The sequence below is a fragment of the Pseudomonas moorei genome, assembly GCF_008801475.1.
Taxonomy (GTDB): Bacteria; Pseudomonadota; Gammaproteobacteria; order Pseudomonadales; family Pseudomonadaceae; genus Aquipseudomonas; species Aquipseudomonas moorei.
Genome location: NZ_VZPP01000015.1, coordinates 57672 through 150600, shown reverse-complemented (window position 1 = coordinate 150600; position 92929 = coordinate 57672). Strand labels below are relative to the sequence as shown.

Annotated in this window: 80 protein-coding genes; 33 read left to right on the top strand and 47 right to left on the bottom strand. The window is 61.2% G+C overall.

Features of this window, described 5'->3' with window-relative positions; all coding sequences use genetic code 11:
• Positions 1 to 275 precede the first annotated feature (275 nt).
• From F7R06_RS25790 to F7R06_RS25765, 6 genes are read right to left on the bottom strand one after another with little or no spacing between them, the layout of a single operon-like run.
• Entirely contained in the window at positions 276 to 2018 is a 1743-nt protein-coding gene (locus F7R06_RS25790) for an ABC transporter substrate-binding protein (protein WP_090323518.1), read from the bottom strand.
• Positions 2019 to 2065: 47 nt separating this feature from the next.
• On the bottom strand, positions 2066 to 2338 hold the full coding sequence (locus F7R06_RS25785; protein WP_090323519.1) for a DUF2160 domain-containing protein: 273 nt from the start codon (positions 2336 to 2338) through the stop codon (positions 2066 to 2068).
• An 11-nt stretch (positions 2339 to 2349) separates the two neighbouring features.
• A complete protein-coding gene (locus F7R06_RS25780) occupies positions 2350 to 3150 on the bottom strand; it encodes a carbohydrate ABC transporter permease (RefSeq protein ID WP_090323521.1) in 801 nt (266 codons plus the stop codon).
• Between the two features lie 8 nt (positions 3151 to 3158).
• Positions 3159 to 4025, bottom strand: coding sequence for a carbohydrate ABC transporter permease (locus tag F7R06_RS25775; RefSeq protein ID WP_090323523.1), 867 nt, complete (start codon positions 4023 to 4025; stop codon positions 3159 to 3161).
• Complete coding sequence (locus tag F7R06_RS25770) at positions 4022 to 5155, bottom strand: ABC transporter ATP-binding protein (protein WP_090323524.1); 1134 nt, start codon at positions 5153 to 5155, stop codon at positions 4022 to 4024. The genes F7R06_RS25775 and F7R06_RS25770 overlap by 4 nt, the downstream gene beginning before the upstream one ends.
• On the bottom strand, positions 5155 to 6249 hold the full coding sequence (locus F7R06_RS25765; RefSeq protein ID WP_090323525.1) for an ABC transporter ATP-binding protein: 1095 nt from the start codon (positions 6247 to 6249) through the stop codon (positions 5155 to 5157). Before F7R06_RS25765 ends, F7R06_RS25770 begins: the two co-directional genes overlap by 1 nt.
• Positions 6250 to 6634: 385 nt before the next feature.
• Between F7R06_RS25765 and F7R06_RS25760 the strand changes: the two genes are divergently transcribed.
• Together F7R06_RS25760 and uppP are read left to right on the top strand one after the other, a co-directional pair.
• A complete protein-coding gene (locus F7R06_RS25760) occupies positions 6635 to 8497 on the top strand; it encodes a sigma-54-dependent Fis family transcriptional regulator (protein ID WP_090323527.1) in 1863 nt (620 codons plus the stop codon).
• A 248-nt stretch (positions 8498 to 8745) separates the two neighbouring features.
• A complete protein-coding gene (gene uppP, locus F7R06_RS25755; protein WP_090323529.1) occupies positions 8746 to 9618 on the top strand; it encodes an undecaprenyl-diphosphatase UppP in 873 nt (290 codons plus the stop codon).
• A 62-nt stretch (positions 9619 to 9680) separates the two neighbouring features.
• Here uppP and cysS read toward each other — a convergent pair whose 3' ends face one another.
• Positions 9681 to 11063 (bottom strand): cysteine--tRNA ligase, encoded by a 1383-nt coding sequence (cysS, locus tag F7R06_RS25750; RefSeq protein WP_090323531.1) that lies wholly within the window; start codon positions 11061 to 11063, stop codon positions 9681 to 9683.
• Positions 11064 to 11083: 20 nt separating this feature from the next.
• Entirely contained in the window at positions 11084 to 12781 is a 1698-nt protein-coding gene (locus F7R06_RS25745) for a glutamine--tRNA ligase/YqeY domain fusion protein (protein ID WP_090323533.1), read from the bottom strand.
• 252 nt (positions 12782 to 13033) lie between these two features.
• Here F7R06_RS25745 and F7R06_RS25740 point away from each other — a divergent pair, with 252 nt between their 5' ends.
• Both F7R06_RS25740 and lpxH read left to right on the top strand, forming a co-directional pair.
• Positions 13034 to 13537, top strand: a complete 504-nt coding sequence (locus F7R06_RS25740; protein ID WP_090323535.1) for a peptidylprolyl isomerase — start codon at positions 13034 to 13036, stop codon at positions 13535 to 13537.
• Complete coding sequence (gene lpxH / locus F7R06_RS25735) at positions 13534 to 14286, top strand: UDP-2,3-diacylglucosamine diphosphatase (RefSeq protein ID WP_090323536.1); 753 nt, start codon at positions 13534 to 13536, stop codon at positions 14284 to 14286. Before F7R06_RS25740 ends, lpxH begins: the two co-directional genes overlap by 4 nt.
• Positions 14287 to 14346: 60 nt before the next feature.
• On the opposite strand, the gene F7R06_RS25730 is transcribed toward lpxH, so the two are convergent.
• From F7R06_RS25730 to F7R06_RS25700, 7 genes are all read right to left on the bottom strand, one after another.
• Entirely contained in the window at positions 14347 to 15879 is a 1533-nt protein-coding gene (locus F7R06_RS25730; protein WP_090323538.1) for a DHA2 family efflux MFS transporter permease subunit, read from the bottom strand.
• Positions 15880 to 16053: 174 nt separating this feature from the next.
• Positions 16054 to 17256 carry an HlyD/EmrA/EmrK family protein gene (locus tag F7R06_RS25725; protein WP_090323540.1) on the bottom strand — a complete coding sequence of 401 codons (1203 nt, stop codon included), beginning with the start codon at positions 17254 to 17256 and terminating at the stop codon, positions 16054 to 16056.
• Positions 17257 to 17271: 15 nt separating this feature from the next.
• Complete coding sequence (locus tag F7R06_RS25720) at positions 17272 to 18741, bottom strand: efflux transporter outer membrane subunit (RefSeq protein WP_090323541.1); 1470 nt, start codon at positions 18739 to 18741, stop codon at positions 17272 to 17274.
• Positions 18738 to 19211, bottom strand: coding sequence for a MarR family winged helix-turn-helix transcriptional regulator (locus F7R06_RS25715; RefSeq protein ID WP_090323543.1), 474 nt, complete (start codon positions 19209 to 19211; stop codon positions 18738 to 18740). Before F7R06_RS25715 ends, F7R06_RS25720 begins: the two co-directional genes overlap by 4 nt.
• A gap of 234 nt (positions 19212 to 19445) precedes the next feature.
• Complete coding sequence (locus F7R06_RS25710) at positions 19446 to 23114, bottom strand: translocation/assembly module TamB domain-containing protein (RefSeq protein WP_090323544.1); 3669 nt, start codon at positions 23112 to 23114, stop codon at positions 19446 to 19448.
• On the bottom strand, positions 23111 to 24838 hold the full coding sequence (locus F7R06_RS25705) for an autotransporter assembly complex protein TamA (RefSeq protein ID WP_090323546.1): 1728 nt from the start codon (positions 24836 to 24838) through the stop codon (positions 23111 to 23113). The genes F7R06_RS25710 and F7R06_RS25705 overlap by 4 nt, the downstream gene beginning before the upstream one ends.
• A 78-nt stretch (positions 24839 to 24916) precedes the next feature.
• Entirely contained in the window at positions 24917 to 25567 is a 651-nt protein-coding gene (locus F7R06_RS25700) for a GNAT family N-acetyltransferase (RefSeq protein ID WP_090327439.1), read from the bottom strand.
• 233 nt (positions 25568 to 25800) lie between these two features.
• Here F7R06_RS25700 and xthA point away from each other — a divergent pair, with 233 nt between their 5' ends.
• Both xthA and F7R06_RS25690 read left to right on the top strand, forming a co-directional pair.
• On the top strand, positions 25801 to 26613 hold the full coding sequence (gene xthA, locus F7R06_RS25695) for an exodeoxyribonuclease III (RefSeq protein WP_090323548.1): 813 nt from the start codon (positions 25801 to 25803) through the stop codon (positions 26611 to 26613).
• Positions 26614 to 26769: 156 nt separating this feature from the next.
• A complete protein-coding gene (locus F7R06_RS25690; protein ID WP_090323549.1) occupies positions 26770 to 28110 on the top strand; it encodes a substrate-binding domain-containing protein in 1341 nt (446 codons plus the stop codon).
• 118 nt (positions 28111 to 28228) lie between these two features.
• Here the strand turns inward: F7R06_RS25690 and F7R06_RS25685 are convergent, their stop codons facing one another.
• On the bottom strand, positions 28229 to 29458 hold the full coding sequence (locus tag F7R06_RS25685; protein ID WP_090323551.1) for an acyl-CoA dehydrogenase: 1230 nt from the start codon (positions 29456 to 29458) through the stop codon (positions 28229 to 28231).
• Between the two features lie 164 nt (positions 29459 to 29622).
• On the opposite strand from F7R06_RS25685, the gene F7R06_RS25680 reads away from it, so the two are divergent.
• The 3 genes from F7R06_RS25680 to F7R06_RS25670 all read left to right on the top strand — a co-directional run bounded on the left by F7R06_RS25680 (position 29623) and on the right by F7R06_RS25670 (position 32185).
• On the top strand, positions 29623 to 30552 hold the full coding sequence (locus F7R06_RS25680; protein WP_047527602.1) for a LysR family transcriptional regulator: 930 nt from the start codon (positions 29623 to 29625) through the stop codon (positions 30550 to 30552).
• 185 nt (positions 30553 to 30737) lie between these two features.
• Positions 30738 to 31139, top strand: a complete 402-nt coding sequence (locus F7R06_RS25675; protein WP_090323552.1) for a MerR family transcriptional regulator — start codon at positions 30738 to 30740, stop codon at positions 31137 to 31139.
• A 146-nt stretch (positions 31140 to 31285) separates the two neighbouring features.
• Positions 31286 to 32185, top strand: a complete 900-nt coding sequence (locus tag F7R06_RS25670) for a hydroxymethylglutaryl-CoA lyase (protein ID WP_090323554.1) — start codon at positions 31286 to 31288, stop codon at positions 32183 to 32185.
• Positions 32186 to 32891: 706 nt separating this feature from the next.
• Here the strand turns inward: F7R06_RS25670 and F7R06_RS25665 are convergent.
• On the bottom strand, positions 32892 to 34589 hold the full coding sequence (locus F7R06_RS25665) for an AMP-binding protein (protein ID WP_090323556.1): 1698 nt from the start codon (positions 34587 to 34589) through the stop codon (positions 32892 to 32894).
• A gap of 337 nt (positions 34590 to 34926) precedes the next feature.
• Between F7R06_RS25665 and F7R06_RS25660 the strand changes: the two genes are divergently transcribed.
• The 4 genes from F7R06_RS25660 (at position 34927) to F7R06_RS25645 (ending at position 40609) form a co-directional block, all read left to right on the top strand.
• Positions 34927 to 36090 carry an isovaleryl-CoA dehydrogenase gene (locus F7R06_RS25660; protein WP_008031893.1) on the top strand — a complete coding sequence of 388 codons (1164 nt, stop codon included), beginning with the start codon at positions 34927 to 34929 and terminating at the stop codon, positions 36088 to 36090.
• Positions 36091 to 36102: 12 nt separating this feature from the next.
• Entirely contained in the window at positions 36103 to 37710 is a 1608-nt protein-coding gene (locus F7R06_RS25655; protein ID WP_090323557.1) for a carboxyl transferase domain-containing protein, read from the top strand.
• A 128-nt stretch (positions 37711 to 37838) separates the two neighbouring features.
• On the top strand, positions 37839 to 38654 hold the full coding sequence (locus F7R06_RS25650) for a gamma-carboxygeranoyl-CoA hydratase (protein WP_090323559.1): 816 nt from the start codon (positions 37839 to 37841) through the stop codon (positions 38652 to 38654).
• Positions 38654 to 40609 carry an acetyl/propionyl/methylcrotonyl-CoA carboxylase subunit alpha gene (locus F7R06_RS25645; protein WP_090323561.1) on the top strand — a complete coding sequence of 652 codons (1956 nt, stop codon included), beginning with the start codon at positions 38654 to 38656 and terminating at the stop codon, positions 40607 to 40609. Before F7R06_RS25650 ends, F7R06_RS25645 begins: the two co-directional genes overlap by 1 nt.
• A gap of 39 nt (positions 40610 to 40648) precedes the next feature.
• Here the strand turns inward: F7R06_RS25645 and F7R06_RS25640 are convergent, their stop codons facing one another.
• Complete coding sequence (locus F7R06_RS25640; RefSeq protein ID WP_090323562.1) at positions 40649 to 41287, bottom strand: LexA family protein; 639 nt, start codon at positions 41285 to 41287, stop codon at positions 40649 to 40651.
• Positions 41288 to 41416: 129 nt separating this feature from the next.
• On the opposite strand from F7R06_RS25640, the gene F7R06_RS25635 reads away from it, so the two are divergent.
• Positions 41417 to 41758, top strand: a complete 342-nt coding sequence (locus tag F7R06_RS25635; protein WP_090323564.1) for a DUF6124 family protein — start codon at positions 41417 to 41419, stop codon at positions 41756 to 41758.
• 778 nt (positions 41759 to 42536) lie between these two features.
• On the top strand, positions 42537 to 43682 hold the full coding sequence (locus tag F7R06_RS25630; protein WP_090323566.1) for a M14 family metallopeptidase: 1146 nt from the start codon (positions 42537 to 42539) through the stop codon (positions 43680 to 43682).
• 70 nt (positions 43683 to 43752) lie between these two features.
• On the opposite strand, the gene F7R06_RS25625 is transcribed toward F7R06_RS25630, so the two are convergent.
• Positions 43753 to 44298 carry a cytochrome b gene (locus tag F7R06_RS25625; protein WP_090323568.1) on the bottom strand — a complete coding sequence of 182 codons (546 nt, stop codon included), beginning with the start codon at positions 44296 to 44298 and terminating at the stop codon, positions 43753 to 43755.
• Entirely contained in the window at positions 44295 to 45380 is a 1086-nt protein-coding gene (locus F7R06_RS25620) for a catalase family peroxidase (protein ID WP_090323570.1), read from the bottom strand. Before F7R06_RS25620 ends, F7R06_RS25625 begins: the two co-directional genes overlap by 4 nt.
• A 164-nt stretch (positions 45381 to 45544) precedes the next feature.
• On the opposite strand from F7R06_RS25620, the gene F7R06_RS25615 reads away from it, so the two are divergent.
• Complete coding sequence (locus tag F7R06_RS25615; RefSeq protein WP_090323571.1) at positions 45545 to 46051, top strand: sigma-70 family RNA polymerase sigma factor; 507 nt, start codon at positions 45545 to 45547, stop codon at positions 46049 to 46051.
• Positions 46048 to 46800 carry an anti-sigma factor family protein gene (locus tag F7R06_RS25610; protein WP_090323573.1) on the top strand — a complete coding sequence of 251 codons (753 nt, stop codon included), beginning with the start codon at positions 46048 to 46050 and terminating at the stop codon, positions 46798 to 46800. Before F7R06_RS25615 ends, F7R06_RS25610 begins: the two co-directional genes overlap by 4 nt.
• A gap of 124 nt (positions 46801 to 46924) precedes the next feature.
• On the opposite strand, the gene F7R06_RS25605 is transcribed toward F7R06_RS25610, so the two are convergent.
• Entirely contained in the window at positions 46925 to 47761 is an 837-nt protein-coding gene (locus F7R06_RS25605; protein ID WP_090323575.1) for an IclR family transcriptional regulator, read from the bottom strand.
• 246 nt (positions 47762 to 48007) lie between these two features.
• On the opposite strand from F7R06_RS25605, the gene F7R06_RS25600 reads away from it, so the two are divergent.
• The 9 genes from F7R06_RS25600 to F7R06_RS25560 all read left to right on the top strand — a co-directional run bounded on the left by F7R06_RS25600 (position 48008) and on the right by F7R06_RS25560 (position 57637).
• Positions 48008 to 49033, top strand: a complete 1026-nt coding sequence (locus F7R06_RS25600) for an ABC transporter ATP-binding protein (protein WP_090323576.1) — start codon at positions 48008 to 48010, stop codon at positions 49031 to 49033.
• Positions 49030 to 49899, top strand: a complete 870-nt coding sequence (locus tag F7R06_RS25595) for an ABC transporter permease (RefSeq protein ID WP_090323578.1) — start codon at positions 49030 to 49032, stop codon at positions 49897 to 49899. The genes F7R06_RS25600 and F7R06_RS25595 overlap by 4 nt, the downstream gene beginning before the upstream one ends.
• Positions 49900 to 49905: 6 nt before the next feature.
• Positions 49906 to 50700 carry an ABC transporter permease gene (locus F7R06_RS25590; RefSeq protein ID WP_090323579.1) on the top strand — a complete coding sequence of 265 codons (795 nt, stop codon included), beginning with the start codon at positions 49906 to 49908 and terminating at the stop codon, positions 50698 to 50700.
• Between the two features lie 7 nt (positions 50701 to 50707).
• A complete protein-coding gene (locus F7R06_RS25585) occupies positions 50708 to 50998 on the top strand; it encodes a (2Fe-2S)-binding protein (protein WP_090323580.1) in 291 nt (96 codons plus the stop codon).
• A gap of 157 nt (positions 50999 to 51155) precedes the next feature.
• Positions 51156 to 52511 (top strand): FAD/NAD(P)-dependent oxidoreductase, encoded by a 1356-nt coding sequence (locus F7R06_RS25580; protein WP_090323582.1) that lies wholly within the window; start codon positions 51156 to 51158, stop codon positions 52509 to 52511.
• On the top strand, positions 52508 to 53623 hold the full coding sequence (locus F7R06_RS25575; RefSeq protein ID WP_090323583.1) for an NAD(P)/FAD-dependent oxidoreductase: 1116 nt from the start codon (positions 52508 to 52510) through the stop codon (positions 53621 to 53623). The genes F7R06_RS25580 and F7R06_RS25575 overlap by 4 nt, the downstream gene beginning before the upstream one ends.
• 18 nt (positions 53624 to 53641) lie before the next feature.
• Positions 53642 to 54688 (top strand): ABC transporter substrate-binding protein, encoded by a 1047-nt coding sequence (locus tag F7R06_RS25570; RefSeq protein ID WP_090323585.1) that lies wholly within the window; start codon positions 53642 to 53644, stop codon positions 54686 to 54688.
• 371 nt (positions 54689 to 55059) lie between these two features.
• On the top strand, positions 55060 to 56190 hold the full coding sequence (gene zapE / locus F7R06_RS25565; RefSeq protein ID WP_090323586.1) for a cell division protein ZapE: 1131 nt from the start codon (positions 55060 to 55062) through the stop codon (positions 56188 to 56190).
• Between the two features lie 136 nt (positions 56191 to 56326).
• Complete coding sequence (locus tag F7R06_RS25560) at positions 56327 to 57637, top strand: leucine-rich repeat-containing protein kinase family protein (RefSeq protein WP_090323588.1); 1311 nt, start codon at positions 56327 to 56329, stop codon at positions 57635 to 57637.
• A 130-nt stretch (positions 57638 to 57767) separates the two neighbouring features.
• Here the strand turns inward: F7R06_RS25560 and F7R06_RS25555 are convergent, their stop codons facing one another.
• Entirely contained in the window at positions 57768 to 58472 is a 705-nt protein-coding gene (locus F7R06_RS25555) for a YebC/PmpR family DNA-binding transcriptional regulator (protein WP_090323589.1), read from the bottom strand.
• 217 nt (positions 58473 to 58689) lie between these two features.
• On the opposite strand from F7R06_RS25555, the gene F7R06_RS25550 reads away from it, so the two are divergent.
• Entirely contained in the window at positions 58690 to 60114 is a 1425-nt protein-coding gene (locus F7R06_RS25550) for a type VI secretion system Vgr family protein (protein WP_090323591.1), read from the top strand.
• A gap of 3 nt (positions 60115 to 60117) precedes the next feature.
• Here F7R06_RS25550 and F7R06_RS25545 read toward each other — a convergent pair whose 3' ends face one another.
• Both F7R06_RS25545 and F7R06_RS25540 read right to left on the bottom strand, forming a co-directional pair.
• The gene (locus F7R06_RS25545) at positions 60118 to 61509 is read right to left on the bottom strand and encodes an FAD-dependent oxidoreductase (protein ID WP_090323593.1); all 1392 of its coding nucleotides are present in this window, start codon (positions 61507 to 61509) and stop codon (positions 60118 to 60120) included.
• A 71-nt stretch (positions 61510 to 61580) separates the two neighbouring features.
• A complete protein-coding gene (locus F7R06_RS25540) occupies positions 61581 to 62906 on the bottom strand; it encodes an MFS transporter (protein WP_090323594.1) in 1326 nt (441 codons plus the stop codon).
• Between the two features lie 266 nt (positions 62907 to 63172).
• Here F7R06_RS25540 and F7R06_RS25535 point away from each other — a divergent pair, with 266 nt between their 5' ends.
• Positions 63173 to 64045: a LysR family transcriptional regulator gene (locus F7R06_RS25535; RefSeq protein WP_090323596.1), complete on the top strand. Its 873-nt coding sequence runs from the start codon at positions 63173 to 63175 to the stop codon at positions 64043 to 64045.
• A 119-nt stretch (positions 64046 to 64164) separates the two neighbouring features.
• Here F7R06_RS25535 and F7R06_RS25530 read toward each other — a convergent pair whose 3' ends face one another.
• Positions 64165 to 65028, bottom strand: a complete 864-nt coding sequence (locus F7R06_RS25530; protein ID WP_090323597.1) for a LysR substrate-binding domain-containing protein — start codon at positions 65026 to 65028, stop codon at positions 64165 to 64167.
• 109 nt (positions 65029 to 65137) lie between these two features.
• Here F7R06_RS25530 and F7R06_RS25525 point away from each other — a divergent pair, with 109 nt between their 5' ends.
• The 3 genes from F7R06_RS25525 to F7R06_RS25515 all read left to right on the top strand — a co-directional run bounded on the left by F7R06_RS25525 (position 65138) and on the right by F7R06_RS25515 (position 67970).
• Positions 65138 to 66247: a 2-aminoethylphosphonate--pyruvate transaminase gene (locus F7R06_RS25525; protein WP_090323599.1), complete on the top strand. Its 1110-nt coding sequence runs from the start codon at positions 65138 to 65140 to the stop codon at positions 66245 to 66247.
• A gap of 153 nt (positions 66248 to 66400) precedes the next feature.
• Positions 66401 to 67228 (top strand): phosphonoacetaldehyde hydrolase, encoded by an 828-nt coding sequence (phnX, locus tag F7R06_RS25520; RefSeq protein WP_090323600.1) that lies wholly within the window; start codon positions 66401 to 66403, stop codon positions 67226 to 67228.
• A 181-nt stretch (positions 67229 to 67409) separates the two neighbouring features.
• A complete protein-coding gene (locus tag F7R06_RS25515) occupies positions 67410 to 67970 on the top strand; it encodes a cytochrome b (protein WP_090327442.1) in 561 nt (186 codons plus the stop codon).
• Positions 67971 to 68025: 55 nt separating this feature from the next.
• On the opposite strand, the gene F7R06_RS25510 is transcribed toward F7R06_RS25515, so the two are convergent.
• The 19 genes from F7R06_RS25510 to F7R06_RS25425 all read right to left on the bottom strand — a co-directional run bounded on the left by F7R06_RS25510 (position 68026) and on the right by F7R06_RS25425 (position 87802).
• On the bottom strand, positions 68026 to 68952 hold the full coding sequence (locus F7R06_RS25510) for a 1-aminocyclopropane-1-carboxylate deaminase/D-cysteine desulfhydrase (RefSeq protein ID WP_090323602.1): 927 nt from the start codon (positions 68950 to 68952) through the stop codon (positions 68026 to 68028).
• Positions 68953 to 68996: 44 nt separating this feature from the next.
• Positions 68997 to 71036: an NADPH-dependent 2,4-dienoyl-CoA reductase gene (locus F7R06_RS25505; protein ID WP_090323604.1), complete on the bottom strand. Its 2040-nt coding sequence runs from the start codon at positions 71034 to 71036 to the stop codon at positions 68997 to 68999.
• A 135-nt stretch (positions 71037 to 71171) separates the two neighbouring features.
• A complete protein-coding gene (locus tag F7R06_RS30810; RefSeq protein ID WP_162842376.1) occupies positions 71172 to 71345 on the bottom strand; it encodes a hypothetical protein in 174 nt (57 codons plus the stop codon).
• A gap of 111 nt (positions 71346 to 71456) precedes the next feature.
• Entirely contained in the window at positions 71457 to 72497 is a 1041-nt protein-coding gene (locus F7R06_RS25500) for a 3-ketosteroid-9-alpha-monooxygenase, oxygenase component (protein ID WP_090323606.1), read from the bottom strand.
• 176 nt (positions 72498 to 72673) lie between these two features.
• Positions 72674 to 74050, bottom strand: coding sequence for a DUF1329 domain-containing protein (locus F7R06_RS25495; RefSeq protein WP_090323608.1), 1377 nt, complete (start codon positions 74048 to 74050; stop codon positions 72674 to 72676).
• Positions 74051 to 74151: 101 nt separating this feature from the next.
• Positions 74152 to 75354, bottom strand: coding sequence for a helix-turn-helix transcriptional regulator (locus F7R06_RS25490; protein WP_090323609.1), 1203 nt, complete (start codon positions 75352 to 75354; stop codon positions 74152 to 74154).
• 76 nt (positions 75355 to 75430) lie between these two features.
• Positions 75431 to 76639 carry an acetyl-CoA C-acyltransferase gene (locus F7R06_RS25485; protein ID WP_090323611.1) on the bottom strand — a complete coding sequence of 403 codons (1209 nt, stop codon included), beginning with the start codon at positions 76637 to 76639 and terminating at the stop codon, positions 75431 to 75433.
• 7 nt (positions 76640 to 76646) lie between these two features.
• On the bottom strand, positions 76647 to 77117 hold the full coding sequence (locus F7R06_RS25480; RefSeq protein WP_090323613.1) for a MaoC family dehydratase: 471 nt from the start codon (positions 77115 to 77117) through the stop codon (positions 76647 to 76649).
• Between the two features lie 10 nt (positions 77118 to 77127).
• Complete coding sequence (locus tag F7R06_RS25475) at positions 77128 to 77913, bottom strand: SDR family oxidoreductase (protein ID WP_090323614.1); 786 nt, start codon at positions 77911 to 77913, stop codon at positions 77128 to 77130.
• A 181-nt stretch (positions 77914 to 78094) separates the two neighbouring features.
• Positions 78095 to 78973 carry an SDR family oxidoreductase gene (locus F7R06_RS25470; RefSeq protein WP_090323616.1) on the bottom strand — a complete coding sequence of 293 codons (879 nt, stop codon included), beginning with the start codon at positions 78971 to 78973 and terminating at the stop codon, positions 78095 to 78097.
• Positions 78974 to 79034: 61 nt separating this feature from the next.
• A complete protein-coding gene (locus F7R06_RS25465) occupies positions 79035 to 80186 on the bottom strand; it encodes an acetyl-CoA C-acetyltransferase (protein WP_090323617.1) in 1152 nt (383 codons plus the stop codon).
• 3 nt (positions 80187 to 80189) lie between these two features.
• Entirely contained in the window at positions 80190 to 81248 is a 1059-nt protein-coding gene (locus F7R06_RS25460; RefSeq protein WP_090323619.1) for an acyl-CoA dehydrogenase family protein, read from the bottom strand.
• A 10-nt stretch (positions 81249 to 81258) separates the two neighbouring features.
• Positions 81259 to 82422, bottom strand: a complete 1164-nt coding sequence (locus F7R06_RS25455) for an acyl-CoA dehydrogenase family protein (RefSeq protein WP_090323620.1) — start codon at positions 82420 to 82422, stop codon at positions 81259 to 81261.
• Positions 82423 to 82431: 9 nt separating this feature from the next.
• On the bottom strand, positions 82432 to 83184 hold the full coding sequence (locus F7R06_RS25450) for an enoyl-CoA hydratase family protein (protein ID WP_090323622.1): 753 nt from the start codon (positions 83182 to 83184) through the stop codon (positions 82432 to 82434).
• Positions 83181 to 84293: an NAD(P)H-dependent flavin oxidoreductase gene (locus F7R06_RS25445; RefSeq protein WP_090323623.1), complete on the bottom strand. Its 1113-nt coding sequence runs from the start codon at positions 84291 to 84293 to the stop codon at positions 83181 to 83183. The genes F7R06_RS25450 and F7R06_RS25445 overlap by 4 nt, the downstream gene beginning before the upstream one ends.
• The gene (locus F7R06_RS25440; RefSeq protein ID WP_090323625.1) at positions 84290 to 85198 is read right to left on the bottom strand and encodes an enoyl-CoA hydratase; all 909 of its coding nucleotides are present in this window, start codon (positions 85196 to 85198) and stop codon (positions 84290 to 84292) included. The genes F7R06_RS25445 and F7R06_RS25440 overlap by 4 nt, the downstream gene beginning before the upstream one ends.
• A 15-nt stretch (positions 85199 to 85213) precedes the next feature.
• Positions 85214 to 86011 carry a CoA-transferase subunit beta gene (locus tag F7R06_RS25435; protein ID WP_090323626.1) on the bottom strand — a complete coding sequence of 266 codons (798 nt, stop codon included), beginning with the start codon at positions 86009 to 86011 and terminating at the stop codon, positions 85214 to 85216.
• 12 nt (positions 86012 to 86023) lie between these two features.
• Positions 86024 to 86899 (bottom strand): CoA transferase subunit A, encoded by an 876-nt coding sequence (locus F7R06_RS25430; protein WP_090323628.1) that lies wholly within the window; start codon positions 86897 to 86899, stop codon positions 86024 to 86026.
• A 12-nt stretch (positions 86900 to 86911) separates the two neighbouring features.
• The gene (locus F7R06_RS25425; protein WP_090327445.1) at positions 86912 to 87802 is read right to left on the bottom strand and encodes a VOC family protein; all 891 of its coding nucleotides are present in this window, start codon (positions 87800 to 87802) and stop codon (positions 86912 to 86914) included.
• Positions 87803 to 88122: 320 nt separating this feature from the next.
• On the opposite strand from F7R06_RS25425, the gene F7R06_RS25420 reads away from it, so the two are divergent.
• Entirely contained in the window at positions 88123 to 89295 is a 1173-nt protein-coding gene (locus tag F7R06_RS25420) for an acyl-CoA dehydrogenase family protein (RefSeq protein WP_090323629.1), read from the top strand.
• Positions 89292 to 90485: an acyl-CoA dehydrogenase family protein gene (locus F7R06_RS25415; RefSeq protein ID WP_090323631.1), complete on the top strand. Its 1194-nt coding sequence runs from the start codon at positions 89292 to 89294 to the stop codon at positions 90483 to 90485. The genes F7R06_RS25420 and F7R06_RS25415 overlap by 4 nt, the downstream gene beginning before the upstream one ends.
• 137 nt (positions 90486 to 90622) lie before the next feature.
• Here F7R06_RS25415 and F7R06_RS25410 read toward each other — a convergent pair whose 3' ends face one another.
• The 3 genes from F7R06_RS25410 to F7R06_RS25400 are packed head-to-tail and all read right to left on the bottom strand — an operon-like array spanning position 90623 to position 92780.
• Positions 90623 to 91258, bottom strand: a complete 636-nt coding sequence (locus F7R06_RS25410; RefSeq protein ID WP_090323632.1) for a nuclear transport factor 2 family protein — start codon at positions 91256 to 91258, stop codon at positions 90623 to 90625.
• Complete coding sequence (locus tag F7R06_RS25405) at positions 91258 to 92031, bottom strand: SDR family NAD(P)-dependent oxidoreductase (RefSeq protein ID WP_090323634.1); 774 nt, start codon at positions 92029 to 92031, stop codon at positions 91258 to 91260. The genes F7R06_RS25410 and F7R06_RS25405 overlap by 1 nt, the downstream gene beginning before the upstream one ends.
• A gap of 14 nt (positions 92032 to 92045) precedes the next feature.
• The gene (locus F7R06_RS25400) at positions 92046 to 92780 is read right to left on the bottom strand and encodes an SDR family NAD(P)-dependent oxidoreductase (protein ID WP_090323635.1); all 735 of its coding nucleotides are present in this window, start codon (positions 92778 to 92780) and stop codon (positions 92046 to 92048) included.
• Positions 92781 to 92929: the final 149 nt, after the last annotated feature.

Sequence of the window (92929 nt, the reverse complement as noted above, 5' to 3'; positions counted from 1 at the left end):
GGGAACAGGCTGGTCTGGCTGCGGGGCTCTCCCTGGATGTAGGCCATAACGAAAAATGCTCCGTATCTTTCGATACGGAGCATTTTCTTTGAGCGCTGCGCAGATTGCTAGGTTTTCACACAGTCTGTTCGGGTGCCGTTTTTGCGTTCTGGCCGTTACTGAATCGGCAATATTGACCTGATCTTTCCGTGTGGCCCGACACGGCGCCTGCGCTGGCACAGGCACAAACAAAAACGGCACCTTCCGGTGCCGTTCGCCTTTCACACTCCGGTCATTTACTTACGCGCATCGGCCCACGACTTCAGCAGTTCGTTGTAGCTCACGGTCTCGCCCTTGGGCTTCTCGTTCGCCAGTTTCGGCTTCGGTGCACCCGGCTGGTCGAACCAGTATTGCGCATCGCGCTCGGGGTTCATTTTCGGGGCGCAGGTGGTTTGCGCTTTTGAGCGTTCCAGGCGGGACATGATGGCGTCCTGGTCCTTGGCCAGTCCGTCCAGTGCCTGTTGTGGGGTCTTCTCGCCGCTGGCCGCTTCGGCGATGTGGCTCCACCACAACTGCGCGAGGCGAGGATAATCAGGCACGTTGGTCCCGGTCGGGGTCCATTGCACGCGGGCCGGGCTGCGGTAGAACTCCACCAGGCCACCGAGCTTCGGCGCCAGGTCGGTCATGGCTTGCGAGTTGATGTCCGATTCGCGGATCGGCGTCAGGCCAACGATGGTTTTCTTCAGCGATACGGTTTTCGACGTCACGAACTGCGCATAGAGCCAGGCGGCGAGTTTTTGCTTCTCGGGCGTGGACTTCATGAACGTCCAGGAACCCACGTCCTGATACCCCAGCTTCATGCCCTCCTCCCAGTACGGACCACGCGGCGACGGCGCCATGCGCCATTTCGGTGTGCCGTCGGCATTCACCACGGGCAGACCCGGCTTGGTCATGTCGGCCGTGAACGCGGTGTACCAGAAGATCTGCTGGGCGATGTTGCCCTGGGAAGGCACGGGGCCGGATTCGGAGAAGGTCATGCCCGCCGCTTCAGGTGGCGCATAGGCCTTCATCCAGTCAACGTACTTCTGGGTGGCGAAGACCGCTGCCGGGCCGTTGGTATCGCCACCGCGGGTGACGCTGGAGCCCACCGGATGGCAATCCTCGACACGAATGCCCCACTCATCCACCGGCAAACCATTGGGCAAGCCCTTGTCGCCGCCACCGGCCATGGAGAACCAGGCATCGGTGAAGCGCCAGCCCAGGGACGGGTCTTTCTTGCCGTAGTCCATGTGCCCGTAGACACGCTTGCCATCGATTTCCTTGACGTCTTCGCTGAAGAATTTGGCGATGTCTTCATAGGCCGACCAGTTCACCGGCACGCCCAGCTCGTAGCCGTATTTTTCCTTGAACCTGGCTTTCAGGTCCGGGCGCTCGAACCAGTCGGCGCGGAACCAGTACAGGTTGGCGAACTGCTGATCGGGCAGCTGATAGAGTTTGCCGTCCGGTGCGGTGGTGAAGGAGGTGCCGATGAAATCCTTGATGTCGAGGGTGGGCGACGTGAAGTTTTTCCCTTCGTTGGCCATCAGGTCGGTGATGGCTTCGGTCTTGCCGTAACGGAAGTGCGTACCGATCAAGTCCGAGTCGTTGACCCAGCCGTCATAGATGCTCTTGTCCGACTGCATCACGGTCTGCAGCTTTTCCACTACATCGCCTTCTTGCAGCAAGTCGTGGGTCACTTTGATCCCGGTGATTTCGGTAAAGGCCTTGGCCAGCACCTTGGACTCGTATTCGTGAGTGGTCAGGGTTTCCGAGACGACCTTGATGTCCATCCCGCGAAACGGCTCGGCGGCCTTGATGAACCACTTCAATTCCTCGAGCTGCTGATCGGCCGTCAGGGTGGATGGTTTGAACTCGCTGCCAATCCATTTCTTCGCAGCGTCTTCATAGGCATCAGCCCAGGCCGAAGCGCTCAAACCACTGAGTGCCAGCATGGCTGCCAATGAAATGCTATGTCGCAGCTTATTGTTTTTGTCGAACATAGAGACCTCCTGTTTAAGTTTCGGAGCAACGTTGCCGAGCGATTCGACTAGCCCCACCGCATCACAGCCAACAGCCACACCAAGGACGACGCGAAGGCGACCCAGATGCTCCAGTCGGTCACGCCTATGACCAGCAAATGCAGGTAGGCGCTGCCGAGAAGACCGATAAACAGCCGATCGCCACGGGTGGTGGCAATCGGCAGAAAACCTCGCCGCAGCATGCTCGGCGAACGCAGTTCCCAGGTCGTCATGCCCAGCAGAATCAGGCCAATGACGACGAAGAAAGCCGCTGTGGGAATCGTCCAGCTCATCCATTCCATCATTCAGTTCCTCAGACCCGACCCAGGGCAAAGCCCTTGGCCACGTGGTTGCGAACAAACCAGATCACCAGCATGCCCGGCAGGATGGTCAACACCCCCGCCGCCGCCAGCACGCCCCAGTCGATGCCCGACGCCGAGACCGTGCGGGTCATCACCGCCGCGATCGGCTTGGCGTTCACCGACGTCAGCGTGCGCGCCAGCAGCAGTTCGACCCAGGAAAACATGAAGCAGAAAAACGCCGTGACGCCGATGCCGGAGCCGATCAGCGGGATGAAAATCTTCACGAAGAACTTGGGAAAGCTGTAGCCATCGATGTAGGCGGTTTCGTCGATTTCCTTGGGCACACCGGACATGAACCCCTCGAGAATCCACACCGCCAGCGGCACGTTGAACAGGCAGTGCGCCAGGGCCACGGCGATGTGGGTATCGAACAGGCCGATCGACGAATACAGCTGGAAGAACGGCAACAGGAACACCGCCGGTGGTGCCATGCGGTTGGTCAGCAGCCAGAAGAACAGGTGCTTGTCGCCGAGGAAACGGTAACGCGAGAACGCATAGGCCGCCGGCAGCGCCACGCTCAGGGAGATCACCGTGTTCAGGCTCACGTAGTACAGCGAGTTGAGATAACCGCTGTACCAACTCGGGTCGGTGAAGATCACCTTGTAGTTATGCAGGGTGAAATCCGCGGGAAACAGCGTCAGGCCGCCGAGGATTTCAGTGTTGCTCTTGAACGACATGTTCAACAGCCAGTAGATCGGCACCAGCAGGAACAGGATGTAGACCAGCAACGGAATCAGCTTTCTCTTGCTCATGGCGGGCCTCAGCGGTTGGCGTCGGAGTGAGTCATGGCGGTGTAGAACAACCAGGACACCAACAGGATGATCAGGAAATACACCAGCGAGAATGCCGCTGCCGGCCCCAGGTCGAATTGCCCTACGGCCATCTGGGTCAATGTCTGACTGAGGAAGGTCGTGGCATTACCCGGTCCGCCGCCCGTGAGCACGAAGGGTTCGGTGTAGATCATGAAACTGTCCATGAAGCGCAGCATCACCGCGATCAGCAGCACGCTCTTGAGCTTGGGCAGCTGGATGTGCCGGAACACCGCCCAGGCCGAAGCCCGATCGATCCGCGCCGCCTGGTAATACACGTCCGGAATCGCCCGCAGACCGGAGAAACACAACAGCGCCACCAGCGACGTCCAGTGCCACACGTCCATCACCAGCACGGTGACCCAGGCGTCCATGGTGTTCGCCGCGTAGTTGTAGCTGATGCCCATGCCATTGAGGCTCGAACCCAGCAGACCGATGTCGGCGCGACCGAAGATCTGCCAGATGGTGCCGACCACGTTCCACGGAATCAGCAGGGGAATCGCCAGGATAATCAGCACCAGCGACGACCAGCGCCCCTTGGTGGGCATGGTTAGCGCGATGGCGATGCCCAGGGGAATTTCAATCAGCAACACACAGGCCGAATAGATGAACTGGCGCAGCAGCGAGTCATGCAGGCGAGGATCGAGCAGCACTTGCCTGTACCAGTCGGCGCCGACGAAGTAGCGGCTGGACTGGTCGAAAATGTCCTGCACCGAATAGTTGACCACGGTCATCATCGGGATCACCGCACTGAACGCCACCAGCAGGAACACTGGCAGCACCAGCCACCAGGCCTTGTTGTTCTGCACCTTGTTCATGGCTGCGCCTCTTTATTGGCCATTGCTTCGTTGACGGCGTGGGGCTCCAGCAGGAATTCGTCGGCATAGACCATCAGCCATTGCCCCGGAAAACTGATATACGCCGTGCCTTCAGGCACCGGCTTGTCTTCGGCCAGGCGAACTTTCAGCGCTGCGCCATCAAGGTCCAGGGTCATGATCTTGTAGGTGCCGAGGTCTTCGACGTGTACGACGTGAGCCCGCATCGCGTCATCGAATGGCTCTTCCCACACATGGACGAACTCGGGCCGGATACCGACTTTCAGGGTTTCCCATTGGGTCTCGGCGATGCGTTGCCGCAGGGCCGCGGACAGCGGCAAATGGGTCGAGGCGAAGCCAACGCCGCCCGGTTGCGGCTGCACCTCGATCAGGTTCATCCCCGGGCTGCCGATGAAGTAACCGACAAAGGTGTGGCTCGGGCGTTCGAACAATTCCCGTGGCGTGCCGAACTGCACGATCTGCCCGCCGTACATCACCGCGATCTTGTCGGCAAAGGTCGAGGCTTCCAGTTGATCGTGAGTGACGTAGACCATGGTGATGTTGAATTGCTCGTGGATCTGCTTGAGCTTGCGCCGCAGCTTCCACTTCAGGTGCGGGTCGATCACGGTCAGCGGTTCATCGAATAGAATCGCCGACACGTCATCGCGCACCAGTCCACGGCCCATGGACACTTTCTGCTTTTCGTCGGCGGTGAGGTTGCGCGCCTTTTTGCTCAACAGATTCTGCAGATCGAGGACTTCGGCAATTTCCCGCACCTTGGCGTGAATTTTCGCCTCGGCCATGCCCTGATTGCGCAGCGGGAAAGCCAGGTTGTCGAATACCGTCATGGTGTCGTAGACCACCGGAAACTGGAAAACCTGGGCGATGTTGCGCTTCTCCGGGGTCAAGTCGTTGACCGCTTTGCCATCGAACAGCACGTGGCCCTGGGACGGACTGAGCAACCCGGAAATGATGTTGAGCAAGGTCGACTTGCCGCACCCCGACGGACCGAGCAAGGCATAGGCACCGCCCTGCTCCCAGATGTGGTCCATCTCGCGGATCGCGTAATCCTCGGGTCCGCCCGGGGTTTTGGTGTAGCTGTGGGCGAGGTTCTGCAAACGGATTTCAGCCATCAGGCAACCCTCGCGACACGCCGGCCCGGCGCCTGGACCAGCCGCCCCTGCGTATCGAACACAAACAGTTTATGGGTCGGGATGTAGATGCGGATCGGCGCATCGACGTCGTATTCGTGGACACCGGGCAAGTGCAGCACCAGCAGGAAATGCTCGTTGCGCACGTGCAGGAAGGTTTCCGAGCCGCTGATTTCCGCGACTTCGACGGTCACCGCCAATTCCAGGTCGTCGTCGTTGCTGGGTACCAGCGAGATATGGCTGGGCCGCACGCCGAAGCGAAATTCGCCCTCGCCCACCGGCCGCAAATCGACGTTCAGCGGGAAATGCACGAAATTGGCGAAACTCACTTCGTTACCGGCGATGCGCCCCGGCATCAGGTTGATCGGCGGTTCGGAAAACAGCTCGGCCGCCAACACGGTCTGCGGCTGGTGATAGACCGCGGAAGACTTGCCGCTCTGGATTACCCGACCCTCGTGAAGAATGGTCGTGGTGCCGCCGAGGGCCAGCGCTTCGTTGGGTTCGGTGGTGGCGTAGATCGCGATGGTGTGGCGGGCCTTGAACAGCTCGCGCATTTCCTGGCGCAGCTCCTCGCGCAGTTTGTAGTCGAGGTTGACCAGCGGCTCATCGAACAGAATCAGCTCGGCGTCCTTGACCAGCGCCCGGGCCATGGCCGTGCGCTGTTGCTGTCCACCGGAGAGCTCCAGCGGATAACGCTGCAGAAACTTCTCGATGCGCAGCATCCTGGCGGTTTCCAGCACCTTGGTCTGGATCTGCTCATTGGACACCCCGGCCTGCCGCAGCGGCGAGGCGATGTTCTCGAACACCGTCATGGTCGGGTAATTGATGAACTGCTGATACACCATCGACACGTTGCGCAAACGCACCGGCCGCTGTGTGACATCCACGCCGTTCATCAGGATGCGCCCGGTGTCGGGCTTGTCCAGCCCGGCCATCAAGCGCATGAGACTGGTTTTGCCGGACAGCGTGCGCCCCAGCAAAACGTTGAAGGATCCGGGTTCGAAACTCAGGCAGGCATCGTCGATCCAGGTCTGGCCCTCGACGGTACGGCTGACATGCTCCAGGGTTAATGACATGGCTCGGCCTTTTTTTATTTTTGGAGTCAAGCGACCGGAGCTGTATAGCGACATTTGTGCCAGAAATCACAAGCCGTTGATTTGGCTTGAAATCCTTGAAAGTGACTACTGAGTCACGTTCGTTGATGAACACAAATGAACAACCGAAAGTGAACAATTGAACAGTTCACCGATTGACAATGAACATTCGTCAACAACACTCTACAGACCGTTTACGGTTCCTGTAGGAGCGAGCTCGCTCGCGATGAACGAGAGATCGCCCCGTTCATTCAGACAGCCCTCGTCATCGTTGACGTCCATCGCGAGCAAGCTCGCTCCTACAAAGTCCTGCGTAGTTGATGCATCCATAACAACAATAAAAGCGTTAATCAGAGGCTGACTTGTAATGGCCCCACCTGCCCTGCCGCTGTCCCACGACGCCATCATCCAGGACTCCTGGTCCCGTTGCCGCGCGTTCGGCCTCAATCATCAGAGCGCTCCGGCCTTCGATCAGTTGCCCGCCGAAGGTATCGCGCGGTTGCTCGAGAGCCAGCACTCGCTGGTGCAGACCACCCACCAGGAAGTTCTGCCGTATTACGAGAACATCCTCAGCAACTCCAATTGCCTGATCATGCTCGCCGACAATCAGGGCCAGGTGCTGACGTCATGGGGCACCCAGCGCTTCATAGAGCCAAGCCTGACCCGCGGTTTCAGCGCCGGCGCCAGCTGGCTGGAGCACTGCAGCGGGACCAATGCCATCGGCACCGCCCTGGCCTGCGAACAAGCGGTGCACATCGAGCACGATGAACACTTTCTCAAGGCCAACCGTTTCATGACCGGTTCCGCCGCGCCGATTTTCGACGCCGAGCGCAAGGTCATTGCCGTGCTGGACGTCTCCAGCGACAGCTACCTGCCGCCGTCCCACACCCTGGGCATGGTCAAGATGATGAGCCAGACCGTGGAAAACCGGCTGATCCTCAACCTGTTCCACGGCCAGCATTTCCAGTTGACCTTCAACACGGGCCTGAACAACCTCGACAGCCAGTGGGCCGGCTTGCTGATTTTCGATGAAAGTGGCCAGGTGCTGTCCGCCAACCGCCGCGCTGACAACTTGTTGGGCATCCGCCTGTCGCGTGTCAGCGTGGAGAGCTTGTTCAACGTCTCGCTGCTGGAATTGTTGAATCAGCCCGAGGGCCTGCCCTTTGCCCTGCAGAGTTGCGGACGCCACCGCTTCCAGTGCTTGGTGAAACGGCCGAAGCAGGCACCGATTCAGCCACGACTGTTTTCCGCAACCCAAAGCGCTGAACCCGAGAGCGCCGCGGTAGCCGCCAAACCCCAGGCCATCAGCCTGAACACCCTGCACTTCGGCGACAGTCGCGTGGAAAAGGCCGTGCGCCAGGCCGAGCGCTTGCTGGAGAAAGACATTCCACTGTTGATTCACGGTGAAACCGGGGTCGGCAAGGAAGTCTTCGTCAAGGCCCTGCATCAGGCCAGCTCACGCAGCAAACAATCGTTCATTGCTGTCAACTGTGCAGCGATCCCCGCCGAACTGGTGGAGTCCGAGCTGTTTGGCTACGAGAAAGGCGCGTTCACCGGGGCGAACCAGAAAGGCAGCATCGGCCTGATCCGCAAGGCCGACAAAGGCACACTGTTCCTCGATGAAATCGGCGACATGCCGCTGCCGACACAGGCCCGGTTGCTGCGGGTGCTACAGGAGCGTTGCGTGCAACCGGTGGGCAGCAGCGAGTTGTTCCCGGTGGATCTGCGGATCATCTCGGCCACCAACCGCTCGCTGCGCGAACAGGTGCAATTGGGTCGGTTTCGTGAGGATCTGTATTACCGTATCGGCGGGCTGACGCTGGAGCTGCCGCCGTTGCGCGAACGCAGCGACAAAGAGGCGCTATTCAATCGCCTGTGGGAACAGCATCGCGAACCCAGCCAATGGGCGGGACTGAGCCGTGAAGTGCTGGCGCTGTTCAGCCGTCATCCGTGGCCCGGTAACTTACGCCAGGTCAGCAGTGTGATGCAGGTGGCGCTGGCCATGGCCGAGGAACAACCAGTGCGGCCGGAGCATTTGCCGGATGATTTCTTTGTCGATCTGGAGATGGAACCGGTGGATGCACCGGAGCCGGTGGGGGTTGATCTGAATGACACCCAGGCGTTGAACCGGGAACTGAAGGCTGCCAGGGGCAATATTTCCCATCTGGCGCGGCGGTTGGGGGTTAGTCGCAATACGCTCTATAAGCGCTTGCGCCAATTGGAAAGCTGACGGCTGTGCAGTCAATCGCGAGCAGGCTCGCTCTCACAGGGGATTTTCGTCAGGTCTGGTTTTTGTGCACGACACAAATCCCCTATGGGAGCGGGCCTGTTCGCGAAGGCGCCCACCCAGTCACCGCAAAAACCACTCACACCCCCTATTGACCGCAGCGACTAGACTGTGACGAAATGTTTCAGCTTTTCGCCTCACTCCATTTGATCCAGACCCTTCCTCCTCCTGATCCTCACAGGATAAGTGCTTTGACCAACATCTGTTCTACCGGCCTTGATATCGGCTTTGCCTCACTGGATTACCTGCAAATCGGCTTCCTGGGCATCATTCAGGGCATCACCGAGTTGTTGCCCGTGTCCTCCACCGCGCATATGCGCATCGTGCCCGCCCTGCTCGGCTGGCCTGATCCCGGTTCGGCGTTTTCGGCGGCCATGCAGTTGGCCGCGTTGGCGGCGGTGGTCAGTTATTTCTGGCGTGACGTTCGACAAGTTGTCAGCGGCAGTGTCGGCGCGATACGCCAACGCGATTACAGCAACCAGTGGTTCATCCTCGCGGTGGCTATCGTGTTGGCGACCATTCCCATCGGTATTGCCGGCATTGCGCTGTCCTCGACCCTCAATGCCTGCAACTCGCCGTTGCGGGGGCTGATGGTGATCGGGATTTCCTGCGTAGTCATGGCGGTTTTGCTGGCGGCCGCCGAACTCAGTTGTCGGCATCGCCGCACCGTTGGCGAAATGCGCCTGCGTGATGCGCTGATCGTTGGCATTGCCCAGATCGGCGCACTGATCCCTGGGGTGTCGCGTTCGGGGTCAACGCTGACCGCGGCGCTGTTCCTCAATTTCAAACGTGAAGAGGCAGCGCGGTTTTCCTTTCTGCTGGGGCTGCCCGCAATCGCCCTGGCCGGTTTGAAGGAGCTGTGGGTGTTGTTCCATGCTGACCTTCCCGCGCAAGCCTGGGCGCACCTGATTTTCGGCCTGGTGATCGCCAGCATCTCGGCGTTTTTCGCCATCTGGGGCCTGATGCGCTTTCTGGAGAAGTTCTCCACCTGGCCGTTTGTCATCTACCGAGCGGTGCTCGGGATCTTCCTGATTGTCGCAGTCAGCACCGGGCTCCTGAGCTAAAGGCCCGCCACAAAAAAACAAAACCCGCACAAGGCGGGTTTTGTTTTTTACCGATCAAGCAATCAGTCAGCCAAGCGCCAGGTCGTCCCGCCCTTGCCGTCTTCCAGCACCACGCCCATGGCCGTGAGCTGGTCGCGGATGCGGTCGGATTCGGCCCAGTCTTTGCCGGCACGTGCCGCCAGACGCGCAGCAATCAACGCCTCGACTTCAGCGGCGTCCACCCGCCCTTCGGCGCCGGCCTGCAGGAAATCATCGGCTTCAAGCTGCAACACACCCAACACACTGGCCAGCTCTTTCAGACGCGCCGCCAGACCGGCCGCCGCATCGAGATCGCTCTCGCGCAGACGGTTGATCTCACGCACCATCTCGAACAATACGGCGCAGGCTTCAGGCGTGCCGAAGTCGTCGTTCATCACCGTGGTGAAGCGCTCGACGAACGCTTCGCCGCCAGCCGGAGCCACGCTCGGCAGGCCTTTCAACGCATGGTAGAAACGCTCCAGAGCGCCCTTGGCGTCCTTGAGGTTATCTTCCGAATAGTTGATCGCGCTGCGGTAGTGGCTGGACACCAGCAGGTAACGCACGACTTCCGGGTGGTACTTGTCGAGCACGTCGCGGATGGTGAAGAAGTTGTTCAAGGACTTGGACATCTTCTCGCCATTGATACGGATCATGCCGCAATGCATCCACGCGTTGGCGTAGGTCTTGCCGGTGGCCGCTTCGCTCTGGGCGATTTCGTTTTCGTGGTGCGGGAACTCCAGGTCGCTGCCACCGCCATGAATGTCGAAGGTTTCGCCGAGGCAGCACGTGGACATCACCGAGCACTCGATGTGCCAGCCCGGACGCCCGGCGCCCCATGGCGACTCCCAGCTTGGCTCGCCCGGCTTGGCGGCTTTCCACAGCACGAAGTCCAGCGGGTCCTGCTTGGACTCGCCGACTTCGATCCGCGCACCGATGCGCAGGTCTTCGATTCTCTTGCGCGACAGCTTGCCGTAGCCCATGAACTTGCCGACGCGGTAATACACGTCGCCATTGCCCGGGGCGTAGGCGTAACCCTTGTCGATCAGGGTCTGGATCATGGCGTGCATGCCAGGGATGTGATCCGTGGCGCGCGGTTCCATGTCCGGCTTCTTGATGTTCAGGCGCGCTTCATCTTCGTGCATTGCCGCGATCATGCGCTCGGTCAAGGCTTCGAACGACTCGCCGTTCTCGTTGGCCCGATTGATGATCTTGTCGTCGATGTCAGTGATGTTGCGCACGTAGGTCAGGTCATAGCCGCTGAAGCGCAACCAGCGGGTGATCAGGTCGAACGCGACCATGCTGCGGCCATGGCCGAGGTGGCAGTAGTCGTACACGGTCATGCCGCACACGTACATGCGCACCTTGTTGCCATCCAGCGGCTTGAAGACTTCTTTGCTCTTGGTGAGCGTGTTGTAGATCGTAAGCACGTTAATTCCTTGACGCTAAATCACTGGCCCCACGAATCACGCAGGGTCACGGTACGGTTGAATACCGGCTGACCTGGTTTCGAATCCTTGATATCGGCGACGAAGTAGCCTTCGCGCTCGAACTGGAAACGGTCTTCCGGCTGTGCATGGCCCAGCGAGGGTTCAGCACGACAGCCGGTGAGTACCTGCAGCGAATCAGGGTTGATGTTGTCCAGGAAACTGGCGCTGTCTTCGGCCTTCTCCGGGTTCGGAGAGCGGAACAGACGATCGTACAGGCGTACTTCGCACTCGATGCTGGCAGCGGCCGGCACCCAGTGGATCACGCCCTTGACCTTGCGGCCTTCGGGGTTCTTGCCCAGGGTGTCCGGATCGTAGGAGCAACGCAGCTCGACGATGTTGCCGTCGGCGTCCTTGATCGCTTCGTCGGCACGGATCACGTAGCTGCCGCGCAGGCGCACTTCGCCGGCCGGTTCCAGGCGCTTGTAGCCTTTTGGCGGCTCTTCCATGAAGTCTTCACGGTCGATGTAGATCTCACGGGCGAATGGCAATACGCGCACGCCCATGTCTTCTTTCGGGTGGCATGGCAGTTCGAGGTTCTCGACCTGACCTTCCGGGTAGTTGGTGATCACGACTTTCAGCGGACGCAGCACGCACATGGCGCGCGGGGCGCTGTGGTCGAGATCGTCACGGATGCTGAATTCGAGCATGCCGAAATCCACCACGCCGTCGGAACGGTTGGTGCCAATCATTTCGCAGAAGTTGCGGATCGATTTCGGCGTGTAGCCACGGCGGCGGAAGCCCGACAGCGTGGACATGCGCGGGTCGTCCCAGCCATTGACGTGACCTTCGTCCACGAGCTGCTTTAGCTTGCGCTTACTGGTGATGGTGTAGTTCAGGTTCAGGCGGCTGAACTCGTACTGGCGCGGGTTGGCCGGCACGGGCAGGTTCTCGAGGAACCACTCGTACAGCGGACGGTGGCTTTCGAACTCCAGGGTGCAGATCGAGTGGGTGATGCCTTCGATGGCGTCCGACTGACCGTGGGTGAAATCGTAGTTCGGGTAGATGCACCACTTGTCACCGGTCTGGTGATGGTGAGCGTGACGGATGCGGTACATGATCGGGTCGCGCAGGTTCATGTTCGGCGAGGCCATGTCGATCTTGGCTCGCAGCACACGTGCACCGTCCGGGAATTCGCCGGCGCGCATGCGGGCGAACCAGTCCAGGTTCTCTTCGACGCTGCGGTCGCGGAACGGGCTGTTGCGGCCTGGCTCGGTCAGGCTGCCACGGTATTCCTTGGCTTGTTCCGGGGTCAGGTCGTCGACATAGGCCTTGCCGGCCTTGATCAGCTCGACGGCCCAGTCGTGCAACTGGTCGAAATACTGCGAGGCATAGCGCACTTCACCGGACCATTCGAAACCCAGCCATTTGACGTCGCTTTCGATTGCGTCGATGTATTCCTGGTCTTCCTTGGCCGGGTTGGTGTCGTCGAAACGCAGGTGCGTGACGCCGCCGAACTCCTGGGCCAGGCCGAAGTTCACGCAGATCGACTTGGCGTGGCCGATGTGCAGGTAGCCATTGGGCTCAGGCGGGAAACGCGTGACGATCTGCGTGTGCTTGCCCGAGTCCAGGTCTGCCTGGATGATCGGCCGCAGGAAATTGACCGGCACAGCAGGGCCGGTCTTGGCATTCGAGGTAGGGTCGACAGTGGGCTTGCTCATAGGATCCTTGAACGTACAAGTGCGTGGCCGTAATAAAGGCCGGACAAAACAAAGCCGCTATCATAGCCGATGCCGTCAAGCAGCTGACAGAGCAGGCCTGCAAACGGTCGCATTTAATGGGGCGCAAATGAAAAACAGCCTCGAAATTCGCGTCTGGCACGCTAAACTGCGCACCTTGGCCGAAAAAGGCTGAACCGGTGAAGGGACCGCAATGTCCCAACACCCACGAATTCCCTGAAAAGAGTAGTAATCATGACCCAAGTCAAACTGACCACCAACCATGGCGACATCGTCCTGGAACTGAACGCCGAGAAAGCCCCGATCACCGTGGCCAACTTCGTCGAATACGTCAAAGCCGGTCACTACGAAAACACTGTTTTCCACCGCGTCATCGGTAACTTCATGATCCAGGGCGGCGGTTTCGAGCCTGGCATGAAAGAAAAGAAAGACAAGCGCCCGAGCATCCAGAACGAAGCCGACAACGGCCTGCCGAACGAGAAGTACAGCGTGGCCATGGCGCGCACCATGGAGCCGCATTCGGCTTCCGCCCAGTTCTTCATCAACGTGGCTGACAACAGCTTCCTGAACCACAGCGCCAAGACCACTCAGGGCTGGGGCTACGCCGTATTCGGCAAAGTCGTTGCAGGCACCGACGTTGTCGACAAGATCAAAGGTGTTTCCACCACCATGAAGGCCGGCCACCAGGACGTACCCGCAGACGACGTGATCATCGAGAAAGCCGAGATCATTGAGTGATATTGCTGATTTCAGATTTGCATCTGGAAGAGGAGCGCCCGGACATTACCCGGGCGTTTCTGGATTTGCTCGCCGGACGCGCCCGCTCGGCGAGTGCGTTGTACATTCTGGGCGACTTTTTCGAGGCGTGGATTGGCGACGACGCCATGACGCCGTTCCAGCGCTCCATCTGCCGGGCCCTGCGCGACCTCAGCGACAGCGGCACGGCCATCTTTCTGATGCACGGCAATCGCGACTTCCTGCTCGGCCAGGCCTTTTGCAAACAGGCCGGCTGCACCTTGCTGAAGGATCCGAGTGTCGTGCAACTGGCAGGCGAGCCAGTGCTATTGATGCACGGCGACAGCCTCTGCACCCGCGACGAAGCCTATATGAAGCTGCGTCGCTACCTGCGCAACCCGATCACCCTGTTCATCCTGCGACACTTGCCGCTGCGTACGCGGCACAAGCTGGCGCGCAAGCTGCGCAGTGAAAGCCGTGCGCAAACGCGGATGAAGGCCAATGACATCGTTGATGTCACACCCGAAGAAATTCCGCGGATCATGCAGGAATACGGGGTGAAAACCCTGATTCACGGCCACACCCATCGCCCCGCCGTGCACAAGCTGCAACTGGGCGATCAAGCCGCCCGGCGCATTGTGCTGGGGGATTGGGATCGCCAAGGGTGGGCATTGCAGGTCGATGAACAGGGGTTTGCATTGGCGCCGTTTGACTTCGCACCGCCGCCGCAATTGGCTGCCCCCGCCAACTAATTTGCACAATAAAAAACCGTAGGAGCGGGCTTGCTCGCCCCTACAGGGATTGCGTTTGTATCAATGCCCGGCAGAGGCCGCCGGCCCGGCCTTGGCGGTAAAGGGTGGCTTGGCCAGCCAGACGATCACGATCAGGCCCATGAACATCCAGCCCAGCAGCGTGAAGTAGTCCACCGTGGACATGATGTACGCCTGGCTGATCACCATCTGATCCAGCTGCGTATAAGCCTTGGCCCCTGCCCCGCCCAATTGATGTAACGCCTCGCGGGTCGCGGGATCGAACGGGGTGAGACTTTCCGTCAGGTAGGCATGGTGCTGATCGGCCCGGCGAATCCAGATCCAGGTCGTCAGCGAGGCGGCAAAGCTACCGCCCAGTGTCCGCAGAAACGTCGCCAGGCCCGAACCGTCGGCAATCTGGCTGGGCGGCAGGTCCGACAGCAGGATGGTCAGGGTCGGCATGAAGAACAACGCCACGCCGATGCCCATGAACAACTGCACCAGGGCGATGTGCTGGATATCCACTTCATTGGTGAAGCCGGCACGCATGAAGCAACTCAGGCCGATCGCCAGGAACGCCCCGCCCGCCAGCACCCGCATGTCGAATCGCGGGGCGTATTTGCCGACGAAAGGCGACATGAGCACCGGCAGGATGCCCAATGGTGCGACAGCAAGGCCGGCCCAGGTCGCGGTGTAGCCCAATCGGGTCTGCAACCATTGCGGCAGGATCAGGTTGATCCCGAAGAATCCGGCATAGCCCAGCACCAACACGAGGGTGCCAAAGCGGAAGTTACGGTAGGCGAACAGCCGCAAGTTCACCACCGGGTGTTCATCGGTCATTTCCCAGATCACGAAAAACGCCAGGGCGACCACAGAAATCACCGAACCGATAATGATGAAACTGGACTCGAACCAGTCGGCATCGTTGCCTTTGTCGAGGACGATTTGCAACGCGCCGACGCCGATGATCAGCGCGATCAGGCCCACGTAATCCATGGGCTGGCGGCTGGTGACCACCGGACGTTTCTTCATCTGCTGGGTGACCACCCACGCGGCGAACAAACCGATCGGCACGTTAATGAAGAAGATCCACGGCCAGCTGTAACTGTCGGTGATCCAGCCGCCGAGGATCGGCCCGGCAATCGGCGCCACCACCGTGACCATCGCTAAAAGCGCGAGCGCCATCCCCCGTTTCGCCGGGGGGTAGACCGCAATCAGCAGCGTTTGGGTCATCGGATACAACGGCCCCGCCACCACCCCTTGCAGCACGCGAAAACCCACCAGTTCCGGCATGGAGGTGGAAATACCGCACAGGAACGAGGCGAGTACGAACAGCAGCGTCGCCCAGACAAACAGCTTCACCTCGCCAAACCGCCGGCTGAGCCAACCGGTCAGCGGCAAGGCAATGGCGTTGCTGACGGCAAACGAAGTGATCACCCAGGTGCCCTGCTCCGAGCTCACCCCGAGGTTGCCGGAAATCGTCGGCAGCGCCACGTTGGCGATGGTGGTGTCGAGCACTTGCATGAAGGTCGCCAGCGACAGGCCGATGGTGCTCAGCAGCAGGCTGGGCGGCGAAAAAGAGGCGTTATTGCTCATCGCGAATCCTTTGAAACCTTGTTGGCGCTGCGTCTGTTAGAGACACAGGGGACCCTGTGGGAGCGAGCTTGCTCGCGATGGCGAATGAACATTCAACACATTCATTGACTGGCAAACCGCTATCGCGAGCAAGCCCGCTCCCACAGAGGGGGCGGCTTGCTGCACATAGGCGAATCAGCGCTGCGCGGTTTTGCTGACCGCAGCGCTGTTGTCGTGGATCAGTTGAGCGATCATTTGGTCAGCCTCGGCCAACTGACGGTCATAGATGTTGGTGCTGAACGACGCCTTTTGCGGCGGCTGTTGCGCCAGTACCGGGCCACTCTGGTCATGCAAGTTCACATCCACCACGGTCGACAGACCGACTCGCAGGGGGTGCTTGGCCAGCTCATCGGCGTTGACGTGAATCCGCACCGGCACGCGCTGCACGATCTTGATCCAGTTACCGGTGGCGTTCTGCGCGGGCAGCAGGGCGAACGCGCTGCCAGTACCGGCACCAAGGCTGTCGATGGTGCCGCTGTATTTCACGGCACTGCCGTAAAGGTCGGCTTCGATTTCCACGGGCTGGCCGATGCGCATGTCACGCAACTGGGTTTCCTTGAAGTTGGCGTCGATCCACAACTGATCCAGCGGGATCACCGCCATCAGCGCCGTGCCCGGCTGCACACGCTGCCCGAGCTGCACGGTGCGCTTGGCCACGTAACCGGTGACCGGCGCAATCAAGGTGCTGCGCGAGTTGTTCAGATACGCCTGGCGCAATTGCGCGGCGGCGGCCATCACGTCCGGATGCGACGACACCACGGTGTCATCCACCAGGGCGGCGGTGGTTTTCAGTCGCTGCTTGGCATCGGCCAGGGCGTTTTGCGCCGAGGTCAGGTCATCACGGGCGTGGGACAGTTCTTCCTGGGAAATCGCCCCGCCCGCCGCGAGGTTTTTGCGGCGATTGAAGTTGTCCTGTGCTTTCTGCACTTCTGCCTGCTGGGCATTGACCTGGGCTTTCTGGCCATCGACGTTGCTGTACAGGCCGCGCACTTGACGCACGGTGCGGGCCAGATTGGCCTGGGCACTTTGCAGACCGATTTCCGCATCGTTCGGGTCAAAGTTGACCAATACCTGGCCTTCGTGGACCAGATCGCCATCATCGGCGCCGATGCTGACCACGGTGCCGGTCACCAACGGCGTGATTTCAACCACGTTGCCATTGACATAAGCGTCGTCGGTGCTTTCGCTCCAGCGACCGTAAAACTCGTGGTAGGCCCAGACGCCCGCGCCGCTCAGCGCCACCGCCGCCGCGAGGATCAGCAGCATGAACTTGCGTTTGCCCGAGTTGGGATTGCCGGGAGTGTTTTCAGCAGTTTGAGTTGTATCGGCAGTGGCCATGACAAATACCTTGAATTAGTGGCTCAGCGTGGCTGGCGATGTGTTGGCTGAAGCGAGGGTGTCGGGCGTGAACCCGCCGCCCAGCGCCTGCATCAGTTGGATCGACAAGTCGATCTGCTCGGCATTCAGGTTGGCCAGCTGCCGCTGGGCCTGGAGCAATTGCTGTTCGATGCTGAGCACGTCCAGGTAGTTGCCGATGCCGGAACCGTAGCGCTGGACCACGGTGTTGTAAGAATCCTGGGCGATGTCGGTGGCGTGTTGCTGGGCGGTGATTTGCCGGCCGATATCACGCAACTGGTTGATGCTGTCACTGACATCTCCCAACGCCTTCACCAGGCTTTTGTTGTACTGCGCCACCGCGAGGTCGTAATCGGCGTCGCGGGAATCGAGATCGGCGCGCAGGCGTCCGCCATCGAAAATCGGCAGCGAAATCGTCGGCCCGACGTTGAAGAAACGACTGGCCGAACCGAACATCGCATCGCCCAACAACGATTGGGCACCGGCTGCCGCGCTCAGGTTCAAGTTGGGATAAAACCGGGTTTTGCCGGCGTCGATGTTCTTGCTGGCTGCCTCGACTCGCCAGCGCGCGGCCACCAGGTCCGGACGACGACCGAGCAACTCGGCCGGCAGCACTGACGGCAACGCCACGGCGCTGGCTTGAAGGACTTTCGGCCGGGCAATCTCGTTACCGCGATCCGGGCCCTTGCCCAGCAGCACGGCCAGGGCGATTTTGGCGCTTTGCAGGCGTTTTTCGGCGTCGATCAGGTTCGCTTCAGAGGTGGCTTCCAGGCTTTCGGTCTGCTGGAACTGGTACTGACTGTCGATACCGGCACTCAGCCGACGCTGGCTCAAATCAAGCATCTGCCGGGTGCGTTTGAGGTCTTCGGCGGACAGGTCATAGACGATGTGCGCTTGCCCCAGATCGCTGTAGGCGCGGGCCACGTCGGCGGACAAGGTCAACTGCGCGGCCTGCTGATCGATTTCAGCGGCACGGGCCTGGCCCAAGGCGGCTTCCCAGGCGTCACGCTGGCCACCCCAGAGGTCGAAGTTGTAATTGAAACTGGCGCCGATGTTACGCAGGGTGGAGTACGTGTCGCCCTGGCCGGTCGGGTCTTGATCACGGGCCAGACGCGAACGGGTCACGCCGGCACTGGCATCGACGGTCGGCATCCGCGCGGCATCGGCGGCGTAAGCGGCAGCGCTGGCCTGATGGGCCCGGGCGTCGGCGATCTGCATGTCGGGACTGTCGTGCAGGGCTTCGCGAATCAGGCCGTCGAGCTGAGGGTCGCCGAGGCTTTTCCACCAGTCGCTTTTCGGCCAGGCCGCCGGCGAAAGCTTGACGCCGCTGAGAGTTTGCCCGGCCTTGAGGTTTTTCGCCTCGAGGCTGACACCTTCGGTATTCAGGCCGCTGTAATTGGCACAACCGGCGAGCGTCATGGCCAACAGCACGAGGCTGAAACCGGTACGCAGGGTTTTGCTGCTCATTTGTCACCTACCCGCAACAGGGTGATCGCGTCACCGGCTGCCACCAATATTTTCTTCAGGATCTGTTCCAGGGTCTTCAACTCTTCAGGGGTGATGCCGCCGGCCAGTTCGTTCATGGCATCGGCACCGATGTGCGGCAACAGGGCGGCCAGTTTCTGGCCCTCTTCAGTCAGCACCAGCTGGACCTGCCGGCGATCGGCTTCGGAGCGTTGGCGGGCAAGTAAACCTTTCTGTTCCAGACGATCGAGCATCCGGGTCATCGAACCGCTGTCCAAAGACAGGTGCCGGCACAGCTCGGCCGGGGTATCGACGCCGAACTGGGCCACGATGATCAGCACCTTGAACTGCGCGGCGGTGATGCCATGGGGCTCCATGTGCGTGTCGATGATGCGGTCCTTGAGCAGCGCGGCGCGTCCGAGCAGCAGGCCAAGGTGGCAATTTTGGAAATCGTCTGGCGAGAAATGTTTCATCTGGACACCAATTAGCTGCCTAGGCAGTGAATGTATGTCGAGATATTACTGCTTAGGCAGCGAATGTCAACGCAATAGTTAGCCTGCTTTGTAATTAGTTGACTAACGGCGTCGGATATTAACGGCGAACGCAGTGATGCCTTCGCTGGCAAACCTGCTCCTACAGGTCCGTGGATTCCGGTAGGAGCAGGCTTGCCAGCCAGGGTTGAGAGCAGGTTTTGGAGAGAGCGGGACCTAGAAATCCCGCTTGTAGAAGATGTCCAGCGAACTGGCCACGCCGCCAGCGGCTTCGAGGTAGACCTTTTTGCTCAGCTTGTAACGCAAGGCAATGGTGTTCGCCGGTTCGAATACACCCACGCCATAGCGCAGGCTGAGCTTCTCGGAGAGGTTGCCGCTCGCCACCACGCTGGTGGTGTTGCCACTGCCCTGGGTATCGAGCTGGAAGTCCTGAATCCCCAGGTTCTTGGCCAGCCCGCTGGTGACCCCGGAACTGCCCATCAATCCCAACCCGAGGGCCGCCTGGGCAAGCATGTTGTTGTCCTCGCCATTGCTGCTCAGCGGACGGCCCAACACCAGATAAGACAACGCCTGTTCCTGGCTCATGGCCGGCTCGGAGAAAATCTGCGTGGTCGGCTGCTCGGCGCTGCCGCTCAAGCGGATGCCGGCGATCACGTCGTCAGTCTTGCGAATGGCTTCGATGTCGAGATACGGCTGATCGATCGGGCCGGCAAACAGCAAGCGCGCCCGGCGCACGGTCAACCGCTGACCGTAGGCACGATAGCGACCGTCGTTGAGCCAGAGTTCCCCCCGGGTGTCCATGTTGTCGCCGATGTGCACATGGCCTTGCAGGTTGGCCGTGAGACCAAACCCGGCGAAGCTCAGTTTGTCCTCGCCCACCACCACATCGATGTCCATCAGGGTGGCCATCGGCGGCTTGCCCTCTTCGGTCTGCTGGCCGACGATCACCGTGTCATCGGAGACTTTGACCGTTGAGGGCGGCAGCTCGCGAATGATGATTTCGCCCTTGGGCACCTGGACTTTCCCGGCGACCGCCAGTTTGTTGTCCTTGATCGAAATCTTCAGGTCCGGCGCCACTTCCAGCTTCGCGTAAGGCTCGACGGTGACCGGCAACTGCGAGCCCTTGAGCGCCAGGTCCACCACCAGGGCCTGGCCCCAGGCGACGTTGCCGCTCAAACTGCCCTGCCCGCTCTTGCCGCTCTTCCAGCCACCGTTCAACTGCACGGTTTCGCCGACGATGACCGCCTGCATTTGCAAGTCCTGAAGTTCCATCGGTAACTCAGGCCCGGAGACCCCGCCATCGCTGAGCAGCAGGTTGCCATTGACCTGCGGTGCCAGCAGGCCACCGGAAATCGTGCCGCTACCGTTCAAACGGCCACTCAGTTTTTCCACCATGGGCACAAATGGCCGCGCCACCGACAGGTCCAGGCCACTCAAGCGGAACGAACCACTCAGCGGCTTGTTCTTGGGCAACGGGTTGATCTGCGCCTGAACCATCAGTTCGCCGAGCTTGCCGCCGACGAAGTTGAGGTCGGTGTCGATGCGCTTGGGCGTGAGTTTGCTGGTGAGTTTCAGGGTCTGGTACGGGAAGTCCAGCCACTGGTCCTTCTCGCGCATGCGCAAGACGCCACCGCTGGCGTCGAGGCTGACCTGGCCATTCGGGCCACTGGCCGGAAGATCCAGCTGCACGTCGGCGTTGAGTCGACCCTGCCAGGCGAAGTCTTTGGGCAACCATTGCGCGAGGCTTTCGATGGGGAACTGCTTGAGGTGATAGCGCAGTTTCGGATCAGGCATCAGGCGCTGGTCTTCGCCGCACAGACTGGCCGGGCCGGACTGCCAGCAATGGGCACCGAAGTTGATCTTGCCGTCCGCCAGTCGTTCCAGCTTTGCCGGGCCTTGCAGCTTCCAGTCCTGGCCGCCGGCCTGGATATCGCCGCTGGCCAGGCGTCCGCGCCAGTTGCCTTTGTCCAGGATGCCGTCGAGACCGAGGGCCAGTTTCAGCTTCGGCCCTTGCAGATCGAGGGTGAGTTTCTGGTTTTTGATATCGCCCTGCCCACTGGCGGTCAGGGTGCCGAGGGAGGTGTCGCCGGCCTGGATCCCGTTGCCCTTGAGGTCGATCTTCGCCCGTTGCGCGCTGTCGAGGGTGGCGTCCAGGTTCAGGCTTTGCAGCCGATTGTCGGCGAACGCCAGCTGAGTGCCTTGCAGACCCAACTTGCCTTGCGGCGCCTTGAGCGTGCCGGCGACATCGATCCGGCCATTGAGCTGGCCGCGCAATTGCGGCCAGAGCTGGGCCAGACGCGGCAGCTTGATATCGATCTGTCCGGCGACCTTCTGTTGCAGGCTGCCCTTGCCGCTGATGCTGTTGTCGCCCAGGCGAATCTGCAGTGCATCGAGGTTCCACTGCTCGCCGCCACCATTGGCCTTGGCCTGGATCACCGCAGGCTGACCACGCAGCTTGCCTTTCAAATCAAGGTCGGCGCTCAGGCTGAGTTTTTCATCCTTCAGCTCCCCTTGGCTGCGCAACGGCCCGGCCAGGGTACCGGGCAATTCCGCCACCCAGTACGCTGGGTTGATCGCCGACAGATCCAGCGCGGTATCCCAGGCGATGCCATTGGCGAACTGCAGATTCAGATGCCCTTCAGCCTTACCCTGGCCGGCCGTGAGTTGAATTTGTTGCAGGTAGATTTTTGTCAGGTCACCCGCGAACGGACTGGTCAGGCTGAACCCACCGGCCGGGCCGTCCAGGGCGGCGTTGAAATGGCCGAGGTACTGACCGTCCGTGTAGGAGACTTCGCCATTGAAGCTGCGCAACGCCACTTGCGGCTCATCAATCAGCGGATAGAGACGATGCCAAGGAAAGTCCAGCCAATCGATTTTCGCTTCGGCACTCAGGCCCTTGCTCCAATCCACTTGCCCGGAAAGCTTGAGGTTTTGCTTGTCGCTGGCCGTCAGGTCCAGCGCGGCGATCTGCGCGCCATTGGCGTCGACCTTGCCTTGCAGCATCAGTGCAACAGGTCCTTGTTCGGCCGGTAACGTGGCCTTGCCGAGCAGCGCGTAGCCGTTTTTCAGGTCGCCGTCGCCCGTGAGTTCAAGTTGATTGAGTTGCAGGGTGTCCGGCAGGTCGGCGCCGGGCTTGAAACCGTCAGCGGTGATGCGCACCTTGGCCGGCAGGTTCTCCACCAGCGGTTGCAGTTGGCCGGTCAGTTGGCCGTTGAGGTACCCGCTGCTGTCGGCTTTCAGATTGAGGGTCTTGAGCAAATCGCCATCGATTTTCAGGGCCAGCACCCAGGGCGCGGGGGTCGACAGGGTTAATTGGCCTTCAGCACTGAGCGGCCAGTTGCCGCCGGGTTGTAACTGCCCGGTCAAATTCAGGCTCAGATCGTCCCGCTGCAGTTTCACCGAGTCGATCTGCATCCCCTTTTCGGTCCAGTGCGCCGTCAGTTGCAGGCCCTTGAGCTGCTCGCTGCCGTTGAACCGCAAGACGCCGACCTGTACGTCACCCAACTCCAGCGCCACGGGCAATTTCAAATCCGGCAGGCTGATCGGCCCGCTGCTTTGTTCTGCACCGCCCGGCGGGAATTGCAGATTGACCTGATCAGCCTGCAATTGTTCGATACACAAAGTCACGCGCGTCAGGCACAGCGGCGACCAGGCAAAAATCACCTTGTTCAGTTCGACCTGGCTGGCGTCTTGCTGCCACACAACGCGATCGGCGCTCCATTGCCCGCCCAGGCGCCCCTGGAAGTTGTCGAGGGTCAAACCCGGCACAAAGCCAAGCGCCCAACGACTGCCCGCCGCCGTGCCCAACACCGTGGCCAGGGTCAGGGCGACCAGCATCAGCAGCGCCAGGATCGCCAGCAGCGATATGTTCAAACCACGCTTCACAACTCGGGCCCCATGGAAAAGTGCAGTCGAATGCCGCCATCGTCATCCAGCGCGTGGGCCAGGTCGAGGCGGATCGGCCCCACTGGCGAAACCCAGCGCACGCCGATACCGACGCCGGTCTTCAGGTTCGGCAGTTCAAGTGTATTGAAGGAATTGCCCTGGTCGATGAACGTGGCGACACGCCATTTTTCGGCGATGGAATATTGATACTCCGCACTGGCCGCGACCATGTAGCGGCCACCGATGCGGTCACCCTTATTGTTTTCCGGGGACAGGCTCTGATAGTCGTAGCCGCGCACGCTCTGATCGCCACCGGCAAAGAAGCGCAGCGACGGCGGTACCGACTTATAGCCGTTGGTGGCACTGCCGCCGACCTGCACCCGACCAAGGAAACGGTGGTTGTCGAACACTGTGGTCAAGCCCTTCACCAGCGCCGTGCCATACACCAGGTTGTTATCCGAACCCAGACCTTCCTTGGCCACCTTGCTTTCGAATTGCAGGCGATAGCCATTGTGCGGGTCGATGCGGTTATCGCTTTTGAGGTACGAATAGCTGACGCCGGGCATCAGCAGGTTGCTGAGCCCCGAATCATCGCCGAGCCGGTACTCCTCACGCTGCCACTTGAGTGACACCACCCGCTGCCATCCGCTGGGCAACTTGCTGTGCCATTCGGGACCGATGGTCAGGAGTTTGCTGAGGCTGTCCTTGTCCGCGATTTCTTCATTCTGATAGCCACCGGCGAAACGCAGTTTGTCCGTCAGCGGCGGGTCCAGAGGAATGTCGTAGAACACCCCGACGTTTTGCCGTGGTGCCGAGACTTCGGTCTCCCAGCCGTAGCTGTGCCCCTGCGGGTTGACCCAGTGGCGCGTCCAGTTAGCTTTGATCCGCGGGCCGACGTCCGTGGAATAACCCAGGCCAACGCCCATGGTCCGCGGCTTGCGGGTTTCGAGCTTAACGTCCACCGGGATCACATTGTCCCTGGACGCGGTCGGCGCCGCGTCCACCCGCACGCCCTCGAAATAGCCGCTCGATTGCAGGGCCTGGTTGAGTTCGGCAATCAGCTCGGAGTCATAGGGCGCACCCGCCTTGAACGGCACCATGCGTTGCAACAGGTCTTCATCGAACGGAGTGTCGCCCTCGAAGCTGACCTTGCCCAGGGCATAACGCGGTCCGCTGTCATAAATCAGCTCGATATCGGCCACGCCGGCCCGCGGGTCCACCGACAGTGTCGAACGGGTAAAACGCCCGTTGAAAAAGCCATAGCGCGAGGCCTGGTTCTGGATGAGTCGCTTGGCATCTTCATAGTGACCATGGTTGAGCACCGCGCCGGTTGTCAGCGCATGGTCATTGGGCACACGAAAGGATTTGAGCGAGGCGGCCGGGCCGTCGATACGGATGGTGACGTTGCGCAGATGCACCGGCTCGCCGGGGTCGACGGTCAGTATCAGGCGCGGCGTCTTGCCGCCCTTCACGTCGCTGTCGATGTGCGGCTGGTAATAACCCAAGGCCTGGGCGGCTTTGCGCGCCTGCTCCTCGGCACCCCGGCTGAAGCGCAGCAAGGCTGCTTCGTCACGATCGCCGAGACTGCCGATATAGCCCTCTATATTGGCTTTCAGTTCATCGTTGGACGGTTTGATCCGCACATCCAATTCACTTTGGGCCAGCGCCGCGCAGCTGGAAATCAGCATCAGCACGCCACTGGTAATTCTTCCTGGAAACTTCATAGGCGCGGATGCTATCACGAGCATGCTTGATGAACACGGGAGCGTGATAGAGCCTGGCGCGCCCCAAAAGTTCGACGGTTACGCCGTTGCGGTTTGCACGACTTGAGGATTGGCGTGGAAAAACACGTGCTCGCGGATCGGTCCTACAGCGACCTCACCAATTTCCTCATAACCCTGCCGCTTATAGAACTCCAGATAGCGCGGATTGCCGGTGTCGAGCACCACGCCCTGAGAATGTTCGTCCACCGCGCACCAGTTGTGCACCGCTTGCAGCAGTTGTTCGCCGAAGTGCTTGCCCTGGAATTGCGGATGAATCCCCAGCAATGGCAGCAGGTGCACCGAATCGGACGGCACGCAAGCCATCACCGCATCGTGATACTCCAGGTAGCGACGGGTGCAGCGAAACCCGGTGCTCAGCACCATTCGCAGGCGCCAGGCCCAACTTTCAGTGATGCCCAGGCGCCGTTGCGGTGGCGCGATCAGGGCGATGCCGATCAAGCGATCGTTGACCAGCAGGCCGATGGCCGGCAAATCCTGGAGAAAATGCTGCTTGACCAGTTCACGCACCGTGGCGCGCACACGCTGTTCATAGCCGGGACGCTCCGCTTCGAACAGGTAGCCGAACGTCGGCTCATGCCGGTAAGCCTGGTACAACAGGGAACGTGCTTCGCGGGAATAGCCGCTGTCGAGCATGTGAATATCGGCGATGGCGGTCGAGGTTTCGGGCATGGCGGTCATTCTCCCCGGCACAGCTCGGATGGCTGTGCTCTTGTTGGTACGAGCCCCTGGGTGGCAACACAGTTCCCTCCACAGGTATAGACCAGACTCGCAGATCAGTCAGTCAATATAAAAGACGACTGCACGGACCCATCGCGGGCGCAACCCACCGATTCAACTCACCCCGACACTGGCCCGATGCCGACATGTCAGCTAGCATCGCCCTTTTGCCAGGACTGCCGACCATGAAGATCGTCTCCTTCAACATCAACGGGCTGCGTGCCCGCCCCCATCAGCTGGCGGCGCTGATCGAAAAACACCAGCCCGATGTGATCGGCCTGCAGGAAACCAAGGTCCATGACGACCAGTTTCCGCTCGATGAAGTCAGAGCCTTGGGCTACCACGTGTATTTCCATGGACAAAAAGGTCACTACGGCGTCGCCCTGCTGTCACGCAAAGAACCGCTGGCGCTGCACAAAGGCTTCGCCACCGACGATGAAGATGCCCAGCGGCGTTTTATCTGGGGCACTTTCGCCGACGCCAATGACGTGCCGGTGACCATCATGAACGGCTATTTCCCCCAGGGCGAAAGCCGCGACCACCCGACCAAATTCCCGGCCAAGGAACGCTTCTACAGCGATCTGCAGCAATTGCTGGAAAGCCAGTTCCGTAATGATCAGCCGTTGGTGGTCATGGGCGATGTGAACATTTCCCCGGAAGACTGTGACATCGGGATCGGCCCGGACAACATGAAGCGTTGGCTGAAAACCGGTAAATGCAGCTTCCTGCCGGAAGAGCGCGAGTGGATGGCCCGCCTGAAGAACTGGGGCCTGGTGGACAGCTTCCGTCACCTGAACCCGGAGGTGACCGACATGTTCAGCTGGTTCGACTACCGCAGCCGCGGGTTTGAAGACGAGCCCAAGCGTGGACTGCGCATCGACCTGATCATGGCGTCCCATGGATTGTTGCCACGGGTCAAGGACGCCGGCGTGGACTACGAACTGCGTGGTATGGAAAAACCTTCCGATCATGCGCCGATCTGGCTTGAATTGAGCTGATACCCCTCTTCTGTGGGAGCGAGCCTGCTCGCGATGGCGGACTAATGCCAGGCCCTCATCGCGAGCAGGCTCGAACACACTGAAAAACTGTCATTTTTCAGAAACCTTACTGACTTAATCTTCCGGCACCTCCTTTTGGCTATTTAAGGTGCCGGCATGACGCTGCGCGGTTTGTTCCTTTTGATGCTGTGCACCTGCTGGCCGTTGATGACCTCGGCCAGCGGTTTGCCGCTGCCCGACCATGGCCCGGTCCTGCGCATCCAGGGCTCCAACACCATCGGTGCGGCACTCGGTCCGGCGCTGGTCGAAGGACTGTTGCGCGAGCAGGGCTTGCTCAAGGTGCACAGCGAAGCGCCGGACAAGTCCAACGAACTGCGGGTTGTCGGTGAAACCCCGCAAGGACGCCGCGTCGAGGTCGAGATCGCGGCCCACGGTTCCAGCACCGGTTTCACCGCGCTGAAGACCAACAACGCCGATCTGGCCGCATCCTCGCGCCCGATCAAGGACAGTGAGCTGGCCGACCTCCGGGTCCTGGGCGATCTGAAAAGCGCCGAGGCCGAGCAGGTCATCGCCATCGACGGTCTGGCGATTATCCTTCATCCGCAAAACCCGCTGAACCAACTCAACACTGAGCAACTGGCGCGCCTCTTCAGTGGCGAAGCCAAAACCTGGGAAGAACTCGGCGGCCGGGGTGGTGCCATTCATCTGTATGCGCGGGATGATCAGTCCGGTACGTACGACACCTTCAAGGAACTTGTCCTCAACCATCGCGGGAAAACCCTGAGTAGTGCAGCGAAACGTTTCGAGTCCAGCGAGCAACTGTCCGACGCGGTCAGCCTGGATCCGCAAGGCATCGGCTTCATCGGCCTGCCGTATGTGCGTTCGGCCAAAGCCGTAGCGATTGTCGATGGTCAATCCCAGGCCATGCTGCCACTCAACAGCCTGATCGCCACGGAAGACTATCCCCTGTCCCGCCGCTTGTTCCTCTACCTGCCGCCCAACGGGAAAAATCCCTGGGCCGAAGCGCTGGTGACGTTCGCGCAAAGCAGCCAGGGCCAGGCGATTGTCGCGGCCAACGGGTTTATCGCCCAGACCGTGCAGGCCATCAGCGTCACGCCCAACGCGATGATGCCCGAGGCATACCAGGGACTCAGCCGCCACGCCCAGCGCCTGACCGTGAACTTTCGCTTCGAGGAAGGCAGCGCCAGCCTGGACAACAAGGCACGCCAGGACCTGTCACGGGTGCTCGACTATATAAAGCAACACAATAAAACCGATCGGCAGGTAACACTGGTGGGGTTTGGCGATGCCAAGAGCGACCCGGCGCGCGCTGACCTGCTGTCGAAACTGCGGGCCATGGCGGTGCGGCGCGAACTGGTGAAAAGCGGCGTGGTGCTGCGCGAAGTTCGCGGGTTTGGCGCTGAAATGCCCGTGGCGACCAATAGCGCTGATGAGGGGCGGATCAAGAATCGGCGGGTTGAGGTTTGGGTGTATTGAATTTGATGTAGATGTGTTGAATGGGCCGACGCCATCGCGGGCAAGCCCGCTCCCACAAGGATCGCACTAAACCTGTGGGAGCCGGGCTTGCCCGCGATGAACGATGACTCGGTGCCTGTTATTGCCCGTTTCGCATCATTTCCTTGGGCACGTATTTGCCGATCTCGAACTTGCCGATCGCCGCGCGGTGCACTTCGTCCGGGCCGTCGGCCAGGCGCAGGGTGCGCTGCATCGCATACATGTAGGCCAGCGGGAAATCGTTGGAGACCCCTGCCCCGCCATGAATCTGGATCGCCCGGTCGATCACCCGCAACGCCACGTTCGGCGCCACCACCTTGATCTGCGCGATTTCACTTTTCGCCACTTTGTTGCCGACGGTGTCCATCATGTACGCCGCTTTCAAGGTCAGCAGGCGGGCCATGTCGATTTCCATCCGCGAGTCGGCGATCTTGTCGATGTTGCCACCCAGCCGCGCCAGGGGCTTACCGAATGCCGTGCGGTTCACCGAGCGTTTGCACATCAATTCAAGGGCACGTTCGGCCATGCCGATCGATCGCATGCAGTGGTGAATCCGGCCTGGGCCAAGGCGGCCCTGAGCGATTTCGAAGCCGCGTCCTTCGCCGAGCAGGACGTTTTCGTACGGCACGCGCACGTTTTCGAACAGCACTTCGGCATGACCGTGGGGCGCATCGTCGTAGCCGAACACCGGCAGCGGACGCACGATCTTCACACCGGGGGTGTCCACCGGAACCAGAATCATCGAGTGTTGCGCATGGCGCGGGGCATCAGGGTTGCTCAGGCCCATGAAGATCAGGATTTTGCAGCGTGGATCGCAGGCCCCGGAGGTCCACCATTTCTTGCCGTTGATCACCCACTCGTCGCCATCGCGCATGGCACGGGCGGCCATGTTGGTGGCGTCGGACGACGCGACGTCCGGCTCGGTCATGGCAAATGCCGAACGGATTTCGCCACGCAGCAGCGGCTCGAGCCAGCGTTGCTTCTGTTCTTCGTTGGCGTAGCGCACCAGCACTTCCATATTGCCGGTGTCTGGCGCAGAGCAGTTGAACGGCTCAGGACCCAACAGCGAACGCCCCATGATTTCGGCCAGGGGCGCGTATTCAAGGTTGGTCAAGCCGGCGCCGAGCTCTGACTCAGGCAGAAACAAATTCCACAGACCCTGCGCCTTGGCCTTGAGTTTGAGTTCTTCCATGATCGCGGTCGGCTGCCAGCGGTCACCCTCGGCGACCTGGCGCTCGAACACCGCTTCAGCGGGATAGACGTAGGTGTCCATGAACGCTGTCACGCGCTCACGCAGTTCCTGAACCTTGGGCGAATAAGCGAAATCCATGAGCGAGATACCTTCTTGGGGGAGGTTGTTTAGATCATGCAATCGATGCTAGAACAGCCACGAAAATTTACCTAGCCTATTCTCGGCGTGTATAAACATTCATCACCGATATATGATCGGCTGATCTTCAAGGCCAGCCGCCCACACAATAAGAGAGCCGCGTAATGAATCTGAGCAAGGTCGACCTCAACCTTTTCATCGTCTTCGACGCGATCTACACCGAAGCCAACCTGACCCGCGCCGGGCAGATTGTCGGGATTACCCAGCCGGCGGTATCGAACGCTCTGGCCCGCCTGCGCGAGACCTTCAACGACCCTTTGTTCGTGCGCACCGCCCAGGGCATGGTGCCAACGCCGATGGCCCAGAACATCATCGGCCCGGTACGCAACGCCCTCTCCCTGCTGCGGGTATCGGTACAGGAAAGCCGCATTTTCAATCCGCTGCAGGCGGTCAAGACCTACCGCATCAGCATGACCGACCTGACCGAGGCGGTGATCCTGCCGCCACTGTTCCAGCGCCTGCGTCGCCTCGCTCCCACGGTGATCATCGAGAGCTTCCTGTCCAAGCGCCGTGAAACCACCAAGGAACTGGCCGCCGGTCGCCTCGATTTTGCTGTGGATGCGCCGCTCAACACTGACCCGCAGGTGCGACACGTCAAATTGATGGAAGACCGCTACGTGTGCGCCATGCGCAAGGGCCACCCGTTGGCGGGCAAGGAAAAATTCACCCTGGATGATTATCTGGGGCTGACCCACATCCATATTTCCAGCCGCCGCAGCGGTCTGGGCCATGTCGACCTGGCACTGGGCAAGATGGGCATCCAGCGCAAGATCGCCCTGCGCTCCCAGCACTATCTGATGGCTTCACAAGTGCTGCAGCAGACCGACATGGTCATGACCGTTCCGGAGCGCTTCGCCCGTCGCAATGATCTGCACGCCTTCAGCTTGCCGGTCAACGATGTGCCGCCGGTGGAAACCCACCTGTACTGGCATGAAAGCACGGACCAGGATCCGGCCAACCGCTGGATGCGCGAGCAGATGATCGAGTTGTGCCAGCAGGTGACGGCGCATGAGAAGAAGCTCGAGAAGGTATAAGGCGTCATACCGCGTTATCGTTCATCGCGAGCAGGCTCGCTCCCACAGGAGGTGTATACCCGAATACTTTGTGGGAGCGAGCCTGCTCGCGATGGGGCCGGCAAGAACAGCAGTCAACCCCTGCCCCTTGACGTATACGTCAACCTGACATTAGCTTAGCGCCATGACCTTTTGCGAGCGCTTCCATGAGCAGCCAGACCTACAGCATTTCCGACCTCGCCCGCGAGCTCGACATCACCACCCGGGCCATTCGCTTCTATGAAGAGCAAGGCCTGCTCAGCCCCGAACGGCGCGGTCAGGAACGCATCTATTCCCCCCGCGACAAGGTCAGCCTGAAGCTGATCCTGCGGGGCAAGCGCATCGGCTTCTCTCTGGCAGAGTGCCGCGAGCTGATCGAGCTCTACGACCCTTCCAGCGGTAACACCAAGCAACTGCACAGCATGCTGGCGAAAATCAGTGAGCGTCGGGAACAGCTGGAACAGCAACTGCTGGACATCGAGCAGATGAAACTCGAACTCGATACAGCGGAAGAGCGTTGCGTCCAGGCGCTGGAGCAGACCCTCAAAAACCAGGAAGTCATTCAATAAAACCCGCCCCCTTGTAGGAGCGAGCCTGCTCGCGATGGTCGTTAACGATAACGCGCGTTTGCTGGATAAACGCGGTGCCCGGGAGCCCATCGCGAGCAGGCTCGCTCCTACAGGGTTCTCCGAACAATCAGCACAGGTCGAACCCCATGTCCCTCCCCACCCACGTACGCCTTGTCGAAGTCGGCCCGCGCGACGGTCTGCAAAACGAAGCCCAACCCATCAGCGTTGCCGACAAGGTGCAACTGGTCGACGCGCTGACGGCTGCGGGCCTGGGTTATATCGAAGTCGGCAGTTTCGTCTCGCCCAAATGGGTGCCGCAGATGGCCGGTTCCGCCGATGTCTTCGCGCAGATCCAGCGCAAACCCGGGGTGGTCTACGGTGCCCTGGCGCCCAACCTTCGCGGTTTTGAAGACGCCCTCGCCTCCGGGGTCAAGGAAGTCGCGGTGTTTGCCGCGGCCTCCGAGGCGTTTTCCCAGCGCAATATCAACTGCTCGATCAGCGAAAGCCTGGAGCGTTTCGTACCGATCATGGACGCCGCCAGGCAACACGGCGTGACCGTGCGCGGTTACGTGTCCTGTGTGCTGGGCTGCCCCTATGAAGGTAACGTCGCACCGGAACAAGTCGCTCGGGTCGCCCGCGAGCTCTACGCCATGGGCTGCTACGAGGTATCCCTGGGCGACACCATCGGCACCGGCACCGCAGGCGCCACCCGCAAGATGTTCGACGTGGTTTCCGCCGTCGTGCCACGGGAAAAACTGGCCGGGCATTTCCATGACACCTACGGCCAGGCCATGGCCAACATCTACGCCAGCCTGCTGGAAGGTATCTCGGTATTCGACAGCTCCATCGCCGGCCTCGGTGGCTGCCCTTATGCCAAGGGCGCCAGCGGTAACGTCGCCACCGAAGACGTGGTTTACCTGCTCCACGGGCTGGGAATCGAAACGGGCATCGACCTGGACGCCCTGATCCTGGCCGGCCAGCAAATCTGCACTGTGCTGGGGCGGCCTACCGGTTCACGCGTGGCCAAGGCGCGCAGCGCTCAGTGAGGGCGCGGTTGTGTCCGGGTGTTACCGCTGTGTCAGAACGTGGGGTAAAAGCGAGTAACACGGAAACAAATTGTCAGGGTTTGCCTGAGGGAAAAAACCTTAGATTTTTTAAGTTGTTGATTTAAAAGGATTTTTAAAAGTTGGCACGACACCTGCTATCTCTATGGCATAACAAGAATAAAAAAAGCGGCATACCCAATAAAAACAAGACGTAACGACTCTGACATAACAAAAACAACACGGCAGAGACGCAGCTAACAGATTTTTTTGGAGAAGATGTGCTTTTCAGGGTGCTTTTCGGAGTTACCCGCAACCGGGCAGAGAACAATAAAACTACCTTCAGGTAGCTCCCGAACTGGTTGGATCGCTCAGCGAAAAAGTAGATCAGCGCTCAAAAAAATACGTTTGCTCTTGATCCCGGATGGGGATCGACAAAAAACAGCGGTAAAGGGTCACGGTCACCAAAAACAACAACAGACCGCCCCTCAATAATAAAAAAAGAGCACGCGAAACGAAAAATTAAAGGGGAGCTTCGGCTCCCCTTTGTGCTGTCTGGCATTCGGTATTTGCACCGCCGCCCCTTGTAGGAGCGAGCCTGCTCCGGGCGGCGTTCCGACGAAGAACTCAAAGGCACCGCGTTGATCCAGACTGCACGCGTTATCGTTGACGTCCTTCGCGAGCGGGCTCGCTCCTACAGAAGGCCTGTTCAGCCCTGCTTGCTACGCAACTCCTCGACACTGATCTCGCGCATCCGGAATTTCTGGATCTTGCCGGTCACCGTCATCGGAAACTCCTCGACGAACTTGAAGTAACGCGGTGTCTTGAAGTGCGCGATGCGCTCCTTGCACCAGGCTTGCAGTTCCTGTTCGGTCGCGCTGTGGCCGGGGTGGAACTTGATCCAGGCGACAATCTCCTCACCATAACGCGAGCAAGGAATCCCGATCACTTGCACGTCGGCCACGTCCGGGTGAGTGAAGAAGAACTCTTCCAGCTCCCGTGGGTAAATGTTCTCGCCGCCACGGATGATCATGTCCTTGTTGCGCCCGGCAATGCACACGTAACCCTCGTCATTCATGCTCGCCAGGTCCCCGGTATGCATCCAGCCCGCCTGGTCGATCGCTTCCGCAGTGCCTTCGGGGTTGTTCCAGTAGCCGAGCATCACGCTGTAGCCGCGGGTGCACAGTTCACCGATCGTGCCGCGCGGCACCAGGTTGCCGGCCTCATCAATGATTTTGCTTTCCAGTTGCGGCTGGGTGCGGCCGACGGTCGTTACGCGCAATTCCAGGTCATCTGACGGCCCGGTCTGCAAGGACACCGGACTGGTTTCCGTCATGCCGTAGGCAATTTGCACTTCGCTCATGTGCATTTCACTGATAACCCGTCGCATCACCTCGATCGGGCAAGTCGCACCCGCCATGATCCCGGTGCGCAAGCTCGACAGGTCGAATTCGGTACGTTGAGGCTGATCGAGCATGGCGATGAACATGGTCGGCACACCGTACAGCGCGGTGGCTTTTTCTTCTGCGACGGTGCTCAGGGTCAGCAGCGGATCGAAGGCGTCATTGGGGTAAATCATGGTGCTGCCATGGGTGATGCAACCCAGATTGCCCATGACCATGCCAAAGCAGTGATAGAGCGGTACCGGAATCACCAGGCGATCTGCGGCGGTCAGGCCAAGGCTTTCACCGACCATGTAACCGTTGTTGAGAATGTTGTAGTGGCTCAGGGTCGCGCCTTTGGGAAACCCGGTGGTGCCGGAGGTGTACTGGATGTTCACCGCCTGATCGAAATGCAGGCTGTTCTGGCGCTGGTGCAGTTGCTCGAGCGACACGCTGGCTGCCAGATCGCTCAGCTGTGACCAGGGCAGGAAACCGACGGGTGGCTGTGCATCGAGGCTGATGACACCGCGCAATGCCGGCAGGCGTTCGCTCTGCAGCTTGCCGATGGATTGCTCCGCCAGTTCCGGCACCAGCCCTTGCAGCATGGCGTGGTAGTTGGAGGACTTGAAGGCCCCGGCACAGACCAGCCATTGGCAGCCGGATTGCTTCAACACGTATTCCAGTTCGGAGCTGCGGTAGGCGGGGTTGATGTTGACCAGGATCACGCCGATCTTCGCGCTGGCGATCTGACTGATGCACCACTGAGCGCAATTCGGTGCCCAGATCCCCAGACGGTCACCGGTCTGCAGGCCCAGCGCCAGCAGGGCTCTGGCGTGCAGGTCCGCCGCCGCCGCCAGTTGCCGCCAGGTGTAACGCAGCTGTTGATGGCGCACGACCAGCGCCTCCCCGTCCGGGTGCTGCGCGACGGTGTTGTCGAACGCCTGGCCGATGGTCATCGCCAGCAAGGCTTTGTCCTGAGAACCGCGGGTGTAGCTGCGCTGCGGATGTGCACTGGGTTGATCCATGACGACCCCTATTGTCTTTATTGATGGGCTAATCGCGGTGTCTTTGGGAGCGATGTGGCGAAGGGGCTTGCCCCCGTCAGGCTACGCAGCAGCCTCAAAATCTCCGGTACACCGAAGATCTTCGGAGTGCTACGCACTCAACGGGGGCAAGCCCCCTCGCCACAGATTGCTCCTGCAACTCGGGTCCGCGTTCTATCTTGAACTGGCTCTACTCTCGCTCAAGTTGACGTTAACGTAAAGGGTGATTGACAGCCATTCGTCACAGGCTTACGTTAACGTAAAGGTGAGAGCTGAATCACGGCCCTCCCCACCCGACAAAAAAGCCAAAAGGTGACCCATGAGCTACCCATCCCTGAATTTTGCCCTCGGTGAAACCATCGACATGCTGCGCGATCAGGTTCAGTCCTTCGTCGCCAAAGAGATCGCCCCGCGCGCCGCTCAGATCGACATCGACAACCTGTTCCCCGCCGACCTGTGGCGCAAATTCGGCGACATGGGCCTGCTGGGCATCACGGTGCCGGAAGAGTACGGCGGCGCAGGCCTGGGTTACCTGGCCCACGTGGTGGCCATGGAAGAAATCAGCCGTGGTTCGGCTTCGGTTGCACTGTCCTATGGCGCGCACTCCAACCTCTGCGTCAATCAGATCAACCGCAATGGCAACCACGAGCAGAAATCCAAATACCTGCCGAAACTGATCAGCGGCGAGCACATCGGCGCCCTGGCCATGAGCGAACCGAACGCCGGCTCCGACGTGGTTTCGATGAAGCTGCGCGCCGACAAGCGTGGCGATCACTACGTGCTCAATGGCAGCAAGACCTGGATCACCAACGGTCCGGACGCCAACACCTACGTGATCTACGCCAAGACCGACCTGGAAAAGGGCCCCCACGGCATTACCGCCTTCATTGTCGAGCGCGACTGGAAAGGCTTCAGCCGCAGCAACAAATTCGACAAGCTCGGCATGCGCGGTTCGAACACCTGCGAACTGTTTTTCGATGACGTCGAAGTGCCGGAAGAAAACATCCTCGGCGTGCTCAACGGCGGCGTGAAAGTGCTGATGAGCGGCCTCGACTACGAGCGCGTCGTGCTCTCGGGTGGCCCGACCGGGATCATGCAGGCCTGCATGGACCTGATCGTGCCGTACATCCACGACCGCAAGCAGTTCGGCCAAAGCATCGGCGAATTCCAGTTGATCCAGGGCAAAGTCGCCGACATGTACACCCAACTCAACGCCAGCCGCGCCTACCTGTACGCCGTGGCCCAGGCTTGCGAGCGCGGCGAAACCACGCGCAAGGACGCTGCTGGCGTGATCCTCTACAGCGCCGAGCGCGCCACGCAAATGGCCCTCGATGCGATCCAGATCCTCGGCGGCAACGGCTACATCAACGAATTCCCGGCCGGTCGTCTGCTGCGTGACGCCAAGCTGTACGAAATCGGCGCCGGCACCAGTGAGATCCGTCGCATGCTCATCGGCCGCGAACTGTTCAACGAAACCCGCTAAACGGAGTTGTCCATGGCTATCCTGCATACCCAGCTCAACCCCCGTTCGGCGGAATTCGCCGCCAATAGCGCGGCGATGCTCAAACAGGTCGACGCCCTGCACACCCTGCTCGCCCAAGTGGCGCAAGGTGGCGGCCCGAAAGCGCAAGAACGCCACACCTCGCGGGGCAAACTGCTGCCCCGTGAGCGCATCAACCGACTGCTCGATCCGGGCTCGCCGTTTCTCGAAATCAGCCAATTGGCCGCCTACGAGGTCTATGGCGAAGACGTTCCCGCCGCCGGGGTGATCGCCGGGATCGGTCGCGTAGAAGGCGTCGAATGCATGATCGTCGCCAACGATGCCACGGTGAAAGGTGGCTCGTACTACCCGCTGACCGTGAAAAAGCACCTGCGCGCCCAGACCATCGCCCAGCAGAATCGCTTGCCGTGCATCTACCTGGTGGACTCCGGCGGCGCCAACCTGCCGCGTCAGGATGAAGTCTTCCCGGATCGCGAGCACTTCGGACGGATCTTCTTCAACCAGGCCAACATGAGCGCCATGGGCATTCCACAGATTGCCGTGGTCATGGGTTCCTGCACCGCAGGCGGCGCGTACGTGCCGGCGATGGCTGATGAAGCGATCATGGTCCGTGAGCAAGCGACGATCTTCCTCGCCGGCCCACCGCTGGTGAAAGCCGCGACCGGTGAAGTGGTCAGCGCCGAAGACCTGGGCGGGGCCGATGTGCACTGCAAGATTTCCGGGGTCGCCGACCATTACGCCGAAAGCGACGAACACGCCCTGGCCCTGGCCCGCCGCAGCATCGCCAACCTCAACTGGCGCAAACAAGGCGAGGTTCAGCAACGCACACCCATCGCCCCGCTCTACAGCAGCGACGAGTTGTACGGCGTGGTCTCGGCCGATGCCAAGCAACCGTTCGACGTGCGCGAAGTGATTGCCCGTTTGGTGGACGGTTCGGTGTTCGACGAATTCAAGGCGCTGTTCGGGACCACACTGGTGTGCGGTTTCGCCCACCTGCACGGTTACCCGATCGCGATCCTCGCCAACAACGGCATCCTCTTCGCCGAAGCCGCGCAAAAAGGTGCGCACTTCATCGAGCTGGCGTGCCAGCGCGGCATCCCGTTGTTGTTCCTGCAAAACATCACCGGCTTCATGGTCGGGCAGAAATACGAAGCCGGCGGTATCGCCAAGCACGGCGCAAAACTGGTGACCGCCGTGGCGTGCGCCAAAGTGCCGAAATTCACGGTGATCATCGGCGGCAGCTTCGGTGCCGGTAACTACGGGATGTGCGGTCGGGCCTATGATCCGCGCTTCCTGTGGATGTGGCCGAATGCGCGCATCGGCGTGATGGGTGCCGAGCAGGCGGCTGGTGTTCTGGTGCAGGTCAAGCGTGAACAAGCCGAGCGCAGTGGCCAGGGTTTCAGCGCCGAGCAGGAAGCCGAGATCAAGCAACCGATCCTCGACCAGTACGAAGAACAGGGCCACCCCTATTATTCCAGCGCACGGCTGTGGGACGACGGCGTCATCGACCCGGCGCAGACCCGCGATGTCCTGGGCCTGGCCTTGTCCGCGTCATTGAACGCGCCAATCGAACCGAGCCGCTTCGGCGTGTTCCGGATGTAATCCGATCCTGTAGGAGCGAGCTGGCTCGCGATGGACGTTAACGATAACGCGTGCTTTCTGGATAAACGCGCTGCCCTTTAGTCCATCGCGAGCGGGCTCGCTCCTACAAGTGCCGTGGAGAATAAAAAATGAGCGACTTCACCACCCTCGAATTGCTGACCGACCCTCGGGGTTTCGCCACCCTGTGGCTCAGCCGCGAAGAAAAGAACAACGCCTTCAACGCGCAGATGATCCGCGAATTGATCCTGGCGCTGGACAAGGTTTCGAGCGATGCCAGCCTGCGTTTTCTGCTGGTGCGTGGCCGCGGCAAACATTTCAGCGCCGGTGCCGACCTGGCCTGGATGCAGCAATCGGCCGAACTCGATTACCACACCAACCTCGACGACGCCCGGGAACTGGCGGAGTTGATGTACAACCTCGCCAAACTGAAAGTGCCGACCCTGGCGGTGGTGCAAGGCGCGGCCTTTGGTGGCGCCCTGGGCCTAATCAGTTGCTGCGACATGGCCATCGGTGCCGATGACGCGCAATTCTGCCTGTCAGAAGTCCGCATTGGCCTGGCACCGGCAGTGATCAGCCCGTTCGTGGTGCAAGCCATCGGCGAACGTGCCACCCGACGTTATGCCCTGACCGCTGAACGCTTCGGCGGGCAACGGGCGCGGGAACTCGGTTTGTTGTCGGAGAGCTATCCGTTGGCCGAGTTGGAGCAAAAGGTCGAACAGTGGATCGACAACCTGTTGCTCAACAGCCCCGCCGCCATGCGTGCCAGCAAGGATCTGTTGCGTGAAGTCGGCGACGGCTCGCTGAACCCGGCGCTGCGCCGCTACACCGAGAACGCCATCGCCCGCATCCGCGTCAGCCCTGAAGGCCAGGAAGGCCTGCGCGCCTTTCTGCAAAAACGTCCGCCGAGCTGGCAGGCCGAAACCACCACCAAGGAGCCCCGTTGATGAGCGCACCTGTTATCACCTCTGTGCTGGTGGCCAACCGTGGCGAAATCGCTTGCCGGGTCATGCGCACCGCCAAGGCCCTGGGCCTGACTACCGTGGCCGTACACAGCGCCATTGACCGTGACGCCCGCCACAGCCGCGAAGCCGATATTCGAGTCGACCTCGGTGGCAGCAAAGCCGCCGACAGCTACCTGCAAATCGACAAACTGATCGCCGCCGCCAAGGCCAGCGGCGCCCAGGCCATCCACCCCGGTTATGGCTTTCTGTCGGAAAATGCCGGGTTCGCCCGCGCGATCGAAGCGGCTGGCCTGATTTTCCTCGGCCCGCCGGCGTCGGCCATCGACGCCATGGGCAGCAAGTCCGCCGCCAAAGCTCTGATGGAAACCGCTGGCGTGCCACTGGTGCCGGGTTATCACGGTGAAGCTCAGGACTTCGAGACCTTCCGCGCGGCCTGTGAACGCATCGGTTACCCGGTGCTGCTCAAAGCCACGGCCGGTGGTGGCGGCAAGGGCATGAAAGTGGTCGAGGACGTCAGCCAACTGGCCGAAGCCCTGGCCTCGGCCCAGCGTGAAGCGCAATCGTCGTTCGGCGATTCGCGGATGCTGGTGGAGAAATACCTGCTCAAACCGCGCCACGTGGAAATCCAGGTGTTCGCCGATCAACACGGCAACTGCCTGTACCTCAACGAACGTGACTGCTCGATTCAGCGTCGGCACCAGAAAGTCGTCGAAGAAGCGCCCGCACCAGGCCTGAGCCCGGAACTGCGGCGTGCCATGGGCGAAGCGGCCGTGCGTTCGGCCCAGGCCATCGGTTATGTCGGCGCCGGCACCGTGGAGTTTCTGCTGGATGCGCGCGGCGAGTTCTTCTTCATGGAGATGAACACGCGCCTGCAAGTCGAACACCCGGTCACCGAAGCCATCACCGGCCTGGACCTGGTGGCCTGGCAGATTCGCGTCGCACGCGGTGAAGCACTGCCCATGACCCAGGATCAGGTTCCACTGATCGGCCACGCCATTGAAGTGCGGCTGTATGCCGAAGACCCGGGCAATGATTTCCTGCCGGCGACCGGACGCCTGGAGTTGTATCGCGAATCGGCCGAGGGGCCGGGGCGTCGTGTCGACAGTGGCGTTGAGGAAGGCGATGAGGTTTCGCCCTTCTACGACCCGATGCTCGGCAAGTTGATTGCCTGGGGCGAGGACCGTGAACAGGCGCGTTTGCGCCTGCTGAGCATGCTCGATGAGTTCGCCATTGGCGGACTCAAGACCAACATCAACTTCCTGCGTCGAATCATTGCCCACCCGGCGTTTGCCGCGGCGGAACTGGATACCGGGTTCATTCCGCGTTACCAGGAACAACTGCTGCCGGCGCCTGCCGCGCTCAGCGATGCCTTCTGGCAAGCCGCCGCCCAGGCTTTGGCCCAGAGCCAGCCCCGTTCACCGCGCCTCGATGACCCGAGTTCGCCTTGGGCCAACAGCAACGGCTTCCGTGCCGGATTGCCAACGGAAATCACCCTGCACTTGAGTTGCGAAGGCCAGGACCGCGCGCTGACGCTGGGCGACATCAACGCCCAGGGCGCGCGACTCAAGGGCGAGCAGTTGCTCACCGAGCACGACGGCGTGCGACGCCAGCATCGGGCCATCCGCCGTGGTGACCTGGTCTATCTGCAATGGGATGGCGAGTTGCGCCGCATCGAAGCCTATGACCCGATCAGCGCCGTCGAAGCCAGTCACAGTCATCAGGGCGGGCTGACAGCCCCCATGAACGGCAGCATCGTGCGAGTGCTGGTAGAGGCTGGGCAAACGGTCGAAGCCGGGGCGCAACTGGTGGTGCTCGAAGCGATGAAGATGGAGCACAGCATTCGTGCGCCACACGCCGGGGTCATCAAGGCGTTGTATTGCCAGGAAGGCGAGATGGTCAGCGAAGGCAGTGCGCTGGTCGAACTGGAAGAGGCGTGAAATGACGATCGGTCCTGCGCCTTGCGAGGACCGATCCGATCAGAACCTGGCTGTCGCCTGAACCACTACGCCGATGATTCGGCAGTCGTCGGTGTAGAGGGCTTTGGGGTACGTCGGATTGAGCGGGACCAGGTAACGCTGCCCGCCCTCTTCGATCAGCTTGCGAAAGATCGCCTCGGTGCTGTCGGGCCATTGCGCGATCACCAGTTTGCCCGGCTGCGCTGCCACGTCCGGGTCCACCAGAATCAACATGCCTTCGCCAATGCTCAGGCCACTGGGAGCGGTCATCGCGTCACCAGTCACCGTCAACCAGAATGCCGTGCCTTGGGCGTGATAGTCGGACAGTTCGAAACGATACTGCGTCCGTTCTCCATCGCGCACCTCAGCGGCTGCCTTCCAGTCACGGACCGGGTAACGAAAGTACGGATTGTACTTTTGCGTCAGGCAGACCTCTTCATCCTCAGCGTCCGCAGGCTCGCGGATCACCAGCGCGACTTCGAGAAAGTCCATGCCGAGTGCCTTCAACACCCGGTTCATGTTCTCGACACCCGGCTCGCGACGTTTATTCAGCCAATGGCCAATGCCGCCCTGGGACATTCCGAGGCGTTCAGCGAGTATTTCCTGAGTGACTTTGAGTTCACTCATCTTGGCCTTGACCAATTCGATCCATTTATCCATGGGCGGCACGATACTGGGCCAGCTCCGGCCATCAAAACACAAATTGTAGTATTAAACTCATGGTCACAAATACAAATCGTATTAGGATGAATTCACGGATCAGAATCTATAACGGAGTTTGCCATCACCATGACCCAACCTGCCCACGAACTGCCGGACATGCAAATCGACACCTCCCTCACCTCGCCCCAAGGCTCCGCCGCCGCACAACGGGCGCTGGACTACTACTTGAAGCCAACGGTCACGGAGACTGAGGTCGAGGAGCGTTTCTTTGATGTGAACCGCAACATCACCAGTGAAGAAGCATTGATTCATGCCTCGGATCTGTTGCGCTGCGCCGCAGCCATTGCCTACGAGTCAGCCAATCATTTGCAGGGCGCAAGTCGGGACCTGGCGTTTTCGGCGGTGCACATGATCGATATGGCCAAGGCCATGGTCGCCCGATCCCTGGAAGGGCATCAGAAAGCATAAAGAGAAGGCGCAGGCAGTGGTTCGGAATGAATTTTCCAATTGACTGGATAAAAGCGCTTGACTTGCAAACGAGAATGATTATTATTGCAGCGATCTGATCGCGAGATCAGTCGATGGATCAAGGGACCTCAGGTCGGACTTTTGGTCTATCTCCTCATCAGGCTAATCACGGTTTTTGACCCGGCTTTTTGCCGGGTCTTTTTTTGCCTGCATTCTGGTTTATGGCGTCAGGCTAATGAAGCCTTCAAGTGCCGCAAACACTCAGTGGCGCGGACCATTTCAAAAGAATACCCGTTGGCATGGGCAGCCCGAGATCATTGGGCGAACCGCCGAGAAAATAGCACTTGAGAATCAATTCCACAGTCTCTAAGCTGCGACAGCGTCAAGGAGGACGCCCCCCCGTTTTGCATCATGTTCCTGCCCCATCGTTCCCCTTCTCGGCGATGACCTGTCTTGCGATCAAAATCAGGCTGATGCCAAATTGCAGCGCCCTCTCCCTCCAGGCCTGACCTCAATACACCGCGATAGGCGAATCTACCCAGCCACTGCCAGTGCGGTGCATCGCATAAAAATACCCATCCCTTCTCTAACCCGATGGCCTCAAAACAGTGCTGGTGGTAACACGGATGATCGCTACGCTGTGTAGTAGCGCTTCGCGGCAAAGGTGAGCGGTCATTCAGAACGTCAGCAGCGCGGGTGAACCGATTCTTCTGCACTCCTAACCCCCTTTGCTTGCGTGTAAAGTAGCCGCCATAAAATCTCAAACAGGAACCCTACCGTGGCTAAATCCTCTCTCGACATCAGTGCCAACTTCGACAGCGGCAATATCGAGGTGATCGATGTCAGCGACCCGCTCAAGCCGCTGCTGGCCATCCGCTCCGACACCAAAAGCAAGCATTTCCAATGGTTCCACTTCAAAGCCAGTGGCCTGCACGTCGGTCAGGAGCACTGGTTTCGCCTGAACAATGCCAGTAAGTCTTCGTACAACAAGGCGTGGGACGGTTATCAGGCGGTGGCTTCCTACGATCATGTGAACTGGTTTCGTGTACCGACCATCTTCGAGGGCGACTGCCTGCGTTTCTGCCTTGAAGCGACCCAGACCCACGCCTGGTTCGCCTACTTCGAACCCTACAGCCGCGGCCGTCACGACTGGTTGATCGAGCAGGCGCTAACCAAGGCGGGCACCGAACTGCTGGCCACCGGCAAAAGCGTCGAAGGTCGGGACATTCAGCTGCTGCGCAAAGGCTCGGGCGCCGAAGGCCAGCGCAAGGTGTGGATGATCGCTCAGCAACATCCGGGCGAACACATGGCCGAATGGTTCATGGAAGGCGTGATCGAACGCCTGGAAAAACACGACGACCCGGTACTGAACAAACTGCTGGCCAGCGCCGATCTGTACCTGGTGCCAAACATGAACCCGGACGGCGCCTTCCACGGTCACCTGCGCACCAACGCCATGGGCCAGGACCTGAACCGCGCCTGGCAGAGTGCCAGTCCGGAAATCAGCCCGGAAGTGTTTTTCGTACAGCAACAGATGGAAAAGTACGGCGTCGACCTGTTCCTCGACATCCATGGCGATGAGGAAATCCCTTACGTGTTCACCGCCGGTTGCGAAGGCAACCCGGGGTACACGCCGCGAATCGAAAAACTGGAAGAGCACTTCCGCTCCCACCTGAAGCACCTGACCAAGGACTTCCAGACCAAGCACGGCTACACCCGCGATGAACCGGGCAAGGCCAACATGACGCTAGCGTGTAACAGCGTGGGTGAGAAATTCGATTGCCTGTCGCTGACCCTGGAAATGCCGTTCAAGGATAATAATGATCATCCAGACCCGTTGACCGGCTGGTCGGGCAAGCGGTCGAAGCAGTTGGGCAAGGATGTGTTGACCACGGTGGCGGAGATGGTTGATACGCTGCGCTGATTGCTCTTTCAGATCAAAAAATCGCAGCCTGCGGCGACGCCCCAGGCTGCGATCTTTTTTCAGGTTACGACTAACCGCGATCCTTCCCTCGCAACATACTGTCCAGCACACCATCCCGACGCACCCAGGCGTGAAACAACGCCGCCGCCAAATGCAGCAGCACCGTCAAGAACAGCAGATACGCCAGATACCCATGTGCCTTGCGCAGGAACGCAAACACCTGCGCATTCGCCGGCAGAATCGACGGCAACTGCAGCGAATGGCTAAGCATCACCGGTTCGCCCGAAGCCGAAATCATCGCCCACCCCAGCAGCGGCAAAATCAGCATCAAGGCGTAAAGCAGCACGTGGGAGGCCTTGGCCGCCAGCGCTTGCCAACCCGGCAGGTCCGCCGGTAGCGGTGGCTGTTGCGTGGAAAACCGCACCGCCAGACGCACGACCACCAGCAGCAGAATGGCGACGCCCAAAGGTTTGTGCAGGTGAATCAGCCACTCATGGCGTTCGGACACCGACGCGACCATACCCGCGCCGATGAACAACATGGCGATGATCATCAGCGCCATCAGCCAATGCAGCAGTCGCGCCAGGGGAGCGAAATGGTTCGGTTGGGCGCTCATTGCCTGGCCTCCTGTTTAGCGGCGGGTAACTGGCTGACTTCGCTGGTGCGGCGCAGGTAGGAATTGGCGTAACCGGCCGAACGTGCGGCGAGCAACGGGTCGTCGGAAGCTTCGATCCCGGCCGGCAATACCAACGGGTCGTAGTTGATGTCACGGCACTCGCCACTGAGTTGCGGCTGGGTGCTTTCAAGGACCAGGGTGCCGGCGTTCAATACTTTGCGCCCGTCAGGCCAGGCCTTGCTCGCATCGTTGACCGGATCGCCAGGGTTGGCCAGGGTGATGTTCAACTGCCAACGCAAAGGCCCTGCGGCGATACGCTGAACCAGGTCTTTTTCCAGATAGTCGCTGCCTTCCGGGGTCGTGGCGCCGGGTGCGCCCTGGGCCACTGGCACCATGCTCCAGCGCACCGCCTGCCGTTGTCCGGCGGCGTTCACCAGGTAAAACGCATTGACGCTGTTGTAGGTTTCCGTCACGTAGCTGGCCGACGGCTTGGCGGTCTTGATCCAGGCCAGGAACGGTGCGGCTTCAGGGTGCGAGCCGAAGAACGCGGGCACCGCTGCCGGGTTCGGCTTGCCAGTGGCCGGGTCTGGCGATTGGGCTTGTTGCAATTGATAGAACGCCTCGGGGGTGCCTACCGGGAACACCGGCATGCTGTTCATCCCGGTGCGCCATTGCTGGCCGTTGGCCTGGGTGAAGCGCAACGCCAGGCTGCGAATCGGTACGGCACTGTCCGGCGCATAAGGATTACCCGCCGGCAAAGCGAAACGCCCGACCACCGGGGTCCGCGCTTCATTGAACACCTGTGCAGAGGAGTAACTGCGCGCTTCGCCGCTGCTCTCGAAATGGCCGATCACACACACGCCTTTGGAGTGATTGCGTCGGAACCCGGGGTGCACGCCGTTGTTGGTTTCCAGGACGTTGATCAGCTTTTTCGGCGTCAAGCGTTGTGGGTCAAGGGTACCGTTGACGTAGGCAAAAGCCCCGGCTGCGGCAGCGACGACTACCGCAATGCCCGCCAGGCGCATCATCAGGCTCGCGGTACTCAGGGGTGGCCGGGTGGGCGGTGTTGATCGATCTACCATGAAGGTCTCCAGGGCCATCGGCCACAAGTGAGAAGAACCAGACAGACGAACCCCCTGAGGGTTTATTCCATCGCTCGGTATTTATTTTTTCCGGCGTGGAATAACCTCGATTGCCGTGCGTCTTCCTGGACACTCACCACAGCGTAGTGACTGGTCAGAACTTCATGAATGAGATCGACGAACAATTGCGGGAAATTATTCCCAGGCTGCGCCGCTTCGCCGTATCGCTGACGCGAAATCCCAGCAGTGCCGACGATCTGGTGCAGTCGTGCCTGGAGCGGGCACTGTCGGCCTGGGGCGACAAACGGCCCGACGGCGACCTGCGTGCCTGGCTGTTTTCGATTCTCTATCGGCAGTTCCTCGACGCGCACCGGCGCTCCCGACGCTATGCGCGAATGCTCGAGTTCTTCACCGGGCGCGACGATGCACAGCCCTCGGCAGAACGCACGGTGATCGCCCAATCGACCCTCAACGCCTTCGACCAACTGCCCACCGAACAGCGCGCGCTGCTGCTTTGGGTCTCGGTGGAAGGCCTGAGTTACAAAGAGGTCGCCGAGATCCTCGACGTCCCCACCGGCACGGTGATGTCCCGCCTGTCCCGCGCCCGCCAGGCCTTGCGCCAACTCAGCGATGGTGAAATCAACCGCCCTTCCCTGCGGAGACTCAAATGATCAGCATGCCTCCCAGCGAGCGTGATCTGCACGCGTATGTCGACCACCAACTCAGCGATGACGACCGACGCCTGGTGGAAACCTTTCTCGCCAACAATGCGCAGATAGCCGAGCAAGTGCGCGCCTGGCAAAAAGACGCCCAGCAACTGCGCGCGGCCCTGAGCGGCGTCTTGCAGCAACCGGCCAACCCGGACCTCGATCCGGTGATGATTCGTCAACGCCTGAAACGCCAGTCCCGTCGCCACCTGGCCAGCGCCGCCATGTTGCTGATTGCCGTCAGCATCGGCGGGTTCAGCGGCTGGCAGGCGCGGGAGATGACGCTCGCCAGCCCCCCGCTGCCCATGACCGATGCCCTGCAGGCCTACCGACTGTTTGCCCAGCAAGGCATCTTGCCGGCCGACTACAAGGTCAGCACCGACGGCGACATGCAAGGCTGGCTCGACCGCTACTTCACCCAGGCCAATCGCCTGCCCGACCTCTCCGGCGCCGGGTTCAAACCGGTCAGCGGGCGCTTGCTCAGCACCGAGCAAGGGCCAGCGGCGATGGTGGTTTATGAGGATCAGGGCGGGCACAAAATCAGCTTCTACGTGCGCCCGCCGGGGCCGAAAAATTTCCTGCTGCCGAGGGGCAGTCGAAGCGATGGTGGCCTGCAGGCCGAGTACTGGTCGGGGGGCGGCTACAACTATGCAATGGTCAGCCCGGCGGATACGCCGGCGGCGCAGATGCTCAAGCAAACCACTCAATTCTGATCACAGCATCAATCCCGTAGGAGCTGGCTTGCCAGCGAAGGCGGTCTTCCCGTCGACGGCAATGTTGCCTGACCCACCGCTTTCGCCGGCCAGCTTCTACGGGGTTTCGCGTACATCTTCTTTTTCAGCTTTGCCCAAACACCTGGGATGGCCGGCGTAGCAACGGGTCGAACGGGTTGATGCGTGGTCCGATCAGCGCCGCTTCGCGCTTGAGCATTTCCACCACGGTCGGCAAGCGATCCGGCCCCAGACGGTCACTCACGGTCGCCACACTCAAGGCGGCCACTGCCCGCCCTTCCCGGTCGAGAATCGGCACAGCCACACCGGCCATACCCTGCAAGACTCCGGTGTTACGCCCGGCATAGCCGAGGGTGCGCACGTTTTCGACCTCCGAGCGCAGGAATACTTCGTCATACAGATGAAAATCCTTGAGCCGTGGCAAGTTGTAGTGGATCACCGTTTCCCGCTCCTCTTCCGGCAGGAACGCGAGAATCGCCAGGCTGCCCTGACCCACACCCAGTGCCACCCTGCCGCCGATATCGCCGGTGAAGGTACGGATCGGAAACGGACCTTCGCTGCGATCCAGGCAGATCGCATCAAAACCACTTCGCGCCAACAAAAACAGCGAGTCACCCAACGACGCCGATAGCCTGAGCAATGCCGGGCGTACCAGCTCGCGCAAATTGCCGCTGTTGCCCGCACGTGCCGCCAAGGCAAAAAAATCCAGGCTCAGTCGATAGCGCTTGCTGCGCGCATCCTGCTCGACCATACCTTCGTCCATCAGGCTGCGCAGCAGGCGGTGGGTGGTCGGTTGCGACAACCCTATGCGCTGCGCCAGTTGTGTCACCCGCTCCCCGCCCTCGACCGTATCGCCCAGTGTCCGCAGCACCGCAAACAATCTGGAGACGGCACCGACACCGACTTCATTTTTATTTTCATTCCGATCAGTGGAATCAGTCATGAGTATTCTCGATGATTTATTTGCTCACTGAATGAAACTGAAAATAGTCATCGCTTCAGTGAAATAGGCCATTGAGCCCATCCTAGTCTTCGTCCTACTCTGCGTCCATACAGGGGCGATTCGAACAACAGCGGCAGCCGACTCAAGTCGAGCACCCACGCACCCCGGCAACATTTTTTCGTATCTGCCCATACAAAAAAGCGCGACCTCAGGCCGCGCATAACAATCTCAGGTGGAGGCGCAGTGATGGCTTTTGTGCAACTTGAAGGACTTGGCAAACGCTACGGCGAGATCGATGCCGTGGTCGCCACCAACCTCTCGATCGAGAAAGGTGAATTCGTTTCTTTGCTCGGCCCCTCCGGGTGCGGCAAAACCACCACCCTGCAAATGATCGCCGGCTTCGTGGAAGTCACCAGCGGACGCATCCTCCTGGATGGCCGCGACATCACCCACGCCAAACCCGCCAGCCGGGGTCTGGGGGTCGTGTTCCAAAGCTACGCGCTGTTCCCGCACATGACCGTCAAAGACAACGTCGCCTTCGGCCTGCGCATGCGCAAAGTGCCGAATGCCGAGATCGGGCAACGGGTCGACCGCGTGCTGAAACTGGTGCGCCTGCACCAGCATGCCGAACGTTACCCGCGCGAGCTTTCCGGTGGCCAGCGTCAGCGAGTCGCACTGGCCCGGGCATTGGTGATCCAACCGCCGGTGCTGCTGCTGGACGAACCGCTGTCCAATCTCGACGCCAACCTGCGCGAAGAGATGCAATTCGAAATCCGTCGCATCCAGCGTGAAGTCGGGATTACCACGCTGATGGTCACCCACGATCAGTCCGAAGCGCTGTCGATCAGCGACCGGGTGGTGGTGATGCAGGCCGGACGCATCACCCAGATCGACGCGCCCTACACCCTTTACGAACACCCGCGCACCGAGTTCATTTCCGGGTTCGTCGGCAAGGCCAATCTGTTGCCGGGTGAACGCGACGGTAGCGGCGTGGTTCAAGTATGCGGCCATGGCAAAGGTGATCTGACCTTGAGCCTGCGCCCGGAAAAAATCGATCTGCGTGATGCCGGCCTGGGTCGCCTGCAAGGAAAAATCGTCAGCCGCTTCTTTCTCGGCAGCCAATGGCTTTACGGCGTTTCGACAACCCTGGGCGAACTCTGCGTGGTGCGTCGCAATGACGGCTCGGCACCGTTGAGCGAAGGGACGGCGGTTGGCGTGGATTGGGATGCGGCGCTGCTGCGGGTGCTGAGTGTCGACGAGGTGCCGGCATGAGCACCCTCGCCTCCATCCGTTCGGGACGCCAGGGCTACTGGCTGTCGGCACCGGCCCTGGCCTTGTACCTCGGGTTGCTGATTATCCCGCTGGCCCTGACCCTGGTGCTGTCATTCAACGTCTTCGACTACAGCGCGGGGATCAAGGGCAACGCCTACACCATCGAGCATTACATCAGCCTGATGGGGGACCCGTACTACTACGAAATCTTCCTGCGGACCCTGTGGATCAGCACGCTGACCACGCTGCTTTGCGTGCTGATCGGCGTACCCGAGGCCTACATACTGAGCCGCATGGGCACCCCGTGGCGCTCGATTTTCCTGATCCTGATCCTCACCCCGCTGCTGATTTCGGTGGTGGTGCGAGCCTTTGGCTGGAGCCTGCTGCTTGGCGCCGACGGCCTGGTCAACCAGACCCTGCAAGCCCTGGGTGGCTCGCCGATGAAGCTGCTGTATACGCCGTTCGCGGTGGTGATTGCGCTGGTCCACGTAATGCTGCCGTTCATGATCATTCCGGTCTGGACGTCGTTGCAGAAGCTCGACCCGGCCGCCGAACAAGCGGCGCTCTCCCTGGGTGCCAGCCACTTCACGGTGATTCGCCAGGTGGTGCTTCCACAAGTCATGCCCGGCATTTTATCCGGCACCCTGATCGTGTTCGGCCTTGCCGCCAGCTCCTTCGCCATTCCGGGACTGCTCGGCGGGCGTCGGTTGAAGATGGTCGCCACGCTGATCTACGACCAGTACCTGTCGGAGCTCAATTGGCCCATGGGTGCGGCGATTGCCGTCGCCCTGTTACTGATCAACCTGCTGATCATGCTGTCGTGGAACCGCATGATCGAAGGCCGCTACAAGAAGTCATTGGGATAATTCGTCATGTCCAGGAACGGCCCATTTGCCCTGTTGTTTCATGCCCTGGTGGTGCTTTTCATGCTGGCACCGCTGGTGGTGGTGTGCCTCGTGGCGTTCACCCCGGAAAACACCCTGAGTCTTCCGACCACGGCGTTTTCCCTGCGCTGGTTCCGCGCCGTCTTCGAGCGCGCCGACTTTGTCGATGCGTTCTACAACAGCCTGATCCTGGCGTTCAGTGCGGCGACGCTGGCAACGCTCATTGCCGTGCCGGCCGCGCTGGCGATCACCCGTTTCGAATTCCCCGGCCGGGGATTTTTCAACGGGCTGTTTCTATCGCCGATCATCATTCCGCATCTGGTGCTGGGGGTGGCCTTGCTGCGCCTGTTTGCGCTGATGGGCGTCAATGGCAGCTTCGCCTGGCTGATCTTCGCCCACGTCCTGGTCATCACCCCGTACGTGCTGCGCCTGGTGCTGGCTTCGGCCATCGGCCTGGATCGCAGCGCCGAACATGCCGCTCAATCCCTCGGTGCCGGGCGCTTCACCCTGTTTCGGCAAATCACCTTGCCGATGATCCTGCCGGGAGTGGCCGGTGGCTGGCTGTTGGCGTTCATCAACAGTTTCGACGAAGTCACCCTGTCGATTTTTGTCACCTCGCCGGCCACACAAACCCTTCCGGTACGCATGTACGTCTACGCCACCGAATCCATCGATCCGATGATGGCGGCGGTGTCGGCACTGGTGATCGCACTGACGGCGGTGACCATGATTCTGCTCGATCGGGTCTACGGCCTGGATCGGGTTCTGGTGGGCAAACAATGAGGGCGCCATGGCTCTGCTGAAACGACTGGCCGAAGGCGACCGCCCGGCCCTGGACTTTACCCTCGACGGCCAACCGGCCAGCGGCCTGCTGGGCGATACCGTGCTGACGGCGGTGCTCACCTGCAGCGAGCATTTGCGCGGCAGTGACTTCAGCGCCGAACCGCGCGCCGGTTTCTGCCTGATGGGTGCCTGCCAGGATTGCTGGGTACGCCTGGCCGATGGCCGCCGGGTGCGTGCCTGCTCGACCCTTCTCGAAGCCGGGCAGCAGATCAGCCGCGAGCCGGGGCGATCGATATGAATACCCTCACCCTCTGTAAACCCGCCAATCCCTGTGGGAGCGAGCTTGCTCGCGATGGCGGTCTGTCCGTCACCAAAGATGTTGCCTGTTCCGCCCTCATCGCGAGCAAGCTCGCTCCTACAGGGGCTTGCGTCAACACACCGCAACCGAGGTATGCATGAAGCCTGTGGTCATCATCGGTGCGGGCCCGGCGGGGATTCGTGCCGCGCAAACCCTGGTTGCCCACGGGATTCGCCCTGTGTTGCTGGACGAAGCCGCCCACGGCGGCGGGCAGATCTATCGTCGCCAACCGGCTAACTTCAAGCGCTCGCCGGTCAAGCTGTACGGTTTCGAAGCGCGCAAGGCCAGCGCGTTGCATCAGACCATCGACAGCCTGCGCGAACAGCTCGATTACCGCCCTGAAACGCTGGTGTGGAACGCCGAGGACGGCGCCCTCGATACCTTGCAGCAGGGCCGGGCTGCACGCCTTGAGTATTCGCGGGTGATCGGCGCGACCGGCGCCACTGACCGGATACTGCCGGTACCCGGCTGGACCCTGCCGGGCGTCTACAGCCTCGGCGCGGCACAAATTGCCTTGAAGTTTCAGGGCTGCGCCATCGGCGAACGTGTGGTGTTCGCCGGCAGCGGCCCGCTGCTGTACCTCGTGGCGTATCAGTACGCCAGGGCGGGCGCGAAGGTGATGGCGGTTCTGGACAGCTCGCCCTTCGGCGCCCAGGCCCGCGCTTTGCCCGGCCTGCTGTCGCAACCAGCCACCCTGGCCAAAGGCATCTATTACCGTGGCTGGCTGACGGCCCACGGCATCCCTGTGCATCAAGGCGCCAGCCTCACGGCGGTCAATGGCGAACAACGCGTGCAATCGGTGTCCTGGAGCAACGGCAAGGGCCAACAGCCGCTGGTCTGCGACGCCGTCGCCTTCGCCCATGGCCTGCGCAGTGAAACCCAGCTCGCCGACCTGCTCGGTTGTGAGTTTTCCTGGAGCCCGCTCAACCGCGCCTGGCTGCCGCAACGTGATAGCGCCGGCCGCAGCAGTGTCGCCCAGGTGTACCTGGCCGGTGACGGTGCCGGCATCATGGGCGCCGACGCCGCCGAAATGGCCGGTGAACGGGCGGCGCTGGCGCTGCTCGAAGACCAGGGCTACATGATCCCCGCGCAACGCCCCGCGCAACTGGAACAGGCCCTTGAACGCATCGGCGATTTTCGCCAGGGCCTGGAGCGCGCCTTTGCCTTTCCCGAAGACTGGGCCACTGGCGTCGCCGATCACCTGATCGTCTGTCGTTGCGAAGAGATTCGCGCCGGTGAAATACGCGCGGTCGTGCGCGAAGGCCACTGGGAGATCAATCGGGTCAAGGCCCACTGCCGGGTCGGAATGGGCCGCTGTCAGGGACGGATGTGTGGTACCGCAGCCGCGGAAATCATTGCCTGCGAAAGCCGGCGTGCAATTTCTGACATCGGTCGATTACGTGCCCAGGCACCGATTAAACCCCTGCCATTTGGCCTGGAGACAGAGGCATGATCGAAGTCGACGCGGTGATCATTGGCGGCGGCATCGTGGGTGCCTCGGCGGCGCTGTTCCTCGGCAAGGCCGGTCGGCGTGTGGCGCTGCTGGAACGGGACTTCTGCGGTTCGCATTCCAGCGGCGTGAACTACGGCGGGGTGCGTCGTCAGGGCCGTCCGCTGTCGCAATTGCCGCTGTCGCAGCGGGCCCACGAAATCTGGTCGCAACTGCCACAGTTGATTGGCATCGACGGCGAATATCAGCGCAGCGGTCACCTGAAACTGGCCCGCAGCCTCAATGACCTGCGAGCCCTGCAAGAATACGCCGACAGCAGTCAGGGCTTCGGCCTCGACCTGCAGGTGCTCGATCGCAACGCGTTGCGCGCTCGGTTCCCGTGGGTCGGCGAAGTGGCGGTGGGCGCTTCGTTTTGTCCGGATGACGGGCACGCCAACCCGCGTCTGGTTTCCCCGGCATTCGCCCGGGCCGCGCGGCTTCAGGGTGCGCAAGTGCATGAACAATGCGCGGTGACGGCGGTAGACCATGATGGTCAACGCTTTCGCGTGCGCACCCAAACCGGTCTGGAGCTGCGCGCGTCCTGGTTGTTGAACTGCGCCGGTGCCTGGGCCGGCAGCCTGGCCGCGCAATTCGGCGAGCCAGTGCCGATGCACTCAGGTCACCCGGCGATGCTGGTGACCGAGCCGTTGCCGTTGGTGATGGATGCCAGTACCGGCGTCGAGGGTGGCGGAATCTATGCCCGCCAGGTTGCGCGTGGCAATTGCGTGTTGGGCGGCGGCCAGGGTTTTGCCCTCGACGATGCCCGCGCGCGCCCCGGTCAAAGTGCCGTGCTGGACATTCTCCGCCAGGCCGTCGCGCTCTATCCGTTTCTGGAAGGTGCCCAGGCGATTCGCACCTGGAGCGGTACCGAAGGTTATTTGCCCGATCGCCAACCGGTGATCGGCCACAGTAGAACCCAACCCGGCCTGTTGCATGCGTTCGGCTTTGCCGGCGCCGGCTTTCAGATCGGCCCAGCCGTGGGCCAGGCACTCACCGAAATCATCTGCAGCGGCGCCTCCACGGCGTCGCTGGATGCGTTTTCCATCACCCGGTTTCACTCCATCTCCGTAGCTTGATAGAGGAAGGTCGCGCCAATGAAAAACTTCAAACGCACTGCACTGCTCGGGTTGTCCTGCCTGGGCACCCTGCTCACTATCAGTCAGGCTCAGGCCGAGCCAACGCTGTACCTGGGCATGAACGGCGGAACCATGGAGCGGCTTTATGCCGACAAGGTGCTACCGGCTTTCGAAAAGGCCAACAATGTCAAAGTGGTGATCGTGCCCGGCACCTCCGCCGACATCCTGGCCAAGGTGCAGGCCAGCAAAGACAACCCGCAGATGCACGTGATGTTCCTCGACGACGGCATCATGTACCGCGCCATTTCCATGGGCCTGTGCGACAAGCTCCAGGACAACCCGACCCTGGCACAGATTCCGGCCAAGGGACGGATCAAGGATCAAGCCGTAGCGGTCAGCCTTGGCGTGACCGGGCTGGCGTACAACACGCGCTTGTTCAAGGAGAAAGGCTGGACCGCACCGACCTCCTGGATGGACATGGCCGACCCGCGCTTCAAGGACAAGCTGGTGTTCCAGTCGATGGCGTCTTCGACATTCGGCCTTCACGGCTTCCTGATGTTCAACCGGATTCAGGGTGGCAGCGAAACCAACGTCGAGCCGGGATTCAAAGCCTGGCCCAACAGCGTCGGACGCAACGTGCTGGAGTACATCCCGAGCTCGGCGAAAATTTCCGAAATGCTCCAGACCGATGAAGCCGCGTTGTTCCCGCTCACGCCGACCCAGGTCACCGCTCTGAAACTCAAGGGCATGCCCGTGGAGTACGCGCAGCCGAAAGAAGGCGCGGTGATACTCAACGTTGCCGAATGCGCGATCGCCAACAACACGCAACCGGAACTGGCGCAAAAGCTCGCCGCGTTTCTGCTGACCCCCGAAGCACAAGCCGCCGCGCTTGAAGATGGCGACCAGATTCCTTCCAACCCGAACACACCGACCACCGAGCGCACCCGTGGGCAGGTGGAGGCGATGAAGCAATACCTCGAAACCGCGATTGCCGTGGATTGGGATCAGGTCAACGAACAGCGCCCGGCGTGGAATGCGAGGTGGAATCGCAGTATCGAGCGCTAGAAAACTTCCGTTCAGGACCCAACGTCCAGGATCACATTGTCCAGATAAGTACCTGCTGGCGGTGTGGTCTGGTCGGTGTAGATCTTCGCGTTGTAGTTGAAGACCGACTGCCGGTGCCCGGGTTGATCTCGGCGTCGGAGCTGGCCCGGCGGGCACCGCTGACGATGCCGCACAGGATGGTGCCGCGCTTTTGAGTATGGCCACTCAGGAAACTCGCCACCCTTTCGACGCGTAATAAGTTGTACATACCGCATTATTCTGTCCAATAAACGCCCGCATTCCATCGACACAACTGGAAGCGAATTCTCCCCTCTGGGTACACTATGGCGCCGCCGCGTCGGGCGGCCTGAAGATCATGGGGTGACATCACAGTGGCCGTTCGACCACCCAACCGTTCGCGTCTTGCACCGCGCTGGCCGTTGCTGCGCCGGCTGTTCGGCAAAGCCTCCGCTGCCCCCGCCCATGGGGTCGCAACAGGCCGGGTCATCCACGATTACTTTCGCCACAAGGCTCACGCGCAGGGCTACACCCTCAGTCACAGTCAACAGCGGGTGATCGACTGCATGGCGCAGCACGCCACGACGCTGCTGGGCAGTGCGACGAAAACCCTGCCCGGTCTTTACCTGCATGGCGCCGTGGGTCGCGGCAAAAGCTGGCTACTCGACGGTTTTTTCCAGGCCATTCCCCTGGCGCAAAAACAGCGCCTGCACTTCCACGAGTTTTTTGCCCGGCTGCATCAGGGGATGTTCAACCATCGCGATCAACCGGACGCGCTGGCGACCGCCCTGGACGATTTGCTGCGCGATTGCCGGGTGCTGTGTTTCGACGAATTCCATGTCCATGACATCGGCGATGCGATGCTGATCACGCGACTGTTCAAGGCCCTGTTCCGTCGAGGCATCCTGCTGCTGGTCACCTCCAATTACCCGCCGGAAGGCCTGTTGCCCAATCCGCTGTACCACGCGCGCTTCAAACCGGTGATCGACCTGATCAACGCACGCATGCAGGTGATGGAGGTCGGCGGGCCACACGACTACCGCAGCCAGGCCAGAACTCACGCGCAACAACTGTTTACCCAGGGGCAATACGTCTGGCCGGGGAGCGCGTCGCAGCGGCAGGCATCAAACCTGCCATCCGCCGGTGCGCCGGGCATTGCGCTGCCGGTCGGCACTCGCCACCTGCCCGCCCGTTACTGCGAAGGCCGCACCATCGGTTTTACCTTCGCGGATCTGTGTGAGCAGCCCACGGCGGTCATGGATTACCTGGAGCTGTGTCGGCGCTTCGACTACTGGATCATCGACGAACTGCCCAACCTGGCCGACTGTTCAATCGCCGCCCAACAACGCTTCATCAATCTGGTGGACGTTTTGTATGACCAGGACAAGCATCTGGTGCTGCTGGGCCAGCGTTCATTGCGCGAAAGCCTGGACGGCGACGCCATCGATCTGGCCCGCACCCGCAGTCGCCTGGGGCAGTTGGTGGAGGTTCGGGAGTCGGCCTGATCGCTCCCACACTGGGTCCGCGCTCGATTCAACATCTCGATCGACTGCGGACTTGATCGCGAAAGCGGCCTGACCGGCAACAGCTTATTCCCGTTATCATGCCGCCCATTCATTCAATCGATGGCGAACCCCGTTCATGCATACCCTTGAACAATTGCGCGCCGGCACGCTGGCAGGCATTACCCGTCTGGATCTCAGCTGCGGCCTGACAGAATTTCCGCGGGAGATCTTCGACCTGGCGGACTCCCTGGAGGTGCTCAACCTCAGTGGCAATGCCATGAGCAGCCTCCCGGATGACTTGCACCGCCTGACCCGTCTGCGCGTGTTGTTCTGCTCGGACAATCTGTTTACCGAACTGCCGGCATGCGTGGGTCAATGCGCGGCGCTGACCATGATCGCCTTCAAGGCCAACCGCATCGAGCACGTGCCAGGCGCCGCGTTGCCGCCGCTCCTGCGCTGGCTGATCCTGACCGACAACTGCATCGGTGAACTGCCGACGGAACTGGGCGAACGCCCCTACCTGCAAAAACTGATGCTGGCTGGTAATCGGCTGCAATCTTTGCCGCAGAGCCTGCGCAATTGCCATCGGCTGGAGCTGATCCGCATCGCCGCCAACCAGATCAGCCAATTGCCCGAATGGCTGCTTGCGCTGCCGAGCCTGACCTGGCTGGCGTACGCCGGTAACCCACTGGAAACCGAAGCTGATGCGGCCGCCCTGGCAGCCACGCCGAGCATCTCCTGGTCCCAGCTGAGCCTGGAGCAGCTCCTGGGCGAAGGTGCTTCGGGGTTGATTCATCGGGCGGCATGGGCACGCCCGGGCCATGCGGACACGCAAGTCGCGGTCAAACTCTACAAGGGCGAAATGACCAGCGACGGCTCGCCGTTGCACGAAATGAACGCCTGCATCACCGCTGGTATTCACCCCAACCTGATCCGGGTCGAAGGCCGGGTGGTCGATCACCCGCAAGACACCGCCGGGCTGGTAATGCAACTGATCGAACCGAGCTACCGCAACCTTGCCGCGTTGCCGAGCCTGGCGACCTGCAGCCGCGACGTCTACGCCGAAGACACCCGCTTCACGGCCGATGTCGCCTTGCGCATTGCCCGAGGTATTGCTTCGGTCGCCGAGCATTTGCACCGCCAGGGCATCACCCATGGCGACCTCTACGGCCACAATATTCTGTGGAACGAACAGGGTGATTGCCTGTTGGGAGACTTTGGCGCCGCGTCTTTCCATGCCACGCAGGACACCCTGGAAAGCCGCGCACTGCAACGCATCGAAGTCCGAGCGTTCGGGGTTCTGCTGGGGGAATTGCTGGAGCGGATCGACTCGGGATTGAGCGACGGGGAGCGCCGGCGACTGGAGGATTTGCAACAGCGCTGCTGTCAGCCTGACGTCCTGGCGCGACCGGGGTTTGACGAGGTTATTCAGGTACTGAACGATTGATGACCGCTGCGCGGTCAATCGCGGGCAAGCCCGCTCCCACGGTGTTCAGCGGCGTACGCATTTTTTGCGAACGATACAATGACTGTGGGAGCGGGCTTGTCCGCGATAGCGGTGTTACTGGAAAAACAACTTAACCCGCCAGTCCGACAAACATGTCCTGCACGTCATCATGGTTATCGAGGCCTTCGAGGAAAGCTTCGACTTCAGCCATCTGCTCATCGCTCAGGCCGCTGACCGGGTTCTTCGGCTGGTAGCCCAGCTTGGCCGACAGTACGGTGAAGCCTTGTCCCGGCAGGGCTTTTTGCACGGCATCCAGATCCGCAGGCTCGGTCAGGAACAGGGTCGCGCCGTCTTCGCCCGGCTCGAAATCCTGGGCGCCCGCTTCGATGGCGGCCATTTCCGGATCGGCGTCCGGAGTGTCCGGCGAGGCTTCGATCATGCCGACGTGGTTGAAGTCCCAGGCCACGGAACCGGAAGCGCCCAATTGGCCCTTGCGGAACGCAACGCGGATTTCAGCGACGGTACGGTTGATGTTGTCCGTCACGCATTCAACGATCAACGGCACCTGATGCGGTGCGAACCCTTCATAGGTCACGCGATGGTATTGCACGGTCTCGCCCAACAGGCCCGCGCCCTTCTTGATGGCGCGATCCAGTGTTTCCTTGGGCATCGAAGCTTTCTTGGCCTGTTCAACCACCAGGCGCAGGTGTGCGTTGGTGGCAACATCAGCGCCGTTACGCGCAGCAATGGTGATTTCTTTCACCAGTTTGCCGAAGATCTTGCCCTTGGCATTGGCTGCCGCTTCTTTGTGTTTAACCTTCCACTGTGCGCCCATTACTCACTCTCTTGTCTATGGCGCCGAGACATCTATTGGCCGACGCATTGCGCAAGTTTACCCGGCCTAAAGTTGGCAATCGACCAAAAATTCTGACCTCGAATCGACATATTCACCGGCAGTTGTAGGGCAATTCTGAAACTCCTGTTTGCGATGTCCATTAAGGGCTGTGGTTTCGTACCCTCTGCTCCCGTATTCCATGGCAGAAGCGCGTTCGATGCATAACGACAAGGAAAGTCCCTTCACCCTGACACTGCTGGACGACGATTTGAGCCTGCAGGTCGTGCAGTTCAGTGGCCGAGAAGCCCTCAACCAACCCTATGCATTCGAGATTGAAGTGATCGGCCTGGCGCCCGCCATGCCGCTGGAACAGCTCCTCCATCAAGCGGCGTTCCTGAGCGTGGGGCACGACCAGGGCATTCACGGCGTACTGCACAATGTCAGTCGCGAACATCGCGGTCCGCAGCGGGTCATCTACAAACTGGTATTGGGGCCCGCGTTGCAGGCGCTGGACCGGCATCGTTGCCGGCGCATCTTTACGCAACTCAGCGTACCCATGATTCTTCGACAACTGCTGGAGGAACATCATCTGCCCGATGATACCTTTCGCTTCGAACTGTCAAACAGCCACTATCCGCACCGGCCTTTTTGCATTCAATACGAAGAAACCGATCTGGCCCTGCTGCAACGGCTGTGCGAGGAAGAAGGCATTCACTATCACTTCGAACATCGCCGTGACGGGCATGTACTGGTGTTTGCCGACGACAGCCTGAGTTTTCCCCAGGCACCGCTGCTGATGCCCTTCCTGAATGAGGCGTCCACCGCCAGCAGCCAACCGCTGATCAGCGAATTGTTCCAGCGGCACGATTCACGGCCCTGCGCGCCAAGGCTGGATGCCCGACACCGCGGCGCAACGGACACCGACGACGGTGCGGCCAATCATGCCTTTACCCCGTCCGCGCCACCGATGCCCCGTCCCGATCCCGAGCAGCGCCACCGCGATCAACTCGTTCGCCGGCATCTGGAGCGCTTGCGATGCCGGCATATGCAGATTCACGGCCAAAGTAATCACAGCGAACTTCGCAGTGGCTGCATCGTGCAGGTGGCTGAGCACCCACTTCCGGGTTTCAACGATCAATGGTTGGTAACGCAGGCCCGGCATCAGGGCGAACAGGGTTCGATTCTGCAGCAGGACACCCCGGACACGCCCCGGCGTTACCGCAATCAGTTCAGCGCGATACTCTGGTCAACGGTGTTTCGTCCGGCACTTGAACAACCCAGGCCGCGCATCCCCGGCTATCAGCCTGCGCGGGTGCGGGGCCAGACCGGGCAGCGGGCAGCGCTGGATGAGCAAGGTCGCATAAACGTGAGTTTGTGGCCTGCCACAGACCATGAGACCGCAGGTTGCGCCAGTCTCTGGCTGCCCATCGCAGTGACCGGCGCCCCCCTCGACCCTTGCGGTTTGCCCATGGCCGGCAGCGACGGGTGGGTCAGTTTCCTCGACAGCGATCCCGACCGTCCGGTGTTCTGCGCCAGCACGGGGCAGCGCTCCAGGCCTCGACCCGCAAGGCGCGGTGAGCCACAAGGCGATAGCCGTCTGCTGCTCGACTGGTTGATCGATCCCACCGACGCCGAGTCCTGAGCCTCACCCCTTGTCAGCCTTGCCGGCCGCCGCCGCGAATTTGGCCAGGCGCACGTCCAGATGCCGAGGCCGCCGCCCGTGGTCCTCGGCGTGTTCCTTGCGCCGAATGGCATTGCGCACCATCAGCGAACCGAGGTAACGGATCGGCTCTGGCGGGAAAAAGCCCAGCGGTCCGTTGACCAGCGGCGAGCGCGTCCAGGGGTTGTCCAGACCCTGGACCAGCGAGGCCAGAATCTGCCCGCCCATGTGGCACGGCCCTACCCCGCTGCCCGAGTAGCCAAAACCATAGAACACATTGCCGCTGGCACTCATCTGCCCGAAGAACGGCAGCCCCGTGACCGAGCGATCCGAGGGGCCGTTCCAGGTCGCGTCGACCTTGACGTCGGCAAACGCCGGGAAGAAGTCCGTCAGACTGCTGCGCAGCAGTCCGGCATAAGGCGATGGCTGATCGAACACCGGCAACATGCGCCCGCCGTAGGCGAACGTGTTGCCGCCCTTGCCGAGCATGATCCGGCCGTCCGGTGTGTTGTGGTAGTAGTGCACGAAAATCCGCGAATCGAGCACCGTGACTCCGCTGGTCAAACCGATTTCGTTGAGCAGTTCGGGTCGCGGTTCGGTGATCAGCATGTCGCTGGAGACGATCGCCACGCTGCGCTCGAACGGCGGGAATGCCCGCGCCATCCAGGCATTCATCGCCAGCACCACACGATCGGCGCGAACGCTGCCATAGGCGGTTTGAATGACCGCCGGCTTGCCTTCCTCCAGGCCGATCATGGCGGTGTTTTCATGAATCCGCACGCCAAGCTGCAAGGCCACCCGACGCAAACCGCGCACCAGTTTGCCCGGCTGCACGCTGGCAGCAGCCGGCGAAAACCAGCCCTCCAGGTGTTTGACGGATCCGGCCATGCGTTGCACATCCGCCACCGGCCGCTGGCTGAAGGAGTTGATGCCATGGCGCTCCAGCGCCGCGATCACCGCGTCGGTCGAGCCGACCTGGGCACGGTTGGTCGCGGTGTAGAGGGTGCCATCGAGGCGATAGTCGGCGTCCACCGCGTACTGTTCACAGAACGCCCCGATCGCGTGGATGCTGCGCTCGGATTCCTTGACCAGCCGCACCGCCTCCTCAACGCCGAACAGGCGTTCAAGGGTGAAATACTTGGCCGACCATGACAGTGCGCAACCACCGTTGCGGCCACTGGCGCCGGCGCCACAGATATCGGCTTCAATCAGCACCACCTCCAGGCCGGGGTTCTGCTCCTTGAGCATAATCGCGGTCCATAAACCGGTGTAGCCGCCGCCGACGATGCAGACGTCGGCGCGGACGTCGCCCTGCAATGCCGGACAGGTCTCGGACGTATCGGCCTTCAAGGCCTGCTCCAGCCAAAAGGGTCTCATGGGGGTCACTCTCCATTCGGTTGTCCACACGCCGGCCTGCCGCAAATGCAGCAGACGGCGACAGACAGGGTTCAGGTACGCAGGGGTTTGACGCTTATCGGCCCGTTCGGCACGAGGGGATAGTGAGTTCGCAGACCACCGGGGCGGCTGTTCCAATGCGGGATCAATACCAGTGCGGAGAACATCGCGCAGCCGGCGAAGACTATGAACACGGTGACGGTGTCGAAATAACCAGGCAGCAACCCGCCGAGAACCGCCCCGACCGAGCCGCAACCGTTGACGAAACCAGCAGCGGTCGCACCGGCCTTGGCGGTCCCGAAGTCGATGGCGGCCGCACCGCTGATCATCGAGTCCGGCCCGTAAAGCGTCAGGCCCATGACGAACAGCAGCGCCACCACCAACAGCACACTGCCGGTGTGCAGGGCCCCCATGAACAACGCCAGCGACACGGTCAGCGCCAGCAGGCTGAGCACACAGGCGGGCATACGCCGGGCGCCGAACACTTTGTCGGAGGCCAGGCCGATCATGATCGGCCCGAGCAACCCGGCCAGTTCAAACGCAGTCGGAATGATCGCCGCGCCGACTTTGCCCACCGAAGGCATCTGTTCGAAAACGATCACCGGGCCCCAGAGCAGAATCGCGTAACGCGCCGGTTTCAGCATGAAGTACGCGAGGCCGAGCACCAGCACCGTGCGATTGCGCAGGATCTCTTTCAATGGCGCCAGGACGCTGATCTTGCTTTGCGCGTGCGCCTCTTCAGCGGTCAGCTCGGGCTCAGGCTCCACAGCCGGCAAGCCGACATCTTCGGGTTTGTTGCGTTGAAAAATAAAAAACAGCACAGCGACCAGCCCAACCACCGCCGCACTGGAGATGAACGCGGCATGCCAGGTGCCGATCAGCGTATAGGCCCACCAACCGGCGAAGGGTGATGCCACCAGACCGCCAAAGGCGTAGCAGGAACTCCACAGGCCCAGTACCCGCCCGCGCTGCTCGGCGGGATAGAAACTGCCGAGGTTCTTGCACAGCCCCGACCAACCGGTGGACTGCGCCAGGCCTTGAATCAGCATGCAGGTGGCGAAGATCGGCAACGTGGCGAAGCTGCCCATCACCAGCGCGGCCGCCGCCGAAATCAGCAAGCCGCCAAGCACCACGACCCGCGGGCCGAAGCGATCGGCCAGGATGCCCCAGGTGAACTGGCCGATGGCGTAAGCGGTCAGGTAGATCGCATCGAGGTTGGCCATGGCCATCTTGTCGAGCATGAACGTCGGGTCTTCGCCAATCCCGAGCTTTGCCACGGAGAATGCCTTGCGGGTGAAGTAGAAAGCGGCGTAAGCGAGCCAGGTGATCGCGAAGATCTGCATGCGCCAACGCTGGAGGGTACCGATGGGCTTGTTCATGTTGGTTCTGACCTCAGGGTGTGAGTGTGCCGGCAGAATTGGAAGAAAACGCCTGTCTTTTTATTTTTTAAGCACCACGAAATCACTCGGTCCCTGGGGTGATTTCGGTCAGATGAGTCCTGCAACTGCACGCACAGGCTCATGGCCACCGCGACTGTTCGACTGACAATCGGCGGCGCTGAAGCTGATCAAAACAATTACTGATTAATAAGTGAAATCGAATTATCGTATTTCAAATATAGGTTCAGCTTGTTACTGGAGTCTCCATGTCGGTATCCCACGCCCAGCTCAAAGCTTTCCACGCCGTCGCCGTTCACGGAAGCTTTACCAAAGCCGCCGAACGGCTGTTTCTCACGCAACCGGCGATTTCCGACCAGGTGCGCAAACTCGAAGAGCGCTACGGTGTTTTGCTGTTCCACCGCAACAAGCGCTCGGTGCGCCTGACCGATCTGGGCGAGCGCCTGTTGAGCGTCACCCAGCGGCTTTTTGTCATCGAGGCCGAAGCCCAGGAACTGCTGCAGGATTCCCAGGCCTTGCAGACGGGCAGCCTGGTTCTGGCGGTGGATGCACCGGTGCATGTGCTGCCGCAAATCGCCCGTTTTTGTGAGCGTTACCCCGGTATCAGCGTGAAGATCGAAACCGGCAACACCGATGAATCGCTGTTCCGGCTGTTCAACTACCAGGCCGATCTGGCCCTGCTCGGCCGCGATGTCGATGATGAAAGACTGATCTCCGTGCCGCTGCGAAACGACCCGATGGTGGCGTTCGTGTCGCGCAATCACCCGTGGGCCGATCGTGAGTCCATCTGCCTGGCGGACCTGGACGATACGCCGCTGGTGTTGCGGGAAATCGGCTCGGTCACCCGCCAGACCCTGGAAGAAGAAATGGCGGGCGCCGGGTTCCGCATCCGCCCGGCGATTCAGGTCGAAGGGCGGGAGGCGGCGCGAGAGGCGGTGGTCGTGGGGATTGGTGTCGGCGTGGTGTCGGCAGCGGAATTCGGCGCGGATTCACGGGTGTGTGCATTGCCGATCACCGATTGCAAACGGCGGTTGACCGAGACGCTGGTGTGCCTGCGCGAGCAGAGTTCGCGGCGGGTGGTGGCGACGTTTCTGGAAACGGTGCGCGAGAGTCTGGTGTAGGCAGGTCTGGCCCTATCGCGGGCAAGCCACGCTCCCACAGGATTCATGTCGATCACCCGTTTTATGTACGATGCAAACCCTGTGGGAGCGTGGCTTGCCCGCGATTGCCGCACCACGGTTTATCGGCCTGGCGCCAACTCGAAAAACGCCTGGATCAAACGCAAATCCCGACGCCGCTCCATACAGCCCATCATGTGCCGGTTCACCAACCCCTCGCCAATGATCGGCACCGCCGCCACCCGGGGGTCGTGGCTTACCTCTACCGAAGACACCACGCCCACGCCCAGCTCGGCGGCCACCGCCTCAGTCACCGCTTCGCGACTGTCCAGCTCCAGCAACACCCTTGGGTTGACGTTCGCCTGGGTACACGCCTGATCAAAGGTGCGTCGGGTAATCGAACTCGGCTCACGCAACACCATGATGACCTGATCCAGTTCCTTGAGCAGCACGCCTTTGGACCGCTGCGCCCACGGATGGCCTTCGGGCACCAGTGCGCAAATCCGCGACTCGCTCAGGGCTTGCAGATGCAGGCCCTTGCGCGGCTCGACCTCGGTCAGCACCGCCACGTCGGCATGCTCGGACAACAGTGCCGCCAGGGTTTCCTGGGCATTGCCCAGGCGCAGATTGACCGTGATGCCCGGATAACGCGCCCGCAGGCTCGCGAGCATCGGCATGACCATGTGCGGGCCGTCCGCCGCCACTTCCAGGCGCCCGGTCAGCAATTGCCGGTTGGCCTCCAGCATCGCCTGCGCTTCTTCGGCCAGGCCGAACATGGCCCGGGTGATCGCCGCCAGTTTGGTGCCCTCTTCCGTCAGTTCCACCCGTCGCGCGGTGCGGCGTAACAGGCTGATCTGGTAGTGCTCCTCCAGCGCCTTGATGTGCCCGGTGACCGCCGGTTGGCTGATGAACAGCCGTGCGGCGGCCCGGGTAAAGCTGCCTTCACGGGCCACGGCGTCAAAAGCACGCAGCTGGAACAGATTCATGAATAACCCTCACTGATGGCTGGCATAACAACAAACAATTTGATTGATAGCACGGCAAATTGCAATTTAAGCCCCGTAGCTTCATCCCATCGATTGCGAGGACACGAGAATGAGTACTGCCGCCCCCATCCTGCTCACCCCTGGCCCACTGACCACTTCGGCACGCACCCGTCAGGCGATGATGGTCGATTGGGGTTCATGGGATGACCGCTTCAACCAACTGACCGCCAGCCTCTGCGAACAACTGCTGGCAATCATCAACGGCGGCGCCAGCCATCACTGCGTGCCCCTGCAAGGCAGCGGCACATTCGCGGTCGAAGCGGCCATCGGCACGCTGGTACCACGCGACGGCAAAGTGCTGGTGCTGATCAACGGTGCTTACGGAAAACGCCTGGCGAAAATCTGCGAAGTGCTCGGCCGCCCGTTCAGCACCTTCGAAACCGCCGAGGACGAACCCACCACCGCCGCCGACGTCGACCGCCTGCTGCGAGCCGATGACAGCATTACCCACGTTGCACTGATTCACTGCGAGACCAGCACCGGTATCCTCAACCCGCTGCCGGAAATCGCCCAGGTCATTGCGCAACACGGCAAACGCCTGATCATCGATGCCATGAGCTCCTTTGGCGCACTGCCGGTCGATGCGCAACAGATTCCGTTCGACGCGCTGATCGCCGCTTCCGGCAAATGCCTGGAAGGCGTGCCGGGGATGGGGTTCGTTTTCGCCCGCAAGGAAGCCCTGGCCAATGCGGCCGGCAACTCGCACTCGCTGGCGATGGATCTGCATGACCAGCACACCTACATGGCCAAGACCGGCCAATGGCGCTTCACCCCGCCGACCCACGTGGTCGCCGCGCTGCACGAAGCCCTGCTGCAATACAACGAAGAAGGCGGCCTGCCGGCCCGGCATCAGCGCTACGCCGCCAACTGCCAGGCACTGATGGAAGAAATGGGCAAATTGGGCCTGCGCAGCTTCCTGCCAGCCGCTATCCAGGCGCCGATCATCACCACGTTCCACGCACCGAAAGATCCACGCTACCAGTTCAAGGAATTCTACGAACGCGTCAAGGCCAAGGGTTACATCCTCTACCCCGGCAAACTGACCCAGGTCGAAACCTTCCGCGTCGGCTGCATCGGTCACGTCACCCCGATGCAGATGCGCGAAGCGGTGGCGGCGATTGGCGACGTGCTGCGTGAGATGGAAGTGTTAGAGATCTGAGTCACACCACATTCCCAGGTGGGAGCGAGCCTGCTCGCGATAGGGATCTGACATTCCTAATGAAGTCGACTGACAGGGCCTCATCGCGAGCAGGCTCGCTCCCACAGTAACCGCATCGCCCCTATTAGCCAGTTGCCACAGGACTTGATCACCATGAACTACACCAATCCAAACAAACTCCAGGCCGCCATCCTCGACTGGGCCGGCACCGTGGTCGATTTCGGTTCTTTCGCGCCGACGCAGATCTTTGTCGAAGCCTTCGCCGAGTTCGACGTCCAGGTGTCCATCGACGAAGCCCGTGGCCCCATGGGCATGGGCAAGTGGGACCACATCCGCACTTTGTGCAATCAGCCGGAAGTCGCCGAGCGCTACCGCAACGTGTTTGGCCGCACGCCCACCGACGACGATGTGACCGCCATCTACGAACGCTTCATGCCGCTGCAGATCGAGAAAATCGCCGAGCATTCGGCACTGATCCCGGGCGCCCTGGACACCATCGCCAACCTGCGCCAACAAGGGATCAAGATCGGCTCGTGCTCCGGCTACCCGAAACAGGTCATGGACAAGGTGGTCGAACTGGCCGCCACCAACGGGTACGTGGCCGATCACGTGGTCGCCACCGACGAAGTACCGAACGGCCGCCCATGGCCGGCACAGGCACTGGCGAACGTGATTGCCCTGGGCATCGATGACGTTGCCGCCTGCGTGAAGATCGACGACACGGTGCCGGGTATTCTCGAAGGTCGTCGCGCCGGCATGTGGACCGTCGCGCTCATCTGTTCGGGCAACGCCCTGGGTCTGGACTACGAAGGTTATCGCGCCTTGCCCAGCGACGAACTGGACAGCGAACGCAAGCGTATCCACGCGCTGTTCGAAGGCTCGCGCCCGCATTACATGATCGACACCATCACTGACTTGCCGGCCGTGATCGCTGACATCAACAAGCGTCTGGCCAACGGTGAGATGCCTCAAACCCACTGATTGCCACGCCTGCACAAACAGCGCCAGTGCCTGAACGGAACTGGCGCTTTTTACTGTCAATTACCTGAACCAGGGCATCCGGCGACTGATCGCCACAGGCAAATCCGCTGAAACAGGATTACAGTTAATGCACACCGCCAATCAAGAACGGTGGCTTGACCAGACCTGTGAGGAACACCGAATGCCGTGGAAAAACTCCGAATCGCGCTACAGCACTGTATCGATCGCGTTGCATTGGTTGATGCTGGTCCTGCTGGCACTGGTTTACGCCAGCATAGAATTTCGCGGTATTTTCCCCAAGGGCAGTGGCGGTCGGACGCTGATCGTGGAATTGCACTACATGCTCGGCCTGACCGTGTTCGTTCTGGTCTGGTTGCGTTTGTTTGCTCGCAGCCTGGGCCCGGCGCCGCAAATCTTCCCGGCCTCCCCTCGGTGGCAGACGGTAATGGCCAGGCTGATGCACTGGGCGCTGTACATCTTCATGATCGCCATGCCGATGCTCGGCTGGCTGGTCACCAGTGCCAAAGGCAATCAAGTGATGTTCTACGGCATCGACCTGCCCATGCTGGTCGGCGAAGACAAGGCACTGGCCAAACAGATTCAGGGCTGGCATGAACTCGGTGCCACCATCGGCTATTGGCTGATTGGCCTGCATGCGGTGGCCGGGCTTTATCACCACTATGTGGTAGGCGATAACACCTTGCTGCGGATGATGCCCAAACGGGTGAGCGGCGATTCCTGAGACCCAACGCCTGAATGTGGGAGCAAGCTTGTTCCCACACTTGTTTCAATACCCTTCAATGTTGTGAACCGAAGCCTCGCAGGCCCTGCAAGCCGCCGGTGTGGATGAAGATCAGTCGCGTCCCGGGCGCAAACTTGCCCGCTTCGACTTGCTGCTTGAGCGCCAGCATCGCCTTACCCGTGTACAGCGGTTCCAGGGGAATGCCGCTGGCGTTCTCGGTCTTTTCGATGAATTCAAGCAACGCCGGATCGACGCGGGCAAACCCGCCACGACTGGCGTCGAACAGTTCATAAAGCGCTCTGGTTTCACCCGCTTCCTCAACGATCCTCTCGACCTGCTGCGCCACGCCGTGATCGTCGGGCACCGCCAGCGCACCGTAAACCGGATGAGCCCCCGCTTCGGCCAGCACCAGGCCGGCCAGGGTCGTGCCCGTTCCGCAGGCCAGCCACCAACCGTCGTAGCCGCTCCAGCCGATACTGGCCAGTTGCGCAGAGACCTGCGCCCTTAACTGCATGCAGCCCCGCGCGCCGGGCAAACCGCCGCCGCCCTCCGGAACGGGATGCAATGTCGGGTATCGGGATTGCCACGGCTGCCAGAAACCCGCTTCATGCCGCGCGCGATAGCCACCGTAACCGAGCCAGTGCAACTGCATGCCGAACGCCTGCAAGTCTTTCACGGTGGGCGTTTGCTGAGGATGTCCGCGCAGCAGGCCGACCGTGGCAAAACCCAGGCGTTTGCCGGCGGCGGCCAGTGCGTGGAGGTGATTGGAGTGCGCGCCGCCGAGGCTGATGATGCCCTCGGCACCCGCTCGGTCAGCGGCATTGAGGTGTTCGATGAGCTTGAACCATTTGTTGCCGCTGATCAGCGGGTCGATCTGATCCAGGCGCAGGATGGCGACTTCGATTCTGGCTGCGCCGAGCCAGTCGAGTTGCAGCGGTTCAAGGGGGGCTTGGGGTAGCCAGTTTGCAGGAGGAGAAAGCATTGATGCCGGCCCAGGGTAAAGAGCCGGCATCTTAGCAGCTGCGATTACAACTCAGCGGCCAACCGCGAACCCTGATTGATCGCCCGCTTGGCATCCAGCTCCGCCGCGACGTCCGCACCGCCAATCAAGTGCACGTTCTGCCCCGCCGCCACCAGGCCTTCCTGCAGCTCACGCAGCGGGTCCTGCCCGGCGCAGATCACCACATTGTCCACCGGCAGCACTTGCGGCTCGCCGCTTTCGCCGATGCGGATATGCAGGCCTTGGTCGTCGATCTTCAGGTATTCGACACTGTTGAGCATCTGCACCTGCTTGTTCTTTAGACCGGTGCGGTGAATCCAGCCGGTGGTTTTGCCCAGGCCGTCACCGACCTTGGATTTCTTGCGTTGCAGCAGGAACACTTCACGGGCCGGTGCATGGGGTGCGGCCTTGATGCCAGCGACGCCGCCACGCGCTTCCAGGTGCGTGTCAATGCCCCACTCTTTCCAGAACTCATCGCGATCCTGGCTGGTGGACACACCCTGGTGAACGAGGAATTCCGACACATCGAAACCGATGCCACCGGCGCCGATCACCGCGACACGCTTGCCCACTGGCTTGCGCTCAAGGAGCACGTCCAGGTAACTCAGGACCTTGGCGTTCTCGACGCCTTGAATCGCCGGGGTTCTTGGCGCAATGCCGGTCGCCAGGATGATCTCGTCGTAACCACCCTCGACCAGTCTTGCCACATCCACGCGGGTGTTCAGGCACAGCTCAACGTTGGTGGTATGCAACTTGCGGTTGAAGTAACGCAGGGTCTCGTAGAACTCTTCCTTGCCCGGCACGCGCTTGGCAACGTTGAACTGGCCGCCGATTTCGCTGGCCGAATCGAACAGCGTCACTTGATGGCCACGCTCGGCCGCTACAGTCGCGGCGGACAAACCCGCAGGACCGGCGCCGACCACGGCGATTTTCTTGATCTGCTTGACTGGCACATAGTTGAGTTCCGTTTCGTGGCAGGCACGCGGGTTGACCAGGCAACTGGTCAATTTGCCGCCGAAGGTGTGATCCAGGCACGCCTGGTTGCAACCGATACAGGTGTTGATCTCGTCGGCGCGCCCTTCAGCCGCCTTGTTGACGAAATCCGGGTCGGCGAGGAACGGCCGCGCCATCGAGACCATGTCGGCATCGCCCTCGGCCAGAATCTGCTCCGCGACTTCCGGGGTGTTGATGCGGTTGGTGGTAATCAGCGGAATGTTCACCGAACCACGCAGCTTGGCCGTGACCTTGCTGAACGCCGCACGCGGGACCTTGGTGGCAATGGTCGGAATCCGCGCTTCGTGCCAGCCGATCCCGGTGTTGATGATGGTCGCACCGGCCTGCTCGATGGCCTTGGCCAACTGCACGATTTCTTCCCAGGTGCTGCCACCTTCCACCAGGTCGAGCATGGACAGGCGGAAAATGATGATGAAGTTGGGCCCAACCGCTTCACGCACCCGACGGACGATCTCCACTGGCAAGCGCATGCGGTTTTCGTAGCTGCCGCCCCAGCGGTCTGTACGATGGTTGGTGTGGGCAGCGAGGAACTGGTTAATGAAATAACCTTCGGAGCCCATGATTTCAACGCCGTCGTATTCGGCCTGTTGCGCCAGGGTCGAACAGGTGACGAAATCGCGGATCTGCTTCTCGATGCCTTCCTCGTCGAGCTCTTTGGGCTTGAACGGGTTGATCGGCGCCTGAATGGCGCTCGGCGCGACCTGTTTGGGGCTGTAGGCATAACGGCCGGCGTGAAGGATCTGCATGCAGATCTTGCCACCCGCCTCGTGCACCGCACGCGTCACGATCCGGTGCTTGAGCGCTTCTTCTTCGGTGGTCAGCTTGGCCGCACCGGAATACACCCCGCCCTCGTCGTTCGGACCGATGCCACCGGTGACCATCAGACCGACGCCACCACGGGCACGTTCGGCGAAGTACGCCGCCATGCGCTCGAAACCACCGGGCTTTTCCTCAAGACCTGTGTGCATCGAGCCCATCAGGGTGCGGTTGCGCAATGTGGTGAAACCCAGGTCCAGCGGGGCCAACAGGTGCGGGTAATGAGCGGCGGTCATCGGTAACTCCATCACGGAAAAGTGAGGACGCTCTTTGGCGCCCCTCTGTCATGGCTTACAGACTATGAGTACTCCAAGGGTCACTCAATGACCGAAACTAACAACTTAATGATCAAAACGAGCACTTCCTTCAGGCTAGCGAAGATTGAGCCAATTGGGCACGTTCGAACTCATGGCGATGCAACTCGCGTATTGCTTGCAGGCCTTGACGCTGGCTGGCTCCGGTGGCACCGAAGCCAGCACGGTCAACGCCAGGAAAAACAGGATTGACAAAGGAGCGAAATAGGCAAAAAGGCTTTTTATTTTCATTGTCATTGCTCTCGTGACCTTTTGCAGTGATGCCGATGGGAGGCATAGCCCTGATGAACCACGCCTTCGAGTGACAAGCACTGGCCACTCGAAGACGCGCTTTTTCCCCTGTCAGCGTTCGTCGACGGTAATGAACTCGCGACGCTGCGCCATGAATGCGGGTACATCATCCTCATCGGTGAAGAACTGCTCGTACCACTCGCGTAGCTGATAGACCGGGCCATCGGTTTCGGCCAGCACTGGCTTGTCGATACGGATCTTGTGCTTCCAGATCACCACGTCCTGATAGAACGAATCGCGGTTGCCCTGGACATAAGCCCTGGCCACCTCCAGGTTTTGCTCTTCAGTCCAGCCAGGCACGCGCTTGACCATGCAGCCAAAACGCAAGTCGAAGCTGTTTGGTGTCACCGGCACATGGCTGTTGAGCAGAATGGCGTGGATGCGTACGTCACCGAACATCGAGCTGATCTGCGTGAAGTGGGTCGCCGGACCGTAGTAGGCCGATGGCGCAATGAGGTCACCGCCCAGGCGCTCGGAATCACCATGGAAAATCTGATGGCCAATGTGGCCTTCGAAGATGTTGGCAAAGTACTTGGTTGGCGTACCGTGTACTGGCCCGAAATGCTGGGCATCCACAAGGTTATCGACCAACTCCCGTGGGTTGGTTTCGATGTGCATGGTGTCGATGTTCCAGTCATGAATCCAGTCCGGATCGTCCATCTCGGGCAGGTGCGGAATCACCACGCCGTCTTTCGGCGGACGGCCTTCGGGGTTGTTCCAGACGAACAACAGGTTGTTTTCCTCACAGGTCAACCAGCTTCGGGTCTTGGCCTTGGGTGGAATGCGCTTGCAGTAGGGGATCTCCACGCATTTTCCGCCGGTGTCGTACTTCCAGTGGTGGAACGGGCACACCAACTTGTCGCCCTCGACCGTGCCCTGGGACAAGTCGGCGCCCATGTGCGGGCAATAGGCATCCAGAATGCTGATGGCGCCCCGGCTGTCGGCGAAGGCCACCAGGCGGGAGCCAAAGACCTCCAGGGTATGGGGCTTGCCATCACGGTAATCGTCGGCATTGCCCAGGCAGTGCCAGCCGCGCGCGTAACGGTGGGTACGCTGGGCGTTCTCGATGTTGATTTCAGCGAGTTTGGTCATTGTTATTGTTCCTCGATTGCAGACTTCGGGGCAGTCAAACCCCTAAGAAATACAGGGTGATCCCATGTCGAACATCATTGGGCAGCCGCGCAAGAACAGCATCGTTCAATTGGACTAGATCAAACGCGATCCACTCTCAGCGCACGCCCCTTCACAATGGGCACCCTGCTTCACGGTTACTGGCCGAAGCGGCGAGCGGCCTCTGGGCCGAAATCCTTGGGATTGAATCCGGGCTTGTTCAACATGTAGCCGTTGCGCTGCTCGTTGATCAGGTTGAACGCCAGATAGCTACCGGCATTGAGGTCGTGATACAGACCCACGCCCGCTTGCAATCTCCGGGTTTCATAGGCGTAGAAAAAGTTGAGCATCGAGGTGCGCCACAGCTCGCCACGGTTGTCGTAGTTGTCGGCCAGCATCGGGAACCAGGTGTCTTCATCTATGTACAACTTGCGCTTGCCATAAAGATGGCGATAACCCGGCTTGAGGGTGCCTTCCAGTTCCCAGACCCGGTGGCGCTCATAGCGCATGGCATCCGGGTTGATGTGGCCCGGGGTCAACAGATCGGCGTACTTGAGGTTGGCCGCATGCAAGCGATAGGTGTCGTAGGGAATGAACATCTCGCGCTTGCCGACGATCTTCCAGTCATAACGCTGCCCCGAACCATTGAACAGGCGCACCTCGTCTACGGTGATCGAGCCACCACTGCCAGGGAAGGACATGTCGAATCCATACCCCGGCGATTGACGCACACGTCGTGTGCCCGGATCGTAACGCCAGGCCTGGCGTGGTTCGGTCTTGTCATTCCAGAACTCGGTGCCGGTATTGATCTCGCCCTTGTCCCGCTGCGGTAGCAGGGTTTCGTTGAGATAGAACGACGAGTTGCCAGAGGTATCGCCAATTTTGCCCGGTTCCAGCGACGGCGCCAGGTTGCGCGAATGCACGCGGCCCCAGTTGATGTTGCCGTCCTTGAGCACATAGGCGTTGTCGGATGTGTACTCCTCGGTCCAGGCACGCAAGGTAAAGGTCGAGGCATTCTTCAACAATTCCAGGCCGCTGCGCGGCACCGGAAAGGGTGTGCCACCGGTTTTGCCCACCACCCCTTCACCTTCATCCACCAGGCGCGCAATGCTGGCGTTCTCGCGAGTGGCTTTGCAGACCGCGTCGTCCATCCGAAAATCCCGGTGCGTAGGATAGACCGGCATTTTGTAGGTGGTCGGGTACAGCTTGAACAAGGCTTTTTGCCCGTCGGACAGGTAGTCGCTGTATTGCGCGACGTTCTGCGCGGTAATGACGAACAGCGGTTTTTCGTCAGGGTACGGGTCCACTGGATGGTTGCCAGTGCCCTTGAAATCAACATGGGGCGGTACGCCCAGCCATTTGCCGCTGAAGGCTGGAATACTGCCGTCAGCATTGCCGGCCTTTTCCGCACCCAGGCAAGTCAGGTCCATGCCCAGGCGCGCGACGTCCTCCGGGGCAGCATTCACCGTGCCGACGGCACAGCATCCCAATAACAACGCCAAGGCCCAGCCAGGGGACTGATAACTGCCGGTCATTTTTATTCTCCTTAGGTTCGACAACGGTTGCCCAGTATCGACAGGTCAGGAGCCCGCAAGCATCGTCCGCACGGACTAACGCATTTTTGCGCAAAACCGTATTACAGCCGGGATGCTGCCGGCTGCGGCGCGCCCAGCGCAACCACACTGTTGAGCATGATCCGCACCAGCTCCGTCTGGCGCCGCACACCGGTCTTGGAAAAAATCGAGCGCAGGTGTGCTCGTGCGGTATTGCGACGAATATTCAGGAGTTCAGAGGCTTCCTCCAGCGACAGACCGTTGGCCAGCTCCAGGGCCAAGCCGGTTTCCGCCGGGGTCAAGTTATACAGTTGCGAAGTCAGCACCGTGCTCACCAGCGACTTGCTCACCGCATCGCGCACATACACCACGACTGTGGGCTTACCGCTGCCTTCGAGCAGTTCCTGGGACGGAATCAACTCCACCACGACGCCCAGACTGACCTGCCCTGAAGGACGGGAGATCGCTGTCGCCTCGGCCACCTGCACGCCCTTGCACGCCCCCTCCCTGGCTCGCTGGAAGGCATTACGCACCAGGCGCGCCAATTCCCGATTGTCACTAGGGTAAGTGGCCTCCAGCCGACCGCCCACCACCTTGAGGCCATCCTGGCTGTCGAGAATCTCCCGGGCCACAGGATTGAGTTGCACCACACTGCCGTTTTCATCGAGCACGATAGTTGCCACCGCGAGGCGGCTAATGGTCTGCGAATACAGGCTTCCCAGCGACTCACTGCGGTCGAGCTGCGAATGCATGTGCAAGGCCCGGCGTAAATGCGGCAATAACATGGCGCACATGGCTCGCTCTATGTCACCGAAAGGTGGCTGTCCCTGCGGTCGATTGATCCGAAAACGCACCGTGCCGCCATCAGGCATACGGATATCGGCACCGAGCATGTGGTAGCAACCGTAGGGTTGGCAATACAACAGGTAAAACGCCGATTGGCTCCATTCGGCTTCGCTCATCAACTCATCGACCGTGAACACCGTGTCGGTGGGCAGGCCGTCGAAGAGCGTGGATTTGGCGTAGTAGGCGTAATGGTTGACACCGCCCTCCCCGAGTTCAATATCGCCCGCGACCATCATCGGCGATAGCAGCGGTTCATCCTGGACCCGCAGAATCAAGGTCACGAAATTGGCCTTGAACAAGGCTCGCAACTTGCGCAACGCATCATTCATACAGCGGGTGTCTATCGCCGAATCATAGATGTTGCCAATGATCCGTTCGTACTCGGCCAGCTCCAGGCCCATTTGCGCCAGGACCTGTGCATTGGGCATACAACTTTGCATAACCATTCTCCAGCAAAGGGCCCGATTGACGGGCCCTCATGGATTCAAACAAGACGGCGGTGGCGCCCCGCCAGCCTCATGGCAGTTCGAACAGACCGGCGGCGCCCATGCCGCCACCGATGCACATGGCAATCACCACGTAGCGCACACCACGCCGCCGGCCTTCGAGTAACGCATGGCCCACCATTCGCGCGCCAGACATACCGAAAGGGTGACCGATGGCAATTGCACCGCCATTGACGTTCAGACGCTCCGCCGGAATGTTCAGCGCATCACGGCAATGCAACACCTGGCTGGCGAAGGCCTCGTTGATCTCCCACAGACCGATATCCGCAACGCCCAGACCAAAGCGCTTGAGCAGCTTGGGAATCGCGATCACCGGGCCGATGCCCATTTCCTCCGGTGCACAGCCGCCCACGGCAATGCCCCGGTAAATGCCCAGTGGAGTCAAGCCGCGACGCCTGGCCTCGGCACGACTCATCAGCAAGCTGGCCGCGGCACCGTCAGAGAACTGCGAGGCATTGCCAGCGGTGACGAACTCACCCTGCTCAATCCATTTGCCGTCCTTCCATACGGGTTTCAATCCCGCAAGGTCTTCGAGGCGGGTATTGGGCCGGTTGCACTCGTCACGCAGGACCTGCACGCGCTCATGGCCATTGGGCTGGCCATCGGCGGCAAACAATAGTTTGTCCACGCTCAAGCCGACAATTTCTTCATCGAACAGGCCATCCCGTTGTGCGGCGGCAGTGCGCAGCTGGCTTTGCAATGAATACTCATCCTGGGCGGCGCGGCTGATGTCATAGCGGCGGGATACGATTTCAGCGGTTTCAATCATCGGGATATAGGCGCTGGGCATCACCTCCAGCACAGCTTCGGATTGGGCGCGGTAGCTGTTCTTGTGTCTGGTCTGGGTCAACGACAGGGATTCCACGCCGCCGCCGATGGCGATGCTCATTTCCCCGGTCATGATGCCCTTGGCTGCCACGCCGATACTCATCAGGCCCGAGGCGCACATGCGGTCCAGCGCCATGCCCGGTACGCTGTCCGGCAAGCCACCGGTGTAGGCGCAGAGCCGACCGATATTGTAGGCCTGGGTGCCCTGCTGCACCGCCGCACCCATGATCACATCCTCGACAGCCTCAGGCTCGATGCCGGCACGCTCGACGACTGCGCGTACCACATGGCCACCCAACACCGGGGCCTCGGTATCGTTGAACGATCCGCGAAACGATTTGGCCAGCGCGGTACGGGCGGTGGCGACGATAACGACTTCATTCAGGTCCATGAGGAACTCACTCGGAAATGGGGTTGAAGGTGTAGCGACTAATGGTGTCGATCACGCAGCCAGGGCGCGCCTGGCCCTCGACTTCCATGGTCATGCGCACGACCAGTTGCACGGCGTCGCCCAATGGTTCCGCGCGCAGGATCTGGCCGCTGCCGCGCACCCGCGAATCGACCTTGACCGGCGCCGGGAAGCGCACCCGGTCACTGCCGTAATTGACGCCCATGGCCATGTTTTCGAGGATCAACAACTGCGGCATGAACAGATTGGCCAGGGATTGGGTCAGGTAGCCGTGGGCAATGCAGGCGCCGAAAGGACCACTGGCAGCACGCACCGGATCGACATGAATCCACTGGTGATCGCTGGTGGCTTCGGCGAACAGATCGATGCGTTGCTGGTCGATGGTCAGCCATTGTGTATGGCCCAAGTCCAGGCCTTCGGCCGCAAGCAGCGCTTGAGCAGTGCTGAAAACGTGACTCATGAATGCATCCTCAAGCTTGTTGCGAACTGACGGACAGCACTTCGCCAACCATGTAGGAGGCGTAGTCACTGGCCAGGAACATCATCACGTTGGCCACTTCCCAGACTTCGGCGGCGCGCCCGAACGCCTCGCGTCCGGCGAGGCTGGCGAGCAATTCGTCGCTGGAGGCTTTCTTGAGAAACTCGTGCAGGGCAATCGATGGCGACACCGCGTTGATGCGTACGCCGAACTCGGCGGCTTCCAATGCGCTGCAACGCGTCAGCGCCATTACCCCGGCCTTGGCGGCGGCGTAGTGGGCCTGTTCCTTCTGCGCCCGCCAACCCAGCACCGAGGCGTTATTGACGATGGCCCCGGCGCCACGGCGCTGCATGTGCGGCAGCATCGCCCGGGTCATGCGGAAGGTGCCGGTCAAGGTCACATCCAGCACCCGTAGCCATTCTTCGTCGCTCATTTCCACCACACGCTTCTGGCCGCCCAGGCCCGCGTTGTTGATCAGCACATCGACCCCGCCCAGCGCCTCTTCGGCTGCAGCCACCAGGGCCTGGACTTCGCCTTCGACAGTGACATTGCACAGCTGGCCAAAAATCGCCTTTAACCCGGTCTCGGCCTTGAGACGCTCCACCGCCTCCTCCAGGCGACGCGCATGCACGTCAGAAATCATCAGTGCCCGGCAACCCTCCTCGGCACTGCGCCGGGCTGCCGAATAACCGATACCGACACCTGCGGCAGCGGTAATCAATACCGACTTGCCGGCCAGCAATTGATGACCGGGAACATAAGGGGGGGCTTGTTTCACAGCGTTTACCTCCGAAGAAATCAATACGCTGTAGTTGTACGGGGGGGGCTGCGCGGGCACATCGTCAAAATGGGGTAGAAAGGCCAGCCACGAAAGGTGAGGACCCGTACCTGTGCAGGAGCTGGCTCGCTCCTGCAGGGTGTGGGTGGGCGGTCCCAATCCAGGTATGCCTCGGGGGGCCTCAAGTCCCCCAGACTTTCTGCGCCTTGGGCGCTCGAGCGAGGATCGCATCCACTGCCGTACCGATTTCTTCAACCCGCCACAACGCGCCTTTGTCGCAGGTAATGCCCGTGCGCCAGCCGTCGCCCAGGGAGATTCGCCCGCCCTGGCTTTCGAAGATCTGCCCGCTGACGTGGGCCGACGCCGAGCTACCCAGCCATACCACCAACGGCGCGACGTTTTCTGCGGCCCAGGCGTCGAAGCTGCCGTCCTCGGGCTTTTTCACCATGTCGGGCATGGCGCTCTCGGTCATCGAGGTCCGTGCCGCCGGCGCCAGCGCGTTGGCGGTAACACCATAGCGGGCCAGTTCCGCCGCTTGCACCAGGGTCAGCGACGCGATGCCGCCTTTGGCCGCCGAATAATTCGACTGCCCCACCGAGCCCTGAAGGCCGGCGCCGGAACTGGTGTTGATAATCCTGGCATCCACCGGCGTACCTGCCTTGGCCAGGTCACGCCAGCGGCGACCGAGGATGTTGGCCAGGCAATAATGCCCCTTGAGGTGGACGCGCATGACCATGTCCCAGTCTTCTTCACTAAGGCTGATAAACATGCGGTCGCGCAATATTCCGGCGTTATTGATCAGCACATGCACTTCGCCGAATGCCGCCAACGCCGCATCGACGATGCGCTGTGCGGTGTCCAGGGTGGTGATGTCGTCGCTGTTGGCAATGGCCTGGCCGCCGTTGGCGCGAATCTCGCCCGCCACGTCTTCTGCAGCCTCGGCGCGGATATCGTTGACCACCACATTGGCTCCTTGCGCGGCGAACGCCAGGGCGTAGGCGCGACCGAGTCCGCCGCCGGCCCCGGTGATGATCACGGTGCGATCTGCACACATAGCCATGTTTGACTCCTTGAAAAGGTTGGATGGCCGCGCGCCGGAAGCGGCGGCCCGGATGAAAAAATTACAGGCGTTCGATGATGGTCACGTTGGCCTGGCCACCGCCTTCGCACATGGTTTGCAAGCCGTAGCGACCACCGCTGTATTCCAGTTCGTTCAGCAGCGTGGTCATCAGTCGTGCGCCGGTAGCGCCCAACGGATGGCCCAGGGCAATCGCACCGCCATTGACGTTGGTGCGCGCCGGGTCGTAATCCAGTTCCTTGGCCCAGGCCATGACCACCGAAGCAAAGGCTTCGTTGATCTCGACCCGGTCGATGTCGGCCATGCTCAGCCCGCTCCTGGCCAAGGCCCGGCGGGTAGCCGCAATCGGTGCGGTGAGGTGCCAGATCGGATCGTCACCGAGCACTGTCAAGTGATGAATCCGCGCCCGTGGCGTCAGGTCGTAGCGTTTGAGCGCCGCCTCGGAGACCACCAGCAGTGCCGCCGAGGCGTCGCAGGTCTGACTCGATACGGCAGCCGTGATCGACGGGAACTGTGGGTCCACGGGCTGCAATTCGGCCATCTTCGCCATGCTGCTCTGACGTGGGGTTTGATCCACCGACAGCCCCTGGCAAGTCACGATTTCCCGGGCAAACCGGCCACTGGCAATGGCCGCCAGTGCGCGTTCGTGGCTTTGCAGGGCAAACGCTTCCATTTGCTCGCGGCTGATCTGCCAGTGATCGGCAATGCGTTGGGCGGCGTAGAACTGGTTCACTGGCTGCTGGCCAAACCGCGCGCGCCAGCCAACACTCCCCGAGAACGGGTCTGTAAAACCCAGAGGTTGACCGGCCAGCATCGCCGAGGAAATCGGGATCTGGGTCATGGTCTGCACCCCGCCCACCGCGACTACATCCTGGGTACCGCTCATCACCGCCTGCGCGGCGAAGTGCAGCGCCTGTTGCGACGAACCACACTGGCGATCCACCGTAGTGCCGGGCACCGTCAGCGGCAAGCCGGCGGCCAGCCAACTGGTGCGGGCGATGTCACCCGCCTGGGAGCCGATGGTGTCGACGCAACCGAATATCACGTCGTCGTAGTCCTCGGCGGGAATCACATTGCGCTCTACCAGCGCCTTGAGCACATGGGCACCCAGGTCAATCGCGTGAACTTCGCTCAAGGCGCCTTTGCGCTTGCCGGTGGGACTGCGCAATGCATCAACAATGTAGGCCTGTGCCATGACTCATTCCTCGAAAGTATGCCCCGGCCCCAGGCCGGTGGCGTCGGCGAACAGGTAGTCGCTGACACGGGTTTTATGCAAGCCGCGGTCGCCCCAGGACGAATCAAGGGCCCAGGCGCGCTTCATGAACATCTGCAAATCCACTTCCCAGGTGTACCCCATCGCACCGTGCACCTGGATGCCTTTGCGGGCAGCGATCCAGCTCGCCTCATTGGCCGCCAGGCGTGCTTGCGAAACCCGCACGCCAGCGTTGACATCGCCCCGGGCCAGAGCATGGGCGGCGCGATACAGCACCGGCTTGGCCTGTTCGATGTAACGGGCGACATCGGCCAGGTGATGCTTGACCGCCTGGAAGCTGCCAATCGGCTTGCCGAATTGTTTGCGCTGGGCCACATAGTCCACCGACAGATCGAGCATGCGCTGCGCCAGACCCAGCAGTTGCCCGGCCACCGACAGTGCGCCACGGTCCAGCAATTGCGCCTGCAAGGCGCGGCCCTGTTCGCCACTGGCAATGCAGGTCGACAGCGATGGGGTCCAGGTCACCTGACCAAGACGTCGCGACGCATCGATGCTCAGGCGGTTGTCCACCTTGACCTCGGAACGCGGCACCACATGGATCTCATCGCCATCGACAAGAATCAACACTTCGGCCAGTTGCGCGTCGCTGACCAAGGCATTGACCGGATGACTGATCGCCATCCGCAAGCTGCCATCGGCAATCCGTGGTAGCAGGTCGGCACGGGCGGGATGCTGCGCAGGCAGGCCGGCGAGCAAGCCGGTGGCGACATAGGCGGTGTCGGCCAATGAGTCGGGAATGGCGTAGTAACCCAGCTCCTGGGTCATCAGCGCCCAGGTCACATCGTCCATGCCAATGCCACCTTCGGCTTCGGGCACCGACAAGGCGGTCAGCCCCTGTTCGGCGATCTTGTTGCGCAAGTCCCGGGAGCGCCCGATATCGGTCTCCCAGATTTCCCGGAGCATTTCCGGGGCGGCTTCGGTCATCAGGAAACGACTGATGGCTTCGCGGAACGCCAACTGGTCATCGTTAAAAGTGAAGTCCATGGGCAGTTCCTTATTTCGGCAAACCGAGCATGCGCTCGGCAATGATGTTGCGCTGGATTTCGTTGGTGCCCGCGTAGATCGGCCCGGACTGGGCGAACAGGAAACCCTCCAGCCAGCCCGCCGCGTCGCCCGCCTCCGCGCCCTTTGCCAACAGCTCACCACGTGCGCCGAGAATGCGCATGGCGGTCTCGTGCATCTTCAGGTCGAGCTCTGACCAGATAATTTTGTTGATGCTCGACTCGGCGCCAATCTGCTCGCCCCGGCTCAAGCGTCCGACCGTGTAATATGCCGACATCGCATAGGCTTCGGCGCACATCCAGGTGTCCAGCACGGCATCGCGCAGGCCAGGGTCGCGATCGGCGCTGACGCGGTGGGCCTTGTACAGTTCAACCAGCTTGCGTGCCGTAGCCTGGAAGCGCGCCGGTGAACGCAGCAGCAAACCACGCTCGAAACCGGCAGTGGCCATTGCCACATGCCAGCCCTGCCCGTCGGCACCGATGCGGTTGTTCACGGGTACCCGCACGTCATCGAAAAAAACCTCGGCGAAGGCGTCCTTGCCATTGAGTGCCTTGATCGGGCGAATGCTCACCCCCGGCGTATCCAGCGGTACCATGATGAACGACAGGCCGTGATGACGAGTCGATCCCGGCTCGCTACGGAACAGACCGAACAGCCAGTCGGCGTAGATCGCCCGGCTCGACCAGGTCTTCTGCCCGTTGATCACGTAATGGTCGCCGTCGAGCACCGCCTTGCTGGTAATCGCCGCCATGTCGGAACCGGCGTTGGGCTCCGACCAGCCTTGCGCCCACATGTCCAGGCTGGCGGCCATGCGTGGCAAGAAGCGCTGTTTCTGTTCCTGGGTACCGAACTCCATCAGGGTCGGTCCCAGCAACAGCTGGCCGTTCTGGTTGATGCGCATCGGTGCCCCGGCACCGTAATACTCTTCCTCGAAGATCAGCCACTCGATCAAGTCGCTGCCGCGGCCGCCCAGTTCGGCCGGCCACATCACCATCGACCAACGGCTTTCGAACAGCTTGGCCTCCCAGGCGCGATGCTGTTCAAAACCTTCGCGGCTGTCGTAACTGGCAAAGGGCTCGCGTGGCAGATTGGCCGCCAGCCATGTCCGAACTTCGGCGCGAAAGGCGTTTTGCTTGGGGGTATAAGTCAGGTCCATGGCGTTATCTCAGAACTTGGCGTCGCGTTTTTCGACGAAGGCCCGGCGCGTTTCCGCAGAGTCCGGGCTGCTGTAGGCCTGCATGGTGAAGCCCTGCTCCCAGCGGTATTTATCTTCAAGGTTGCCGTCTTCGATGCCGTTCAAGGCTTCCTTGGCGATGCGGATCATGCCCGGGCTCTTTTCGGCGATTTTCGCCGCGATCCCCAGGGCGGTTTCGCGCAGTTGGTCCTTGGCGACGATTCGCTCGATAAAGCCGTATTGCAGGGCTTCGCGGGCGCCGATGCTGTCGCCGGTGAAGAACAGGTAACGGACTTTTTGCACCGGGAAAAGACGCTGCAGATGCGCACCGCCACCCATGGCGCCGCGATCGACTTCAGGCAAGGCGAAGGACGCGCACTCGGAGGCGACGACGATGTCCGCCGCCCCGGTGATGCCGATGCCGCCGCCCAGGACAAAACCGTGGACCGCCACAATCACCGGAACCGGGTTGCGGTGCACCGCCTTGAAGGTGGCGTAGTTACCGGCATTGACCTCGACGATCCGCTCCGGATGCTTGTCCAGCTCCTTGATGTCGACACCGGCGCAAAAGCCCCGGCCTTCGGCGCGGATGACGATCACCCGCACTTCGGGATTGGCCCCAAGGGTTTCAATCTGTTGCGCCAGAGCGAGCCATTGCTGGCTATCGAGGGCATTGACCGGTGGTTTGGCGATCACCAGTTCAGCGATCCCCTGATTGAGTTGTGTCGTAAATGCCTGGTTCACAGGGGTTCTCCAATACTGGCTGAATGATTCGAGGGGTGTGTCTGGCTGCGTGCCAGGAGTGCATCCAGGCATTGCCGGGCCTCGCTGGCGATGCCCTCGATGACTTCACTGCAGCTGAGCAATTCACCGATGGCCGCCGCAACCTGGCCGCTGGACAGGATGCCCTCGTCCGGGGCGCCATCGACCATCGAGCGCCGCAACAGCACTGGCTGATTGGCGGCCATCACCACTTGCGACAGCGCCGAGGGGTCTTCACGCAACGCACGGACAAAGACCGAGGCCATGTGCCCCAGGCTCATGCCGGTCTGCTGCTTCCATTGCCAGGCGCTGCCCAGGGCAATGCGCAGGCGACCGAATGGGCCGGCCTGCTCCAGGTGATTGATGAAACGGTTTTCAATCATGCGGTGACGCATGCCATCCACCGCCGTGGTCACACGCACCTGCTGCGGATCGTTGACCTTCAGGTAACGTTCCAGGGTCGCGACGGGCGTCGGCGATTCGCGGGTCATGAGAAACCGCGTGCCCATGGCGATACCGACGCCACCGGCAGCCAGCACCGAGGCCAGACCTCGGCCGGTGGAAAATCCTCCGGCCGCGATCACCGGTACCCTGACCGCTGCCAGCACTTGAGGCAGCAGGATCGAGCTGGGTACACCGCCGGTGTGGCCACCGCCCTCGCCGCCCTGGACGGTGATCAGGTCGGCACCCAGCTCCACCGCCTTGAGCGCATGTTTCAGCGCGCCCACGGTGGGAATGCACAACACGTTGGCCGCCTTGAAGCGCGCGATGGTCTGTTTGTCCGGGCCGCGCCCGTAGCTCACGGCGCGCAACCGGTACTTGATCGCGAGGTCGACGCACTGTTCGGCGTTGTCCTGGAACATGTGAAAGTTCAGGCCGAAATTGCTGCCGCCAGTTGCGTCTATGACCTTGCGGATTTCGCCTTCCAGCTCATCGGCCAGGATGGTCGCCCCGGCCAGGAAACCGAAGCCTCCGGCCTGAGTCGTGCCGATCACCAGATTGGCGTCCGCGACCCAGCCCATGGCGGTTTGCACAATCGGATATCGACAGCCGAGGGCCTCGGTCAGCGGCGTCTCGAGCCAGCGGTTCATTGTTTTTTTTCCTCGGCCTGTTTGTTGGCCCGAGCCATGCCCTTGGCGTCGAAACCGCCCAGTTTGTCACCGGACAACAGCTCGTTATGGGCATGGGCAAAGTGGTGCCAGGCGAACACTGCGTCCATCGCCGTGCGTTTGCCTTGCAGGTCCTCGACGTGGTTGATCGCCTGTTTGGTCAGGGCAAGGCCCATGCGTGGCTGGCGAGCGACGCCGGCAGCCAGCGCATAAGTGGCCTGTTCCAGTTCCTCGCGAGAGACCAGGCGGTTGACCATGCCCACTTGCCAGGCACGGGTGGCGCTCATGCGGTCACCGGTGAAGAGGAATTCCTTGGCAATACGCGGGTTCATTTCGTAGGGATGGGCAAAATACTCCACCCCCGGGATGCCCATGCGTACCACTGGATCCTGGAAGAACGCGTCGTCGCTGGCGACAATCAAATCGCAAACCCAGGCGAGCATCAGCCCTCCGGCCACACACGCGCCATGGACCATGGCGATGGTCGGCTTGGGCAGTTCACGCCAGCGCCGACACATGCCCAGGTACACCTCCTGCTCGCGTGCATAGAGTTGCTCGCCACCGGGTTTGTTGGTGTGGTCCCACCACAGGTGCGCGCGCTCGAACGGCTTGTCGATATCCCGTCCCGGTGTGCCGATGTCATGACCTGCCGAAAAGTGTTTGCCATTGCCGCGCAGGACGATGACCTTGACGCTGTCGTCATCCACCGCCTGGCGGAAGGCCGCGTCCAGGGCGTAGGTCATCTGCGAGTTTTGCGCGTTATTGAAAGTCGGCCGGTTCAGCGTCAGCGTGGCGATACCCTCGGCCACGCTGTACAGCACCGGGGTGTCCGTCTCGTAGACGGCGTGGTCCTGGCGGACGATAAATTCACTGTCGCTGCTGTGCATGCTGGTTTCCTTGCCTCAGGCCGTACGGATACCGGTCGGGTTGCCCTTGATCGCCGCGGCGCGGTAATCGTGGGGGTCGAGTCGGCGGATCAGGGCCAACTGCTCAGCGTTGGGGTGCGCGGTTTCGTGCAACTGCGCGGACTTGAGCAACGGGAAACCGGTGTTGTCCTGGACCTGTTCGAAACTCACGCCGGGGTGCAACGAGCGCACCTGCACCGCACGGTCCGGGCCATCGAAATCAAGGACACACAAGTCGCTCACCACGCAATGGATGTCCATCAAGTCGCGGCGCACGCCTTCGGGCCAACGCTCGGCCTTGAAGCCAACGCCGGAGACCATGTCCACTTCGCCGCTGACGAACACTCGGGTGTTGTGGCTGGGCACGAAGAACGAGTTGAGGTGGTTGATGCTGTTGCCTGGCAGGCCACGCACGCCCAGGATCGCAGTCTTGGGCTTTTGATAGTCGCCAACGCAGGACAAATTGGTCTGCCCCCAGCGGTCGATCTGGGTCGGCCCGATCATCGCGTGGCGGCGGCCGCCCCACACGCATTCGAAAACCCGCTCGAACGACATATAGCCGGAGTAACGCGGCACGTAGTCGCCACGCGGCCCCAACGGTATCGGTTCCTCTACCAGGAACGCCTCGCTGTCGGTCATCAACAGTTCCGGGCTGTGGGTCAACTTGGCCAGGCTGGCAGCCAGGCGCGGGATAACGCCCAGGCCCGAGGCAATCACTTCGCCATTGCCACGCCAGGCTTCGGAGGCCGCGACGATCATCAGTTCAGCGAGGGTGAAATCACAGGTTGCAGACATAGTCGCTATTCCTCAGAACACGGGAAGGGGCAAGGCGCCCATGGATTCGGCACCACCGTTCTGGGCCTGATAGGCTTGCTCGCCACCGGCGATGTAGGTCTGCACATAGTCCTGCCAGCCGTTTTCCACCTGGCTGCTGGCGGCATAACCTTTGAGGTGCTTCATATCCCAGCCATAGTCGGGGCCGCAGCTGGTCGGGTGCGCACCGAGAGGCGCATGCACCACGCCGCTCACCAGATAGCGCTCGAAGGTATTGAAGCGGGCCTGATCGACGTTCAATTCCAGACGTTCCTCCAGGCGTTCACACGAGACAAAACACTGGTTGGCGGCGCGGGCAAACAGGTGATCGAAATAAGGGTCCGGCCCGCTCACCAGGCAGTTGCCCAGACGGTCGGCGACATTGAGATGCAGGAACGCCACATCGAGGTTTAGTGCCGGCATTGCCAACAACACTTCGCCATCGGCATAGGGTGACTGGACGGTCTTGAGTTCAGGGTTCAAACGCGTCACGTCGGTGGCCAGTCCGCAACGGGTTGGCAGGAACGGCAAGCGCATGCCAGCGGCGCGCAGCCCCCACTGAAACATGCCTTCATCGAGCTCCATAAGCTCCAGCTCACCGGCTTCGCGGGCCTTGCGGTAATAGGGTTCCAGCGGGATCGCGTCGAGAGTGACGAAGCCGAATACCAGCTTCTTGACCTTGCCGGCGGCGCAAAGCATGCCCACTTCCGGGCCGCCGTAGGCCACCACGGTCAAGTCCTTGACCGGTGAGCGCAGGATCTCGCGCACGATGGCCATCGGCTTGCGCCGCGGCCCCCAGCCACCGAAACCGATGGTCATGCCATCGCGTAATTGGCCGACCGCATCGGCCGCTGTCATTTGTTTGTTCATCATGGCAATTCCTTACTGTCGGCCGACCGAAAAGTCGTGCCCCCAAATGCTGACGCGGGTGAACTCGAACGCCGAGTGTTCGGCCCAGTCGACCAGCAGTCCGCCATAGCCGTACTCCAGATCGAAACCGGACGGCGTCTTCATATAAAAACTGGTCATGTGATCGTTCAGGTGCTGGCCGAGGGTGGCTGACAGAGTCACCTCATGGGCAAGCAGGCGGTCGTGGGCGCGGCCGACTTCGGTCATCGAATCGACCTCGACCATCACGTGCACGCAACCTGACGGCACCGGGTACTCGGCCAGCGCCAGGCTGTGGTGACGGGCGTTCCGGCAATGCAGGAAGTGAATGCGGATCGGCGGTGCCGACGGGTCGGGACGGAAGTTGAAAATATCCGACAGCTCGAAGCCCAGCACATCCTTGGCGAACGCCAGGGTGGCATCGAAGTTCGGCGCCGGCAGCACCGTGTGGCCCAGGCCCATGTCGCCGGTGATGAAGCGCGGCACGCCTTGTGGCGAGATAAACGGCAGGCAGTCGGAGCGATGCCCCCAACTCAGTTCATGGCAGTTGCCCGACGGGTCAGTGACCTTGACCAGAGCCTGCACCCCGCGCTGCTCGATATCGGCGGCCGACCCCGGCTGCCATTCGATACCGGCTGCGGCCAGATGCTCAAGTGCGGTCTGGAACGCCCTTTCGTTGGCCAGCTCCCAACCGGAGGCCTGGTAACGCGCCTCACTGCCTTCGACGATCAACATGCGAAACGGACGCTCGTCCATTTTCACGTACAGGCCACCGCCCGGCGCCGGCTGTACTTGCATGCCCAGCACGTCCTCTGCGTAACGCTGCCAATGGCTGAGGTTTTCGATCTGAGAGACGAAATAGCTCAAACCGCGAATGTCGATCATGCCTTGGTCCTCGGTGGCTGAATGGGTTTCGTGGCGAACATTGTGCAAAGCGCCGCGCACCGCTTCATCGTCCGTTGAGACTAAGCACCGCAACGCTTCGCAGCGCTTTTTGCGGGAACGGGCTCGCTCGCGAGGAGGCAATCACATTCAACGTTGATGTTGACTGACCCGCCACCTTCGTCGGAACGCCGCACGGAACAAACCAGCTCCCTCACGGGCTACGCAAGCAGCAGAATGGCCCTAGTCCGTTTTAGTGATTCGTTCACCGCCGCCACCAGCCCAGACTTCACGCATCCATCCGCTTTGCAGAGACAGCCCCCATGGAGTTCGCTTTTACCGAAGAACACTTGATGATTCGCGAGAGCGCCGAGCGCTTTCTTGCCAAGGCCAGCGATTCGCATGCCGTGCGCGCCGCCATGAACCGTCCGGACGCGCATGATCCCGAGGTCTGGCGACAGATCGGCCAGCAACTCTACTGGCCGGCCCTGATGGTGCCCGAGCGCTTTGGCGGTATGGGTCTGGGGTTTGTCGAACTGGCGATTCTGCTGGAGCAAAGCGGGCGCTTTTTGTTGGGTTCGCCGCTGTTCGCCACGTCGTGCCTGGCAACTCCGGCCCTGTTGCTGAGCAACAACGAGACGGCCCAGGAGCACTGGCTGGGGGCGATTGCCGCCGGTGAAACTCGGGCCACCCTGGCCTTCGCCAGTGTTGCGGGGCTTGAGGCTTGCAGTGTGCAAACCGTGGCCGAACCGCACCATGGCGGCTGGACGCTGGACGGTCAGTACGCCCAGGTCATCGATGGCGCCTCGGCCGATCTGCTGATCGTCGCCGCCCGCGCACCCGGTACTGAGGGCGAACAGGGCATCAGCCTGTTCGTCTTGCCTGGCGATACGCCGAGTGTGATGCGCAGCCCACTGGCGACCCTGGACCAGACCCGTCGCCTGGCACGCATTGAACTGCATAAGGTAAAGGTCAGCGAGGCACAACTGCTGTGCGGCCCCGCACTAGGCTGGGCGGTGCTGCGCGACACCCTGCAGATCGCCGCCATCGGGCTTGCCGCCGAACAGACTGGCGGCGCGCAGCAAGCCCTGGATCTGACACTGGCGTACATCGCCGAACGCCGACAATTCAAACGCACCATTGCCAGTTTCCAGGCGATCAAGCACCGCTGTGCCGACATGATGCTGCAAGTCGAATGCGCCCGCTCGGCAGCCTACTACGCCGCTTGCGTGGCCCAGGAACGTCTGGACCCGGCAGGCGATGCCGCGGTCATCGAGGAACTTGAGCTGGCCGCCGCCACCGCGAAGATCCACGCCAGCGAGGCGTTTTTCCATTGCGCTGGCGAATCGATCCAACTGCATGGCGGCGTCGGTTTCACCTGGGAATACGATCCACACCTGTACTTCAAACGTGCCCGCGCCGGTGAGCACCTACTGGGCAGCCCGGCGTTGCACCGCGAGCGCCTGGCCGCGTATCTATTGGGAGAGCAAGCATGAAAATCGGTTTTAGTGGTGCCGACGAAGCGTTCCGCAAAGAGGTCGCCCAATGGATGGCCGAGCACCTGAGCGGCGAATTTGCGCCCTTGCGTTTTCGTGGCGGACCGGGGGATGAGCACAGTTTTCCCGAAGAGCGTAAAGCCTGGGAACGTAAACTTGCCGCAGGCGCCTGGATCGGGGTTGGCTGGGCCAGGGAACACGGAGGACGGGGACTGTCCATCAGCCAGCAGGTGATTTTCCATGAAGAATATGCCCGCGCCGGTGGCCCTGGGCGGATGGGCCATATTGGCGAAGGCCTGGTCGGCCCCACACTCGCCGCCTTCGGTACACCAGCTCAGCAGCAGCGCCTGTTGCCCGGTATCCTCGACGGCAGCCAGTTCTGGTGCCAGGGCTACTCGGAACCGGGCGCTGGTTCGGACCTGGCCAATGTACAGACCCGGGCGATACTGGATGCCACGGGCGAGCACTGGCTGATCAGCGGGCAAAAGGTCTGGACCTCCCTGGCCCACGAGGCCGACTGGTGTTTTGTGCTTGCGCGCACCGAGCCCGGTAGCCAGGGGCATCACGGTTTATCGTTCCTGTTGGTGCCGATGGCTCAGGACACCATTCGCGTGCAACCGATCCAGCAACTGACCGGCACCAGTGAATTCAACGAGGTGTTCTTCGACCAGGCCGCCACCCATGCCGACAACCTGATCGGGCAACCGGGCGATGGCTGGAAGATCGCCATGGCGCTATTGGGCTTTGAGCGCGGCGTATCCACGCTGGGTCAGCAGATGCAGTTCCACAACGAACTCGACGAAATCATCCGCATCGCTCGCGCCAACGGTGCTGCGCGCGATCCGTTGCTGCGTCAGCGGATTGCCCAGGCCTGGGCCGGGCTCAAAGTGTTGCGCTACAACTCTTTGCGCATGCTGTCAGGCCCACAGGATGGCAACCTGGGACGTGAAGCGATGATCTACAAACTGGCCTGGTCAACCTGGCACAGCGACCTGGGTAAACTGGCCATGGACGTGCTGGGCGATGCTGCGGAAATTCTCGACGCCGCGCCTTACCAGCTCAGCCGTCTGCAGTCGCTGTTCCTGTTCACCCGTTCCGACACCATCTATGGAGGCAGCAACGAAATCCAGCGCAACGTCATTGCCGAGCGCGCGCTGGGCATGCCCCGGGAACCACGTTTCTCAAACTGAACAGAGGCCCTTTACAGGATCGAACTTGCTCGCGATGGACTCCCGAACGCCGCGTTTATCCAGGACATGCGCGCTTTCGTTAACGACCATCGCGAGCAACGCTCGCGCCTACAGTTCAGAGATCCCTGTCCAACGATTCAACGCACGCGAATCTTTGGATCATCCGCGCCACGGCGCAGGTTTTTGAGAAACCCCTCCAGCGGCGCCGGCTCGGCAATCTGTGGTAACGCGTCCTTGTCCAGGCGCTGCGCCCAGAACGCATCCCAGGACGGGAACAGCTCGTGGAAGCTGCCAGCGTAAGGCTCACGCCCAGGCCAGCGCATCTTCAGGCCGCCAATCGGTGGTTTGTTCAGATCGGTCGCGTACCAATAGCACGGCAAACGGCGACGGAAACACCAGCGTCCGTCGATCCGCTCGTAATCATCCCAGTACAGCATCTGCATGATCACCCACTCGGGGCCGGTCTCATGTTCGTTCTTCGAATAGACCACACCGGTGGCGTGATCGGCATCGCTGAACTCGATGATGTGCTGGCCCAGGTGATGGGAGGTGCCGTGGAACTGCTTGCGCATGGTTTCATCCAGCCACGCCTTGAGGTGCGCGCGACCACTCTTGTCGCGGCCCACCCGCACGTCCGGGGCGAAGCAATTGGCCATGGCATCCATGTCACGCATGTCCAGCGCCAGGGCGTACTTGCCAGCCAGTTGGCGGATCGCATCCAGCGACTCCAGGCGGTCGATGCGCGCCAGTAATGTGTTGGTGTCCTGATTCATCAGTCGAGCACCGTGTACAGGTCCGAACCACGCCCGCCGTCTACCGCCAGGCTCGCGCCGGTGACGTACGAAGCCTCATCGCTGGCCAGGAACAGAATGGCGTTGGCCAGCTCCACCGGCAGGCCGACCCGTTTCATCGGGATCACTTTTTCAGTGTTGGTGCGGGTCTTGGCGTCACTCAGCATACCGGCCGTGGCAGGAGTGTCGACCACGCCCGGAATAATCACGTTGCAGCGGATGTTGTGCGGCGCGCCTTCACTGGCCGCCGCCCGGCTGAAGTTGATCACCGCCGCTTTGGCTGCCGAGTAACCGGCCATCCACGCCGTGCCGAACAGACCGCAGATCGACGCGATATTGACGATCGAACCGCCGCCCTGCGCTTTCATCAACTGCATCGCCGTGCGGGTGCCCCAGAAGGTGCCATCGACGGTGGTGGCGAAGTTCGCGTGCCAGTCGGCGGTGGTCATCGTATCGATGCCGCCCCAGGTGTAGGCCATCGCGTTGTTGACCAGGATGTCCAGGCGACCGTGACGTTGCGCGGCGGCTTGCAGCGCTCCGACGTAAGCCTGTTCATCGCTGACATCGGCCACGGCAATCTCGGCCTGCCCACCCTGGGCACGAATTTTTTCCTGCACGCCTTGCAGTGGCTCGATGCGACGTCCGCACAGCACTACGGTGGCGCCCTCTTCGGCGAATCGCAGTGCGGTGGCTTCACCGATGCCGGAGCCGGCGCCAGTGACGAAGGCAATCTTTGCTTGTAAACGCTTGCTCATGGGTGACTCCCTGATCAGATAAAGGCCATACCGCCGTTGACGGCGATGTTCTGCCCGGTCATGAAACTGGCGTCTTCGCTGGCCAGGAACACGGCAACCCTGGCGATTTCGTCGGTCTCGCACATGCGGCCCAGGGGCACGTTTTTCAGCAGTGCCTGCATGTATTCATCAGGAATGCCGGCCATCATCGGCGTGTTGGTCGGCCCAGGAACCAGGGTGTTGACGCGGATGGCGCTGGCCGCCAGTTCTCGGGCCATCGAACGGGTCAGGCCCATCACCCCGGCTTTCGAGGTGCAATAGTGCGCCGGGCCGTCACCGGTCAGCGCGGCAGTGCTGGAGAGATTGATAATCGCGCCCTTGCGCCCACCCTTGACCATCAACCTCGCGCCTTCACGGCAGCACAGGAAGGTGCCGCCCAGGTTCACGCCAATCACCCGCGCCCAGCTCTCGTCCGAGGTTTCGAGGAAGCTGTCCAGCCCGCCCACGCCGGCATTGTTGACCAGGATATCGAGGCCGCCGAAGTGCTGCTCGGTCTGGCCCATGGCATCGGCCACAGAGGCGCTGTCAGCGACATTGCAAGCCAGTGCCAGTACCTGGTCGCCCAGGTCCGCCAGGCTCTCGGCCAGCGCCGCCTGATTCAGGTCCACTGCTACCACCTTGGCGCCCTCGGCGACAAAACCACGCACGATGGCCTGGCCCATGCCCTGCCCGGCGCCGGTCACAAAGGCCACTTTGTTGAGTAACTTCATAGCATTCTCCGAATGTGAAAATACGCTGCGACCCGCTGCCCTTGCAGTGGCGCCGTCCCCCGCATGATTAGCGGCCAGAGCCTGGGTACACATCGTCCGATGGGACTACCGCCGCGTGGTCTGAACGGACGATGTGAACTGCGCGGTCA

Bases quoted from the DNA above. Each gene is read 5' to 3' on its own strand.
- F7R06_RS25790 (WP_090323518.1), bottom strand. From the start codon at position 2,018: ATGTTCGACAAAAACAATAAGCTGCGACATAGCATTTCATTGGCAGCC.
- F7R06_RS25785 (WP_090323519.1), bottom strand. From the start codon at position 2,338: ATGGAATGGATGAGCTGGACGATTCCCACAGCGGCTTTCTTCGTCGTC.
- F7R06_RS25780 (WP_090323521.1), bottom strand. From the start codon at position 3,150: ATGAGCAAGAGAAAGCTGATTCCGTTGCTGGTCTACATCCTGTTCCTG.
- F7R06_RS25775 (WP_090323523.1), bottom strand. From the start codon at position 4,025: ATGAACAAGGTGCAGAACAACAAGGCCTGGTGGCTGGTGCTGCCAGTG.
- F7R06_RS25770 (WP_090323524.1), bottom strand. From the start codon at position 5,155: ATGGCTGAAATCCGTTTGCAGAACCTCGCCCACAGCTACACCAAAACC.
- F7R06_RS25765 (WP_090323525.1), bottom strand. From the start codon at position 6,249: ATGTCATTAACCCTGGAGCATGTCAGCCGTACCGTCGAGGGCCAGACC.
- F7R06_RS25760 (WP_090323527.1), top strand. From the start codon at position 6,635: ATGGCCCCACCTGCCCTGCCGCTGTCCCACGACGCCATCATCCAGGAC.
- F7R06_RS25745 (WP_090323533.1), bottom strand. From the start codon at position 12,781: ATGAGCAAGCCCACTGTCGACCCTACCTCGAATGCCAAGACCGGCCCT.
- F7R06_RS25740 (WP_090323535.1), top strand. From the start codon at position 13,034: ATGACCCAAGTCAAACTGACCACCAACCATGGCGACATCGTCCTGGAA.
- F7R06_RS25730 (WP_090323538.1), bottom strand. From the start codon at position 15,879: ATGAGCAATAACGCCTCTTTTTCGCCGCCCAGCCTGCTGCTGAGCACC.
- F7R06_RS25725 (WP_090323540.1), bottom strand. From the start codon at position 17,256: ATGGCCACTGCCGATACAACTCAAACTGCTGAAAACACTCCCGGCAAT.
- F7R06_RS25720 (WP_090323541.1), bottom strand. From the start codon at position 18,741: ATGAGCAGCAAAACCCTGCGTACCGGTTTCAGCCTCGTGCTGTTGGCC.
- F7R06_RS25715 (WP_090323543.1), bottom strand. From the start codon at position 19,211: ATGAAACATTTCTCGCCAGACGATTTCCAAAATTGCCACCTTGGCCTG.
- F7R06_RS25705 (WP_090323546.1), bottom strand. From the start codon at position 24,838: ATGAAGTTTCCAGGAAGAATTACCAGTGGCGTGCTGATGCTGATTTCC.
- F7R06_RS25700 (WP_090327439.1), bottom strand. From the start codon at position 25,567: ATGCCCGAAACCTCGACCGCCATCGCCGATATTCACATGCTCGACAGC.
- xthA (WP_090323548.1), top strand. From the start codon at position 25,801: ATGAAGATCGTCTCCTTCAACATCAACGGGCTGCGTGCCCGCCCCCAT.
- F7R06_RS25690 (WP_090323549.1), top strand. From the start codon at position 26,770: ATGACGCTGCGCGGTTTGTTCCTTTTGATGCTGTGCACCTGCTGGCCG.
- F7R06_RS25685 (WP_090323551.1), bottom strand. From the start codon at position 29,458: ATGGATTTCGCTTATTCGCCCAAGGTTCAGGAACTGCGTGAGCGCGTG.
- F7R06_RS25680 (WP_047527602.1), top strand. From the start codon at position 29,623: ATGAATCTGAGCAAGGTCGACCTCAACCTTTTCATCGTCTTCGACGCG.
- F7R06_RS25675 (WP_090323552.1), top strand. From the start codon at position 30,738: ATGAGCAGCCAGACCTACAGCATTTCCGACCTCGCCCGCGAGCTCGAC.
- F7R06_RS25670 (WP_090323554.1), top strand. From the start codon at position 31,286: ATGTCCCTCCCCACCCACGTACGCCTTGTCGAAGTCGGCCCGCGCGAC.
- F7R06_RS25665 (WP_090323556.1), bottom strand. From the start codon at position 34,589: ATGGATCAACCCAGTGCACATCCGCAGCGCAGCTACACCCGCGGTTCT.
- F7R06_RS25660 (WP_008031893.1), top strand. From the start codon at position 34,927: ATGAGCTACCCATCCCTGAATTTTGCCCTCGGTGAAACCATCGACATG.
- F7R06_RS25655 (WP_090323557.1), top strand. From the start codon at position 36,103: ATGGCTATCCTGCATACCCAGCTCAACCCCCGTTCGGCGGAATTCGCC.
- F7R06_RS25650 (WP_090323559.1), top strand. From the start codon at position 37,839: ATGAGCGACTTCACCACCCTCGAATTGCTGACCGACCCTCGGGGTTTC.
- F7R06_RS25645 (WP_090323561.1), top strand. From the start codon at position 38,654: ATGAGCGCACCTGTTATCACCTCTGTGCTGGTGGCCAACCGTGGCGAA.
- F7R06_RS25640 (WP_090323562.1), bottom strand. From the start codon at position 41,287: ATGGATAAATGGATCGAATTGGTCAAGGCCAAGATGAGTGAACTCAAA.
- F7R06_RS25635 (WP_090323564.1), top strand. From the start codon at position 41,417: ATGACCCAACCTGCCCACGAACTGCCGGACATGCAAATCGACACCTCC.
- F7R06_RS25625 (WP_090323568.1), bottom strand. From the start codon at position 44,298: ATGAGCGCCCAACCGAACCATTTCGCTCCCCTGGCGCGACTGCTGCAT.
- F7R06_RS25620 (WP_090323570.1), bottom strand. From the start codon at position 45,380: ATGGTAGATCGATCAACACCGCCCACCCGGCCACCCCTGAGTACCGCG.
- F7R06_RS25615 (WP_090323571.1), top strand. From the start codon at position 45,545: ATGAATGAGATCGACGAACAATTGCGGGAAATTATTCCCAGGCTGCGC.
- F7R06_RS25610 (WP_090323573.1), top strand. From the start codon at position 46,048: ATGATCAGCATGCCTCCCAGCGAGCGTGATCTGCACGCGTATGTCGAC.
- F7R06_RS25605 (WP_090323575.1), bottom strand. From the start codon at position 47,761: ATGACTGATTCCACTGATCGGAATGAAAATAAAAATGAAGTCGGTGTC.
- F7R06_RS25600 (WP_090323576.1), top strand. From the start codon at position 48,008: ATGGCTTTTGTGCAACTTGAAGGACTTGGCAAACGCTACGGCGAGATC.
- F7R06_RS25595 (WP_090323578.1), top strand. From the start codon at position 49,030: ATGAGCACCCTCGCCTCCATCCGTTCGGGACGCCAGGGCTACTGGCTG.
- F7R06_RS25590 (WP_090323579.1), top strand. From the start codon at position 49,906: ATGTCCAGGAACGGCCCATTTGCCCTGTTGTTTCATGCCCTGGTGGTG.
- F7R06_RS25585 (WP_090323580.1), top strand. From the start codon at position 50,708: ATGGCTCTGCTGAAACGACTGGCCGAAGGCGACCGCCCGGCCCTGGAC.
- F7R06_RS25580 (WP_090323582.1), top strand. From the start codon at position 51,156: ATGAAGCCTGTGGTCATCATCGGTGCGGGCCCGGCGGGGATTCGTGCC.
- F7R06_RS25575 (WP_090323583.1), top strand. From the start codon at position 52,508: ATGATCGAAGTCGACGCGGTGATCATTGGCGGCGGCATCGTGGGTGCC.
- F7R06_RS25570 (WP_090323585.1), top strand. From the start codon at position 53,642: ATGAAAAACTTCAAACGCACTGCACTGCTCGGGTTGTCCTGCCTGGGC.
- F7R06_RS25560 (WP_090323588.1), top strand. From the start codon at position 56,327: ATGCATACCCTTGAACAATTGCGCGCCGGCACGCTGGCAGGCATTACC.
- F7R06_RS25555 (WP_090323589.1), bottom strand. From the start codon at position 58,472: ATGGGCGCACAGTGGAAGGTTAAACACAAAGAAGCGGCAGCCAATGCC.
- F7R06_RS25550 (WP_090323591.1), top strand. From the start codon at position 58,690: ATGCATAACGACAAGGAAAGTCCCTTCACCCTGACACTGCTGGACGAC.
- F7R06_RS25545 (WP_090323593.1), bottom strand. From the start codon at position 61,509: ATGAGACCCTTTTGGCTGGAGCAGGCCTTGAAGGCCGATACGTCCGAG.
- F7R06_RS25540 (WP_090323594.1), bottom strand. From the start codon at position 62,906: ATGAACAAGCCCATCGGTACCCTCCAGCGTTGGCGCATGCAGATCTTC.
- F7R06_RS25535 (WP_090323596.1), top strand. From the start codon at position 63,173: ATGTCGGTATCCCACGCCCAGCTCAAAGCTTTCCACGCCGTCGCCGTT.
- F7R06_RS25530 (WP_090323597.1), bottom strand. From the start codon at position 65,028: ATGAATCTGTTCCAGCTGCGTGCTTTTGACGCCGTGGCCCGTGAAGGC.
- F7R06_RS25525 (WP_090323599.1), top strand. From the start codon at position 65,138: ATGAGTACTGCCGCCCCCATCCTGCTCACCCCTGGCCCACTGACCACT.
- phnX (WP_090323600.1), top strand. From the start codon at position 66,401: ATGAACTACACCAATCCAAACAAACTCCAGGCCGCCATCCTCGACTGG.
- F7R06_RS25515 (WP_090327442.1), top strand. From the start codon at position 67,410: ATGCCGTGGAAAAACTCCGAATCGCGCTACAGCACTGTATCGATCGCG.
- F7R06_RS25510 (WP_090323602.1), bottom strand. From the start codon at position 68,952: ATGCTTTCTCCTCCTGCAAACTGGCTACCCCAAGCCCCCCTTGAACCG.
- F7R06_RS25505 (WP_090323604.1), bottom strand. From the start codon at position 71,036: ATGACCGCCGCTCATTACCCGCACCTGTTGGCCCCGCTGGACCTGGGT.
- F7R06_RS30810 (WP_162842376.1), bottom strand. From the start codon at position 71,345: ATGAAAATAAAAAGCCTTTTTGCCTATTTCGCTCCTTTGTCAATCCTG.
- F7R06_RS25500 (WP_090323606.1), bottom strand. From the start codon at position 72,497: ATGACCAAACTCGCTGAAATCAACATCGAGAACGCCCAGCGTACCCAC.
- F7R06_RS25495 (WP_090323608.1), bottom strand. From the start codon at position 74,050: ATGACCGGCAGTTATCAGTCCCCTGGCTGGGCCTTGGCGTTGTTATTG.
- F7R06_RS25490 (WP_090323609.1), bottom strand. From the start codon at position 75,354: ATGCAAAGTTGTATGCCCAATGCACAGGTCCTGGCGCAAATGGGCCTG.
- F7R06_RS25485 (WP_090323611.1), bottom strand. From the start codon at position 76,639: ATGGACCTGAATGAAGTCGTTATCGTCGCCACCGCCCGTACCGCGCTG.
- F7R06_RS25480 (WP_090323613.1), bottom strand. From the start codon at position 77,117: ATGAGTCACGTTTTCAGCACTGCTCAAGCGCTGCTTGCGGCCGAAGGC.
- F7R06_RS25470 (WP_090323616.1), bottom strand. From the start codon at position 78,973: ATGGCTATGTGTGCAGATCGCACCGTGATCATCACCGGGGCCGGCGGC.
- F7R06_RS25465 (WP_090323617.1), bottom strand. From the start codon at position 80,186: ATGGCACAGGCCTACATTGTTGATGCATTGCGCAGTCCCACCGGCAAG.
- F7R06_RS25460 (WP_090323619.1), bottom strand. From the start codon at position 81,248: ATGGACTTCACTTTTAACGATGACCAGTTGGCGTTCCGCGAAGCCATC.
- F7R06_RS25455 (WP_090323620.1), bottom strand. From the start codon at position 82,422: ATGGACCTGACTTATACCCCCAAGCAAAACGCCTTTCGCGCCGAAGTT.
- F7R06_RS25445 (WP_090323623.1), bottom strand. From the start codon at position 84,293: ATGAACCGCTGGCTCGAGACGCCGCTGACCGAGGCCCTCGGCTGTCGA.
- F7R06_RS25440 (WP_090323625.1), bottom strand. From the start codon at position 85,198: ATGCACAGCAGCGACAGTGAATTTATCGTCCGCCAGGACCACGCCGTC.
- F7R06_RS25435 (WP_090323626.1), bottom strand. From the start codon at position 86,011: ATGTCTGCAACCTGTGATTTCACCCTCGCTGAACTGATGATCGTCGCG.
- F7R06_RS25430 (WP_090323628.1), bottom strand. From the start codon at position 86,899: ATGAACAAACAAATGACAGCGGCCGATGCGGTCGGCCAATTACGCGAT.
- F7R06_RS25425 (WP_090327445.1), bottom strand. From the start codon at position 87,802: ATGATCGACATTCGCGGTTTGAGCTATTTCGTCTCTCAGATCGAAAAC.
- F7R06_RS25420 (WP_090323629.1), top strand. From the start codon at position 88,123: ATGGAGTTCGCTTTTACCGAAGAACACTTGATGATTCGCGAGAGCGCC.
- F7R06_RS25415 (WP_090323631.1), top strand. From the start codon at position 89,292: ATGAAAATCGGTTTTAGTGGTGCCGACGAAGCGTTCCGCAAAGAGGTC.
- F7R06_RS25410 (WP_090323632.1), bottom strand. From the start codon at position 91,258: ATGAATCAGGACACCAACACATTACTGGCGCGCATCGACCGCCTGGAG.
- F7R06_RS25405 (WP_090323634.1), bottom strand. From the start codon at position 92,031: ATGAGCAAGCGTTTACAAGCAAAGATTGCCTTCGTCACTGGCGCCGGC.
- F7R06_RS25400 (WP_090323635.1), bottom strand. From the start codon at position 92,780: ATGAAGTTACTCAACAAAGTGGCCTTTGTGACCGGCGCCGGGCAGGGC.